At 73.2% G+C, this 115,343-nt stretch carries 96 protein-coding genes, 1 tRNA gene, 1 pseudogene and 2 riboswitches (2 of these 100 cut by a window edge); of the genes and pseudogenes, 47 read left to right on the top strand and 51 right to left on the bottom strand.

Features of this window, described 5'->3' with window-relative positions; genetic code table 11:
* Window positions 1-1,875 carry the 5' portion of an endopeptidase La gene (gene lon, locus ABZW10_RS14265; RefSeq protein WP_355363993.1) on the bottom strand. It extends 540 nt beyond the left edge of the window, so 1,875 of the gene's 2,415 nt are visible here — the first part of the coding sequence; its start codon is at window positions 1,873-1,875; its stop codon lies beyond the left edge, outside the window.
* Between the two features lie 137 nt (window positions 1,876-2,012).
* Entirely contained in the window at window positions 2,013-2,825 is an 813-nt protein-coding gene (locus ABZW10_RS14260) for a rhomboid-like protein (protein ID WP_355363990.1), read from the bottom strand.
* Window positions 2,826-3,374: 549 nt separating this feature from the next.
* On the opposite strand from ABZW10_RS14260, the gene ABZW10_RS14255 reads away from it, so the two are divergent.
* The 7 genes from ABZW10_RS14255 to ABZW10_RS14225 all read left to right on the top strand — a co-directional run bounded on the left by ABZW10_RS14255 (window position 3,375) and on the right by ABZW10_RS14225 (window position 14,240).
* Window positions 3,375-4,112 (top strand): response regulator transcription factor, encoded by a 738-nt coding sequence (locus ABZW10_RS14255; RefSeq protein WP_344337269.1) that lies wholly within the window; start codon window positions 3,375-3,377, stop codon window positions 4,110-4,112.
* An 82-nt stretch (window positions 4,113-4,194) separates the two neighbouring features.
* On the top strand, window positions 4,195-5,325 hold the full coding sequence (locus ABZW10_RS14250) for an ATP-binding protein (protein WP_355363987.1): 1,131 nt from the start codon (window positions 4,195-4,197) through the stop codon (window positions 5,323-5,325).
* 358 nt (window positions 5,326-5,683) lie between these two features.
* Window positions 5,684-9,460, top strand: a complete 3,777-nt coding sequence (locus ABZW10_RS14245; protein WP_355363984.1) for a multifunctional oxoglutarate decarboxylase/oxoglutarate dehydrogenase thiamine pyrophosphate-binding subunit/dihydrolipoyllysine-residue succinyltransferase subunit — start codon at window positions 5,684-5,686, stop codon at window positions 9,458-9,460.
* Between the two features lie 327 nt (window positions 9,461-9,787).
* A complete protein-coding gene (locus tag ABZW10_RS14240; RefSeq protein WP_355363981.1) occupies window positions 9,788-11,761 on the top strand; it encodes a serine/threonine-protein kinase in 1,974 nt (657 codons plus the stop codon).
* A 49-nt stretch (window positions 11,762-11,810) separates the two neighbouring features.
* Window positions 11,811-11,990, top strand: coding sequence for a DUF6104 family protein (locus tag ABZW10_RS14235; protein WP_030309148.1), 180 nt, complete (start codon window positions 11,811-11,813; stop codon window positions 11,988-11,990).
* Window positions 11,991-12,208: 218 nt separating this feature from the next.
* Window positions 12,209-13,126: a DUF4097 family beta strand repeat-containing protein gene (locus ABZW10_RS14230; RefSeq protein ID WP_355363978.1), complete on the top strand. Its 918-nt coding sequence runs from the start codon at window positions 12,209-12,211 to the stop codon at window positions 13,124-13,126.
* Between the two features lies 1 nt (window position 13,127).
* Window positions 13,128-14,240 carry a PadR family transcriptional regulator gene (locus ABZW10_RS14225; RefSeq protein ID WP_355363975.1) on the top strand — a complete coding sequence of 371 codons (1,113 nt, stop codon included), beginning with the start codon at window positions 13,128-13,130 and terminating at the stop codon, window positions 14,238-14,240.
* An 82-nt stretch (window positions 14,241-14,322) separates the two neighbouring features.
* Here the strand turns inward: ABZW10_RS14225 and ABZW10_RS14220 are convergent, their stop codons facing one another.
* Window positions 14,323-15,285, bottom strand: coding sequence for a zinc-binding dehydrogenase (locus ABZW10_RS14220; protein ID WP_355363972.1), 963 nt, complete (start codon window positions 15,283-15,285; stop codon window positions 14,323-14,325).
* Between the two features lie 100 nt (window positions 15,286-15,385).
* A complete protein-coding gene (locus tag ABZW10_RS14215) occupies window positions 15,386-16,582 on the bottom strand; it encodes an NADP-dependent malic enzyme (protein ID WP_355363969.1) in 1,197 nt (398 codons plus the stop codon).
* A gap of 616 nt (window positions 16,583-17,198) precedes the next feature.
* Here ABZW10_RS14215 and ABZW10_RS14210 point away from each other — a divergent pair.
* From ABZW10_RS14210 to ABZW10_RS14190, 5 genes are all read left to right on the top strand, one after another.
* On the top strand, window positions 17,199-18,125 hold the full coding sequence (locus tag ABZW10_RS14210) for an ABC transporter substrate-binding protein (RefSeq protein ID WP_355363966.1): 927 nt from the start codon (window positions 17,199-17,201) through the stop codon (window positions 18,123-18,125).
* A gap of 389 nt (window positions 18,126-18,514) precedes the next feature.
* Window positions 18,515-19,450 (top strand): ABC transporter substrate-binding protein, encoded by a 936-nt coding sequence (locus tag ABZW10_RS14205; RefSeq protein WP_355363963.1) that lies wholly within the window; start codon window positions 18,515-18,517, stop codon window positions 19,448-19,450.
* A gap of 57 nt (window positions 19,451-19,507) precedes the next feature.
* Window positions 19,508-20,458, top strand: a complete 951-nt coding sequence (locus ABZW10_RS14200; RefSeq protein WP_355363960.1) for an amino acid ABC transporter permease — start codon at window positions 19,508-19,510, stop codon at window positions 20,456-20,458.
* On the top strand, window positions 20,455-21,255 hold the full coding sequence (locus tag ABZW10_RS14195) for an amino acid ABC transporter ATP-binding protein (RefSeq protein ID WP_355363957.1): 801 nt from the start codon (window positions 20,455-20,457) through the stop codon (window positions 21,253-21,255). Before ABZW10_RS14200 ends, ABZW10_RS14195 begins: the two co-directional genes overlap by 4 nt.
* Window positions 21,256-21,377: 122 nt before the next feature.
* Window positions 21,378-21,965 (top strand): CGNR zinc finger domain-containing protein, encoded by a 588-nt coding sequence (locus ABZW10_RS14190; protein WP_355363954.1) that lies wholly within the window; start codon window positions 21,378-21,380, stop codon window positions 21,963-21,965.
* Here ABZW10_RS14190 and sodX read toward each other — a convergent pair.
* Entirely contained in the window at window positions 21,962-22,420 is a 459-nt protein-coding gene (gene sodX / locus ABZW10_RS14185) for a nickel-type superoxide dismutase maturation protease (RefSeq protein WP_355363951.1), read from the bottom strand. The two genes, ABZW10_RS14190 and sodX, sit on opposite strands and share 4 nt — an antisense overlap.
* 197 nt (window positions 22,421-22,617) lie before the next feature.
* On the opposite strand from sodX, the gene sodN reads away from it, so the two are divergent.
* The 8 genes from sodN to ABZW10_RS14145 all read left to right on the top strand — a co-directional run bounded on the left by sodN (window position 22,618) and on the right by ABZW10_RS14145 (window position 29,203).
* Entirely contained in the window at window positions 22,618-23,013 is a 396-nt protein-coding gene (sodN, locus tag ABZW10_RS14180) for a superoxide dismutase, Ni (protein ID WP_355363948.1), read from the top strand.
* Window positions 23,014-23,143: 130 nt separating this feature from the next.
* Window positions 23,144-23,218: riboswitch (cobalamin riboswitch) on the top strand.
* 187 nt (window positions 23,219-23,405) lie between these two features.
* Entirely contained in the window at window positions 23,406-24,422 is a 1,017-nt protein-coding gene (locus ABZW10_RS14175; protein ID WP_355364047.1) for an iron ABC transporter permease, read from the top strand.
* 44 nt (window positions 24,423-24,466) lie between these two features.
* Complete coding sequence (locus ABZW10_RS14170; protein ID WP_355364044.1) at window positions 24,467-25,237, top strand: ABC transporter ATP-binding protein; 771 nt, start codon at window positions 24,467-24,469, stop codon at window positions 25,235-25,237.
* Window positions 25,238-25,279: 42 nt separating this feature from the next.
* A complete protein-coding gene (locus ABZW10_RS14165) occupies window positions 25,280-26,275 on the top strand; it encodes an ABC transporter substrate-binding protein (RefSeq protein WP_355363945.1) in 996 nt (331 codons plus the stop codon).
* Between the two features lie 104 nt (window positions 26,276-26,379).
* Window positions 26,380-26,763, top strand: coding sequence for a nuclear transport factor 2 family protein (locus ABZW10_RS14160; protein ID WP_355363942.1), 384 nt, complete (start codon window positions 26,380-26,382; stop codon window positions 26,761-26,763).
* Window positions 26,764-26,772: 9 nt separating this feature from the next.
* Window positions 26,773-27,249 carry a GNAT family N-acetyltransferase gene (locus tag ABZW10_RS14155; protein ID WP_355363939.1) on the top strand — a complete coding sequence of 159 codons (477 nt, stop codon included), beginning with the start codon at window positions 26,773-26,775 and terminating at the stop codon, window positions 27,247-27,249.
* A gap of 278 nt (window positions 27,250-27,527) precedes the next feature.
* Window positions 27,528-27,938 carry an anti-sigma regulatory factor gene (locus ABZW10_RS14150; protein ID WP_355363936.1) on the top strand — a complete coding sequence of 137 codons (411 nt, stop codon included), beginning with the start codon at window positions 27,528-27,530 and terminating at the stop codon, window positions 27,936-27,938.
* Window positions 27,939-28,102: 164 nt separating this feature from the next.
* Complete coding sequence (locus ABZW10_RS14145) at window positions 28,103-29,203, top strand: RNA polymerase sigma factor SigF (protein ID WP_355363933.1); 1,101 nt, start codon at window positions 28,103-28,105, stop codon at window positions 29,201-29,203.
* Window positions 29,204-29,283: 80 nt separating this feature from the next.
* Here the strand turns inward: ABZW10_RS14145 and ABZW10_RS14140 are convergent, their stop codons facing one another.
* Window positions 29,284-29,712 (bottom strand): hypothetical protein, encoded by a 429-nt coding sequence (locus tag ABZW10_RS14140; RefSeq protein WP_355363930.1) that lies wholly within the window; start codon window positions 29,710-29,712, stop codon window positions 29,284-29,286.
* A 50-nt stretch (window positions 29,713-29,762) separates the two neighbouring features.
* Here ABZW10_RS14140 and ABZW10_RS14135 point away from each other — a divergent pair, with 50 nt between their 5' ends.
* Window positions 29,763-30,734: a diacylglycerol kinase family protein gene (locus ABZW10_RS14135; RefSeq protein ID WP_355363927.1), complete on the top strand. Its 972-nt coding sequence runs from the start codon at window positions 29,763-29,765 to the stop codon at window positions 30,732-30,734.
* Window positions 30,735-31,103: 369 nt separating this feature from the next.
* Complete coding sequence (locus tag ABZW10_RS14130) at window positions 31,104-31,355, top strand: WhiB family transcriptional regulator (RefSeq protein WP_014138019.1); 252 nt, start codon at window positions 31,104-31,106, stop codon at window positions 31,353-31,355.
* A 398-nt stretch (window positions 31,356-31,753) separates the two neighbouring features.
* On the opposite strand, the gene ABZW10_RS14125 is transcribed toward ABZW10_RS14130, so the two are convergent.
* The 7 genes from ABZW10_RS14125 to ABZW10_RS14095 all read right to left on the bottom strand — a co-directional run bounded on the left by ABZW10_RS14125 (window position 31,754) and on the right by ABZW10_RS14095 (window position 41,517).
* Entirely contained in the window at window positions 31,754-33,274 is a 1,521-nt protein-coding gene (locus ABZW10_RS14125) for a PAS domain-containing sensor histidine kinase (protein ID WP_355363924.1), read from the bottom strand.
* Window positions 33,275-33,691: 417 nt separating this feature from the next.
* Window positions 33,692-34,744: an SIS domain-containing protein gene (locus ABZW10_RS14120; RefSeq protein WP_355363921.1), complete on the bottom strand. Its 1,053-nt coding sequence runs from the start codon at window positions 34,742-34,744 to the stop codon at window positions 33,692-33,694.
* Between the two features lie 236 nt (window positions 34,745-34,980).
* A complete protein-coding gene (locus ABZW10_RS14115) occupies window positions 34,981-36,294 on the bottom strand; it encodes an extracellular solute-binding protein (protein WP_355363918.1) in 1,314 nt (437 codons plus the stop codon).
* A 427-nt stretch (window positions 36,295-36,721) separates the two neighbouring features.
* The gene (locus tag ABZW10_RS14110) at window positions 36,722-38,275 is read right to left on the bottom strand and encodes a glycoside hydrolase family 3 protein (protein ID WP_355363915.1); all 1,554 of its coding nucleotides are present in this window, start codon (window positions 38,273-38,275) and stop codon (window positions 36,722-36,724) included.
* Between the two features lie 6 nt (window positions 38,276-38,281).
* A complete protein-coding gene (locus ABZW10_RS14105; protein WP_355363912.1) occupies window positions 38,282-39,109 on the bottom strand; it encodes a carbohydrate ABC transporter permease in 828 nt (275 codons plus the stop codon).
* Window positions 39,106-40,077, bottom strand: coding sequence for a sugar ABC transporter permease (locus tag ABZW10_RS14100; protein ID WP_355363909.1), 972 nt, complete (start codon window positions 40,075-40,077; stop codon window positions 39,106-39,108). The genes ABZW10_RS14105 and ABZW10_RS14100 overlap by 4 nt, the downstream gene beginning before the upstream one ends.
* A 147-nt stretch (window positions 40,078-40,224) precedes the next feature.
* Complete coding sequence (locus ABZW10_RS14095) at window positions 40,225-41,517, bottom strand: extracellular solute-binding protein (protein WP_355363906.1); 1,293 nt, start codon at window positions 41,515-41,517, stop codon at window positions 40,225-40,227.
* 336 nt (window positions 41,518-41,853) lie between these two features.
* On the opposite strand from ABZW10_RS14095, the gene ABZW10_RS14090 reads away from it, so the two are divergent.
* From ABZW10_RS14090 to ABZW10_RS14075, 4 genes are all read left to right on the top strand, one after another.
* Window positions 41,854-42,645 carry a GntR family transcriptional regulator gene (locus ABZW10_RS14090; RefSeq protein WP_355363903.1) on the top strand — a complete coding sequence of 264 codons (792 nt, stop codon included), beginning with the start codon at window positions 41,854-41,856 and terminating at the stop codon, window positions 42,643-42,645.
* Between the two features lie 292 nt (window positions 42,646-42,937).
* Window positions 42,938-43,231, top strand: a complete 294-nt coding sequence (locus ABZW10_RS14085) for a DUF3311 domain-containing protein (RefSeq protein WP_355363900.1) — start codon at window positions 42,938-42,940, stop codon at window positions 43,229-43,231.
* Entirely contained in the window at window positions 43,228-44,841 is a 1,614-nt protein-coding gene (gene mctP, locus ABZW10_RS14080; protein ID WP_355363897.1) for a monocarboxylate uptake permease MctP, read from the top strand. Before ABZW10_RS14085 ends, mctP begins: the two co-directional genes overlap by 4 nt.
* Window positions 44,842-45,008: 167 nt before the next feature.
* Window positions 45,009-45,821 carry a histidine phosphatase family protein gene (locus ABZW10_RS14075; RefSeq protein WP_355363894.1) on the top strand — a complete coding sequence of 271 codons (813 nt, stop codon included), beginning with the start codon at window positions 45,009-45,011 and terminating at the stop codon, window positions 45,819-45,821.
* Between the two features lie 60 nt (window positions 45,822-45,881).
* Here ABZW10_RS14075 and ABZW10_RS14070 read toward each other — a convergent pair whose 3' ends face one another.
* On the bottom strand, window positions 45,882-46,853 hold the full coding sequence (locus ABZW10_RS14070; protein ID WP_355363891.1) for a helix-turn-helix domain-containing protein: 972 nt from the start codon (window positions 46,851-46,853) through the stop codon (window positions 45,882-45,884).
* 93 nt (window positions 46,854-46,946) lie between these two features.
* Here ABZW10_RS14070 and ABZW10_RS14065 point away from each other — a divergent pair, with 93 nt between their 5' ends.
* Window positions 46,947-47,339, top strand: a complete 393-nt coding sequence (locus ABZW10_RS14065; protein WP_355363888.1) for a hypothetical protein — start codon at window positions 46,947-46,949, stop codon at window positions 47,337-47,339.
* Window positions 47,282-47,776, top strand: coding sequence for a GNAT family N-acetyltransferase (locus tag ABZW10_RS14060; RefSeq protein ID WP_355363885.1), 495 nt, complete (start codon window positions 47,282-47,284; stop codon window positions 47,774-47,776). The genes ABZW10_RS14065 and ABZW10_RS14060 overlap by 58 nt, the downstream gene beginning before the upstream one ends.
* A 4-nt stretch (window positions 47,777-47,780) precedes the next feature.
* Here the strand turns inward: ABZW10_RS14060 and ABZW10_RS14055 are convergent, their stop codons facing one another.
* From ABZW10_RS14055 to ABZW10_RS14035, 5 genes are all read right to left on the bottom strand, one after another.
* A complete protein-coding gene (locus ABZW10_RS14055; protein WP_355363882.1) occupies window positions 47,781-49,445 on the bottom strand; it encodes a glycosyltransferase family 39 protein in 1,665 nt (554 codons plus the stop codon).
* 2 nt (window positions 49,446-49,447) lie between these two features.
* Window positions 49,448-51,277, bottom strand: a complete 1,830-nt coding sequence (locus ABZW10_RS14050; RefSeq protein ID WP_355363879.1) for a glycosyltransferase family 39 protein — start codon at window positions 51,275-51,277, stop codon at window positions 49,448-49,450.
* A complete protein-coding gene (locus ABZW10_RS14045) occupies window positions 51,277-52,392 on the bottom strand; it encodes a glycosyl hydrolase (RefSeq protein ID WP_355363876.1) in 1,116 nt (371 codons plus the stop codon). Before ABZW10_RS14045 ends, ABZW10_RS14050 begins: the two co-directional genes overlap by 1 nt.
* Window positions 52,389-53,906, bottom strand: coding sequence for a cellulose synthase catalytic subunit (locus ABZW10_RS14040; protein WP_355364041.1), 1,518 nt, complete (start codon window positions 53,904-53,906; stop codon window positions 52,389-52,391). The genes ABZW10_RS14045 and ABZW10_RS14040 overlap by 4 nt, the downstream gene beginning before the upstream one ends.
* Before the next feature lie 223 nt (window positions 53,907-54,129).
* Window positions 54,130-54,978, bottom strand: coding sequence for a hypothetical protein (locus tag ABZW10_RS14035; RefSeq protein ID WP_355363873.1), 849 nt, complete (start codon window positions 54,976-54,978; stop codon window positions 54,130-54,132).
* A gap of 428 nt (window positions 54,979-55,406) precedes the next feature.
* Window positions 55,407-55,548, top strand: a riboswitch (cobalamin riboswitch).
* Between the two features lie 181 nt (window positions 55,549-55,729).
* Between ABZW10_RS14035 and ABZW10_RS14030 the strand changes: the two genes are divergently transcribed.
* The 5 genes from ABZW10_RS14030 (at window position 55,730) to ABZW10_RS14010 (ending at window position 61,077) form a co-directional block, all read left to right on the top strand.
* Window positions 55,730-58,150, top strand: coding sequence for a ribonucleoside-diphosphate reductase subunit alpha (locus ABZW10_RS14030; protein WP_355364038.1), 2,421 nt, complete (start codon window positions 55,730-55,732; stop codon window positions 58,148-58,150).
* On the top strand, window positions 58,150-59,169 hold the full coding sequence (locus ABZW10_RS14025) for a ribonucleotide-diphosphate reductase subunit beta (RefSeq protein ID WP_355363870.1): 1,020 nt from the start codon (window positions 58,150-58,152) through the stop codon (window positions 59,167-59,169). The genes ABZW10_RS14030 and ABZW10_RS14025 overlap by 1 nt, the downstream gene beginning before the upstream one ends.
* A 181-nt stretch (window positions 59,170-59,350) precedes the next feature.
* On the top strand, window positions 59,351-59,605 hold the full coding sequence (locus tag ABZW10_RS14020; protein ID WP_355363867.1) for a type II toxin-antitoxin system Phd/YefM family antitoxin: 255 nt from the start codon (window positions 59,351-59,353) through the stop codon (window positions 59,603-59,605).
* Window positions 59,602-59,853: a type II toxin-antitoxin system RelE/ParE family toxin gene (locus ABZW10_RS14015; protein WP_355363864.1), complete on the top strand. Its 252-nt coding sequence runs from the start codon at window positions 59,602-59,604 to the stop codon at window positions 59,851-59,853. Before ABZW10_RS14020 ends, ABZW10_RS14015 begins: the two co-directional genes overlap by 4 nt.
* Before the next feature lie 168 nt (window positions 59,854-60,021).
* Window positions 60,022-61,077, top strand: a complete 1,056-nt coding sequence (locus ABZW10_RS14010; protein WP_355363861.1) for a ferritin-like protein — start codon at window positions 60,022-60,024, stop codon at window positions 61,075-61,077.
* 21 nt (window positions 61,078-61,098) lie between these two features.
* Here ABZW10_RS14010 and ABZW10_RS14005 read toward each other — a convergent pair whose 3' ends face one another.
* The 5 genes from ABZW10_RS14005 to ABZW10_RS13985 form a co-directional block, all read right to left on the bottom strand.
* Window positions 61,099-61,959: a sugar ABC transporter permease gene (locus ABZW10_RS14005; RefSeq protein WP_355363858.1), complete on the bottom strand. Its 861-nt coding sequence runs from the start codon at window positions 61,957-61,959 to the stop codon at window positions 61,099-61,101.
* The gene (locus ABZW10_RS14000) at window positions 61,956-63,557 is read right to left on the bottom strand and encodes an ABC transporter permease subunit (protein ID WP_355363855.1); all 1,602 of its coding nucleotides are present in this window, start codon (window positions 63,555-63,557) and stop codon (window positions 61,956-61,958) included. The genes ABZW10_RS14005 and ABZW10_RS14000 overlap by 4 nt, the downstream gene beginning before the upstream one ends.
* Before the next feature lie 51 nt (window positions 63,558-63,608).
* The gene (locus ABZW10_RS13995) at window positions 63,609-64,913 is read right to left on the bottom strand and encodes an extracellular solute-binding protein (RefSeq protein WP_355363852.1); all 1,305 of its coding nucleotides are present in this window, start codon (window positions 64,911-64,913) and stop codon (window positions 63,609-63,611) included.
* Between the two features lie 71 nt (window positions 64,914-64,984).
* Complete coding sequence (locus tag ABZW10_RS13990) at window positions 64,985-66,376, bottom strand: alpha/beta hydrolase-fold protein (protein WP_355363849.1); 1,392 nt, start codon at window positions 66,374-66,376, stop codon at window positions 64,985-64,987.
* Window positions 66,373-68,184 carry a glycoside hydrolase family 13 protein gene (locus ABZW10_RS13985; RefSeq protein WP_355363846.1) on the bottom strand — a complete coding sequence of 604 codons (1,812 nt, stop codon included), beginning with the start codon at window positions 68,182-68,184 and terminating at the stop codon, window positions 66,373-66,375. Before ABZW10_RS13985 ends, ABZW10_RS13990 begins: the two co-directional genes overlap by 4 nt.
* A gap of 183 nt (window positions 68,185-68,367) precedes the next feature.
* Between ABZW10_RS13985 and ABZW10_RS13980 the strand changes: the two genes are divergently transcribed.
* On the top strand, window positions 68,368-69,381 hold the full coding sequence (locus tag ABZW10_RS13980) for a LacI family DNA-binding transcriptional regulator (RefSeq protein WP_355363843.1): 1,014 nt from the start codon (window positions 68,368-68,370) through the stop codon (window positions 69,379-69,381).
* A gap of 76 nt (window positions 69,382-69,457) precedes the next feature.
* On the opposite strand, the gene def is transcribed toward ABZW10_RS13980, so the two are convergent.
* The 8 genes from def to ABZW10_RS13940 all read right to left on the bottom strand — a co-directional run bounded on the left by def (window position 69,458) and on the right by ABZW10_RS13940 (window position 77,403).
* The gene (def, locus tag ABZW10_RS13975) at window positions 69,458-70,069 is read right to left on the bottom strand and encodes a peptide deformylase (protein WP_355363840.1); all 612 of its coding nucleotides are present in this window, start codon (window positions 70,067-70,069) and stop codon (window positions 69,458-69,460) included.
* Between the two features lie 51 nt (window positions 70,070-70,120).
* Window positions 70,121-71,110 (bottom strand): hypothetical protein, encoded by a 990-nt coding sequence (locus ABZW10_RS13970; protein ID WP_355363837.1) that lies wholly within the window; start codon window positions 71,108-71,110, stop codon window positions 70,121-70,123.
* 261 nt (window positions 71,111-71,371) lie between these two features.
* Window positions 71,372-72,655, bottom strand: a complete 1,284-nt coding sequence (locus ABZW10_RS13965) for an HD domain-containing protein (RefSeq protein ID WP_355363834.1) — start codon at window positions 72,653-72,655, stop codon at window positions 71,372-71,374.
* Window positions 72,656-72,789: 134 nt separating this feature from the next.
* A complete protein-coding gene (locus ABZW10_RS13960) occupies window positions 72,790-74,217 on the bottom strand; it encodes an HD-GYP domain-containing protein (RefSeq protein ID WP_355363831.1) in 1,428 nt (475 codons plus the stop codon).
* Window positions 74,218-74,583: 366 nt separating this feature from the next.
* A complete protein-coding gene (rsrA, locus tag ABZW10_RS13955; protein WP_355363828.1) occupies window positions 74,584-74,955 on the bottom strand; it encodes a mycothiol system anti-sigma-R factor in 372 nt (123 codons plus the stop codon).
* A complete protein-coding gene (locus ABZW10_RS13950) occupies window positions 74,952-75,695 on the bottom strand; it encodes a sigma-70 family RNA polymerase sigma factor (RefSeq protein WP_355364035.1) in 744 nt (247 codons plus the stop codon). The genes rsrA and ABZW10_RS13950 overlap by 4 nt, the downstream gene beginning before the upstream one ends.
* A gap of 239 nt (window positions 75,696-75,934) precedes the next feature.
* Window positions 75,935-76,570, bottom strand: a complete 636-nt coding sequence (locus ABZW10_RS13945; RefSeq protein WP_355363825.1) for an alpha/beta family hydrolase — start codon at window positions 76,568-76,570, stop codon at window positions 75,935-75,937.
* 74 nt (window positions 76,571-76,644) lie between these two features.
* Window positions 76,645-77,403 carry an SOS response-associated peptidase gene (locus ABZW10_RS13940; RefSeq protein WP_355363823.1) on the bottom strand — a complete coding sequence of 253 codons (759 nt, stop codon included), beginning with the start codon at window positions 77,401-77,403 and terminating at the stop codon, window positions 76,645-76,647.
* 133 nt (window positions 77,404-77,536) lie between these two features.
* On the opposite strand from ABZW10_RS13940, the gene ABZW10_RS13935 reads away from it, so the two are divergent.
* From ABZW10_RS13935 to hisN, 5 genes are all read left to right on the top strand, one after another.
* Window positions 77,537-78,253, top strand: a complete 717-nt coding sequence (locus tag ABZW10_RS13935) for a M50 family metallopeptidase (protein ID WP_355363820.1) — start codon at window positions 77,537-77,539, stop codon at window positions 78,251-78,253.
* Between the two features lie 89 nt (window positions 78,254-78,342).
* Window positions 78,343-79,674: a 3-phosphoshikimate 1-carboxyvinyltransferase gene (gene aroA / locus ABZW10_RS13930; RefSeq protein WP_355363817.1), complete on the top strand. Its 1,332-nt coding sequence runs from the start codon at window positions 78,343-78,345 to the stop codon at window positions 79,672-79,674.
* 16 nt (window positions 79,675-79,690) lie between these two features.
* Window positions 79,691-80,746 (top strand): ribosome small subunit-dependent GTPase A, encoded by a 1,056-nt coding sequence (gene rsgA / locus ABZW10_RS13925; RefSeq protein ID WP_355363814.1) that lies wholly within the window; start codon window positions 79,691-79,693, stop codon window positions 80,744-80,746.
* A gap of 153 nt (window positions 80,747-80,899) precedes the next feature.
* The gene (locus tag ABZW10_RS13920) at window positions 80,900-81,223 is read left to right on the top strand and encodes a multidrug efflux SMR transporter (RefSeq protein ID WP_355363811.1); all 324 of its coding nucleotides are present in this window, start codon (window positions 80,900-80,902) and stop codon (window positions 81,221-81,223) included.
* A gap of 27 nt (window positions 81,224-81,250) precedes the next feature.
* The gene (gene hisN, locus ABZW10_RS13915) at window positions 81,251-82,048 is read left to right on the top strand and encodes a histidinol-phosphatase (protein WP_355363808.1); all 798 of its coding nucleotides are present in this window, start codon (window positions 81,251-81,253) and stop codon (window positions 82,046-82,048) included.
* Window positions 82,049-82,183: 135 nt separating this feature from the next.
* On the opposite strand, the gene ABZW10_RS13910 is transcribed toward hisN, so the two are convergent.
* Window positions 82,184-83,662 (bottom strand): catalase, encoded by a 1,479-nt coding sequence (locus tag ABZW10_RS13910; protein WP_355363806.1) that lies wholly within the window; start codon window positions 83,660-83,662, stop codon window positions 82,184-82,186.
* A 104-nt stretch (window positions 83,663-83,766) separates the two neighbouring features.
* Between ABZW10_RS13910 and ABZW10_RS13905 the strand changes: the two genes are divergently transcribed.
* Window positions 83,767-84,189, top strand: a complete 423-nt coding sequence (locus tag ABZW10_RS13905) for a Fur family transcriptional regulator (RefSeq protein WP_355363803.1) — start codon at window positions 83,767-83,769, stop codon at window positions 84,187-84,189.
* 112 nt (window positions 84,190-84,301) lie between these two features.
* Here ABZW10_RS13905 and ABZW10_RS13900 read toward each other — a convergent pair whose 3' ends face one another.
* From ABZW10_RS13900 to ABZW10_RS13890, 3 genes are all read right to left on the bottom strand, one after another.
* Complete coding sequence (locus ABZW10_RS13900) at window positions 84,302-86,269, bottom strand: sel1 repeat family protein (protein ID WP_355363800.1); 1,968 nt, start codon at window positions 86,267-86,269, stop codon at window positions 84,302-84,304.
* A gap of 357 nt (window positions 86,270-86,626) precedes the next feature.
* Window positions 86,627-86,700 (bottom strand) — tRNA-Met (locus ABZW10_RS13895).
* A gap of 67 nt (window positions 86,701-86,767) precedes the next feature.
* A complete protein-coding gene (locus tag ABZW10_RS13890) occupies window positions 86,768-89,767 on the bottom strand; it encodes a UPF0182 family protein (protein ID WP_355363797.1) in 3,000 nt (999 codons plus the stop codon).
* Window positions 89,768-90,028: 261 nt separating this feature from the next.
* Here ABZW10_RS13890 and ABZW10_RS13885 point away from each other — a divergent pair, with 261 nt between their 5' ends.
* Window positions 90,029-90,592 (top strand): PPA1309 family protein, encoded by a 564-nt coding sequence (locus ABZW10_RS13885; protein WP_355363794.1) that lies wholly within the window; start codon window positions 90,029-90,031, stop codon window positions 90,590-90,592.
* A gap of 75 nt (window positions 90,593-90,667) precedes the next feature.
* Here ABZW10_RS13885 and ABZW10_RS13880 read toward each other — a convergent pair whose 3' ends face one another.
* The 4 genes from ABZW10_RS13880 to ABZW10_RS13865 all read right to left on the bottom strand — a co-directional run bounded on the left by ABZW10_RS13880 (window position 90,668) and on the right by ABZW10_RS13865 (window position 93,835).
* Entirely contained in the window at window positions 90,668-91,744 is a 1,077-nt protein-coding gene (locus ABZW10_RS13880; protein ID WP_355363791.1) for a PDZ domain-containing protein, read from the bottom strand.
* A 67-nt stretch (window positions 91,745-91,811) separates the two neighbouring features.
* Window positions 91,812-92,000 (bottom strand): hypothetical protein, encoded by a 189-nt coding sequence (locus ABZW10_RS13875; protein ID WP_355363788.1) that lies wholly within the window; start codon window positions 91,998-92,000, stop codon window positions 91,812-91,814.
* A gap of 185 nt (window positions 92,001-92,185) precedes the next feature.
* Window positions 92,186-92,626, bottom strand: a complete 441-nt coding sequence (locus ABZW10_RS13870; RefSeq protein WP_355363785.1) for a molybdenum cofactor biosynthesis protein MoaE — start codon at window positions 92,624-92,626, stop codon at window positions 92,186-92,188.
* A gap of 120 nt (window positions 92,627-92,746) precedes the next feature.
* Window positions 92,747-93,835 carry an NAD-dependent epimerase/dehydratase family protein gene (locus ABZW10_RS13865; protein ID WP_355364032.1) on the bottom strand — a complete coding sequence of 363 codons (1,089 nt, stop codon included), beginning with the start codon at window positions 93,833-93,835 and terminating at the stop codon, window positions 92,747-92,749.
* Between the two features lie 270 nt (window positions 93,836-94,105).
* Between ABZW10_RS13865 and ABZW10_RS13860 the strand changes: the two genes are divergently transcribed.
* Together ABZW10_RS13860 and ABZW10_RS13855 are read left to right on the top strand one after the other, a co-directional pair.
* Window positions 94,106-95,659 (top strand): zinc-dependent metalloprotease, encoded by a 1,554-nt coding sequence (locus ABZW10_RS13860; RefSeq protein ID WP_355363782.1) that lies wholly within the window; start codon window positions 94,106-94,108, stop codon window positions 95,657-95,659.
* Window positions 95,656-96,246 (top strand): NUDIX hydrolase, encoded by a 591-nt coding sequence (locus ABZW10_RS13855; protein WP_355363779.1) that lies wholly within the window; start codon window positions 95,656-95,658, stop codon window positions 96,244-96,246. Before ABZW10_RS13860 ends, ABZW10_RS13855 begins: the two co-directional genes overlap by 4 nt.
* A gap of 137 nt (window positions 96,247-96,383) precedes the next feature.
* On the opposite strand, the pseudogene ABZW10_RS13850 reads toward ABZW10_RS13855, so the two are convergent.
* Window positions 96,384-96,932 (bottom strand): annotated as a pseudogene (locus ABZW10_RS13850) (M48 family metallopeptidase); the annotation flags it as partial.
* Window positions 96,933-97,367: 435 nt separating this feature from the next.
* Between ABZW10_RS13850 and ABZW10_RS13845 the strand changes: the two are divergent.
* The 3 genes from ABZW10_RS13845 to ABZW10_RS13835 all read left to right on the top strand — a co-directional run bounded on the left by ABZW10_RS13845 (window position 97,368) and on the right by ABZW10_RS13835 (window position 102,371).
* The gene (locus tag ABZW10_RS13845) at window positions 97,368-98,456 is read left to right on the top strand and encodes a ThiF family adenylyltransferase (protein WP_355363776.1); all 1,089 of its coding nucleotides are present in this window, start codon (window positions 97,368-97,370) and stop codon (window positions 98,454-98,456) included.
* A 705-nt stretch (window positions 98,457-99,161) separates the two neighbouring features.
* A complete protein-coding gene (locus ABZW10_RS13840; protein ID WP_355363773.1) occupies window positions 99,162-100,706 on the top strand; it encodes an FAD-binding protein in 1,545 nt (514 codons plus the stop codon).
* A 126-nt stretch (window positions 100,707-100,832) separates the two neighbouring features.
* Window positions 100,833-102,371, top strand: a complete 1,539-nt coding sequence (locus tag ABZW10_RS13835) for an AarF/ABC1/UbiB kinase family protein (RefSeq protein WP_355363770.1) — start codon at window positions 100,833-100,835, stop codon at window positions 102,369-102,371.
* Window positions 102,372-102,532: 161 nt separating this feature from the next.
* On the opposite strand, the gene ABZW10_RS13830 is transcribed toward ABZW10_RS13835, so the two are convergent.
* The 4 genes from ABZW10_RS13830 to ABZW10_RS13815 all read right to left on the bottom strand — a co-directional run bounded on the left by ABZW10_RS13830 (window position 102,533) and on the right by ABZW10_RS13815 (window position 106,500).
* Window positions 102,533-102,931, bottom strand: coding sequence for a hypothetical protein (locus ABZW10_RS13830; protein ID WP_355363768.1), 399 nt, complete (start codon window positions 102,929-102,931; stop codon window positions 102,533-102,535).
* Window positions 102,928-103,293: a WhiB family transcriptional regulator gene (locus ABZW10_RS13825; RefSeq protein WP_355363765.1), complete on the bottom strand. Its 366-nt coding sequence runs from the start codon at window positions 103,291-103,293 to the stop codon at window positions 102,928-102,930. Before ABZW10_RS13825 ends, ABZW10_RS13830 begins: the two co-directional genes overlap by 4 nt.
* A gap of 168 nt (window positions 103,294-103,461) precedes the next feature.
* Window positions 103,462-103,938 carry a hypothetical protein gene (locus ABZW10_RS13820; RefSeq protein ID WP_355363762.1) on the bottom strand — a complete coding sequence of 159 codons (477 nt, stop codon included), beginning with the start codon at window positions 103,936-103,938 and terminating at the stop codon, window positions 103,462-103,464.
* Between the two features lie 303 nt (window positions 103,939-104,241).
* Complete coding sequence (locus ABZW10_RS13815) at window positions 104,242-106,500, bottom strand: ATP-dependent DNA helicase UvrD2 (protein WP_355363759.1); 2,259 nt, start codon at window positions 106,498-106,500, stop codon at window positions 104,242-104,244.
* A gap of 273 nt (window positions 106,501-106,773) precedes the next feature.
* Between ABZW10_RS13815 and ABZW10_RS13810 the strand changes: the two genes are divergently transcribed.
* Window positions 106,774-107,031, top strand: coding sequence for a mycoredoxin (locus ABZW10_RS13810; protein WP_344345785.1), 258 nt, complete (start codon window positions 106,774-106,776; stop codon window positions 107,029-107,031).
* Between the two features lie 100 nt (window positions 107,032-107,131).
* Here the strand turns inward: ABZW10_RS13810 and ABZW10_RS13805 are convergent, their stop codons facing one another.
* The 6 genes from ABZW10_RS13805 to ABZW10_RS13780 form a co-directional block, all read right to left on the bottom strand.
* A complete protein-coding gene (locus ABZW10_RS13805; RefSeq protein WP_355363756.1) occupies window positions 107,132-107,986 on the bottom strand; it encodes a GntR family transcriptional regulator in 855 nt (284 codons plus the stop codon).
* A gap of 222 nt (window positions 107,987-108,208) precedes the next feature.
* On the bottom strand, window positions 108,209-109,159 hold the full coding sequence (gene nudC, locus ABZW10_RS13800; RefSeq protein WP_355363753.1) for an NAD(+) diphosphatase: 951 nt from the start codon (window positions 109,157-109,159) through the stop codon (window positions 108,209-108,211).
* A 103-nt stretch (window positions 109,160-109,262) separates the two neighbouring features.
* Window positions 109,263-110,675, bottom strand: a complete 1,413-nt coding sequence (locus tag ABZW10_RS13795; protein WP_355363750.1) for a dipeptidase — start codon at window positions 110,673-110,675, stop codon at window positions 109,263-109,265.
* Between the two features lie 233 nt (window positions 110,676-110,908).
* Entirely contained in the window at window positions 110,909-113,797 is a 2,889-nt protein-coding gene (locus ABZW10_RS13790) for an FtsX-like permease family protein (RefSeq protein WP_355363747.1), read from the bottom strand.
* Window positions 113,794-114,567 carry an ABC transporter ATP-binding protein gene (locus ABZW10_RS13785; protein ID WP_355363744.1) on the bottom strand — a complete coding sequence of 258 codons (774 nt, stop codon included), beginning with the start codon at window positions 114,565-114,567 and terminating at the stop codon, window positions 113,794-113,796. Before ABZW10_RS13785 ends, ABZW10_RS13790 begins: the two co-directional genes overlap by 4 nt.
* Before the next feature lie 145 nt (window positions 114,568-114,712).
* Window positions 114,713-115,343, bottom strand: partial view of a PadR family transcriptional regulator gene (locus ABZW10_RS13780; RefSeq protein ID WP_355363741.1) — the 3' portion only. Its footprint extends 8 nt past the window's final position; 631 of the gene's 639 nt are visible here — the last part of the coding sequence; its start codon lies beyond the right edge, outside the window — the gene reads right to left on this strand; the stop codon is at window positions 114,713-114,715.

Raw genomic sequence — 115,343 nt, 5'->3', positions numbered from 1 at the left:
CCCGGTGACCGCCAGTCCGGTGGCCACGCCGGGCACCGCGGTGCGCCGCTCGGCGGGCTCCTGGGCCGCCTCCGGGACGTGGTGCGGCCGGCCGATCAGGGCGCGCAGGTCGTCGGCGCCGATCGCGGCGGGCAGTTCGCGCTCGCCCAGCTCGTGCTGCGCGGCGACCTTGCGCAGCACCCGGGCGATGGCCCGTTCGAGGTTGCGGACGCCGGCCTCCCGGGTGTACTCGCCGGCCAGGCTGCGCAGCGCCGGCTCGTCGACCACGACCTCCTCGCCCTTCAGCCCGGCCTTCTCCAGCTGGCGCGGGAGCAGGTGGTCGCGGGCGATGACGACCTTCTCGTCCTCGGTGTAGCCGTCCAGGCGGACCAGCTCCATCCGGTCGAGCAGTGGCTCGGGGATGGCCTCCAGCACATTGGCGGTGGCGAGGAAGACCACGTCGGAGAGGTCCAGCTCGACCTCCAGGTAGTGGTCCCGGAAGGTGTGGTTCTGCGCCGGGTCGAGCACCTCCAGCAGGGCGGCGGCCGGGTCGCCCCGGTAGTCGGAGCCGACCTTGTCGATCTCGTCGAGCAGGACGACCGGGTTCATCGAGCCGGCCTCCTTGATGGCGCGGACCAGCCGGCCGGGCAGCGCGCCGACGTAGGTGCGCCGGTGGCCGCGGATCTCCGCCTCGTCCCGGACGCCGCCGAGCGCGACCCGGACGAACTTGCGGCCCATGGCGTGGGCCACCGACTCGCCGAGCGAGGTCTTTCCGACGCCGGGCGGGCCGACCAGGGCCAGCACCGCGCCTCCGCGGCGGCCTCCCACCAGTCCGAGCCCCTGGTCGGCCCGGCGCTTGCGGACGGCCAGGTACTCGACGATCCGCTCCTTCACGTCGGCCAGGCCGGCGTGGTCGGCGTCCAGCACCGCGCGGGCGCCGGCGATGTCGTAGGAGTCCTCGGTGCGCTCGTTCCAGGGCAGCTCCAGGACGGTGTCCAGCCAGGTGCGGATCCACGAGCCCTCGGGCGACTGGTCGCTGGAGCGCTCCAGCTTGTCGACCTCCTTGAGCGCGGCCTCGCGGACCTTCTCCGGCAGGTCGGCGGCCTCCACCCGGGCGCGGTAGTCCTCCTCCTCGTCGGCCGGGTCGCCGTTCAGCTCGGCCAGCTCCTTGCGGACGGCCTCCAGCTGGCGGCGGAGCAGGAACTCCTTCTGCTGCTTGGCCACGCCCTCCTCGACGTCCTTGCGGATGGTGTCGTTGACCTCCTCCTCGGCGAGGTGGTCGCGGAGCAGGCCGAGCGCGTACTCCAGTCGCGCGACCTGGTCGGCCTCCAGCAGCACCTTGAGCTTCTGCTCGGCGGTGACGAAGGAGGCGTAGCCGATGTTGTCGGCGAGTTCGCCGACACCCTCGATGGCGGCCACCCGGTCGACGATCTGCCAGGCGCCGCGCTTGCGCAGCCACTGGGTGGACAGGTTCTTGTACTCCTTGACCAGTTCGGCGGCCCGCCCGGCCACCGGGGTGCCGACCGAGGACTCCCGGAACGGCGTGGTCTCCACCCAGAGCGCGGCGCCGGGCCCGGTGGTGCCGACGCCGATCCGCACCCGGCGCACCGCGCGCACCAGCGCGGCCGGCTGCCCGATCGAATTGGGGCCGTCGGCGAGCCTGCCGACCTGCTCGACGGTGGCGAGGGTGCCGACCGCCGCGTACGAGCCGTCCACCCGCGGCACCAGCAGGACCTGGGGCTTGCCGGTGCTGCCGGGGGCGGCGGCGCGCGCGGCCTCGACGGCGGCGCGGACCTCGGTGTCCTTCAGGTCCAGCGGAACGACCATGCCCGGCAGGACGACCTCGTCGTCGAGCGGCAGCACGGGCAGGGTGAGCGGTGTGGACGTCGATGCCATGATCTCTCCCCAGTCAGCGAACTTGAGTCGACCTGACTAAGGCTTCGCGGCGGCCGGATGTTCCCCGGGCCGCGTTCGCCGTGAGCGAACGGCGGAGGAGTCCCGGCCCGGCCGTCAAAACCGGGACCGGACCCGGCTCAGAGCCGCTCCAGCACCGCGGCCCGACCCGCCGCGGAAGCCGCCGTGGAAGCCGGCGCAGAGGCCGGCGCGGACGCCGACCGGGGGCGCCCGGCGAGCACCCCGAGCCGGGTACGGCGCGGCCGGTACCCGTCCCGGCGGCGCAGCCACCGCCACAGCACCACCCCGGCCAGCAGCGCCGCCGGGTGGCCGACCCCGGTGACGAGGTCCCGGTCCTCGGCGATCTGCCCGGCGATCAGCGCGGCGGCCAGTCCGAGCGCGACCACCCGTCCGCCCGGCCGCAGCAGCCCGGCCAGCGCGCCGAGACTGGCCAGCACGCCGTAGCTGACGCCGATGTCCAGGTAGTCCATCGCGGCCGGCTCCAGCCGCCCGGCCTCCACCCCGACGACGACCACGCCCTGGGAGAGCAGGGTGGCGCCGACGTGCCCGGCGGCGAAGACGGCCGCCGCCCGGGCCGGGCCGACCCGGCGCTCCAGCGGCGCGACGGTGAGGGCGAAGGCCCACAGGTAGGGCACCCAGTTCGGGCCGGCCACCCAGAAGCCGCTCAGCAGCAGCGCGCGCAGCGGGTGCTGGAGCAGGTTGTGCCCGTCCGAGCTGGACGCCTCCTGGAGCCGCAGCACGAGGTCGGGGTCGGCGAGCTGGGCGAAGGTGGTGGTGGCGCCGACCACGGCGAGGTAGCCCAGCGCGAAGGGATTGCGCCGCGGCGTCGGCACCCGGGCCAGCAGCCAGTCGGCCGCCCCGGCCCGCAGACCGTGCCGGAGCATCCCGTACGGCGGACCGCCGCGCCCGGCGCGCACCTGTCGCTCCGTCATGCCGCCTCCGCTCCGCCGCTCGTGACCGCCGCCCCCGCGCGTGTCCAACGTTCCGGCGCGTACCGGAAATCCCACCCCCCGCAAATTTGTCGTGGCCACGGTACGACCGGCGGCTGGGAGCCCGCTGGGAGAACGCTGGGCGCGGGGGATCGGGGGGTGGCCGAATTGGTCCATACCTTCTCCCCCCACACCCATGCCCGTCCCCGCTGACCGGCGGCTTGGTGTCGATCGATGTGCATACGTACCGTTACGGAGTGAAAAAACGCCGGGTAAGGTATCGGCCCGTGCCCACTTCCGAGTGGGCCCGACGGCCGGCCCGGCAAGCCGGCCCGCGGGCCGGAAATGTCCGGTCCACCTGCCGGGAATCACCCGCTGTCCGTACGCTGCGAGGTGTGCGGGAGAAGTGAGCGGCGCACGCCCGCTCGCCGGCACCGCGCACGCGACGGGACGGCGGACCCGGCACAGTCCACGACGGAACAAGACTACGAGCGGAGCCTTCGCCATCCCCACAGGTGGCCGGCCCGCAGCCCTGGGGGCGGTGGCGTGACCGTGACAGAAATTCAGCAGGACAACCAGAACGCCGGCGGCACGGTGAGCAGTCAGCGCAGAGTGCTGGTGGTCGAGGACGAGCCCACGATCGCCGAGTCCATCGCGGCCCGGCTGGGCGCGGAGGGCTTCAAGGTCGCCGTGGCCCACGACGGCCCGGGCGCCGTCGACGGCTTCCACACCTGGCAGCCCGACCTCGTCGTCCTCGACATCATGCTGCCCGGCTTCGACGGCCTGGAGGTGTGCCGCCGGATCCAGGCCCAGCGCCCGGTACCGGTCCTGATGCTCACCGCGCGGGACGACGAGACGGACCTGCTGGTCGGCCTCGGCGTCGGCGCCGACGACTACATGACCAAGCCCTTCTCCATGCGCGAACTGGCCGCCCGGGTCAATGTGCTGCTGCGCCGCGTCGAGCGCGCCCAGCAGGCCGCCCGCACGCCCGCGCTGGGCAGCCTGCGCTTCGGCGAGCTGGAGATCGACCACGTGCAGCGCCGGGTCCGGCTGGCCTCGGGCGACGTCCACCTGACGCCGACCGAGTTCGACCTGCTCGCCTGCCTGGCCGCCCAGCCGCGCGCCGTGCTCACCCGCGAGCAGCTGCTGGCCGAGGTCTGGGACTGGACCGACGCGTCCGGCACCCGCACCGTCGACAGCCACGTCAAGGCGCTGCGCCGGAAGATCGGCGCCAGCTGGATCCGCACCGTGCACGGCGTCGGATACGCGCTGGAGGCCCCGCTCTCGTAGCGGCGCACCCTCGGACAACGGGCCGCCGGGGGGCCCGTGTCACGGACGCCGTGCGACCCACGCGGGGGATCACAGGGGACCAATGACCTTTCCACAGCAACGCAACGGGGACCTCGCCGGCAGCCGGCCGCCCACCCTGGCCGCCCGCGCCGCGAGAAGGGTCTGGGCCGACATCCGGCCGCTCGACCCGGTCCGCTCGATCAAGGGCAAACTCGCCCTCCTGGTGATCGTGTCGGTCTTCCTGGCCACCGGCATGGTGGTCGTGGCGATCCGGTCCGAGACCCAGATCCGGATCATCATGATCTTCTCGATGATCGCCTCGCTGCTCTTCATGCAGTTCCTCGCGCACGGGCTGACCGCCCCGCTGCGCGACATGACCGCCGCCGCCCGCGCGATGGCCTCCGGCGACTACAGCCGCCGGGTCGAGGTGAACTCGCGCGACGAGATCGGCGAGCTCGCCGCCACCTTCAACCAGATGGCGGCCGACCTGGAGGCCGCCGACCGGCACCGCCGCGAACTGGTCGCCAACGTCTCGCACGAACTGCGCACGCCGATCGCCGCGCTGCACGCCGTGCTGGAGAACGTGGTCGACGGCGTCGTCCAGCCCAACCCGGCGACCCTGGGTGCCGCGCTGGAGCAGACCGAGCGGCTCGGCCGGCTGGTCGCCCACCTGCTGGACCTCTCCAAGATCGACGACGGCGTGGTCGACCTGGACGCCCGCCCCTTCGAGGTGCGCGAGTTCCTGGACGGCGTGCTGCGCGGGGTCACCGTGGACGGCGCCACGGCGGGCGGCGCGTTCTCCCGGCGCGGCGACGTCCGGCTCGCGCTGGAGGTGAGCCCGACGGGCCTGACCGGCGTCGCCGATCCGGAGCGGCTCCACCAGGTGGTCGCCAACCTGGTCGACAACGCCTGCAAGCACTCCCCGCCCGGCGGCACCGTGACGGTCCGCGCCCGGCCCGGCGAGGGGCCCGGCGCGCTGCTGCTGGAGGTCGAGGACGAGGGTCCCGGCATCCCCGCGGCGGACCGGACCCGGGTCTTCGAGCGGTTCGGGCGCAGCGGCACCGCGACCGCCGCCGGCCCGGGCGCCGACGGCGGGACCGGCCTCGGCCTGGCCATCGCCCGCTGGGCGGTGGACCTGCACGGCGGACGGATCGAGGTCGCCGAGGCCGCCCGCGGCTGCCGGATCGAGGTCCGGCTGCCCGGCCCGCGCTGAGCACCGCGCGCGGGCCGGGCGGCCGGGCCGTCCAGCCGACCGGACGACGGCCGGACAACACTCGGACGACGGCCCGACCCGGGGAAAGAGGACAAATGTCACAGAACCGACACAGACCCGACCCCGGGACTCTTACCCCACCTTGTCCGCTTTTGCCACCATTTGGGTGGCGATCAGAACCGGTCGGTTCCCCTCCGCTGCGGGTTTCTAACGCACATTTCCAGCCAAACAGCAGGTCAGGACTGTGATCTGGGCGACGCCTGCCCCCCGGGGACTGCGCGATCACTGGTCGGAGGCGTAGCCTTAATCCCCGCTGTCCAAACATCCCAAAAGGAAGCGGAAGAGGGCGGTTGCCGCCGTGTCGCCACAGTCCCCTGAACACCCCAACAGCTCGGCAAGCTCCACTGGCTTCGGCCCCAATGAGTGGCTCGTCGACGAGATCTACCAGCAGTACCTCCAGGACCCGAACTCGGTCGACCGAGCCTGGTGGGACTTTTTCGCCGACTACAAGCCCGGTACCGAGGTGACCCCAGTGACCCAGGCCGCGACCCAGGCCGGCGCTACGCCGACCCCCGCCGCCGCCCCCGCGACGCCCGCCGCCGCTCCGGCCGCCCAAGCCCAGGCCCCGGCCCCCGCGCCGGTGCAGCCGGCCCCGGCCGCCCCCGTGGCGCCCGTCGCCGCGCCGGCCCCCGCGCCGCTCGCCGCCGCCCCCGCCGCGCCGCCGGCGCCCAAGGCCGCCGCCCCGGCCCCCGCGCCCGCCGCCGAGGCCACCGGCCCCGCGCTGGTGCAGCTGCGCGGTCCGGCCAAGGCCGTCGCGACCAACATGGACGCCTCGCTGGAGGTGCCGACCGCGACCTCGGTGCGCGCCGTTCCGGCCAAGCTGTTGATCGACAACCGCATCGTCATCAACAACCACCTGCAGCGCGCCCGCGGTGGCAAGGTCTCCTTCACCCACCTGATCGGCTACGCCCTGGTCCAGGCCGTCAAGGCCTCCCCGGGCATGAACCACAGCTACAAGGTGGAGGACGGCAAGTCCTACCTGGTCAAGCCCGAGCACGTGAACCTCGGCCTGGCCATCGACCTGGTCAAGCCGAACGGTGACCGCCAGCTCGTCGTCGCGGCCATCAAGAAGGCCGAGACCCTCGACTTCTTCGGCTTCTGGCAGGCCTACGAGGACATCGTCCGCCGGGCCCGCGCCAACAAGCTGACGATGGACGACTTCACCGGCGTCACGGTCTCGCTGACCAACCCCGGCGGCATCGGCACCGTGCACTCCGTGCCGCGCCTCATGCAGAACCAGGGCACCATCGTCGGCGTCGGCGCCATGGAGTACCCGGCCGAGTTCCAGGGCTCCGCCCCGGAGACCCTGGCCCGCCTCGGCGTCTCCAAGATCATGACGCTGACCTCGACCTACGACCACCGCGTCATCCAGGGCGCGGCGTCCGGCGAGTTCCTGCGCACGATCCACCAGCTGCTGCTCGGCCAGAACGGCTTCTACGACGAGATCTTCGAGTCGCTGCGGATCCCGTACGAGCCGGTCCGCTGGGCCACCGACGTCGCCACCACCCACGACGACGAGGTCAACAAGACCGCCCGCGTCATCGAGCTGATCCACTCCTACCGGGTCCGCGGCCACCTCATGGCCGACACCGACCCGCTGGAGTACAAGCAGCGCAAGCACCCCGACCTGGACGTCACCACCCACGGCCTCACCCTGTGGGACCTGGAGCGCGAGTTCGCGGTCGGCGGCTTCGGCGGCCAGCGGATGATGAAGCTCCGCGACATCCTCGGTCTGCTGCGCAACACCTACTGCCGCACCGTCGGCATCGAGTACATGCACATCCAGGACCCGACGCAGCGCAAGTGGCTGCAGGACCGCCTGGAGAAGCCGTACACCAAGCCCGAGCGCGAGGAGCAGCTGCGCATCCTGCGCCGGCTGAACTCCGCCGAGGCCTTCGAGACCTTCCTGCAGACGAAGTACGTCGGCCAGAAGCGCTTCTCGCTGGAGGGCGGCGAGTCGCTCATCCCGCTGCTCGACGCCACCATCGACGCCGCCGCCGAGCACCGCCTCGACGAGGCCGTCATCGGCATGGCCCACCGCGGCCGCCTCAACGTGCTGGCCAACATCGTCGGCAAGCCGTACGGCAAGATCTTCGGCGAGTTCGAGGGCAACCTCGACCCGAAGTCCATGCACGGCTCCGGCGACGTGAAGTACCACCTCGGCTCCGAGGGCACCTTCACCGGCCTGGACGGCGAGACCATCAAGGTCTCGCTCGCCGCGAACCCCTCCCACCTGGAGGCCGTGGACCCGGTCGTCGAGGGCATCGCCCGCGCCAAGCAGGACATCCTGGACCAGGGCGGCACCACCTTCCCGGTGCTGCCGATCCAGATCCACGGCGACGCGGCCTTCGCCGGCCAGGGCGTCGTCGCGGAGACCCTGAACATGTCGCAGCTGCGCGGCTACCGCACCGGCGGCACCGTGCACGTCGTGGTGAACAACCAGGTCGGCTTCACCGCCGCCCCGGCCTCCAGCCGCTCCTCGATGTACTGCACCGACGTGGCCCGCATGATCGAGGCCCCGATCTTCCACGTGAACGGCGACGACCCGGAGGCCGTGGTCCGCGTCGCGCGGCTCGCCTTCGAGTTCCGCCAGGAGTTCCACAAGGACGTGGTGATCGACCTCATCTGCTACCGCCGCCGCGGTCACAACGAGGCCGACAACCCGTCGTTCACCCAGCCGCTGATGTACGACCTGATCGACAAGAAGCGCTCGGTGCGCAAGCTGTACACCGAGGGCCTGATCGGTCGCGGCGACATCACCATGGAAGAGGCGGAGCAGGCGCTCCAGGACTTCCAGGGCCAGCTGGAGAAGGTCTTCGCCGAGGTCCGCGACGCCGCCCAGGCCCCGGCCGCCGCCACCGGTGGCAAGCCGGTCGCCGACTTCCCGGTCACCATCCAGACCGGCATCTCCCAGGAGATGGTCAAGCGGATCGCCGCCTCGCAGGTCAATCTGCCGGACTGGCTGACCGTCCACCCGCGCCTGCTGCCGCAGCTGCAGCGCCGCGCCGGCTCGGTCGAGGACAACACCATCGACTGGGCGATGGGCGAGACCCTCGCCATCGGCTCGCTGCTCATGGAGGGCCACCCGGTCCGCCTGGCCGGCCAGGACAGCCGCCGCGGCACCTTCGGCCAGCGGCACGCCGTCCTGATCGACCGGAGCACCGGCGAGGACTACACCCCGCTGCAGTACCTCACCGAGGACCAGGCCCGCTACACCGTGTACGACAGCCTGCTGTCCGAGTACGCGGCGATGGGCTTCGAGTACGGCTACTCGCTGACCCGCCCGAACGCGCTGGTCATGTGGGAGGCGCAGTTCGGCGACTTCGTCAACGGCGCGCAGAGCGTGGTGGACGAGTACATCTCCTCCGCCGAGCAGAAGTGGGGCCAGCACTCGGGCGTCACCCTGCTGCTGCCGCACGGCTACGAGGGCCAGGGCCCGGACCACTCGTCCGCCCGCCCGGAGCGCTTCCTCCAGCTGTGCGCGCAGAACAACATGACGGTCGCCATGCCGACCCTGCCGTCGAACTACTTCCACCTGCTCCGCTGGCAGGCGCACAACCCGCACCACAAGCCGCTGGTCGTCTTCACCCCGAAGTCGATGCTGCGTCTGAAGGCCGCGGCGAGCGCCACCGAGGAGTTCCTGTCCGGCTCCTTCCGCCCGGTCATCGGCGACAGCACCGTCGACCCGGCGCAGGTCCGCAAGGTGGTCATCACCGCCGGCAAGTTCTACTACGACCTGGAGGCGGCCCGCACCGAGCGCGGCGTCACCGACACCGCGATCGTCCGGGTCGAGCGGCTCTACCCGCTGCCGGTGGCCGAGCTCCAGGAGGAGCTGGCCCGCTACGGCGACGACGTCCAGTTCGTCTGGGCCCAGGAGGAGCCGGCCAACCAGGGTGCCTGGCCGTTCATCGCCATGAACCTGGTCGACCACCTGCAGGTCGTCATCGGCCGCAGCGCCAACGGCGCCCGGCTGCGTCGCGTCGCCCGCCCGGCCTCCTCGGCCCCGGCGGTCGGCTCGGCCAAGCGGCACGGTGCCGAGCAGCAGGCGCTGATCGAGGAGGTCTTCTCGCTCTGACCCGCCGGCCCCGGCCGGCCGGTGGCGAGGCCCCGGCAGTACGGCCCCCCGTTCCCCTGGACTCCAGGGGAACGGGGGGCCGCCGCCGTTCCGGGCCGGGACCGGCCGATGCGCACGGGCCGACGTGCAGCGGCCGACATGCAGGGGCCGATGTGCACCGGCTGTGTGCGAAGGTCCCAGCTCTGCAACCAAAGCGGCACCGATCCGCGCGGCTTCCTGACGGGTCGATAGGTTATGCCTCGCCAGACCGCCGCCCGGGCAAGCCCGTCGGCGCGCCCCTTCCCGGCGGTCGGTGGACCTCGCCGCTCTCCCAGGGGGATCAACCGCATGACCGCCGACACGCCACGGGACGCCGCCGCCGCGCCGCTCCCGCCGGTCTTCCAGCCGCTGCTCCCGGACGATCCCCGGGAGGTCGGCGGCTACCGGCTGTTCGCCCGGCTCGGGGCCGGCGGCATGGGCCGGGTCTACCTCTCGTACACGCCCGGCGGCCGGCCGGTGGCGCTCAAGGTGGTCCGCCCGGAGTTCGCCGAGGACGGCGAGTTCCGCCGCCGGTTCGCCCAGGAGGTCTCCAACGCCCAGCGGATCCACGGCCTCTACACCGCCCAGGTGATCGACTCCGGCGGCCTGGACGGCGACGCCCCGTGGCTCGTCACCGCCTACGTCCCCGGCCCGTCCCTGCAGCAGGTGGTGCGGGAGAACGGCGCGCTGCCGGTGCGCACCGTCCTGCTGCTGATGGGCGGCATCGCCGAGGCCCTGCAGGCGATCCACAGCGTCGAGGTGGTCCACCGCGACCTCAAGCCGGCCAATGTGCTGGTGGCCGGCGACGGTCCGCGGGTGATCGACTTCGGCATCGCCCGGGCCGCCGACGCCACCGCGCTCACCGGCACCGGCTACCGGATCGGCTCGCCCGCGTTCATGTCGCCCGAGCAGGCCCAGGGCAGCCCGGTCACCCCGGCCACCGACGTGTTCGCGCTCGGCGCGCTGGCCGCGTACGTGGCCGGCGGCGCCCCGCCGTTCGGCGACGGCCCGGACACCGCCGTGCTCTACCGGGTGGTGCACGAGCAGCCCGACCTGGACGCCGTGCCGGCCGGACTGCGCGAACTGATCCTGCGCTGCCTGGCGAAGTCCCCCGAGGACCGGCCCCGGCCCGCCGAGATCATCGACGTCGCCCGCAACCACCCGACCGTCGGCGGCCAGCTGCGGTTCTCCGACGACTGGCTGCCCAAGCAGGTCAACACCGAGATCACCCGCCGCTCGGACCTACCGAAGACCCCGCCCACCCCGCTGCCGGCCGCGCCCGCCGCGCCGCCCGTGCCGCCGCCCGTGCCGCCGACGGCTCCCCCGACGGCTCCCCCGGCCGCGCCGGTGGCCGCACCGGCCCACCGGCCCACCACGCCGTCCTTCGGTCCGCCGCCGCCCGGCTACGGCCCCGCCCGGCCGGACACCCCGCCGCCCGGCTTCGTGCCGCCGCCGCTCGGCGCGTACGGCGCCGCCCAGGTGCCCGCCGACGCCCCGGCCGGCCCGCCGTTCGGCTCCCCGCCGACCGTCCAGCTGCGCCCGGAACCGCCGTCCTACGACACCCCGCCGCCCGGACCGGTGGTCACCGACACCCCCGCGCCGGAGCCGGCCCGCAAGGGCGGCGTCTCCTGGAAGGTGCTGCTGACCGTCGCCCTGGTGATGGCGCTCGGCGGCACGGCCGGCGGCGTGGTGCTGATGTCCAAGTTCGGCGGGAAGAACGACGACAAGCGGAGCACCGCCGCCGACACCCCGGGGAGCTCCCAGCCCGCCGCACCGCCGGCCACCACCCCGGCCGGTGCGCCGGCCGCCAGCACGCCGCCCGCGACGGGCGGCGACCCGGCCCCGACCGCCGCCGCCTCCCCCTCGAAGTCCTCGCCGACCGCCTCCGCGACCCGCCCCGCGAAGTACGTCGAGGTCTACAAGGACCAGGTGCTGTCCATCCCGCCGAGCGCCAACTACGAGTTCGACCTCAAGAACGGCAAGGTCGTGCCCGCCGGCACGGCGGACTGGAAGGTCGGCACCCTCGGCGCCGAGTTCCGGCTGAGCGAGAAGAGCGACGCCTACGTCGCCAAGGACAACAGCCCGCTCACGCCGGAGTCCTGCGCCGCCGGCATCGACCGCGAGCCGGCCGCCGACTTCAAGTTCGACAACCTGCCGGCGGACCGCCAGTTCTGCGTCCGCCAGCGGGCCTCGGGCTCGATCGTCGTGCTGAAGGTCGTCAAGCTGGGCGACAGCGACGGTGCGGCCACCTGCTCCCTCACCTACTACCGCAACGACGGCTGACCGCGTTCTATCCTGACCAGGTCGAATCCCCATCGGACCGGAGCGAACCGTGTACTTCACCGACCGCGGCATCGAGGAACTGGAGAGCCGGCGCGGCGACGAGGAGGTCACCTTCGAGTGGCTGGCCGAGCGCCTGCGCGAGTTCGTCGACCTCAACCCGGACTTCGAGGTCCCGGTCGAGCGGCTGGCCACCTGGCTGGCGCGGCTCGACGACGAGGACGACGAGTGATCCGCTGACCCGGTGAACGACCGTCGTTCGGGGCCCGGAGGCAACCGCCTCCGGGCCCCTTCGCATGCCCGCCGCGGGGCTCCCCGTAGGGGCTGACGTCCGGGTCCGCTCCGGGTCGGCCTCGGGGTGGGACTCCCTTGACTTCGCCGTTACGCGATATATCGTCTTCAGGAGAGACAACGCGATACATCGCGAGTTCCGAACGGGAGGCGGCAGAGATGAGCCAGTGGACGGTCGAAGGACCCGACAGGATCACCATCGAGGAGACGGTCCGGACCCTGCAGGTGCGCACCGTCGACGGCACGGTCAACGTGGTCGCCGCCGACGGTCCCGCCCGGCTGGAGGTCACCGAGCTCACGGGCGAGCCGCTGCACGTCACCCTGGTCGACGGCGTCCTCACCGTCACCTACAAGGACATCAGCAGCTGGAACGAGTTCGGCGACGTCCTGAAGTCGGTCGACTCGGTGAAGGGCTTCTTCTCCTCCTTCAAGCACAAGCGGACCGCCGCCGTCACCCTGACCGTGCCGGCCGGCACCGAGGTCAAGGTCGGCACCGTCTCCGCCGCGACGACGGTCTCCGGTTTCACCGGCCACGTCTCGACGCAGACCGCCAACGCGGACGTCACCCTGGTCGGCCTGGCCGGGCAGACCGACGCCAAGACCGTCACCGGCGACGTGGACGCCCAGTCGGTGGCCGGCCGGCTGCAGCTGAACACCGTCTCCGGCCGGCTCACCGTGGTCGCCGGCACCGCCGAGAAGGTGTCCGCCAACGCCGTCACCGGCGCGGTGACCCTGGACCTGGCCGGCGCCACCCCGACCGAGATCAAGGTCAAGACGGTCAGCGGCGCGGTCGGTGTCCGGCTCCCCTCGCTGGCCGACACCAAGGTCGAGGCCGGCACCACCAGCGGCGACCTCTCCTCCAGCTTCGACGAGCTCAAGGTCGGCGGCAGCTGGGGCACCAAGCGCCTCTCCGGCCAGCTCGGCGACGGCAGGGGCAGCCTCTCGGTCACCACCGTCTCCGGTGCGGTCACCGTGCTGCAGCGGCCGGACGCCGACGACGACGCCCAGGTGGTCGTCCGGGAGCTGCCCACCGCGGACGGCCCGTCCACCGGCCCCGACCTGACCAAGGAGGCCTGACATGACCCCCGTCTTCGGCCACGGCCGGCTCCGGCTCTACCTGCTGAAGCTGCTCGACGAGGCCCCGCGCCACGGCTACGAGGTGATCCGCCTGCTGGAGGAGCGCTTCCAGGGCCTGTACGCGCCCTCCGCCGGCACCGTCTACCCGCGGCTGGCCAAGCTGGAGCAGGAGGGCCTGGTCGCGCACAGCACCGAGGGCGGCCGCAAGGTCTACCGGCTCACCGACGCGGGCCGCGCCGAACTCGCCGCCCGGCAGGGCGAGCTCGACGAGCTGGAGGTCGAGATCCGCGACTCGGTGGCCCAGCTGGCCGGGGCGATCCGCGAGGACGTCCGGAACAGCGCCCAGGACCTGCGCGAGCAGCTCTGGAGCGACGCCGAGCAGGCCCGGAAGAACGCCCCGCGGCCGGAGGCGGCGGACGGGGACGGGGACGGGGGTGCCGGCAGCCCGTGGGCCGGGCCGTGGGGCGAGCAGGCGGCCTGGCAGCGCGCCAAGGAGGAGTTCGCCGAGTTCAAGCGGCAGGCCCGGGAGCAGGCCAAGCGGGCCAAGGAGCAGGAGAAGGCCGCCAAGGCCAAGGCCAAGGCGGCCGAGGAGGAGGCCCGCCGGCTGCGCGAGCAGTCCCGGGCGGCGCGGACGGCGGCCCAGCAGGAGGCGCTGCGGATCAAGCGCCGGGTCGAGCAGCAGGTGCGCGAGCACGCGACGCGCGGCGACTGGCCGACCGGGCTGGCCGAGGGGCTCTCCGAGCTGACCAAGGGGCTGGCCGGGCTGGCCGACGCGGCCCGCTGGGGCCACCCGTCGGACGAGAAGGGCGAGAAGGGCGAGAAGGCCGGGACGGCGCGGCCCTCCGCCGGTGCGCCCGGCGCCGAGCGGATCACCGTCACCCGGATCGACCTGGACAAGGACGAGCCGGCCGGCGCGGCCCCGGCCGATCTGCCGCCGTGGACCGCCACCGACCCGGCCGGCGACCCGGCCCGGGAGCTGGAGCGGCTGCTCGACCGCTTCCGCGACCAGGTCCGCGACGCGGCCAGGGACGGCGGGGTGACGCCCGACCGGCTCGCCGAGGCCCGCGGACTGCTCGGCGAGGCCGGTGAGCGGCTGAAGCGCCTGCTCGGCTGAACCGGAGCCCGGGCGCCCGGCACCCCGCGCGGGTGCCGGGCGCCGGCGTTTCAGGGCATCAGGGGGTGAGGTGGTCAGGGGGTCAGGGGGTGAGGACGATCTTGCCGAAGACGTCGCCCCCGGCCATCCGGGCGAAGGCCTCCGGCGCCCCGGCCAGCGGCAGCACCGAGTCGATGACCGGCCGGACGCCGGTGGTGGCGCAGAACGAGAGCAGCCCGGCCAGCTCCTCCTTGGTGCCCATGGTCGAGCCGATCACCTTCAGCTCCAGGAAGAAGATCCGGTTCAGCTCGGCCGCCACCGGGTTGGGCCCCGAGGTGGCGCCGGAGATGACGATCGTGCCGCCCGGGCGCAGCGACTTCACCGAGTGCGACCAGGTGGCCGCGCCGACCGTCTCCAGCACCGCGTCCACCCGCTCGGGCAGCCGGGCCCCGCTCGGGAAGGCCGCGTCGGCGCCCAGCCCCACCGCCCGGGCCCGCTTGGCCTCGTCCCGGCCGGTGACCCAGACCCGCAGGCCCGCCGCCCTGCCGAGGACCACCAGCGCGGTGGACACCCCACCGCCGGCGCCCTGCACCAGGACGGTGTCACCGGGCTTCACCCCGGCGTTGGTGAACAGCATCCGATAGGCCGTCAGCCAGGCGGTGGGCAGGCAGGCGGCCTCCTCGAAGGAGAGCGCGGCGGGCTTGGGCAGCAGGTTCCAGGTGGGGACGGCCACCTGCTGGGCGAAGGTGCCCTGGTAGCGCTCGGTGAGGATCGAGCGGGGCTCGTCCGGCCCGACCCCGTGCCCGCTCTGGCCGATCACGGAGTGCAGCACCACCTCGTTGCCGTGCTCGTCGACACCGGCGGCGTCGCAGCCGAGGATCATCGGCAGCCTCCCGGCGGGCAGGCCGACCCCGCGCAGGGACCAGAGGTCGTGGTGGTTCAGGCTGGCGGCCCTGACCGTGACCACGCTCCACCCGGGGCGGGCCTGCGGTTCGGGGCGCTCGCCGAGCTCCAGCCCGCTCAGCGGGTCGTCGGCGTCGATTCGTGCGGCGTAGGCGGCAAACATGCCCCGGACGATAGCCAGAACGGCCCCGGGCCCGGAACAACGCGAAGCTGTGACGCGTGTCCCGGGCCCGGGCGGAGTGTTCCTGACGTTCTCCCGCCGACTAGCGGCGCGCGACGCCCTCCGCGCGGGCGGCCTCGGCGACGGCCTTGCTGACGGCCGGCGCGACCCGCTCGTCGAACGGCGAGGGGATGACCCTCTGCGGCGTCAGCTCGTCGGCCACCACGCCCGCCAGCGCCTTGGCGGCGGCCAGCTTCATGCCCTCGGTGATCCGGGTGGCCCGGACCTGCAGCGCGCCCGCGAAGATGCCCGGGAAGGCCAGCACGTTGTTGATCTGGTTCGGGAAGTCGCTGCGCCCGGTGGCCACCACGGCCGCGTACTTGTGCGCGACCTCGGGGTGGATCTCCGGGGTGGGGTTGGCCATGGCGAAGACGAACGCGCCCTCGGCCATGGTCGCGACGACCGGCTCCGGCACGGTGCCGCCGGAGACGCCGATGAAGACGTCGGCGCCGGCCATCGCGTCGGCCAGGGTGCCCTTGAGGCCGGTGCGGTTGGTCAGCCCGGCGATCTCCGCCTTGACGTCGGTGAGGTCCTCGCGGCCCTGGTGCACCACGCCCTTGCGGTCGCAGACGGCCACGTCGCCGATGCCGGCGGCGAGCAGCATCTTGGCGATGGCGATGCCGGCCGCGCCGGCGCCGGAGATGACGGCCCGCAGCGAGCCGAGCTCCCGGCCGGTCACCTTGGCGGCGTTCCAGAGCGCGGCGGTGGTGACGATGGCGGTGCCGTGCTGGTCGTCGTGGAAGACCGGGATGTCCAGGGCCTCCTGGAGCCGGCGCTCGATCTCGAAGCAGCGCGGGGCGGAGATGTCCTCCAGGTTGACGCCGCCGAAGGAGGGGGCCAGCCGGACCACGGTCTCGACGATCTCGTCGACCTCGGTGCAGGCCAGCGCGATCGGGACCGCGTCCACGCCGCCGAACTGCTTGAACAGGATCGCCTTGCCCTCCATGACGGGCAGCGAGGCCTCCGGGCCGATGTCGCCCAGGCCCAGCACGGCGGTGCCGTCGGTGACCACGGCCACCGTGTTGGACTTCCAGGTGTAGTCGTTCACGAGCTCGGGCTGCTCGGCGATGGCCGTGCAGACGCGGGCCACACCGGGGGTGTAGGCGAGGGACAGGTCGTCCGCGTCGCGCACCGGGACGGTCGCCCGGACCTCCATCTTGCCGCCGCGGTGGAGCGCGAACACGGCGTCGACCGGATCGTCGGTGTCCTGGGTACTGCTGTGGATGATCTCCGCTGCCACGATGACCTCTTCGTCATTGATCGAGCGAGGACACCCGCCGACGGAGCGGACGACCCGGCCGGTACCGGCTTCCGGCGACCGGTGGCCGGTAACCGGAACCCGGGAACGCCGAAGCGCCCCCGGGGAAGGCTGGGTCGGGGCGCCGCCGTCGGACGAGCGCCCTCGGATGAGGGTTTATGGATTTGTCTGCGTTGGTCCGCGCTGTGCTTCCGGGCCGAGCGTAGGTCGGACGAGGGCATCGCACCCATGCCTTTTCGTCCAAGTCACATGGTTGTCATACGCCTCACAGCCACCCGGCACACCGGGCGCGTGAGAACCGGGCCCCGGCGCGGCAATGGCGGACGCAGCACGCACACCCGCAGGAGTGAACGCAGACGCGGAGGGGAGGCCGGTGCCTCGGATACGGAGTCGTCGTCCTGGACTTCCGTTCCTGCGCACCCCGAGCCTGTTGCGGCCCGGCGGTCTGGTTCGAGCGTCGGGGGTCACCCGGTACCGAATTCTGACACACCCGGCGCCGGGCCCGGCAGGCCGGGATGGGAGGATCCGTTCTTCCGCCATCTCGCGTACACCTCCGCGACGCCGCGGCGCCGTCCCCTCCCTCCCACAGGAGCAACCGATGCACCAGCGTGCCCACTCCCGCCGCCCGGCCGTCGCCGCGCTCGCCCTCGCCACCGCCGGAGCACTGCTGCTGAGCGGCTGCGGTGGGGACGAGGCGGTGGCCAAGGACCCGGTCCAGGAGATCAGGGCGAAGCTGCCGAAGGCCCAGCAGTCGGCGAAGGTGCTCCGGATCGGGATGGACGTCAACTACCCGCCGGTGGAGTTCCGGGGCGCCGACGGCAAGCCGGAGGATCTGGATCCGGACATCGCGGCGGCACTCGGCCGGATCCTGGACCTGCGGATCGAGTACGTCGACACGCCCTTCGACAAACTCCTGCCGGATCTCCACACCAAGCAGTTCGACGTGGTGATGTCCGCGCTCAGCGACGTCCGCCAGCGCCGCGAGGGCGTGGACGAGGCCGGCAAGCCGGTCGGCCGGCCGGTGGACTTCGTCGACTACTTCATCGCCGGCACCTCGATGGTGGTCGCCAAGGGCAACCCGAAGGGCATCCGCACCCTGGACGACCTCTGCGGCAAGACCGTCGCGGTGCAGTCCGGCACCACCCAGGAGGAGATCCTCACCCGCCAGACCACCGCCTGCACCCGGGCCGGCAAGCCGCTCACCGTGCACAAGTTCGACACCGACCCCAAGGCGCTGGCCGAGGTGGCCGCCGGCACCGCGCACGCGGGCCTGAACGACTTCCCGGTGGCGGCGTACGCGGCGAAGACCACCGACGGCGGCAACCGCCTGGAGGTGGTGGCCGGCTCGCAGTCCCGGTCCAACCCGTACGGGATCGCGCTGCGCAAGGAGGACACCGAACTGCGCGACGTGCTGGCGAAGGCGGTCGACCAGCTGATCCGCAGCGGCGAGTACGACAAGATCCTCGCCAAGTGGGACGTGGCCGCGGGCGCGGCCCAGAACGCGGTGGTCAACGGGGGCATCTGAGCGGACCGGGCCGGGCACCGGCGGGGCCCGGCCCGTCGCGCGGGGGACTACGGGGCGATCTGCATACGTATGCACGGAGTGACAGGGACACGGTATTCGTCCGAATAGCGGACGGCATGGCCCCCCGTTATCCGATTTTGATCTGAATCAGGGCCACCCGACCGTCGTCAGATGGCAGGATTCCCCCCATCTCGGATCGAGCAGGCCACTGGTCGAGGCGGCCCGATCGACGCCCACCTCGGCGGACGGTGGCGGAGACGCAGTACCTGGAACCACCCTGCGCAGTTCTCCCAGCCCCACCCGTACAGCGCCGTACGGCCTTTGCTGCCCCGGTACGCCGCTCCCCCGCGGCGCCCCCGCCCGACCTCTCCCTCAGGAGGAGATCCCCCATGATCGTCCGCACCCAGCGCACCCGTCTCCTCGCCACCGCGGCGGTGCTCGCGTCCGCGTCGCTCGTGCTGACCGCCTGCGGCAGCAGCAAGTCCTCCTCCAACGGCGGTGCCGCGGGCGCCAATCCGAGCGCCAGCATCGCCGCGGTGACCGCCGACCCGGCACTCGCCCCGCTGGTCCCGGCCGACGTCAAGAGCTCGGGCAAGCTCGTCGTCGCCGCCGACGCCTCCTACGCGCCCAACGAGTTCAAGGACGACAAGGGCAACATCATCGGCCTCGACGTCGACCTGGCCGACGCGATCGCCAAGAAGCTCGGCCTGGCCGCCGACGTGCAGAACGCCGACTTCACCTCGATCATCCCGGGCATCACCGCGAAGAAGTACCAGCTCGGCATGAGCTCCTTCACCGACACCAAGGAGCGCGAGCAGACCGTCGACATGGTCAGCTACTTCACCGCCGGCAGCGCCGTCGCGGTCAAGAAGGGCAACCCGGACAAGATCGACCCGAAGGACCTCTGCGGCAAGAAGGTCGCCGTCCAGACCGGCACCACCCAGGCCCAGGAGATCACCGACGTCCGCAACCCGGAGTGCAGCAAGGCGGGCAAGCCGACCATCCCGGACGACGGCAACAAGTTCACCCTGCAGACCGACGTGACCACCGCGCTGGTCTCCGGCCGCGACCAGGTGATGATGGCCGACTCCCCGGTCGTCGACTACGCGGTCAAGCAGACCAACGGCCAGCTGGAGAAGATCGGCGACACCTACGACAGTGCGCCCTACGGCGTCGTCGTCGACAAGGGCTCGCCGCTCACCCCGGCCGTCCAGGGCGCCGTCCAGTCGCTGATCGCCGACGGCACCTACCGGCAGATCCTGGCCAAGTGGGGCGTCGAGGCCGGCGCGATCACCAAGTCCGAGATCAACGCCGCCAAGAGCTGATCCGCGCACCACCACACCCCCTGAGGCCCCAAGGTGAATTCTTCCGAGCAGGGGGCGGTGAAATCGGGACGGCCTGAGACCATCAAGGCCGTCCCGGTGCGCCACCCCGGACGCTGGGCCGGAGCCGCCGTCATCGCCGTTCTCGCGGCGATGCTGCTCCACGCCCTGATCTTCAACCCCGCGTTCCAGTGGGACGTCGTCACGGACACGCTGCAGAACGAGCAGATCCTGCACGGCATCGGCGTGACCCTGGAGCTGACCGTCCTGTCCATGCTGATGGGCGTGGCCGGCGGCGTGCTCCTCGCGATCATGCGGCTCTCGCCGAACCCGCTGCTGTCGGGGACGGCCTGGTTCTACATCTGGATCTTCCGCGGCACCCCCGTCCTGGTGCAGCTGGTGTTCTGGAACTTCCTGGGCGCCCTGTGGCCGAGGCTCTCGCTCGGCATCCCGTTCGGGCCGGAGTTCTGGTCCGAGTCGACCAACACCCTGATCCCCACCTTCACCGCCGCCCTGCTCGGCCTCGGCCTCAACGAGGCGGCGTACATGGCGGAGATCGTCCGCGGCGGCATCCAGTCGGTGGACGAGGGCCAGACCGAGGCCGCCCACGCGCTGGGCATGAGCCGCGCGGCGGCGCTGCGCCGGATCGTGCTCCCGCAGGCGATGCGGGTCATCATCCCGCCGACCGGCAACGAGACCATCTCGATGCTGAAGACCACCTCGCTGGTCCAGGTCATCTCGCTGTCCGAGCTGTTCACCGCCGGCCACGACATCTACTCGCGGACCTTCCAGACCATCCCGGTGCTGGTCGCGGTCAGCATCTACTACCTGATCATGACCTCGATCCTCACGGTGGGGCAGTACTACATCGAGCGGCACTACGCTCGTGGTGCGAACCGGACCCTGCCACCCACGCCGCTCCAGCGGCTGCGGCTGCTGTTCGGCGGCCGGCCCGCCCCGAAGGCCAAGAACGACGTGGTCCCCGGACTCGAGGGAGGCGGCCACGTATGACCGACCTGACCAAGACCCCCGCCGACGCCGCCGCCGGCACCCCCATGGTGAAGGCCGAGGGCGTCCACAAGTCCTACGGCCAGGTCGAGGTGCTCAAGGGCATCGACCTGGAGGTCCGGCAGAACGAGGTGTTCTGCCTGGTCGGCCCGTCCGGCTCCGGCAAGTCGACCTTCCTGCGCTGCATCAACCACCTGGAGAAGATCAACGGCGGCCGCCTCTGGGTGGACGGCGAGCTGGTCGGCTACCGGCAGCGCGGCGACAAGCTCTACGAGCTCAAGGACCGCGAGGTCGCGCTCAAGCGGCGGGACATCGGCATGGTGTTCCAGCGCTTCAACCTCTTCCCGCACATGACCGCGGTGGAGAACGTCATGGAGGCGCCGGTCCAGGTCAAGCGCGAGTCCAAGGCCGCGGCCAGGGAGAACGCCATGGCCCTGCTGGAGCGGGTCGGCCTGGCCGCCAAGGCCGGGAACTACCCGTCCCAGCTCTCCGGCGGCCAGCAGCAGCGGGTGGCCATAGCGCGGGCGCTCGCCATGAAGCCCAAGCTGATGCTCTTCGACGAGCCGACCTCGGCGCTCGACCCCGAGCTGGTCGGCGAGGTGCTCGACGTCATGCGCGGGCTCGCCGACGAGGGGATGACCATGATCGTGGTCACCCATGAGATGGGCTTCGCCCGCGAGGTCGGCGACGCGCTGGTCTTCATGGACGGCGGCGTGGTCGTCGAGTCCGGCAACCCCCGCGAGGTGCTCACCGACCCGAAGCACGAGCGCACCCGCGCCTTCCTCTCCAAGGTGCTCTGAGCGCACCGCCCCCGCGGCGCCCGGCAGGCAGGTCCCGCCGGGCGCCGCCGCTTTCCCGCTTTCCCCCTTCGGGTAATAGGCTGGAGGCGATCAGCCCGTTACCAACCTCTGGAAGGACCACCGTGGAGCTCGCCTCGTACGCCGATCTGGCCGTCCGGCTGGTGAACACCGAGGAGCCCGAGCGCGGCACCGACTCGCTGACCTCGGTGGACGCGGTGCGCGGGCTGTTCTCCGACGCCGCCCGGGCCCGCGACCTCGCCGACGAGTCCGACCTGCCCCGGCTGCGGGCCGTCCGCACCCGGCTGCGCGGGGTCTTCGAGGCCGCCGCCGACGGCGAGGAGATCCGCAGCGTCGACCTGCTGAACAGCCTGCTGATGGAGTTCCCGGTCAGCCCGCTGGTCTCCGGGCACGACCACCTGGACGAGGCCGGCCGGCCCCGCTGGCACCTGCACCTCGCCGACAACTCCCCCACCGCCACCGCCCACTTCAGCGCCGTCGCCTGCATGGGCCTGGCCGTCCACCTGACCGAGCTGGGCGCCGACCGGCTCGGCATCTGCCAGGCCGCGCCCTGCCGCAACGCCTACCTGGACACCTCCACCAACCGGTCCCGCCGGTACTGCTCGGACCGCTGCGCGACCCGCGCCAACGTCGCCGCCTACCGCGCCCGCAAACGCCTGGAGGCCGCCGCGGCGGCCGCGGACGCGTCCTAGGAGCCGGGCAGTTCCTCCGGGCGGACCCAGACGCCGAGGCGGCGGGCCAGCCCGGGGATCCGGGCCAGCGGGCCGGAGAGCAGCAGCCGCTCCAGCCGGCGGCCGGGGGCCAGCCAGGCCGGGCGCGGGCGCAGCCGCAACAGCACCCGGCCGAGCACCAGTTCGTCCGGCACCGCGCCGTAGCTGCGGCTGTCGCTGTCCACCGGCCGGTTGTCGGAGAGCAGCCACCAGCCCTTGGGCCGCCGGCCGTCGGCCCGCTTGACCACCAGCAGGTTCTGCTGGAACGGGTGGCGGAAGACCACCACCGCGCCGGGCCGGATCCGTGCGCCGTACCGCACCAGCAGCTGATCACCGTCACGCAGGGTCGGCACCATCGAGTCCCCCGCCACGTCGATCAGCCCGAACGGCGCGCCGCCCGCCGGGGGTCCGTCCTCCGGTTCCGCGCTCCGTGCCACGACTCCTCCTCCCGGCCGGCGTCCCGCCGAGTCCCGCTGTCGCACACCAGTCTGCCGCACGGACCGTCACCCGCCGATGTCCGGATTCACCCGGTTCCGGCTCCGTCTTTTGCCCTAGGCCCGCCGCCCGACCGAGAAACCACAGGGGCCGAAGGGTAATCTCGGGCCCGGGAAGACGATCTAAGGAAGGACTCCCCATGCTCTCTCGTCTGTTTGCACCGCGCGCCACCGCCCACGCCCACTGCGACCTGCCCTGCGGCGTCTACGACCCGGCCCAGGCCCGCATCGAGGCCGAGTCCGTCAAGGCCACCCAGGAGAAGTACCAGGCCAACGAGGACCCGCACTTCCGCGCCCGCGCCATCATCATCAAGGAGCAGCGCGCCGAGACCGTCAAGCACCACATCTCGGTGCTGTGGAGCGACTACTTCAAGGCCCCGCACTTCGAGAAGTACCCGCAGCTGCACCAGCTGATCAACGACACCCTGAAGGCCGCCTCGGCCGCCAAGGCGTCCACCGACCCGGCCACCGGCCAGGCGCTGCTCGACCTCATCGCCGAGGTCGACAAGATCTTCTGGGAGACCAAGCAGGGCTGATCCCGCCCGCTCCGTCTCCGACCGCCCCCGTCCGCACCCCGGACGGGGGCGGTCGCGCGTTGTGAACGGCCTCACTGCGCCGGTAAGGGTTGCCTGCCCTGAGCGCTTGTTATGCTGCCAGGGCGTCCAGAGGGGGAAGCCGGTGCGAATCCGGCGCTGACCCGCAACGGTAAACGGTGCCCCGTGCCCGTGAGCCCGATCGCCCGAGGACGCCGACCTCCCGACAACTCGCCGTGGACTGCGAGGGGATGGCGCCCCGGCACACCCGCGCCCGGGCGCGCCGCCCCGCGCCGTCCGCGGCCGGACGCAAGGCGCACCACGTGAGCAGCACCGCGACCGCACCGGCCACCGCCGCCGCCCCACCGGGCCCGCGCCGAACACCCGCGGTCCCGCTGGCCGCCGCCCTCGCCGTGGCACTGCTGCTCTCGCTGGTCTGCGCGGTCGCCGTGGGCTCCTCCGGACTCGGCTGGGGCCAGGTCCTGCGGCTGCTGCGGGCCGGGCTGACGGGCGGGCGGCTGGAGGCCGACGAGGCCGCCGCCTACGCGATCGTCTGGGAGATCCGGCTGCCGCGCGCCGTGCTGGCCGCCGTGGTCGGCGCCGGACTCGCCGCCACCGGGGTCGCCGTCCAGGCGATGGTCCGCAACGCGCTCGCCGACCCGTTCGTGCTCGGCATCTCCTCCGGTGCCTCGGTCGGCGCCAACGCCGTGCTGATGCTGGGCGCCTTCGCCTCGCTCGGCGTCTGGGCGATCTCCGTCTCCGCCTTCGCCGCCGCCCTGCTCGCCATGGTGCTGGTCTACCTGACGGCCCGTAGCGCCCACGGGCTCACCCCGCTGCGGCTGGTGCTCACCGGCACCGCGATGTCCTACGGCTTCTCCGCGGTGACGGCGCTGATGGTCTTCGCCGCCGCCCGCGGCGAGGCCGCCCGCTCCGCCATGATGTGGCTGCTCGGCAGCCTCGGCGGCGCCACCTGGGGCTCGGTGCCGATCGCCGCCGTCACCGTGCTGGCCGGGCTGGCCTATCTGGCCTGCGCCGCCGGGCGGTTGGACGCGCTGGCGATGGGCGACGAGACGGCCGCCTCGCTCGGCGTGGACCCGGACCGGCTGCGCCGCGAGCTGTTCGTGGTCACCGCGGCCGTCACCGGCACCGTGGTCGCGGTCAGCGGGGCGATCGGCTTCGTCGGACTGATGATCCCGCACCTGACGCGGATGCTGGTCGGCGCCGGCCACCGCCGGGTGCTGCTGATCGCCCCGCTCGCCGGGGCGCTGCTGCTGGTCTGGGTGGACATCGTCTCCCGCACCCTGCTGGCGCCCGCCGAGCTGCCGGTCGGCGTGGTCACCGCGGCCGTCGGGGTGCCGTGCTTCCTGCTGCTGATGCGCCGCCGCGGCTACTCCTTCGGCGGTGGCCGATGAGCACCGCCACCTCCGCCGCCGGCGCCGCCACCGGCCCCGCCGCCCTGGACCTCGCCGTCGAGCGGGTCTCGGTCGAGCTGGCCGGCGTCCGGCTGGTCCACGACGTCACGCTGACCGCCGCCGCCGGCCAGGTGGTCGGCCTGATCGGCCCCAACGGCAGCGGCAAGTCCACCCTGCTGCGCTGTGTCTACCGGGCGCTGCGGCCCGCCGCCGGCGCCGTCCTGCTGGGCGGGGACGACCTGCACGCGCTGGCCCCGCGCGAGGCCGCCCGGCGGGTGGCGGCGCTGCCGCAGGAGCACTCCGCCGAGTTCGACTTCACCGTGGCCGAGGTGGTCGGCATGGGCCGGCTGCCGCACCGGCGCGGCGCCCTGGCCGGGCCGTCCGGCGACGACGGGGACCGCTGCGCCGGGGCGCTGCGCCGGGTCGGCGCCGCCCACCTGGCCGCCCGGGGCTTCCTGAGCCTGTCCGGCGGCGAGAAGCAGCGGGTGCTGATCGCCCGCGCGCTGGTCCAGGAGCCCCGGGTGCTGGTCCTCGACGAGCCCACCAACCACCTGGACATCGCCCACCAGCTGGAGGTGCTGGCGCTGGTCCGGGAGGCCGGGCCGACGGTGCTCACCGCGCTGCACGACCTCAATCTGGCCGCCGGGCACTGCGACCTGCTGTACGTGGTCGTGGACGGCCGGATCGTCGCCTCCGGGCCGCCCGCCGAGGTGCTCGAACCCGGCCTGCTGGCCGAGGTGTTCAAAGTCCGCGCGACGCCCGTGCGGCACCCGGTCACCGGCGCCGTCCAGCTGCTCCTCGACCGCCTGCCCTGACCGCTCCCCGCCCTCCCCCGACCCGCCCTACCGAGGAACCCCATGCGCACCAAGGCCGTTGCCTCCGCCGCCCTGCTCGCCCTCGTGCTCACCGGCTGCGGCGCCGAGATCGCCCCGAGCGGCGACGGCGCCACCGCCTCCGCCCACTACCCGGTGACCGTCAGCAACTGCGGCACCGAGCTCACCTTCAAGGAGAAGCCGGCCCGCACGGTGACCAACGACGTCGGCATCACCGAGCTGATGTTCGCGCTCGGCCTGGAGGACCGGATGGCCGGCTACGTGATGCCGGACGACAAGGGCCAGGTGGACAAGGTCGCCTGGAAGGACGCCTACCAGCGGGCCGAGTGGCTCTCCAAGGACCAGATCACCAAGGAGACCGTCCTGGAGGCCAGGGCCGACCTGGTCTTCGCCGGCTGGCACTACGGCTTCGACGAGGGGAAGGGCTTCACCCCGCAGACGCTGTCCGGCCTGGGCATCGGCTCCTACGTGCTCACCGAGTCCTGCCGCAGCGGCAAGGGCACCGAGCGCGGGGTGATGGGCCCGCTCGACGCGCTGTACACCGACCTCGTCAACCTGGGCGAGATCTTCGACGTCCGGGACCGGGCCGACCGGCTGGTCGCCGACTTCAAGGCGCGGATCGCCGCCGTCCCCGAGCCCGCGCACCGCCCCGACGTCTTCCTGTACGACAGCGGCGAGGACAAGCCGTACACCTCGGGCCGGTTCGCCGCCCCGCAGGAGATCATCGCCAGGGCCGGCGGCCGCAACGTGATGGACGACGTCGCCGACTCCTGGATCACGGTGGGCTGGGAGAGCGTGGTCCAGCGCGCCCCCGAGGTGATCGTGATCAGCAACTACGGCACCCCGGACGCCGAGGCCAAGCGGAAGTTCCTGAAGTCCTTCCCGCCGCTGGCCGGCGTCCCGGCGGTCCGCAACGACCGGATCTTCGTGCTCGACTACGTCGACCTGGTCGAGAGCCCGCGCAACCCGGCCGCGATCACCGCCCTGGCGGAGTACCTGCGGACCGTCCCGGCCCGCTGAGCCGGGGCCGTCCGCACCGCCGCCGTCCGGCCCGCCTCCGGCCGGTTCCGACGGGCGTACGCTCAACAGTACGAGCCGACGGAACCGACCGGAGGAGCGAGAACATGACCACCATGGCCGCACCGTCCGCCTTCGACGTCCGGGCCCTTCGCGAGGGCATCGAACGCGCCGACGCCGGAGCCCTGCTGGCGCTCTACGCGGACGACGCCGAACTGCGCGTGGTCGACCGCAAGACCCAGCCCAGCCACCCGCTGGTGATGCACGGGCGGGACGAGATCGGCGCGATGCTGGACGACCTCTACGCCCGTGAGACGAGCCACACCCTGGAACAGGTGGTGGTCCAGGAGGACCGCCTCGCCTTCCTGGAGTCCTGCCGCTACCCGGACGGGGTCCGGGTGCTGGTCAGCTCCACCGCCGAGCTGCGCGACGGCCGGATCACCGACCAGACCTCCGTCCAGGTCTGGGACGAGAACGAACCCGCCCAGTAGGCTCGGAGCATGATCCGCACCGCCCTCCCCTCCGACGTCCCCGTCATCCACGCCATGATCCGCGAGCTCGCGGAGTACGAGAAGGCCGCCCACGAGGCGGTCGCCACCGAGGAGCAGCTGCACGGCGCGCTGTTCGGCACCGACCCCGCGCTGTTCGGCCTGATCGCCGAGGACGACACCACCGGCGAGCCGGTCGGCTTCGCGCTCTGGTTCCTCAACTACTCGACCTGGCGCGGCACCCACGGGGTCTACCTGGAGGACCTCTACGTCCGCCCGGCCTCCCGCGGCGGCGGCCACGGCAAGGCGCTGCTGCTGGAGCTGGCCCGGATCGCCGTCGAGCGCGGCTACTCCCGGATGGAGTGGTCGGTGCTGGACTGGAACACCCCCTCGATCAACTTCTACAAGTCGCTCGGCGCCGTGCCGATGGACGGCTGGACCGTCTACCGCCTGACCGGGGACGCGCTCACCGCCGCCGGCACCCGCTGAGACCGGCGCGCGGACGGCGTGCGCCGGAGGCGTACGGGGACGGCGTTCGAACCACTGCCACCCTGTGTCGCGATGCCTTACCATGAGTGACTCCCGCACCGGGGCAGGAACGCGGTAACGTCTCGGGCGGACGGCGGCGTCCGGCCGCCCCCTGAGGGGTATGACCGGAACGTACCGCACCACCCCTCTGGACAGTTGGGGCGAAGCAGTTGAGCCAAGCAACAGACAGTGCCGCGGCCACCGGCCCGGAAGCACAGCGCGTCACCCAGGAGGTGAGGGTGTCCCAGATCGACGGCGAGCCCGGAGTGCAGGACTTCGTGGAGGTCCGGCTGCCCGCGGCCGGGGCCTACCTCTCGGTCCTGCGGACGGCCACGGCCGGCCTCGCGGCCCGGCTGGACTTCACGCTGGACGAGATCGAGGACCTGCGCATCGCGGTCGACGAGGCCTGCGCCATCCTCCTCCAGCAGGCCGTCCCCGGCTCGGTCCTCTCCTGCGAGTTCCGACTGGTCGGCGACTCCCTGAAGGTGATCGTCTCGGCACCCACCACCGACGGGCGGGCGCCCGAGCGGGACACCTTCGCCTGGACGGTGCTCTCCGCGCTCGCCGGCGAGGTCGAATCGGCGGTCGCCGAGGACAAGACCGTGTCGATCAGCCTGCACAAGAAGCGCGGCGGCAGCACCGCCCACTAGGTCCGCCGCGGCAGCGCGGCAGCAGCACCGAACAAGGGCCGTCCGCCCGGCACCACCGGGCCGGACGGACGGCTCCCGGTACCGCCCCCACCCGGCGGTACGACCAACGAGACGAACCGGGGCCGGCGGTCCCGGTGCTCCCGGAACGGAACGGGGGAATGGCCGTGAGTGATCTGGACCGTACCGGCCTCGCGACGGCGGGCCCTGCCGTACCGACCCAGGCGAGCGTTCCCGGCCTCGCCGCCAACGACGAAGCGCACCCGAAGGACGCCCACCGGATGAGCCAGCCGACCGAGCCGACGCCGCAGCCGTCGCCCGATCAGTCGCCCCCGCCCGTGCCTCCGGCCGCGGACCTCCCGGACACCGGCCGCCCGCACGACGGGCCGGACGGCGACGGCCTGGACACCGAGCCGGACGCCGAGGGCGCCGACGACGCCACCGAGAACACCGCCGAGGCGGCACGGACCCTGCGCGCGGCGGTGCCCTCCCAGGGCCCGCAGCGCACCGGCGCGCCGGACCGCGAGGCGGCCCGGGCCCTGTTCGTCCGGCTCTCCGCGCTGCCCGAGGGCTCCCCGGAGCGCGTCGAGCTGCGCAACCAGCTGGTGCGGATGCACATCCCGCTGGTCGAGCACCTGGCCCGGCGGTTCCGCAACCGGGGCGAGCCGCTGGACGACCTGACCCAGGTCGCCACCATCGGGCTGATCAAGTCGGTGGACCGGTTCGACCACGAGCGCGGGGTGGAGTTCTCCACCTACGCGACGCCGACCATCGTCGGCGAGATCAAGCGGCACTTCCGGGACAAGGGCTGGGCGGTCCGGGTGCCGCGCCGGCTCCAGGAGCTGCGGCTGTCGCTGACCACGGCGACCAGCGAGCTCTCCCAGCGGCACGGCCGCTCCCCCACGGTGCACGAGCTGGCCGAGCACCTGGGGATCTCCGAGGAGGACGTCCTGGAGGGCCTGGAGTCCGCCAACGCGTACTCCACGCTGTCGCTGGACGTGCCGGACAGCGACGACGAGTCGCCGGCCGTCGCGGACACCCTGGGTGCCACCGACGAGGCGCTGGAGGGCGTCGAGTACCGCGAGTCGCTCAAGCCGCTGCTGGCCCAACTGCCGCCCCGCGAGCAGAAGATCCTGGTGCTGCGGTTCTTCCGGAACATGACGCAGTCGCAGATCGCCGCCGAGGTGGGCATCTCGCAGATGCACGTCTCCCGGCTGCTCGCCCGGACCCTGGCGCAGCTGCGGGAGAAGCTCCTGGTCGAGGAGTAGGAGCCCGCAGACGACTGACGGCCGCTCAGTGGCGGCCGTCGGGTCGTACGGATGCGGTGGCAGGCGGCGGTCCGCCGCGCTCAGGCCTCGTGCGGAGCGTAGAGGGCCGCCGTCGCCTTCGGGCTGAGCAGCGCGCCGATGCCGACCAGGCCGAGCAGGCCGATGCCCACGCCGACCGCGACCATCGCCCCGCCGCTCTGCCACATGTAGTAGGCCACCGGCAGGCAGATCGAGTTGGTCAGCACCGCGGGGCTGCGGCCCCAGCGGCGGGTCCTGAGCAGCGCCCGGGCGGCCAGCAGCGGCGCCACGCCGAGCAGGACGATCACCAGCCCGCCGAACTCGTTCAGGGCGAGCTGCTTGGACTGGCCGGACAGCGCGGCGACCATGTCCCAGACGCCGACGACGGCCAGCGCGGCGCCCTCCACGGCGGTGATGGCGGCGCCCAGGGTGAGGGCGGCCGGCCGGTCGGCGCCGGACGCGGGTACGGGTGCGGAGGATTCTGCGGTCACTCCAGCAGGGTAGCCGCCGGTTGGTCCGTACCGCCCCGTAGGCTGGGCCCATGCGCGCTCTCCTGGTCGTCAATCCGAAAGCGACCACCACCAGCGGTCGCACCAGGGACGTCCTGATCCACGCCCTGCGCAGCGACCTCAAGCTGGAGGTGGCGCAGACCGAGTACCGCGGCCACGCGCGCGACCTGGCCCGGGAGGCGGCGGAGGACGGCACGGTCGACCTGGTGGTGGCGCTGGGCGGGGACGGCACCGTCAACGAGGTGGTCAACGGGCTGCTCTCGCACGGCCCGGGCGACAAGGTCCCGCGGCTGGCCGTGGTCCCCGGCGGCTCGACCAATGTGTTCGCCCGCGCGCTGGGCCTGCCGAACGACCCGGTGGAGGCGACCGGCGCGCTGCTGGACGCGCTGGAGCACCGGCGCGAGCGCGGGATCGGGCTCGGCAAGGCGATGACCGAGGGACTGCCGGACCGCTGGTTCACCTTCACCGCCGGTCTGGGCTTCGACGCCGGAGTGGTCGGCCGGGTCGAGGAGCAGCGCCGGGCGGGGCGCAGGTCCACGCACGCGCTCTACGTCACCCAGGCGCTGCGCCACTTCGTCACCCAGCGTGAACAGCGCAGGTCGGGCCCGGTCTCGCTGACGATGGCGGGCCGTGAGCCGGTGCCCGGCCTGGTGCTGGCGATAGTCAGCAACACCTCGCCGTGGACGTTCCTGGGCAACCGCCCCGTCTATCCCTCCCCGCGCGCCTCCTTCGACTCGGATCTCGACGTCTTCGGCATCACCCGGATGACCGCGTTCGGCACTGCTCGAACGGTCCGTCAGATCCTGCGGTCGCACGGCCCTTCGAGCGACGGCGGCGCCGGGTCCGGCCCTTCCGGCAAGCACGTCGTCTCCTATCACGACGTCCGCCACTTCACCTTGGTTTCGGAGGAACCGGTCCCGTTCCAGGTCGACGGGGACCACCTTGGATCCAGGAGTCGCGTCAGTTTCACAGGCGTACGGCGGGCACTGCGTGTGATTGTGTGACTAGAAGGGCCATTCCTCCTTCTTCTCGAACGCACAAGCCCCCTTCACTCCATAGAAGTACCGGCTGTGAGCTAGGCGACACCGAAGAATCCAAAATTCCTCCCTGAAGGGGGTTGTATCCGGGCCCGAGGTTTGCGAACCTCTACATGGCGATCGGGACACATCGCAGCGACGGCAACCCTCGAAACCTGGGGGGCCGACCGCGGGGTGTCCCTCGAATCGCGCGAATCCCCCCCAGCACAGACCTCCCGGGCCCGATGGGCCTTTGGTCTCTTTTGCTGTTGCGGGATTCGTGAAAGCGTTCACATTCACAAGGACCATCGATGTGCCGACCGGGCAACCCCCGCCGGCAGGAGGAGTTGGACGACCATGGACTGGCGCCACCGCGCTGTCTGCCGCGAAGAGGACCCGGAGCTGTTCTTCCCGATCGGGAACACCGGTCCTGCTCTGCTGCAGATCGAGGAAGCCAAGGCCGTGTGCCGCCGCTGTCCGGTCATGGAGCAGTGCCTCCAGTGGGCCCTCGAGACCGGCCAGGACGCCGGCGTCTGGGGCGGCATGAGCGAGGACGAGCGCCGCGCCATGAAGCGCCGTGCCGCCCGCAACCGCGCCCGCACCGCCTGATCACACGCCGTAGTACCAGCAGTAACCACAGCACCGATCAACACATGATCACAGGCTTCCCCTGCACCTCCTGGTGAAGCCTTCCGTACAAAGGGCCTTGCTCGACGAGGTCCCGCGACACCGGCCCGCCCAGCCACTTGATACTGTTCACTTAGAGCAATATTGTGGAGCTGTGGCGCTCACCGTGTGCAACGCACCGGTTGGTGTCGCACCACCCAGAGCCCCCGTTCCGGCCGACTCCCCCCGACGGCCGGAACGGGTTGAGAGGCCCTGTCGACCCACCCCCCCCCGGTCGACAGGGCCTCGTTTCTGTTTCCCGGCCGGATTCTCCCCCCGTGCGGCGGAGATGAAGGAGCACGCGACCGGCGCCCGTACCGGACGCGCGCCCCCTGCGCACCTCAGCGCACCGGGATCTCCAGGACCACCTTGGTGCCGCCGTTCGGGCCGGCCACCATGTCGAAGGTGCCGCCGAGCTCCCCGGTGGCCAGGGTCCGCACGATCTGCAGCCCGAGGTTGCCCGCCTGCTGCGGGTCGAAGCCCTCCGGCATGCCCTTGCCGTCGTCCTGCACCGTGATCAGCAGGTACTCCTCCGGCCGGGCCCCACCGGTCCAGCTGTCCGACCAGCCCATGCCGGTGGCCGGCGCCCGTCCGCGCAGCGCGCTCACCTCCAGGTTGCCGGAGGCGGTCGGGCCGAAGGCGTGCTCCAGCGCGTTCTGCAGCAGCTCGGTCAGCACCATCGCCAGCGGGGTGGCCACCTCGGCCGACAGGATCCCGAAGCTGCCGCTGCGCCGGGTCGCCACCCGGCCGTCCTGGGACAGCTCCATCACCATGGCCAGCACCCGGTCGGCGATCTCGTCGAAGGCCACCTGCTCGTCCAGCGCCTGGGAGAGCGTCTCGTGCACGATCGCGATCGAGCCGACCCGGCGCACCGCCTCGTCCAGGGCGGCGCGGCCGGATTCCGACTCCATCCGGCGGGACTGCAGGCGCAGCAGCGCGGCGACGGTCTGCAGGTTGTTCTTCACCCGGTGGTGGATCTCCCGGATGGTGGCGTCCTTGGTCATCAGCTCGCGGTCGCGCCGGCGCAGCTCGGTGACGTCGCGGCAGAGCACCAGGGACCCGGTCAGGGTGCCCTTGGGCTTGAGCGGGATGGCCCGCAGGGTGACCACGCCGCCCTGGGCCTCGATCTCGGTCTGCCGGGGGGCCCAGCCGCTGGCCAGCTTCACCAGGGCCTCGTGCACGGCGGCCCGGGAGGGCGGGGCGAGGTCGGCGGTGGCCCGGCCGAGGTGGCTGCCGACCAGGTCGGTGGTGAGGCCGAGCCGGTGGTAGGCGGAGAGCGCGTTGGGACTGGCGTAGGTGACGATGCCGTCGGCGTCCAGGCGGATGAGGCCGTCGCCGACCCGCGGCGCGGCGTCCATGTCGGCCTGCTCGACGCCGGGGTAGGGGAAGGTGCCGGCGGCGATCATCTGGGCGAGGTCGGAGGCGCTCTGCAGGTAGGTGAGTTCCAGCCGGCTGGGGGTGCGCACGGTCAGCAGGTTGGTGTTGCGGGCGATCACGCCGAGCACCTTGCCCTCGCGCCGCACCGGGATGGACTCGACCCGGACCGGCACCTCCTCGCGCCACTCCGGGTCGCCCTCGCGCACGATCCGCCCCTCGTCGTAGGCGGCGTCCAGCAGCGGGCGCCGGCCGCGCGGGACGAGGTGGCCGACCATGTCGTCCTGGTAGGAGGTGGGGCCGGTGTTGGGGCGCATCTGGGCCACCGAGACGTACCGGATGCCGTCCCAGGTGGGGATCCAGAGCACGAGGTCGGCGAAGGACAGGTCGGAGAGCAGCTGCCACTCCGAGACCAGCATGTGCAGCCACTCCACATCGGCACCGGTCAGGGTGGTGTGGCGGCGGACGAGTTCGTTCAGCGAGGGCACAGGGCGAGCGTAGCCCCAGGGGGGGCGCGGCCGGGCCCCGCGCACCCCGGCGACCTGCGCCGCTGGGCTCTCCCCCAGGTTGTCCAGACCAATTTTCGGAGAGGCCTGGACAAGCCAGATTGGTCTAGTCCACAATGAAAGGGCACCAAGGAGAGGCACCCGCGCAACTGCCCTGACCGCGTGAGTCCCCTCCTCGGTCGGACGCCGCCGAACGAGGACCCCGCACAGTTCTCGATCGTCACCGGCGACCGACGACAGCTCCGGGCTGCGGTGCCGCATGGGTTGAGGGTCCCGTGTCGGCGCCGTGGCCCGTAGTGTTTTCCGGACTGCTTCCCGCGCCCCGCCGAGGGGCCGGAAAAGCCCGAGCCCCCGTCCACAGGCTGTGGACGGGGGCTCGGGCTTTTCGGCGGACCCGCGTCAGTGGGTCTCGGTGACCTTGGCGAGCGCGCGCGGGGCGTCCGGGTCCTGGCCGCGGGCGATGGTGACCTCGTAGGCCAGCAGCTGCAGCGGCAGGATCTCCAGGATCGGCTGCACCTCCTCGGGCACGCCGGCCGGCAGCGCGAAGCCCGCCGAGGCGGCCTCGACCTGCGGCTGCTGGCCGACCACGACCAGGTCGGCGCCACGGCCGCGCAGGCGGTCCAGGACCGGCTGCAGGGCCTCGCCGCCCTTGCCGTCCGGGACGATCGCGATGACCGGGGAGACGTTGTCGACCATGGCCAGCGGGCCGTGCAGCAGGTCGGCGCCGGAGAACGGGGAGGCCGGGATGTAGGTGGTCTCCATCAGCTTCAGCGCCGCCTCGCGGGCGGTCGGGTAGCCGTAGCCGCGCGAGGTGATGACCAGGCGCTGGGCGAAGCGGTAGCGCTCGGCCAGCGCCTTGACCTCGTCCTGGCGGGCCAGGATGCCGGCGGCCAGCTCGGGCAGGGCCTTGGCGGCCGTGCCGTCGCCACCGCGCAGGCCCTCGATGAGCAGGTACAGCGCGAGCAGCTCGGCGGTGTAGGTCTTGGTGGCGGGCAGCGCCTTCTCCGGCCCGGCCAGCACGTCGATGTGGAACTCGGAGACCTCGGCCAGCGGCGAGCCGGCGTTGTTGGTGACCGCCAGGGTGATGGCACCGGCCTCGCGGGCCGCCTTGGTGGAGGCGACGAGGTCCGGCGAGCCGCCCGACTGGCTGACGGTGATCACCAGCACGTCGGTCAGGTCCGGCTTGGCACCGTAGGCGGTGGTGGTGGACATCGAGGTCAGGCCGGCCGGCTTGCCCAGCAGGATCTCGATCAGGTACTTGGCGTACAGCGCAGCGTTGTCCGAGGTACCGCGCGCGGTCAGGAGGACGAACCGCGGCTTGCGGGCGGTGATCCGGGACGCGATCTCGAAGATCTTGGGGGCGCCCTCGTCAAGGATGCGCTGCAGGACGGCCGGCTGCTCGGCCATCTCCGCCGCCATGATCCGGCCAGGGACGGTCTGCGTGTCGGACATCGTGGGTGTGCCTCCGATGAGATGGTTCCACCCCGACCGGACGGGAATGCCCGGCGGGGACCTCTACGGCGGCGAGTCCGCACACTCGCTGCGATGAATGCTGCCGCAATCCTACGGGGGCCGCCCGCCCGGAGCACATCCGAGGAGGCGGTCACGGCAGGTCGCGGCGGTCCGGCGTGCGCGGAGCCCCTCCCGGCGGTGCGGGGAGGGGCTCCGGCGTCCGGGGCGGCGGCGGCTCAGCCCGCCTTGTTGATGAGCTGGTCGATGGCGGCGTCCGCCTCCTTGGTGGCCTGGTCCACCGGCTTGCCCTTGAGGATGGCGGTCAGCATGTCGGGCAGGATCTTCTGCTTCTCCACCAGGCCCCAGCCGGGGGCCAGCGGGGTGAACCAGGCGTCCGGCACCGCGTTGGCCGCGGCGGCGGTGCTCGGCTTGTTCTTCAGCGGGTTCAGCTGGGTGAGGTTGTTGGGCAGGATGTCCTTGTCGGCCAGCGCCTGCTCGGACTTGGCGCTGGTGAACATCCGGACCCAGTCGGTGGCCAGGGCCGCCGTGGGCGACTTGGCCGTGACGGCGAGGGCCGAGCCGCCGATGAAGGTCGGCAGCGGCTTGCCGCCCGGGCCGGGCATGGTGGCGACCTTGACCGCGTCCTTGAGGCTCGGGTCACCGGTGACCGGCGCGACGACGCTGGACGCCTCGTAGCCGTTGCCGTAGAAGGACGCCGCGTGGCCGCGGGCCATCGCCTCGTACTGGTTCTGCTCGTTGAGCGACTGGTCGCCCTTGTTGTACTTGCGCACCAGGTCGACGAAGTGGTTGATGCCCTGCTGGGACTTGGGGTCGCTCAGGGTGCCGTGCCAGCTGCCGGCGCTGTCGAAGCGGGCGATGCTCCCGCCGTACGCGGACACGTAGCTCATCGCCGCGTACCAGTACTGGCCGGGCAGGTAGAGCGGGGAGAAGGTCCGGTCGGCCTTGTTCCGGTCCGCGATCCTGTCGAGCGCCGCACGCAGCTCGTCCTCGGTCTTCGGGAAGTCGGCACTGCCGGTGGCCTGCTGGAAGGCCGCCGAGTTGTAGATCGCGACCCGGGCGCCCGCGTAGTAGGGCACGCACCAGAGCTTGTCCTGGTAGGTGCAGGTGTTGGCGAGCGCCTTGATCCAGGTGTCGGAGTTGTCGAAGGTGGTGCGCTCCACCGGCGCCAGCGCGCCGGAGAGCACGTACTTCATGGTCTCGGTGTTGCCGAGCTCGACCACGTCCGGGGCGGCGCCGTCGGCGATCGCCTTGTCGAGCTTGGCCACCTTGTCGGCCCAGCCCTGGTAGGCGAGCTTGAGGGTCACGTTCGGGTACTTGGCGGCGAAGTCGTCGTTGACCCGCTGGACGAGGTCGGGCCAGTTCTTCTGGGCGTCGTCCATCAGCCAGACCGTGACGGTGCCGGTCGCGGCCTGCGGGTCCGCCGAGGCGGTCTTGTCGCCGCCCGACGCCGAGCCGCCCGAGGAACACGCCGTCAGTCCGGCGGCCAGCGCCATGATGCCGACCGTCGCCATGAACCGACGCTTTCTCACGCCATCCTCCGAGGGTGTTTTAGTGCTGGTGCCCGCCGGCGGCGCGCCGGCGCCCGACGGGACGGTGTCCGGGGAGGGCGGCGAAGAGCTTAGGGATGGGCCAATACCACATCCGGCCCAATTGAAATTCGAACCGGATGGACTGGACTCTGGCCTAGACCACTGTTGGTGTCAACGCCAAATGGCCTGGCGGTCAAGGCCGTTGCAGACCTGTTGTACCGCGTGGCGATCAGTCGCGCGACGGTCACCCTAGGTAGAACTTAAGGCTGCCTTAAGGGTGATTTGAGGGAACATCGTCAGATCGCGAAGTCGCAGGTCACGGGGTGTCGAACGACCGAAAACGGAACGGGCCCACCATGCGACATGCGCATGGCGGGCCCGTTCCGGCAGGTGCCCTCGGCACCCGGTGTCACGGTCCGACGCGGACTCAGCCGATCGCCCCCGACTGGCCGGTGAGCACCTCGACGGCGGCCAGCCCACAGACCCGGGCCGCGCCGTGGGTGGCGATGTACAGCGCGCCGACCGGCTCGGACTGCGGCAGGCCCATCTCGACCACCGCGGCGTCCGGACGGGCCGCCAGCAGCCGGTTCAGCCCGGCCGACATCCACTCGTGGCGGTGGGCGTCGCGGACCGCCAGCACCAGGCGGCGGTCGGCGGCCCCGGCCAGCACCTCGGACACCACGGCGTCCAGCACCGCGGCCTCGGCGATCTCCGGGCCGATGGCGCGGGTGCGGGTGCCCGGGAAGCGGTCGGCCAGCATGCCGGCCACGCCCCACGGGGTGACGTCGCCGACGGCGATGTTCGGCTCGGCGGAGAACGAGGCCACGAACGGGCGCTCGGTCACCGGCAGGACCTCCCGGCCCGGCGCGCGGACCACCCGCAGCGCCCGGCGGGCCGCCCGCAGGCCGACCGCGAGGTCCGCCTCCGGCCGCTCGCCCTGGGCCGCGATCCGGGCCCAGCTGCCGAGCGAGCGCACCCGGGCGGCCGCGTCGGCGAGCCGCTCCTCCGGGAGCCGGCCGGACCGCACGCCCGCCACGATGGCGTCGCGCAGCATCAGCACGGTGTCCTCGTCGGCCAGGCCGCCGCCCACGCAGATCGCGTCCGCGCCGGCCGCCAGGGCAAGCACGGTGCCCTCGCCCATGCCGAAGGTGTCGGCGATGGCGCCCATCTCGATCGCGTCGCTGACGATCAGGCCCTGGTAGCCGAGGCCGCCCTGCTCGGGGGCCGCGCGCAGCAGGTCGCGCAGCACGGCGGGGCTGAGCGTGGCGGGCAGCTTGGGGTCGAGCGCCGGGACCATGATGTGGGCCGTCATCACGGCCTTGGTCCCGGCGGCGATCGCGGCCCGGAAGGGCACCAGGTCGCGCGAGCTCAGCACGTCCAGGTCGACGTCGATCACCGGCAGGCCGATGTGCGAGTCGACGGCGGTGTCGCCGTGGCCCGGGAAGTGCTTGGAGCAGGCCGCGACGCCGGCCGACTGCAGGCCCTCCACCCAGGCGGCGGTGTGCCGGGCGCACAGCTCCGGGTCGGCGCCGAAGGAGCGCACGCCGATGACCGGGTTGCGCGGGTTGGAGTTGACGTCCGCGGTCGGCGCCCAGTTGTAGTTGACGCCGGCGGCGGCCAGCGCGCGGCCCAGCTCACGGGCGACGTCGCGGGTCAGCGCGGGGTCGTCGATGGCGCCCAGGGCGAGGTTGCCCGGCCAGGACGAGCCGGAGCCCGCCTCCAGCCGGGTGACGTCACCGGACTCCTCGTCGATGGCGATCAGCAGGTCGGGGTTCTCGGCCCGCAGCGCGGAGGTGAGCGCGGACAGCTGGCCGAGGTCGGCCACGTTGCGGTCGAACAGGGCGACCGAGCCGAGGCCGGCCGCCAGGTGGCGGCGCAGCCACTCCGGCGGCTCGGTGCCGACGAAGCCGGGCTGCAGGACGGTCAGCGCGTCGCGATGGAGCTGGTCGGAGGCCGGGAGGGTGGGGACGAGGATGCTCACGGGGGATCAGCCCTTCACGGCGCCGTCGGTGAGGCCACCGACCGCCTTGCGCTGCAGGAAGACGAACAGGACCAGCACCGGGATGGCGAACATCGTGGACGCCGCCATGGTGGCACCCCAGTCGTTGCCGAAGGCCGTCTTGAAGGAGGACAGCCACAGCGGGAGGGTCTGACCCTGCTCCTTGTTGAGGATCAGGACGAGCGGGAACTCGTTCCACGCCGTGATGAAGCCGAACAGCGAGGTCGACATCAGACCGGGGGCCAGCAGCGGGAAGATCACCTTCACGAAGGCCTGGGTGCGGGTGCAGCCGTCCACCATGGCCGACTCCTCCAGCTCCTTGGGCACCGCGGCGATGAAGCTGCGCAGCGTCCAGATCGTGAAGGGCAGCACCATCATCATGTAGAAGAGGGTCAGCGGCACCAGGCTGTTCAGCAGCTCGTTGTCGCGCGAGATCATGTAGACCGCGATGGTCATGACCTCCCACGGCGCCATCTGCGCGGCCATCACGACCAGGACGAAGGCCTTGCGGCCGCGGAAGCGCATCCGGGCGATGGCGAAGGAGGCGAGCGTCGCGATCACCAGCGAGGCCAGCACGGCGCCGACGGTGACGGTGAAGCTGTTGGCGACGTACGTCCAGAAGTTCTTGGCGTTGACCGCGGTGACGTAGTGGTCGAGCGTCCCGTGGAACGGGATGAAGACCGGCGTCTTGCTGATGATGTCGCCGTCCTTCTTGAAGGACGTCGCGACCATCCAGTAGACGGGGAAGATGAAGAAGACGAAGAGGACGACCGCGATGACGTTCGGCCAGCTGCGTCCGATGAGCGAGCGCCTCACAGCTCGTCCTCCTGCTTGAGCATGATGCGGAAGTAGTACGCCATCAGGGCGACCAGCATCAGGATGGTGAGCACGGCGATCGCGGAGCCGACGCCGTAGTGCTGGCCCGAGGAGCCCTCCAGGAAGGCGTGCACGGGCAGGTTCCGGGTCAGGTTCTCGGGCCCGCCGGCGTTGATCGCGTAGACCTGGGTGAAGGCCTTGAACACCCAGATGACCTCGAGGAAGGTGGTCGCCAGGAAGAAGGGCTTCAGGCTGGGGAAGACCACCGAGCCGAAGATCTTGAAGGCGCCGGCGCCGTCCATCCGGGCGGCCTCGTACAGCTCCTTCGGGATCGTGGTCAGGCCCGCGTACATGTTGAACGCGACGAACGGGATCGACTGCCAGACGATCAGCAGGATGATCACGAAGTAGGTCGAGTACTGGTCGCTCATCCAGTTGTAGTCGGCCATCGAGTGCCAACCGAACTTGTCGAGGAACCAGTTGACGACGCCCCACTGCTGGTCGAACAGCCAGGTGTAGACGGTGGTCGCGGCGACCACCGGCATGGCCCAGGCCATCAGCAGCCCGACCGAGAGCACCAGGCGCATCCACTTGCCGAGGCGGTTGAGCAGCAGGCCGACCAGGGTGCCGCCGGCCATGATCAGCACGACGTTCACCAGGGTGAAGGCGACCGTGCGACCGGTGACCGCCCAGAAGTCCGGGTCGGTCAGCTGCTCCTTGTAGTTGTCGAAGCCGTTCCACTCGGTCAGGTGCATCACGAGCTGGCGCCTGTTGAGGTTCTGGAACGACAGCAGGACCGTCTTCAGGAGCGGCCAGCCCAGCAGGGCCAGCGTCGCCACGGTGGCCGGCAGCAGCAGCAGGTAGGGGGCGGCCTTGGCGCCGAAGCTCCGGCCGTCCGCCGATCTGGCACTCTTCTTCGGGGTGCCGTTGGCGCCGCCACCAACGGCGCTCGTCTCGATACTGGCCACAGCAGCCTTCCCTGAATCCGGAGACTGTGTGTGCACCCGCTCGGAATGCACAGCCATCGTTCTCACTTCCTCATAACCCGACCACGACGGACAGGCGCCGCCCACCGGCCCCCCGCCGGGAGCCGGTGAGCGACGCCGCTCGATTGCTTACTGCTTCTGGTTGAGCCGCTTCGCGATCTCGTCGTCGTACTTCTTCGCGGTGGCCGCGTAGTCGCCGCCCTGCAGGGCCGCGGTCAGGAACTCCTTGATCGGGTTCGGCTTGTCCTCGACGCTGGCCCAGTTCGGGGTGTTCGGGGTGATGGCACCCTGCTTCGAGGCCGGCACCGCCGCCTTCGCGAAGTCACCGGCGACCTGGCCGCTCAGCGACTCCTTGTTCGGGATGTTGCCGGCGGCCGCGACCAGACCCTCGTTCTTGTCGTTGAGGGCGACCTTCAGGAAGTCCTTGGCCATGTCGGTGTTCTTGCTGTTCTGGGCGATGGCCAGGTTCGAGCCACCGAGGAACACACCGGACGCCTTGTCAGCGGTCTTGCCCGGGAGCGGGAAGAAGCCGATCTTGCTGGCCGACAGCTCCTCCTCCTTCGGCAGCTCCCAGCCGAGGCCGATCATGGTGCCGACGTTGCCCTTGGCGAAGACGTCCTTCTGCTGCGGGGTCGCCTCGTCCTTGTCCTTCGGGGCCTTCGAGTAGCTCTGCAGCTTCTGGTAGGTCTCGAAGGCCTTCTTCGCCTCGGGCGAGGACAGGCCGCCGACCCACTTGTCGCCTTCCTTCTTCGCGATCTTGCCACCCTCGCTGGTGAGCAGACCGAAGTAGACGTACCACTCCTGGCCCGGCATGTAGATCGCGTCGTCGACGCCGGCGGTGCCCTTGAGCTTCTCCAGGTTGCCGTAGAACTCCTCGAGGGTCTTCGGCGCGTCCTTCAGGCCGGCCGCGGCCCACAGGTCCTTGTTGTAGGCGACCACGCGGTTGGAGACCCACCACGGGGCGGCGTACTGCTTGCCGTCGAGGACGGCGGCCTCGTTCTGGTTGGCGGCCCAGTCGCTGCCCCCCAGGTACGCCTTGTCCTTGGTGATGTCGAGCAGGCCGCCCGAGGCCGCGTAGCCCGCGGTCTGGGTGTTACCGACCTCGACCACGTCGACCGAGCCCTCGGAGAGCGCGGCGGTGATCTTCTGGCCGATGCCGTCCCACACCTGCTCCTGGAAGTCGAGCTTCGACCCGGGGTAGGTCGACTCGAACTCGGCCTTGACGGAGTCGGTCCAGCCCTTGGGGGCCGAGCCGGTCATGAGCCAGACCTTGAGCGTCTTGCCGTTGTAGTCCTTCTTGCCCGAGGAGGCCGCGGTCGAGCTGCCCGAGTCGCCGCCCTCCTTCTTGGCGTCCGAGCCACAGGCCGCGAGACCAACAACCATGGCCGCGACGCCGACCGCCGCGATGAGCTGACGCTTCACGCCATCCTCCTGAGGGATGCCTGGTTACCCCCGTCGGGTGGCAGCGGCATACCCACACGAAGTGGGAGGAATGGTGCCGCGGACTCCAGCGAACGGGTGGGGGGATTCATAGTGACTGGCCTAGTGGTGTAGACCAGATGCCTGGAGCTTGGCCTAGACCAATGGGCCTGTCAACGGCTGTTCGACCGATCCGGACCACCCGTTATCAAGCCGACACCGCACATCGTTCATCGCGTGATGAGGTATTCGTTCCGTAGCCATACATGCAACGATGTGAGCCGTTAATGATGCGGCGGGGCTTCGCGAGAGCTCTGCGAGAAGCGGGAGACAGGTCCGATGAGCAGCGACGGGGGCAGCACGGCCCAGGTCAACGACCCCCTGGTGAAGAATCCCGCCCCTCAGAGCGGCGCGGACCCGACCGCCCGGGTACCGAAGTACTACGGCCTCAAGCGCCACCTGCTGCAGCTCACCGAGACCCAGCCCGCCGGCACCCCGGTTCCTCCCGAACGGGCACTGGCCGCGCAGTTCGACACCTCCCGCACCACCGTCCGGCAGGCCCTGCAGGAGCTGGTCGTCGAGGGCCGGCTGGAGCGCATCCAGGGCAAGGGCACCTTCGTCGCCAAGCCCAAGGTCGCCCAGGCCCTGCAGCTCACCTCCTACACCGAGGACATGCGCGCCCAGGGCCTGGAGCCCACCTCCCGGCTGATCGAGATCGGCTACATCTCCGCCGACGAGCGGCTGGCCCCGCTGCTGGACATCAAGCCCGGCGGCCGGGTGCTGCGGATCGAGCGCCTGCGGCTGGCCAACGGCGACCCGATGGCCATCGAGGTGGCCCACCTGTCCGCCAAGCGCTTCCCCGCCCTGCGCCGCAACCTGGCCAAGCACAACTCGCTCTACACCGCCCTGCGCGAGGTCTACGGGGTGACCGTGGCCGAGGCCGAGGAGACCATCGAGACCACCCTCGCCGACCCCCGCGAGGCCGGCCTGCTCGGCTCCGACCTCGGCCTGCCGATGCTCCAGCTCTCCCGGCACTCCTTCGACCCGGAGGGCGACCCGGTCGAGTGGGTGCGCTCCATCTACCGCGGCGACCGCTACAAGTTCATCACCCGCCTCAAGCGGCCGGAGTAGTCCGGCCCGGCGCCCGCGCACGTCCGGGCCCCGGCGCGCACCCCCTGCGCGCCGGGGCCCGTCGCATCTCCCCGGCGCGCGGGAAGCCCGGATGGCGGGAAGTTGTCGTGAATCCGGTGACACGGATCACGTGATGCTCTAGATTCCGCATCCGTACTGACTGCCGATCACCAGTGGTGCTGCTCGGCGGACCAACGGGGGCGTGCGGCTTCCCGGGGGTTGCGGCGCCGGCGAGGTGAACCCTCCGAAGCGGAGCCGAACCATGTCGTCAGACCTCACCGACCGATCTGTCATGCCCGAGCCAGAGGAGCCGGACGAGCCCGGGGGGCCCGACCTCCCGGCGGTCACCCCCGAGCGGGTGCTGGCCGGCCTCGCCCTGCTGGTACCGGTCGTCGCGCTGCTCTGGGTGGGCTCGTACGACAAGCCCGACCCCGAAGTGGGCGGCGTCCCCTTCTTCTACTGGTACCAGCTGCTCTGGGTGCCGGTCTCGGCCGTCTTCACGGTCGCCGCCTACCTGCTGGTCAACCGGGACGAGAAGGCCCGCCGGGCCGCCCGGACGGCGCGCAAGGCGGGTGGCGCCCGATGAACGGGGTCAACGCGCCCGCGCTGGCGGTGTTCGTCCTCTTCTTCCTGCTGGTCACCGTGATGGGCTTCCTCGCCTCCCGGTGGCGGCGCGCCGACAACGCGCTGCACCTCGACGAGTGGGGCCTCGGCGGGCGCAGCTTCGGGACCTGGATCACCTGGTTCCTGCTCGGCGGCGACCTCTACACCGCGTACACCTTCGTCGCCGTGCCCGCCGCCGTCTACGCGACCGGCGCCGCGGGCTTCTTCGCCGTCCCCTACACGATCATCGCCTACCCGCTGGTCTTCCTCTTCCTCCCCCGGCTCTGGTCGGTCTCCCGGGTGCACGGCTACGTCACCCCCGCGGACTTCGTGCGCGGGCGCTACGGCTCCCGGCCGCTGTCCCTGATGGTCGCGCTGACCGGCATCCTCGCCACCATGCCGTACATCGCGCTCCAGCTGGTCGGCATCCAGGCGGTGCTGGACGTGCTGGGCGTCGGCGGCGGCGAGAGCGCCAACTGGTTCGTCAAGGACCTGCCGCTGTTCATCGCCTTCGGCGTGCTCGCCGCGTACACCTACTCCTCGGGGCTGCGGGCGCCGGCGCTGATCGCCTTCGTCAAGGACGCCCTGGTCTACCTGGTGATCATCGTCGCGGTGATCTACATCCCGATCCGGCTCGGCGGCTACGGCCACATCTTCGACACGGTCGGCGAGAAGTTCGCCGCCCCCAGGTCGGGCGGCTCGCTCACCGTGCCGGAGAACAAGCAGTGGACGTACGCGACGCTCGCGCTCGGCTCGGCGATGGCGCTGTTCATGTACCCGCACTCGGTGACCGGCGTGCTGGCGAGCAAGTCCCGCAACACGGTGCGCCGGAACATGGCGATCATGCCCGCGTACTCGCTGATGCTGGGGCTGCTGGCGCTGCTCGGCTACATGGCCGTCGCGGCCGGGGTCGGCAAGGGCGACAAGGACTTCAACACCCAGCTCTCGGTGCCGCAGCTGTTCGAGAACATGTTCCCCGACTGGTTCACCGGCGTCGCCTTCGCGGCGATCGGCATCGGCGCGCTCGTCCCGGCGGCGATCATGTCCATCGCGGCGGCGAACCTGTTCACCCGCAACGTCTACAAGGAGTACCTGAGGCCCTCCGCCACCCCGGCCGACGAGACCCGGATCGCCAAGCTGGTCTCGCTGCTGGTGAAGGTCGGCGCGCTGGTCTTCGTGCTCGGCATGGACAAGCAGGCGGCGATCAACCTCCAGCTGCTCGGCGGCCTGTGGATCCTGCAGACCTTCGTCTCGATCGTCGGCGGCCTGTTCACCCGCTGGTTCCACCACTGGGCGCTGCTCGCCGGCTGGGCGGCCGGCATGGTCTACGGCACCTGGAAGGCCTACGGGATCGCCACCCCCAAGACCAGGCACTTCGGCGGGAACGCCGCCGAGATCCCCGGCATCGGCGAGATCGGCTACATCGGGCTCACCGCCTTCGTCCTCAACCTGCTGGTCTCGGTGGCGCTCACCCTGGTGCTGCGCGCCGCCAAGGCGCCGGACGGGCCGGACGAGACCCGGCCGGGCGACTACAGCGCCGAGGGCGGCGAGAAGGAGCCCCTGGACGCGCCGGAGCCCGTGGCGGCGCACTGATACGCCCCGCGCGCCCTGTGGTCGCGCCGTCTCCTCCGCCAACACTGGAGGGGGCGGCGCGATCATATGTATGAACAGCCGGATGCATGGGGCACCACACTCAGGGCACCAACCAGACCGGACCGGCAACCGGCCGGCAACTGATCGACCCACGGGGAGCGGCGGCAATGGCAGAACTCGGCACCACCCTCAACGGCCAGCACCACACCGACGGACGGCACCGGCCCGTCCCGCACCGGACCGCGGGCGCCGCCGCGGCCACCGCGGTCACCGGGCTGCCCCCCGTCCCCTCCGTCCTGATCGCCACCCGCCACGGGGAGTCCACCGCCAACGTCGAGTTCCAGCTCGCCGAGGCGGTCGGCGCGCTCAGCGTGCCGATCAGCAGCCGGGACGCGGACATCCCGCTCTCCCTGCACGGCCAGCAGCAGGCCCACGCGCTCGGCCGCTGGTGGGCCGCCCTGCCCAGCGCCGACCGGCCGCGCAGCGTCTGGTGCTCGCCCTACGTGCGCACCGCCGAGACCGCCCGGATCGCCCTCGCCCAGGCCGCCGGCCTCGGCGCCGTCCCGGTCTCGCTCGCCGTGCGCTACGACGAGCGGCTGCGCGACCGCGAGCTCGGCGTCCTGGAGATGCTGCCCAAGGCCGCCATCGAGACCGACCACCCCGGGGAGGCGGCCCGGCGGCGGAAGATGGGCGAGCTGTACTACCGCCCGCCCGGCGGCGAGTCCTGGGCCGACGTGGCGCTGCGGGTGCGCAGCGTGCTGCGCGACATCTGCGCGGAGGAGGCCGGGCGGCCGGTGCTGCTGGTCGCGCACGACTGCACGGTGCTCATGCTCCGGTACGTGCTGGACCGGCTCACCGAGGAGCAGCTGACCGCGCTGGAGCCGGTGCGCAACTGCTCCGCGAGCGTCTGGCGGGCCGAGGGCGGCCGGCTGCGCCCGGACCGCTGGAACCAGACCGGGCACCTGGAGGACGCGGGCTGAGCCCCCCCGGGGGGCCGCTCGGACCCGCGCGCTCGGACCCGTGCCGCTAGACCCGCGCCGCTAGCCCCGGACGGCGACCTCGGCCGCGGGCTCGGCGAAGCAGCGGCGGTACGCCAGCGGGGTGGTGCCCAGCCGGCGGCCGAAGTGGTGGCGCAGGGTGGCCGCGTTGCCGAAGCCGCAGCGGGCGGCGATGGCGTCCACCGGCTCGGTGGTCGACTCCAGCAGCCGCTGGGCGAGCAGCAGCCGCTGCCCGATCAGCCAGCGGTGCGGGGTGGTGCCGGTCTCCTGGTGGAAGCGCCGGGCGAAGGTGCGCGGCGACATGTGGACCCGGGCGGCCAGCTGCTCGACGGTCGACTCCTCGTCCAGGTGGTGGCGCATCCAGTCGAGCAGCGGGGCGAGCGATTCGCCGCCGCCCTCCGGCAGCGGCCGGTGCACGAACTGGGCCTGCCCGCCCTCCCGGTGCGGCGCCACCACCATCCGGCGGGCGATCGCCCGGGCCACCTCGGCGCCCTGCACCTTGCGCACCAGGTGCAGGCAGGCGTCGATGCCGGCCGCGGTACCGGCGGAGGTGATCACCGGGTCGTCGTCCACGTAGAGGACGTCCGGCTCGACGGTGGTCCTCGGATGGCGGGCGGCCAACTCGGCGGTGTACCGCCAGTGCGTGGTGGCCCGGCGGCCGTCCAGCAGGCCGGCGGCGCCGAGCACGAAGGCGCCGCTGCAGATGGACAGCACCCGGGCGCCGCGCTCGACGGTCGCCCGCAGCGCGTCCAGCAGCGGGGCCGGGTACTCGCCGCTCATCGAGGAGGCGGTGACCACCACCAGGTCGGCGGTGGCGAGCCGTTCGGGCCCGTGCGGGACGTCGACGGCGAAGCCGGCGTGGGTGCGGTGCGGGCCCGGGCGGGCGCCGGCGAGCGCGAAGTCGTAGGCGGGCAGGCCGTCCTCGCTCCGGTCCAGCCCGAACACCTCGCAGGCGACCCCGAGTTCGAAGGGGTGGACGTCCTCCATGACGACGGCCACGACGTTCTTCAGCATGCCGCCAGGGTAACCCGCCCGCTGGCAGTTTTTCGATGCAATAAGGCATTCCTGCCACTCGCCGCCCTCGGCCGCCTCCAGGAGGGTGGAGCCATGGATTCCGACACGCTCGCCAGCGCACTCGCCCTGCTCGGGGCCGTCGGCGGGTTCGGCCTGCTCGGCGCCCTGATCGGACGCGAGGTGGCCCGGCAGAGGGCCACCGGACGCGACAACTGGCACCGTCCGGGCGGCTACCCCGACGACCCCGCCCTGCTGGACCGGCTCTACGGCACCCTGCCCGCCGCCTCGCTCCGCCCGTCCGCCGACCCCGCCGCCGTCCCCGCCGCGGCCGTCCCCATCGCGGCCGTCTCCGCCACCGTTCCCGCCCCCGAAGCGGAGGCCCGCACCCCGCTCAGCACCGTTCCCCGGGATTCCGGCACACTGGCCGGATGGACATCGTCATCCGCCCGGCCCGCGCCGAGGAGTTCGAGGAAGCCGGCCGCATAACCGCCCAGGCCTTCGTCGACGACGGCTTCACCTCGCCCGAGGGCCAGTACGTGCACCGGCTGCGCGACGCGGCCACCCGGGCCGCCGAGGCCGAACTCCTCGTCGCGGTGGACGCGGCCGACGGGACCCTCCTCGGCACCGTCACCTTCGCGGTCGGCGGCACCACGTGGGCGGACATCGCCACCCCCGAGGAGGGCGAGATCCGGATGCTCGCCACCGCCCCGGCCGCCCGCGGGCGGGGCGCCGGCGAGTCCCTGGTGCGCGCCGCGCTCACCCGCAGCCGCGAGCTCGGCCTGGCCGGCATGGCGTTCTCCACCCAGCGGGAGATGACCACGGCGCACCGGATCTACGAGCGGGTCGGCTTCCGCCGCGACCCGGAGCGCGACTGGTCGCCGATCCCGGGCGTCGACCTGATGGTCTACAGCATGGTCTTCTGACCGGTCACCCGGTCTTGCGCTCCAGCAGCACCACCCGCAGGTGCGGCAGGTTCTCGGTGCGGACCTGGCGGAACCCGTTCAGCTCCTTGGCCACCTTGTCCGAGACGGCGCCGAACGGCCGCCGGTCGGCGCCGGACACCAGCAGCCAGATCCGCCGGGTGCCGGCCAGGCAGCGGGCCGGCTCCTCGCACTCCAGCGCGCCGAAGCTGCCCGCCTCCTCCGCGGACACCCGCAGCAGGACGTCCGCGGGCGCCGGGCGGCCCCGCAGCTCGTAGGCCATCGACCGGCGCAGCGAGCTGCCCGGCTCGTACACCACGCCGTCGCCCGGCCGCAGCTGTCCGCCGATCAGCCGGGCGGCGGCCCTGGCGTCCGCCTCGCCGGCCAGGTCGTGCCGCACGGTGGCCTGGGCGGGCCAGGCGAGCACGGCGGTCAGCGCGACGGCGGCCACCACCGGGGCCGGACCGGCCACCCAGCGCGGCGGCGTGCCGGAGGCGGCGAACCGGGCGACCAGGCCGGGCAGCCGCCCGACCGCCTCGGCGCCCAGCAGGGCCCAGGCGGGCACCGTGAAGAGCAGGTAGCGGGCCAGGAACAGGTGCAGCCAGTGCGTGGTCCCCAGGGTCAGCAGCACCGGCAGCAGCGCCCAGCAGATCAGCGGACCGGCCGCCCGCTGGCGCAGCACCAGCAGGCTCGCCGCGCCCAGCACGCCCACCACCAGCAGGGTCCAGCCGAGCGCGGTGGACCCGGCCAGGTCCGTGACCAGCGCGCCGAGGTCGGACCAGTCCCGCTCGTTCCAGGCGATCTGCCCGCTCTGCCCGGCGCCGAGCAGCAGCAGCGGGCTCAGCAGCAGTACCGCCCCCGCCGAGGCCAGCGCCCAGCGGCCGAGCAGCACCCAGCGGGCGCCGTCCTCCTCCGGCGCGGCCGGTGTGCGGCGGAACTCCCGGGCCACCAGCAGCAGGTGGGCGGGCAGCACCATCAGCGTCACCAGGTGGGTCAGCCCCATCGCGACCACGGTGAGCCCGTAGCCCGCCCAGCCGAGCAGGGCGGTGCGCGGCGCGGCCGGCAGCGGCCCCGGACGGGCCTGGACCAGCCGGGTGAGCACCAGGGTGCTGCCGACGGCCGCCAGCACCGCGAAGGCGTACGGCCGGGCGTCCTGGCCGTACCAGGTGACCGCGGGGCAGAGCGCGAACACCAGGCCGCCGAGCAGTCCGGCCCGCGGGGAGAGCAGGCGCCGGCCGAGCAGCGCCAGGCAGCCGGCGGCGGCGGTCATGGCGAGCGCCGAGGGCAGCCGCAGCGCGGCCTCGGAGTCGCCCGCCACCGCGGTCCACAGGTGGAGCAGCACGTAGTAGGGCGCCAGCACCAGGTCCATGTTCCCGAGCAGCGCGCCGAGGTCGGACCAGGACAGGCCGGCCGCCCACCAGGAGGCGTGCTCGTCGCGCCAGAGCTGGCGGTCCCCGCTGCCGTAGAGGCAGAGCGCCAGCGCGAGCAGCGCCGGCGGCAGGGCGACGCCGAGCGCGGCCCGCCACTGCGGGACCCGCTCGTCGGCGTCCGGCGGCGGCACCGCCGGGGCGGGCGGTGCGGCCGGCGCGGGCGGGAACGGGGGCTTCGGCGGGTGGCTCGGCGCCGGCGGCTGGTTCGCCGCCGCGGCCGTCGCCCTGATCGGGGTGGTCATCGCTACTGTTTGACCCAGATCCGGTAGTACCCGGTTCCACCGACGTGTGTGAAGGGAATGCGCCCGAGCAGCCGGTAGTGCGGGCTCTGCCCGATCGCCTCCGCCACCACCCGGTCGGTGTCCGGGGTGGCGACGCCGTCGAGCACCACCAGGTCGAACCAGCCGTCCGCGATGGCGGTCCGGTAGCCGTCGTCGCCGGTGTGCAGCGCGCCCGCCCGGTCGACGTACCCGATGCCGTAGGTGGAGGTCCACTGGCTCTGCAGCGTCAGGTCGCGGGTGTAGTAGACCGGGACGTTGTCGGCCGAGGCCAGGTAGCGGCCGGTGCTGGTCACGTGCTGGCGGACCACCTCGGTCATCCGGGTGGAGTCGGGCCAGGTGTCGAACCGCCAGGTCGACTGGGTGAGTCCGAGCGCCAGCGTCACCACCCAGAGCAGGATGCCCAGTTGCGGGTGGCGGAAGTGCGGGCCGACCAGCCGGGCCAGGCCGATGCCGGCCATCGGGGCGGCGAACAGCAGGCCGAAGCCGAGGTGCTTGTACAGCGCCACCGAGGTGTTGAGGTGCATCTGGTAGGCGGGGGCGAGCAGCGCGGTGCCGGTGAGCAGCAGGCCGAGCAGGATCCGGCGGCGGCGGCCGGGCCCGGTCATGGTGCGCACCAGCGGCGACTCGTTCATCCGCCCGCGCAGCGCGTACGCGACCGCGCCGCCGACCGCGGTGACGAACATCAGGCCGCCGAACTCCACGCACTGGCGAGCCAGTTCGGTCCACGGCTCGGTGCCGTGGGCGCGCTGGGTGGTGGTCGCCCGAACACCCTTGAGGACGTCGGTGAAGGTCATCCCCAGCCAGAGCAGGCCGCCCGCACCGCCCGCGAGCAGCAGTCCGCGCAGCAGCGGCTGGCGGTTGCGGTCCCGCCGCCCGGTCAGCACCGCCAGCAGCACCAGGCTGGGCAGGTAGAGCGCCGAGGCGTACTTCAGCCCGACCGCCAGCACCGCGAACGGGGCGGCGAGCAGGACGGCCGCCGCGGGCGCCCGGTCGGTGCGCACCACCAGCCAGATCGCCAGGGCGAGCAGCAGCACCGCCGGGGCGTCGTAGGTGGCGAAGAAGCCGAGCACCACGGTGGACTGGGTCACCGCGAACATCGCCGCGGCGCCGAGCGCCACCCGCTCGTTGAACAGGCGCCGGGTGAAGCCGTAGAGCACGGCGGTCGAGCCCAGCATGCAGGCCAGGCTGAACAGCCGCACGCCGAGCATGCCGAAGTGGTTCTCCAGCACCGCGGCCGCGATCGGGTACAGGGTCGGCGCGCCGGAGAAGTAGGTGTTGTAGTCCTTCGGGACGGGGGTGCCGTAGAGCCAGTGCGAGAGCTGCGCGTGGCCGGCGTACATGTAGAGCGCCTCGTCCTGGAACGCGGTGTTCGACAGCCGGACGGACATCGCGGTCTGGATCAGCAGGATGCCCAGCAGCAGCGCGCGGCTGATCCACGAGCGGCGGCGGCCCGGGTCGAGCGTCCAGCTGGCCTCGGGGACCGGCGGCAGGGTGTAGCCGGGGCCCTCGGGGCGCTCGCCCTCGGACGGGTCCTCCTCGGCGAGGGCGTCGGCGTCGGGCCGGTCGTCCTCGGCCGGATCGTCCTCCGGCGGGTCCTCGTCGATCGGGTCGCCCTCGGCCGGGCCGTCCCCGGCCGGGTCCTCGGTGAACCGCCCGCCCTCCTCGGGCCGTTCCCCGTGGTGCGGGACCGGCGGCGACGGCCGGCGGCTCTCGAACCACGAACCGCCGGTGTCGGGTACCCGGACCGGCGCGTCCTCGGCGATGCGGTTGCGGGGTGTGGGGATGGACGTCATCAGGGGCTCTTCACATCGAAGCTGTAGCGGCCGTCGGACACCGCCTGCTTGAAGGCGTTCTGGGACTGCGGGTCGCCCTCGATCCGCCAGTCGACCTCCTTGTTGAGGTTGAACCAGATGAAGCCCAGGCAGTCGGGACGCTTGATCACGTTCGCGGCGAGGTTGTAGATGTCGGACACCTTGCGGGTGCCCGGCTCGGAGCCCGTCTCGGCGATGATCCACGGCTTGTTGGTGAAGGTGCGGATCTGGGTGAGGGTGGGCGTGTAGAGGGTGTCGAAGGTGCCGGCCTCGAGGTGGGTGTAGTAGGCGACGATGCCCACCCAGTCCACGTAGGTGTCACCGGGGTAGTACGGCTTGAGCGCCACCGTCGGCACCGGGTTGATGCTGTTCGGGCTCCAGACCCAGATCACCTGGCCGACGCCGAGCTGGGTGAAGACGTCGTGCAGGTGCTGGTAGGCGGCGACGAAGTCGGCCGCCGTGGTGGTCTTGGTGCCCCAGTCGTACCAGGTGCCGTTGAACTCGTGGGCGAAGCTGATCGCGACCGGCACATTGGTGTTGCGCACGGCCGCCGCGTAGCGCTTGACGTAGTCGTCGTGCTTGCCGGCCGCGATGTCGGCCAGCGGCGTCTTGTAGGGCTCCCAGGCGATGAACGGCAGCGCGCCGCCCTGCCAGGCGTTGGTGACGCCGTTGACGTCGTACTCGTCGCCCCAGCCCGAGTAGTACTCGACGATGTTGGGCCGCTTGCCGATCCGGCCGGCGAACTCGTCGACGCCGGCCATCGACTGCGGGGCGCCGTCGACGGCCACGCCCAGGTACTTGTTCGCCGGCTTGAGCAGCGGGCGGACGTCGTAGGGCAGCTTGGCGTCGGCGGTGGCGGTCCTGGTCGGCGTGGCCGGGGCGGTGCCGGCCGTGCTGCCCGCGGACGGGCTGCCGGCGGCCGTGCTCCCCGCGGAGGGCGCGGCGGCGGCGCCGGCCGCCGCCGCGGGGCCCAGCGGCTTCTCGGCGAGCAGGTCGCAGGCGGCCAGCGGCAGCACCAGCAGGGCCGCCGCGAGGGCGCGGAACAGTGCGGCACTCGCCCGGCGGCCGGCGCCGGCGGTGCTGGTGGGGAGGCTCATGCCACGGCGTCCTGGGATCGGGGCTGGATGAGGATGCGGCCGACCGTCACCGCGTAGAACAGTCCCGAGGAGAGCACCAGGGCGAAGTCCAGCGGGTACAGCGTGAACATCCGGTAGACCGCCGCGACCACCCAGATCAGCGCGGTGCCCCCGCCCCAGACCACGATGCCGGCCCAGAACCGCCGCTGCCGGTTCCTGGCCTTGCCGGAGCCGGTCGGCTGCCAGCCGCGCTGGCGCCCGCGGATCAGGTCCCAGACCGCGAAGAAGTGCGCCCAGCCGTACATCATCCGGCCCGCCCAGGCCTCCAGCCGGTACGGCGCCCGGTGCCAGAGCGGGAAGATCAGGGTCGCGTACACCAGGCTCGGGATGACCAGGACCAGGTGCTGGACCTGCAGCAGGTCCGGCCGCCAGAGCAGCAGCATGATCGGCAGCATCGGCAGCGCGAAGGTCAGCAGCGCGGTGTGGATGTAGTAGAGGAACCCGGAGACGTAGCAGAGCCGGGTGGTGAAGTCGAGCCTGGTCTGCCAGAACTTGCGGCTGGTCATCAGCGACATCGAGCCCATGCACCAGCGGTACTGCTGGTTCTGGAACGCCGCGGCGTTGTCCGGGCAGACGCCGGTGGACAGGGCCACCGGGATGTACTGCAGGTCCCAGCCGAGGGCCCGCAGGTCGAAGCCGGTGTGCACGTCCTCGGAGTGGGCGATCAGCGTGGTGCCGCCGTTCTCCACCAGCGCGGCCCGCCGGTAGACGGCGCAGCTGCCGACGCAGATCGCGCCGTCGTTGCGCTGCCGGGCGACCTGGACCGAGCGGTAGAACAGCTCCTGGATGGCGCCGGCCCCGCGCTCGATCCAGTTCTGCGAGTCCAGCACCCGGAAGAACTGCGGCGACTGGACGATGCCCAGCTTCGGGTCCCGCCGCAGGTACGGCAGCACCTCGTGCAGGAGGTCGTGCCGGGGCGCGAAGTCGGCGTCCAGGATGAGGATGAACTCGCCGTCCGAGCGGCCGAACCCGTAGTGCAGGTTGCCGGCCTTCTTGAACCAGCCGCGGTTCTCCCGCACCCCGTACCGGAACCCGAAGTCGGCGGCCATCGCCTCGACCTCCGGGCTCGCCGCGTCGTCCAGCACGTACGGCATGACCAGGCCCGGGTAGTGCTCGGCCAGCTTGCGCACGTACGTCCAGGTGTTGTGCAGCACCTCGATCGGCTCGCCGCAGACCGGCAGGAAGACGTCCACCGTCGGGTACTCGGCGGGGTCCCACTGCCGCACCAGCCGGCGGTGCTCCCTGATGTCGAAGTTGGGCGTGAAGCTGTTCACGCGCAGCGACACCACGTAGTAGACGACCGTGAAGAGCAGGAACGGCACACAGAGCCAGAACCACGACCCCAACAGGTACAGCTCGGCCTGACTGAGCACCAGGCAGCCGAAGCTCACCATCGAACAGAGGGTCAGCACCCACTGGTGGCGGATGGTGTAGCTGTACTTCTCCTGCGAAGTGGGCGGCGCCGGCAGCAGCATGTCCGGAACGGGCTCGCCCGTTCCGCGCCTGCGGCCCGCCGCTCTGCGCCGTCTGGTGGTCGCATTGGCGGCAGCGCTCACCGCGCGGTACCTCCTGCTCGCTGATTCCCCGTCCGGGCGGCCACGGGGGGCCACATCCCTCCCCCGAGGGCGGTCATCCTATCCGACCGCCTCGGCCGTCCCCCGACCGACCACCCCTGGGCCGCCGCCCCCTGACCGACGGTCAGCCCGCGCGCGAACCCCGGGCCAGCAGCACGTCCTTCGTACGCCCCGCCAGCGAGACGGCGGCGGCCGCCGCGAGCTGGTCGCTCTGGTCCTCGCCCTGCTTCAGCGAGCCGGCCACCGTGAAGTAGCCGAAGCGGCCGATCGCCGCGTGCGTCTCGGCGCAGCCCGACTTGTCGGTCACGCAGAACATCGCGACCCCGGTGCCGGACAGGCCCTGGATCAGGCCCGCGTGCCGGCCGAGCGCCCGGTCCGCGCCCGCCTTGTTGTCGAAGACCGCGACGCCGACCGTGACGGCGCTCTCGCCGTTCACGTACGTCGCGCGGACCAGCGAGCGGCAGGTGTCGTCGCCGAGCGCGAGGCCGAGCCCGCCGGTGGTCGCCTTGGAGCAGGGGGCGGTCGCGCCGGTCACCTGGCGGGTCCACACCTTGCCGTCGACGGTCCGGGTCTGGTCCGGGAACAGCGTCGCGGCGTCGACCGGCAGCCTGTCGGTGGCGGCGTCGGAGATCACCGCCAGCGCCTGCTCGGTGGGGGTGGCCGTGGCGGACGGGCTGCCGGCCGTGGTGGACGCGCTCACGATCGGCTTGGGGTCGACGCCCTTGTCGCGGCCGTTGATCCACACCGCGGCCCCGACGACCCCGCCGACCAGGACGGCGGCCGCCACCACGGCGCCGATCCACCGCCGCTTGCGGCGGCGGGACTCGGAGGCGTGCCGGTCCGCCATCGCGTTCCAGTCCGGCTCGGTCGCGGACGGCGCGGGCGCGGGCGGCTGGGCCCCCTGCTGGGGCCACTGCGGGGCGAACGGGGTCGGCCCACCGGCCACCGGCTGCGGCTGCGGCGGCTGCGACACGGGCGGCGGCCCTGGCTGGGGCGCGGGCACCGGCCCCGGCTGCGGGTACGGCACCGTGCCGGACGGCAGGTGCGGCACCGCCGGCGGAGGAGCCTGCGGCGGCACCCCTCCCGGCTGCGCGTACGGCGTCGGGGGCGGCCCGAAACCACCGGGCGGCGCCACCGGCGGCTGCCCATGCTGCGGCACCTGCCCCGGCGCACCAGGCTGCTGACCCTGCTCCGGCGGCACGGCCCTACCGGCCCAGTCCCCCGGAGCGCCCGTTCCCTCGCTCATGTGCCGAGATCGTAGGGCATGCACCGGACGAGAGGCCGATCGGTGACCAATCCGTTTCAGAACACGGCCCCGCGCAGGCGCCCACGGGACCGTCCCGGTACCACCGGTCATGGGAGCAACACGCCACGCTGCACAAGATGTGGTGTCGCATCGAGCGAGCACCACTAGATGTATGCTCGTCCCTGCTGTCGACGCAGGGGAACCCGGTGCGAATCCGGGACTGCCCCGCAGCGGTGTGCGGCCGCCTCCCCAGGCACGCCGCGAGTCCGAGTACCTGCCGACGGCGTGCCGAAGCCTCCCCGCAGGGGCCATGGCACCAGCACCACCTTCCGGGCCTCGCGGGCGGGCCGGGGACGGCACGCGCGGCGCCTTCGGGCCCGTGTGGCGAGTTCCCCTGCCCCGAACGGCCCGGTACCCGATGCACCGCCGCCGACCGCCGCCAGGAGAGAGCGCCTTGACCACCGCTGCCTCAGCCACCCTGCCCGCCCAGGGTTCCAGCTCCGCCCCCGCCGACCCGACGGTCTCCGACCCCGGCGGTGCGCTCCTGCGCCTCCTGACCGACCGCAGCACCGACCTCCCCCAGGTCGACCCCGGCCATGTCGCCGCCGCCGCGCTGCGCGGCCGCCACGCCGGATCGGACTTCGCCGAGCTGCGCGGGCTGGCCGTCGACGCCGCCGCGTCGATGATCGCCGAGGACCCCCAGTACTCCAAGCTCGCGGCCCGGCTGCTCGCGCTGGAGATCGTGGACGAGGCGGCGAGCCAGGGCGTGGTCTCGTTCTCCACCTCGATCGCGGTCGGCCACGCCGAGGGCCTGATCGGCGACACCACCGCCGACTTCGTCGCCAAGCACACCGCCGCCCTGGACGCCCTGGTCGACCCCCGGGGCGACGACCGCTTCGAGTACTTCGGCCTGCGCACCGTGCAGTCCCGCTACCTGCTGCGCCACCCGATCACCCGCAAGGTCGTCGAGACCCCGCAGTACTTCCTGCTCCGCGTCGCCTGTGGCCTGGCGGTCGGCGACAGCGAGCAGTCGGTCGCCGAGGTCGCCGAGCTCTACCGCCTGATGAGCCGGCTGGAGTACCTGACCTCCTCGCCGACCCTCTTCAACTCCGGCACCCGGCACCCGCAGATGTCCAGCTGCTACCTGCTGGACTCCCCGCTGGACAACCTGGACTCGATCTACTCGCGCTACGCGCAGATCGCCCGGCTGTCCAAGCACGCCGGCGGCATCGGCCTGTCCTACTCCCGGATCCGCTCCCGCGGCTCGCTGATCCGCGGCACCAACGGCAAGTCCAACGGCATCGTGCCCTTCCTGCGCACCCTGGACTCCTCGGTCGCCGCCGTCAACCAGGGCGGCCGCCGCAAGGGCGCGGCCTGCGTCTACCTGGAGACCTGGCACGCGGACATCGAGGAGTTCCTGGAGCTGCGCGACAACACCGGTGAGGAGGCGCGCCGCACCCACAACCTCAACCTGGCGCACTGGATCCCGGACGAGTTCATGCGCCGGGTCAACGCCAACGCCGACTGGTCGCTGTTCTCCCCCGCCGACGTCCCCGAGCTGGTCGACCTGTGGGGCGAGGAGTTCGACGAGGCCTACCGCAAGGCCGAGCTGGCCGGCAAGGCCGTGCGCACCATCCCCGCGCAGACCCTCTACGCCCGGATGATGCGCACCCTGGCGCAGACCGGCAACGGCTGGATGACCTTCAAGGACGCCTCCAACCGCGCCGCCAACCAGACCGCGCTGCCGGGCCGCACGGTGCACAGCTCCAACCTCTGCACCGAGATCCTGGAGGTCACCGACGACTCCGAGACCGCCGTCTGCAACCTCGGCTCGGTCAACCTCGGCGCCCACGTCGCCGAGGGCGCGTCGGCCGACGACCTGCTGAACGCGCTGGACTGGGACCGCCTGGACGCCACCGTCCGCACCGCCGTCACCTTCCTCGACCGCGTGGTGGACATCAACTTCTACCCGACCCCCGAGGCCGGCGCCTCCAACTCCCGCTGGCGCCCGGTGGGCCTCGGCGTGATGGGCCTGCAGGACGTCTTCTTCAAGCTGCGGATCGACTTCGACTCCGCCGAGGCCGCGCGGCTGTCCACGCTCATCGCCGAGCGCATCATGCTCACCGCGTACGAGCGCTCCGCCGACCTGGCCGAGCAGCTGGGCCGCCACGAGGCCTACGGCGAGACCCGCGCCGCCCGCGGCGAGCTGCACATCGACCACTTCCCGAGCGCCGCGCCCGAGTGGGCCGACCGCTGGGCCGCGCTGCGCACCCGGATCGCCGGGACCGGCCTGCGCAACTCGCTGCTGCTCGCCATCGCGCCGACCGCGACCATCGCGTCCATCGCCGGCGTGTACGAGTGCATCGAGCCGCAGGTGTCCAACCTGTTCAAGCGCGAGACCCTGAGCGGCGAGTTCCTCCAGGTCAACCCCTACCTGGTGCGCGACCTCAAGGAGCTGGGCGTCTGGGACCAGCAGACCCGCGACGCGCTGCGCGACGCCAACGGCTCGGTGCAGGAGCTCGGCTGGCTGCCCGCCGAGGTCCGCTCGCTCTACCGCACCGCCTGGGAGCTGCCGCAGCGCGCGCTGATCGACCTGGCCGCGGCCCGCATGCCGTACATCGACCAGAGCCAGTCGCTGAACCTGTTCATGGCCGCGCCGACCATCGGCAAGCTCAGCTCGATGTACGCCTACGCCTGGAAGGTCGGTCTGAAGACCACCTACTACCTGCGTTCGCGCCCGGCCACCCGGATCGCCCAGGCCGCCTCGGGCACCGCCCGCGCCGCCGCGCCCGTTCCGGCCGACACGATCCCGGCGAGCACGCCGACCCTCACCCCGGAGGAGGAGGCCGCGCTGGCCTGCTCCCTGGAGAACCCCGAGTCCTGCGAGGCCTGCCAGTAATGAGCTCCGAAGACCGCGACAAGATGCTGCTCGACCCCGGCTTCGAGCTGACGCTGCGCCCGATGCGCTACCCGTCGTTCTACGACCGGTACCGCGACGCGATCAAGAACACCTGGACCGTCGAGGAGGTGGACCTCCACTCGGACGTCGCCGACCTGGCGAAGCTGAGCGAGGGCGAGCGCCACCTCATCGGCCGACTGGTCGCCTTCTTCGCCACCGGGGACTCGATCGTCTCCAACAACGTGGTGCTGAGCCTGTACAAGCACATCAACTCCCCGGAGGCCCGGCTCTACCTGAGCCGGCAGCTGTTCGAGGAGGCCGTGCACGTCCAGTTCTACCTGACGCTGCTGGACACCTACCTGCCCGACCCGGAGGACCGCAACGCGGCCTTCGCCGCGGTGGAGAACATCCCCTCCATCCGCCAGAAGGCCCAGTTCTGCTTCAAGTACATGAACGCGGTCGACCACATCGACTCGCTGCAGACCAAGGAGGACCGCCGCGCGTTCCTCCTGAACCTGATCTGCTTCGCGGCGTGTGTGGAGGGTCTGTTCTTCTACGGCGCCTTCGCGTACGTGTACTGGTTCCGCAGCCGGGGCCTGCTGCACGGCCTGGCGACCGGCACCAACTGGGTGTTCCGCGACGAGTCCATGCACATGGACTTCGCCATGTCGGTGGTCGACACCGTCCGCGAGGAGGAGCCCGACCTCTTCGACGACGAGATGGCCAAGCAGGTCACCGAGATGCTGGAGGAGGCCGTCGAGGCCGAACTCCAGTTCGCCCAGGACCTCTGCGGTGACGGCCTGCCCGGCATGAACACCGCCTCGATGCGGGAGTACCTCCAGGCCGTCGCCGACCAGCGCCTGGCCCGCCTCGGCCTGCCGATCCGCTACGGCTCGACGAACCCGTTCGGCTTCATGGAGCTGCAGAACGTCCAGGAGCTGACCAACTTCTTCGAGCGCCGGGTCTCCGCGTACCAGGTCGCCGTCGAGGGCTCGGTCTCCTTCGACGACGACTTCTAGGAACCGAGGTTCAGAGGGGGAGCACCGCCCGGTGCTCCCCCTCTTTTCTTGATGAGCCGAGCCACACCCACTGGCGCTCCGGTGTGACCCCCCGCCCCGCCCGGCGCCCTCGCCAGGCGGGGCGGCCACCCGTCCTCTTCCTCGCATGCGCCGAATCCGGCGTGAAGTGTACAGTTCTGTCATGAGTGAGACTCTGCCCATCACCGAGGCGCGAGCAAGATTCGGCACTCTGGTCCGCCGTGCCTCCCACAGCCGCGAACGCATCACCATCACCGACCATGGGCAGCCCGCTGCCGTCCTCATCAATCCGCAGGAACTGGCCGATCTGGAGGACGAGCTCGCACTCGCCCGCTATCGCGCCCGCCAGGCTTCCGGCACGGCCACCAACGTGCCGCACGAGGACGTCCGCGCCATCCTCGGCCTGGAGCGTGAGTGACCTACCAGATCACCTGGGATGAGCCGGCGATCAACGCAGCCGCCCGGTTCCTCAAGGACGACGCCGACGGCCTTCGCCAGGTCATGGACGCAGTCGACCTGCTGGCCTCGAATCCTCGACCGGCAGGCTCGACCGCCTACGGCTCACCGGACCTCCGCCGGATCCACATCGGCCTCTACCGTGTCATGTACGAAATCACCGAGCAGACAGTGACCATCGTGGTCATCCATCTCGGCCGCATCGCCTGAGGAGCAGAACGCCACCCGATGATGCCTCCCCGCCCGGTGTGAACGCCGGGCGGGGAAAGGGAGCGGGGGCTGTCCGGATGAACGCGGGGGGCGCACCGGGGGGATGTGTCCGTGTGCGATCGGTTCGCGGCTACGGTCCGGCCACGAGCGATCGAAAGGGGACGCATCATGGCCATCGGGGTTCTGGACTACGAGAGCGACGCGATCGTCCAGCTGATGAACATCGCGGAGGACGACTGGACCGAGCAGGAGCTCAAGGACGCGCTGCAGCGGGCGATCATGCTGGAGCTCTCCACCATCCCGCCGTACGCCACCGCGCTGTGGTCGATCACCGATCCGGACAACACCAAGCCGGTCCGGCACACCATCCGCGAGATCGTCTTCGACGAGATGTCGCACTTCGGGCTGGTCTGCAACATGCTCACCAGCATCGGCGGCACCGTCGTGCTCACCGACCCGCTCACCGTCCCCAAGTACCCCGGGGAGCTGCCCGGCGGCGTCAACCCCGGGCTCGAGGTGTTCCTCAGCGGGCTGACCAGGGACTCCGCCGCACTGTTCGCCGCCATCGAGAAGCCCGAGCACCCGCTCGGCTTCGCCGCGGACGGCAACACCATCGGCGCCTTCTACCAGCGGATCGCCGACGTCTTCCCCAAGTTCGCCCACCTGCTCACCGGCCGGCAGCAGGTGAGCTTCCCCCTCGGGTCGAGCCACGGGGCCGGCAACGACATCGTCCCGATGAACGCCCTCGGCGACGTCCTGGCCGCCATCCACGTCATCCAGGCCCAGGGCGAGGGCACCACCACCTCCCCCGAGAACCCCTTCCCCGGTGCTCCGGGCGAACTCGCCCACTACTACGCGTTCAAGGAGATCGCCGTCGGCAAGAAGTTCGTCCTCGACGAGCAGACGGGGAAGTTCGACTTCATCGGCGCCGACGTGCCCCTGCCGGACACCTTCCCGGTCGGCCGGGTCCCCCAGGGCGGCTGGGCCGGCTCCCCCAACGCGCCCGACGCGCCCACCGCCGCCCTCCTGCACACCTTCAACCAGCAGTACAGCGACATGCTGCGCGCCCTGGAGGCCGCCTGGGGCCCCACCGGGGCGGACATCTTCCCGGCCATCGGCCTGATGGGGCAGCTGCGCGGCACCGCCCAGAAGATCAACAGCATCAAGCTGCCCGTCGACCCCCGCTTCACCTACGGCCCGGAGTGGCTGTTCGTCACCGGCTGACGCCGCGGGCCCGCCGCCGGCTCAGCCCTTGACCGAGCCGGCGGTGAGGCCCTGGGCGAGGTAGCGCTGGAGGAACTGGTAGACCAGGATCACCGGCAGCGAGGTGACCAGCGCCCCGGCCGCGAAGAGGCCGTAGTTCTGGTCCTGCTGGCCGGAGATGATCCCGTAGAGGCCGACCGCCACCGTCTTGGACTCGTTGGAGGTCAGGAAGATGCCCGCCAGGATGACGTCGTTGAGCGCGGTGGTCAGCGAGAGGATCCCGACCACCACCAGCATCGGCGCGGCCAGCGGCAGGATGATCCGGAAGAAGATCTGCGCGTGCCCGGCCCCGTCCATCTTGGCGGCCTCGTCGATCTCCTTCGGAATGGTGTCCAGGTACCCCTTCATCAGCCAGGTGTTCACGCCCATCGCCCCGCCCAGGTAGACCAGCAGCAGTCCCCAGGGCGTGTCCAGGCCGATCACCGGCAGCACGTCGCCGATCCCGGCGAACAGCAGGTAGAGCGAGACGACCGCGAGGAACTGCGGGAACATCTGGGCCAGCAGGACGGTGAGCAGCCCCACCCGCCGGCCGCGGAAGCGGAAGCGGGAGAACGCGTACGCCGAGCAGACCCCGAGCAGCACGTTGAGCACGGCGAAGCTGCCGCAGATCAGCGCCGTGTTGAGCAGCCAGCGGCCGAACGGGTACTGCTCGTCGGTGAACAGCGCGGTGAAGTTGGCGAACGAGGCGTGCTCGGGCAGCAGCGTGGAGGACTGCAGGGTACCGAGCGGGTTGAGCGCGGCGGAGAACACGAAGAGCAGCGGGAGGAGCGCGAAGCAGACGGCGAGGACGGCGACCAGGTGCCGCCAGCCGAACCGGCGCAGCCATCGGGCGGTGGTGGTCATGCGTTCAGCTCCTCAAGGGCCCGGGTGCGGCGGAAGCCCACCAGGGTGATCAGGCCGACCAGCAGGAAGATGAAGATCGACAGGGCGGCGGCGAAGCCGTACTGGGCGCCCTGCCCGCCGAAGGCCACCCGGTAGGTGTAGCTGATCAGGATGTCGGTGGAGCCGGCCGTCCCGCCGGCGCCGTCGAACGGGCCGCCGCCGGTGAGCAGTTGGACGGCGTTGAAGTTGTTGAAGTTGAAGGCGAAGGAGGAGATCAGCACGGGCGAGGCGGCCACCAGCAGCAGCGGGAAGGTCACCGCCCGGAAGGCCGTCCACGGCCCGGCGCCGTCGATCCGCGCGGCTTCGTTCAGCTCGGCGGGCATCGATTGCAGCACCCCGGTGCAGATCAGCAGCATGTTGGGGAAGCCCAGCCACAGGCTGGTCAGGACGACCGCGAAGCGCGCGCTCCAGGTGTCGCCGAGCCAGTCGATCCGGGTGTGCAGCAGCTGGTTGAGCAGCCCGAAGTCCCGGTTGTACATGCTCTGCCAGATCAGGATGCCGATGAACGCGGGCATCGCGTACGGCAGCAGCAGCAGCGAGCGGTAGGCCCGCTGCCCGCGCAGCCGCGGGTGGTGCAGGGTGAAGGCGAGGCCGAGGCCGAGCGCGAAGGAGGCGCCGGTGGAGAGCGCGGCGAAGCCGAAGGTCCAGGCGAGCACGCCGAGGAAGGGGCCGCGCACGGCCGGGCTGGTGAGCACGGCGGTGAAGTTGGCGAAGCCGACGGTGCGGTGCCAGCCGGTGGGCAGGGTCCGTCCGGAGCCGTCGTCGGCGGTGAACCGGCCGTCCCCGGAGCGGTAGACGGTGCCGGTGCGGGTGTCGGTGAGGGTGTCGGCCCGGGCGTCGTGCACCAGGGTGGGCCGGGCGGTGGTGGCCGAGGAGAGTCCCTGGCCGACCACGAAGCCGCCGTCCACCGGGACCCTCAGGTCCTTCAGCTCCTGGGCGCGGCCGTTGACCTGGCCCGGGGTGAGGATCCGCAGGCCCGGCGCGGTGGTCACCCGGCCGTCGGGCGCGGTCGCCGTCCCGGCCGGGGCGGGGGCCAGGCCGTGGGCGGTACCGGCCTCGGTCCGGCCGGTCGCCGGGTCGGTGAGCAGCAGGACGAGCGGGCCGCCGGCCGGCTCGGTAGCGACGGTGAGCGTGTACGAGGGGCCGTCGGGGACGGGCTCCACCGAGTTGTCGACCAGGGTGCGGACGGCCTGGTCCTTGGTGAGCAGGTGCCCGTCCCCGTAGTCGGTGAAGGAGACCGCGACGATGTGGAGCACGGGGTAGACCACGAAGGCCAGGAAGAGCACGGTGGCCGGCAGCAGGTACTTGGCGGCGAGCCGGCGCGGCGAGAGGTAGATCCAGAAGGTGGCCCCGGTCCCGGCGGCGAGGACGCCGAGGCCGGCCCAGTGGCCGGCCCCGTAGAGCTTGGGCGCGGCGAACAGGGCGAGTGCGGCGACCCCGGACAGCAGGGCGAGCTTCACCAGCTGCGCGGTCAGTGCGCCGGCCCGACGGGGCGGGCGGATCGGGGCGTCGGCGGGGCGGGCCGGACGCCTGCTGTCCTGAAGGGTGGGGGAGGTCATGGGGGTGGTCCCTGGTCCGTCCGGGAGGGGCGCGGGGCGCCGGGGAGTGTGTCAGTGGCCGGCGCCGAGGGCGGCGCGGATGGCCTCGCCGGCCTGGCGCATGGTCTCCGCCGGGTCGGCGCCGGCCACGATGCTCGCCTCGGCCTGGCCGAGCGGTCCCCAGATCGCGTTCATCGCGGGGATGGTCGGCAGCGGCTGCCCCGCCTCGCCCGCGGCCGCGAAGGCGCCGATGTCCGGGTCGCCGGCCGAGACCTTGGCGAGGGCGGAGGTCAGCGCGGGCGGCTCCGGCGAGGCCTGGTAGAGCGCCAGCTGGCCCTCTTCCGAGCCGATCGCGCGCAGCAGGAACTCCTGGGCCAGCGGCTGGTTCTTCGCCTTGGCGGAGAGGTAGAACGCCTGCACGCCGATGAAGGGACGGGCCTGCTCCTTGCCGGCCCAGCCGGGCACCGGGGAGATCGCGTACGGCAGGCCGGCCTGCTTGACCTGCCCGAGCGCCCACGGCCCGGCCACCAGGTAGGGCGACTTGCGCCCGGTGAACAGCGAGATGGCGTTGGTGTCCACCGAGCGGTTGAACAGCCCGGCGCCCTTCTCCCCGTACTGCTTGAACAGCTCGCCGGCCGCGATCGAGCCGGGGCCGCCGACCCCGAGGTCCGCGGTGTCCCAGCCGCCGTCCGGCTTCCCGCCGAACAGGTAGCCGCCGGCCGAGGTGAACAGCGGCTGCAGGGCGTAGGCGTTGCCCTGCTGGCCGATCGGCAGCGCCAGCGGGACCTCGGCCTTCCCGGCCCGGACGGCGTCCTGGGCGGTGCCGGCCAGGTCCTCGAAGGTGGCGGGGGCGGCCGGGGCCAGTTCGGTGTTGCGGAACAGCACCAGGGTCTCGGTCGCGTACGGCACGCCGTACTGCTGGCCGCCCTGGGCCACGGCCGCCAGGGCGGTGGGCTGGAACAGCGCCTTCTGCTGCGCGGTCAGCGGGACGGGGGCGACCGTGCCGTTCTGCACCAGGTTGCCGAGCCAGTCGGAGGCGCCGACCACGAGGTCGGGGCCCTTGCCGGCGTTGGTGGCCGTGACGTACGCCTGCTGGGTGTTGACGGACTGCGGGGCGACGGTGACCTTGACGCCGTGCTCCTTGCCGAAGCGGTCGGCGAGCGGCTGCAGGGCGGCGGCCTGCTGGGTCTGGGCCCAGATCACCAGGTCGCCCCCGTCGGCGGCGATCGGTGGGGCGGTCATCGGCCCGTCTGCGGCGGCGGTGCCGCCGGCGGGCGCGGGGGCCGCGGAGGGCGAGGTGCCGCCGCAGGCCGTGACCAGCAGGGCGAGCAGGCCGAGTGCGGCGGTTCTGCGGGGGCGGGGGATCCGGTGGCGCATGGTCCGAGACTCCTTCGTCCGGGAGGGGTGCGGTGGTGGGTCGCGGGGGGTGGGGGTCGCGGGGGCGGGGGTCAGATACCGTCCGCCGGCCGGTACCAGCGCTCGACGGTGAGGTCGAGCCGGGTGTCGCGGTCGACCCGCAGCGGGTGCAGCACCCGCCGGCCGTCGGCGTCGACGGCGTCCAGGCCCCAGCCGCGCGAGACGCCGCCGTCGAAGCCGGTGCCGCGCGGGACGGCGATCCGTCCGCGGAACCGGCCGGGACCGGCCGGAGCGCAGGGCAGCGGGCCGAACATCACCGGGGCGTCGTCGGGGGTGCCGGGCGGGACGGTCACGGTGACCTCCAGCACCGGGCGGGCCGGCAGCTCCGGGTCGACCGCGACCTCGGTGCGCGCCGTCAGCCCGTGGGCCCGGACGGTGACCGCCGTGCACCCGGCGGCCAGCGGGCGCAGTCCGCCGTGCGGCGAGACGGCCGCCACCCCGGGCCGCTCGACCCGGTAGCCGGCCTCCAGCGCGGTGTACCGCACGCCGTCGGCGCGGACCACGACCGGGTTGACGGCGCTCCAGGTCTCGCCGGGCGCCAGCAGGATCCGCGGCTCGACGGTGAGCGAGCGCACCGGGGAGGGCGCGCCGAACAGGTGCAGCAGCGCGTGCCGGGCGCGCGGGCGCCAGGCGTTCTCGTGGTGCGGCGCGGCCGGGTCCTCGTAGTAGAGCAGGTCGGCGCCGGAGGTGTAGCCGGCCTCGTCGACCAGCCGGCCGGCCAGTTCGCGGGCGGGCCTGGCCATGATCAGCCCCTCCCGGCCGCCGATGTCCAGCCAGATCCGCCGCGGCCCGCGCCGCCGGTAGCGCTCGTGCACCACGCGTTCGCCGAGGCTCTCCGGGTCGACGTGGGTGAGGAACGGGGAGAGGACGGCGGCCAGGCCGAAGACCTCGGGGCGGCGGAAGGCGATGTGGTACGTGACCAGGCCGCCCATCGAGGAGCCCATCAGCGCGGTGTGCTCCGGGCCGGTCCTGGTCCGGTAGCGGGCGTCGACGAAGGGCTTGACCTCGTCGGTCAGGAAGGCCTCGTAGCGGTGGCCCTTCAGCGGGGTGCCGGGGGTGCGCCAGTACTCGGCGACGTGGGAGTACTCGACGCCCCGGTCGGCGCCGGCGTTGGGCACGGCGACCGCGATCAGCTCGGGGATCAGCCCCTGCGCGTACAGCGCCTCCAGCGTCCGGTCCACCGCCCAGGTGGGCTGCTGCCCCTGGTCGAAGACCTGCTGGCCGTCGTGCAGGTAGAGCACCGGGTAGTCGGCGTCCGGCCGGTCGTCGTAGCCGGGCGGCAGGTGGACCAGCAGGTCCCGTTCGTTGCCCAGCACCTCGGAACGGAAGCCGGGGATCCGTTCGATCCGACCCCGGCGCACGGCGGGCTCGCCGCGCCGGGCGGTCCCTCCGGACGCGCCGGCCCAGGCGGTGTCGGCGCTCATCGGGCCACCGACCAGACGTGCACGGCCGGGCCCTGGTTGGGCAGGTCGCGGCCGGGGACCAGCTGCGGGCCGCCGAGCAGGTGGGTGGCGTGCCACTCCCCCGCCACCGGCGGGTGGTCGGCCCGGCTGATCTGCACCAGGATCCGCTCCCGCTCGTCCTCCCGCTCGAACAGCAGGACGTCGCCCTCGGCGACCAGCCAGCGCAGCCCGCCGCCGGTCAGCGCGCTGTGGCTGCGGCGCAGCCGGACCAGGTCCCGGTAGGTGCGCCAGGTCTGCTGGTCCCAGGCGGACTCGTCCCAGGGGAACGGCTTGCGGCCCTCCTCCAGGCCCTCGCCCAGCACCCCGACCTCGTCGCCGGAGAACACCATGGGGATGCCGGGCAGGGTGAACAGCAGGGCCGCGCCGAGCAGTTGCCGCTCCGGGCCGGCGAAGGTCCGGAACCGGGCGGTGTCGTGCGAGTCCAGCAGGGTCAGGTTGTGGGCGCGGCTGCGCCAGGGCAGCGCGGCGCCGAAGGCCGTCATGGTGGCGCGCACCCGGGCGGCGTCGTAGTCGGGGATCGGCCCGGGGACGGCCCAGAAGTCCTTCTGGTCGTGCTTCTCGACCAGCCAGCTCCAGACCGGCCGGGTGAAGCCGGCGTAGCTCATGGTGCCCTGCCAGCCGTCGCCGGCCAGGGCGAGCGAGGCGTCGTGCTGGTGCTCGGCGAGCAGGACGGCGTCGGGGTTGACGGCCCGGACGGTGGCCGCGGTGGTGGTGGCGACCAGGTGGTTGAGCTCGACGTCGCCGCGCCGGCCGGCCATCTGCGCCACGTCGACCCGCCAGCCGTCCAGGTGGAAGGGCGCGCCGAGGTACTTGGCGATCACCGAGTCGGGGCCCTCGTAGAGGCGGCGGCGCAGCTCGGCGGAGCGGTGGTCGAGGGTCGGCAGGGTGCGCACACCGAGGAAGGTCGCGTAGTCGTCCGGTCCGCCGTCGCCGAAGAAGTAGAAGCCGGCCTCGGGGCTCGCCGGGTCGGACTGCGCGGTGCGGAACCAGGCGTGCTGGTCGCCGGAGTGGTTGAGGGTGATGTCGCCGATCACCCTGATGCCGCGCCGGTGCGCCTCGGTGGTGAGGGCGATCAGCGCCTCGTCGCCGCCGAGCGCCGGATCGACCCGGTCGAAGGAGACGGCGTCGTAGCGGTGGTTGGAGCGGCCCTCGAAGAACGGGGTCAGGTAGATCACCGTGGCGCCGAGCCGCTGGATGTGGTCGATCTTGCGTACCACGCCCCAGAGGTCGCCGCCGTACATCTGCTGGAGGGCCTCCGCGTCGCCGGTGCGCAGCGGGGTGTCCCAGTCGGCCGGGCCGGCCCAGGCGGCGAGCGGGGAGTCGCCGGAGCGGTGGTAGCGGTCCGGGAAGATCTGGTAGACCACCGCGTCCGCGGCCCAGGCGGGCGGCGCGGGGTGGGTGGTGAGGCGGAAGTCGGTGGCGTCCGGCAGGTCGTGGTCGTGCAGGCCGGCGGCGGTGAGCCAGCGCCCGCCGTCCGGGGTGTGCAGCCAGAACCGGTAGTTCATCTCCGGGTTGACCATCTCCAGGGCGGCCCGCCACCAGGTGGTCCCGGTGTCGTCGACGCGATCGACGACGGCGGCCGTGAAGTGCGGTTCGCCGTCCGGGACGGAGCGCAGGAAGACCCGCTCGACCTCCTGCCCGGCGGGCACCCGGACCAGCAGGTCGACGGGCTGCCCGAGGCGCGGGGCGAGGTCGCCGACGTAGCGCGCGGACCCGTCGTGGTGCGGCTGGTGGCGGGCGGCGAGGCGGTGGCTGCTGGCCGGGTCCATGGGGCTCCTCGGGGCGGGTGGACAGGCTAACGGATGACGGCATTCCGCTTATCGGGGCCGACGAGGGAACCGTAACGGCGATGAAACTGTTGCGCAATATGTTGCTAAGATCGTTTCATCCTGGTGCGCGACCTGTCGCACCGGGCTTTGTAAGATGCAGGCCGGACCAGACCGGAGGACCAATTGAGCGGCCCGTCACTGCGCGACATCGCCGCCCGGGCGGGCGTCAGCGCCGCCTCGGTGAGCAGGGTGATCAACGACCGGCCGGGCGTCTCCGACGACACCAAGGTGAAGGTCGCCGAGGCCATGCGGGAGCTCGGCTGGCAGCCCGACCAGGGCTACGACCCGCACCAGGGCGCGCTGATCGGCATCGTCGTCCCCGAACTCGACAACCCGGTCTTCCCGCTGCTCGCCTCCGCGATCGAGGTGCAGCTCGCCAAGCACGGCCTCACCGCCGTGGTCGGCACCTCCACCCGCCAGGGCACCGCCGAACTCGGCTACATCGACGTCCTGCTCCGCAAGGGCGTCTCCGGCCTGGTCCTGGTCTCCGGACGGCACGCCAACCCGAACGCCGACCACGGCTTCTACCGGCTGCTGCACGAGCGCGGCATCCCGATGGTGCTGGTCAGCGGCCGGGTGGAGGGCCTGGCCGTCCCCACCGTCGCCACCGACGAGGCGCTCGGCGCCCGGATCGCCGTCGCCCACCTGCGCGAACTCGGCCACCGCCGGATCGGCCTGGCCGGCGGCCAGGGCTATCTGCGCCCCTCGCTCAACCGCCTGGACGGCTACCGGCGGGCGATGCGCGAGCTGCTCGGCGGGGAGCCGCCCGCCGACTGGTACGCCGAGTCCGCCTACTCCATCGCCGGCGGCGCGGCGGCCGCCCGCCAACTGCTCGACGCGGACGTCACCGCCGTGATCGCCGGCAGCGACCTGATGGCCCTCGGCGTGGTCCAGGCCGCCCGCGAGGCCGGCCGCAGCGTCCCCGGCGACCTCTCGGTGATCGGCTACGACGACTGCTACCTCGCCGCCCACAGCAACCCGCCGCTCACCACCGTCCGCCAGCCGATCGACGAGATGGGCGCCGCCGTCGCCGACGCGCTCTGGCGCCAGCTGGAGGGCCACGGCGGCCGGGCCCGGGACTACCTGTTCACCCCCGTCCTGGTCGCCCGGGACTCCACCGCCCGCTCCCGCGGCTGACCCCGGACACCTGCCGGACACGCCGGAGGGCCGGTGAGCTGCTGCTCACCGGCCCTCCGTCAGCTTCCGGGCGGCGTCAGTCGTTCAGGACGGTCGCGTAGCGCGCGGTGCCCTCGGCCATCTGCCGCAGGGCGTCCTTGCGGTCCCGCTTCGACAGCTTGTCGATGTAGAGGAAGCCGAACAGGTGGTCGGTCTCGTGCTGCAGGCAGCGGGCGAAGAAGCCGGTGCCCTCGACCCGGATCGGGTTGCCGTCCTTGTCCTGGCCGGTCACCGCCGCGTAGTCCGGGCGGGGCAGCTCGGCGTAGGCGGTCGGCACCGACAGGCAGCCCTCGTTGCCGTCGTCCAGCACCCGCTTGCGGTCCTTCGGGAACTCCTCCAGCACCGGGTTGACCACGTGGCCGATGTGCCGCACGCCCTCGTCGTCCGGGCAGTCGTAGACGAAGACCTTGAGGTCCACGCCGATCTGGTTGGCGGCCAGGCCCACGCCCTCCGCCGCGTACATCGACTGGAACATGTCGTCGATCAGCGCGGACAGCTCGCCGTCGAAGGCCGTCACGTCCTTCACCTCGCGGTGCAGCACGGGGTTGCCGTAGACGGTGATCGGGCGCGCCGTGCCCTTGGAGAGGTCCGGCTGCTCGCCGACCACCTTCGGGGTCTCGTCGTGCTCGTGCTGGTCCTGCTCCGCCATGTCTTCCGCTTCCCTAGGCCTACGCGTACCGCACCAGGGTACTCAGCGCGCTCAGCAGACCTCTTCGAGATCCCGGTAGGCCCGGCTTCCCGGCGACGCGGCGGCCCAGCGGTCCAGCAGCACCCGCACCAGGTGCGCCGGGGCGGCGATCCCGCACTCGCGCTCGGCCAGCCAGGACATCCCGCCCGCGCCCGGGCTCAGGTGGCTGAGGTGGCCGGGGTGCGCGGCGTCCCCGTCGTCGTGCGGGTCGTGGTGGGCGGTGTGCCCGTCGTCCGAGGCCATCCGGCTCTCCGAGCAGGCCCGGCACAGCAGCCGCACCGAGGACGTCCAGTCCTCCGCCGCGTAGCCGGCGTCCGCGACCAGCCGCTCCAGCGCGTCCCGGTCCGCCTCGGTCGCCGCCTGCAGCAGGACCACGTACGTCGGCACCGGGGACGGCGCCCACAGCTCGATCTCGTCGAACACCGGGTAGGCGACCCCGTCGGTGACCCGCTCGCCGTGCGGGGCGCCGTCGTGCAGCACCACCTCGCCCCAGCGGCGGCCGGAGGACGGCAGCGGGATCGACAGCACCTCGATCCGGGCCGGGTCCAGCCGGCGGCCCCACACCACCTCGGACTCGCCGTCCGGGGAGAGCCGCACCGGGGTGGTCCCGAGGTCCAGGCTGACCGGCCCCTCCTCGCGCCCGCCCGGGCCACCGGGCAGCTTCAGCCCGTACGCCTGCCAGGCCCGGCGGGCCAGCGGCCAGTCCTGCAGCGCGGTCGCGGTGATGCCGAGGTTCCACCAGTCCGGGGCGCCCTGCTCGCGGTCCAGCAGCGCCACCGCCCGCAGCCCGGCCGCCCGGGCCTGCTCCCAGTCGCGGCGGAACTTGTGCAGCAGCGCCAGGTTGAACCACGAGTCCGACAGCCACGGCTCCAGGTCGGCCGCCATCACCAGCAGGGCGCTGGCGTCCTCGTAGCGGCCGTCGCCGATCAGCGTGAAAGCCCGGTCGGTCGTCTGCCGCCAGGTGGCGGACGGCCGGTGCCGTGCCCGGTGGAAGATCCTCACGTTCGTCCCTGCCGTCGTCGTCCGCTCAAGTCCCGCGACCGCTCCCGCGTCACGGGCCCGGTGTCCCGGGTCGGTTTTCCACGCTACGACCGCATCCAACCACGACGGCCGCCGCCCGCGCTCCCCACCGCCGGGGTTGCCCGGTTCCGTCCCGGCCCGTTTCCGGCCCCTCCCCCAGCCTGCCCGTCCGGCCCCGGCCCCTCAACCCCGGACGCCCCGCGGCCCGGCCCCGCCGCGGGCGCCGGAGCCGGGGGCGCGCGCTCAGCCGCGCACCCGCACCAGCGCGTCCACCACCCTCGCGTCGTACACCCGCCCCCGCTCCAGCCGCAGCGCCTCCAGCACCTCCAGCCGGCCCACCGCCTCCCCCACGCCGCGCCCCCGGGCCGCCGTGAGCAGGTCGTCGTGCGCGTTCGCCACCCGGATGATCCGCGCCGCCAGCGGCACCGGGCGCCCGCCGCCGTCCGGCCCGGGGAACGGGTCGGCCAGCCGGGCGACCTGCTCGGCCACCCGCCGCGGCACCCCGGTGCGCCGGATCACCTCGCTGCCCAGCCGGGCGATCCGCTGCTGCTCCTCGTCCGGCAGCAGCGCCGTCGCCCCGTCCGGCACCGGCTCCACCAGCGACAGCTGCCCGACGTCGTGCATCAGCGCCGCGTACTCCAGCAGCGCCAGCTCACGGGTGCCGAGACCCAGCTCGCGGCCGACCGCGCACGCCGTGTCGGCGACCCGGCGGGCGTGCCCCGGCGGCGTGTACCCGGCCACCTCGGTGGCCTTGGCCAGGCTGGCGATGGTCTGCCCAGTGGTGGCCCGCACCGCCGCCGCCCGCCGGAACGACACCTGGGCCAGCAGCAGCGGCGCGCAGAACAGCGGCAGCGCCCACAGCCCGACCTCCCCGGCGGCGAGGCTCACCAGCATGCCGGTGGCGGCGATCGCCGTACCGACCCCGAACAGCGAGCGCAGCTCGTCCTCCAGCGCCGCCGGGAACCGCAGCCCGCCGCGGGCCCGCCGCAGCAGCGCCGCCAGCACCGCGTCGCAGAGCGTGGCCAGCGCGGCCACCGCCGTCAGGAACGCGCCGTACGCCGGGCCGTCGGCGGAGAACCGGTCGACCACACCGCTGTTGTAGAGCGGCTGGAACACGGCGGCCGCGAAGCCCGCCCCGAGCAGCCGGCGCGCCGCACCGTCCCGCCGGGCCCGCTCGTGCCACGGCGCCGGCCCGGACCGCCCGGACCCTCGCGCACCGGCCGCCGCCCGGCCCGCCGCCGGCAGCAGCGCCAGCAGCAGGCCGACGCCGGTCACCGCCACCACCTGGAGCACCCCGGGCCCGGCCGGCAGCCCGCGCAGCGGCCCGAGCAGCGCGTACGCCAGCGCGCCCGCCGCCCCGATCGGCGCCTGCTCGCGGTCGCCCGGAAGAGTGATCCGCACACACTCGCCGAGGGCGATCAGCGCGGTGAAGGCCAGCGCCACCCCCGGCTCGGCCGGACCGCGCACCGCCACCGCCCCGAGGGACGCCGCCAGCAGCGCGAGCGCCGCACCGTGCACGGCGCACACCGCGCCGGCGCACCCCAGCCGCGCACCCGCACGCCCGGCGCCCGGCTTCCGGCGCGCGCCTCCCGGTGCGGCCGACGCGCCCGGCTTCGCGCCGCCCGGCCGCTCACCGCCCGACCGCTCACCGTGCCGGGTGCTCATGAGGGCCCGGTCGTCGGCACGCCGCCACCCTGGGCGGGCACCCCGCGCGGGGCCGCCCGGGGCGCCGGTTCGGGCACGCCGAGCGGGATGTCCGGCACCGCCGTGATGCAGTCCGGGGGCGGCAGCACCGGCTGCCAGTCGTGCACGGCCAGCGCGTCCACCAGCGCCCGCACCATCACCGGGTCGAACTGGCTGCCCGAGCAGCGCTCCAGCTCGGCGACCGCCTCGGTGACCGGCCGGCCGCGCCGGTAGGACCGGGTGGAGGTCATCGAGTCGAAGGCGTCGGCGACCGAGATGATCCGGGCGAACTCGGGGATCTGCTCGCCGGCCAGCCCGGCCGGGTAGCCGCGGCCGTCCATCCGCTCGTGGTGGTGCAGGATCCCGGCGTGCGCCTCGCCGAGGAAGGCGATCCCGCGCACCAGCTCGTACCCGTGCACCGGGTGCACCTCGACGGCCCGGCGCTCCGCCTCGGTCAGGGGACCGTTTCTGCGCAGCAGCTCGGTGGCGACGCCGAGTTTGCCGACGTCGTGCAGGATGCCCGCGTAGCGCAGGGTGCGCAGCCGCTCGGCCTCCATGCCCAGCTGATCGGCGATCAGCACCGCCGCCCGGCCGACCCGTTCGCTGTGGCCCCGGGTGTAGGCGTCCTTGATCTCCACCGCCTGGACCAGCGCCCGGACGGTCGCCTGGTGGGCGTCGCGCTCCCGGTGCCCCTGGGCGAACACCCACGCCGAGACGGACAGCGGCAGCAGGGCCAGCAGCGCCGCGAACGCGCCGTACGGGCCCTGCCACAGCACGGCGAGCATCAGCCCGCCCGCCGCGTGCAGCAGCACCGGCACCCATGCGGCGGCGGACGCGTCGCGCAGCAGCTCGGCCGGCCGCCGGCCCTCCGCCAGCACCCGCATGCCGCCCACCAGAACACCGTTGACCAGGCAGAACGCCCCGAGCGCGGCAAACGCGGGCAGCAGCGCGGCCGGGAACCGGGAGCCGAGCAGCAGCTGTGGACCGGCCAGCAGGTGGAACACCGCCGAGGCGGCGAAGGCGGACAGCGCGAGCTGCGCGCCGTTCCACGCCTGGCGCCGCCGGCCCTCCGACTCGGCGGCCCCGAGCAGCGCGGCCGGGACGGCCACCAGCCCGGCGGCGGCCGGCGGCAGCATCAGCACCCCGGCGAACAGCACCGGGAAGAAGGCGTTGACTCCGGGCCGCACCGGCCGGCGCGGTCGCAGCGGCGGACGGCGCAGCAGCAGCCACGCCAACCGCAGGCAGGGCGTCGACAGGCCCTGGGCGAGCGACTCCCAGCAGGTGTGCAGGAAGGCCAGCAGCCCGACCTTCGGCCAGTCCACCGGGGCACCCAGCCAGTGCGCCCCGGGCACCGGGGCCGGTAACGGCAGCAGCGGCAACAGGCAGCACAGCGCCACCGCCGGCACGGCCACCAGGTAGCGCGCCGCGCCCGGCGGCAGGTCCGCGTCTCCACTGTCGGTAGCGATGGTGATATCGACCTCCCCGCGTGCCGGCCCGCGTCGCCCTGGCCCGCCGTCCCGGGCCGCCGGCCGCCCGCGCTCGCCGAGGCGGCGGCGTACGGGCGGCGGTGAGCGTCCGTCAGGAGGATAGGACGCCGCTCCCGCGCCGGGACGCGTGATCGCGCAATGCCGCTGCTGGCACACCGCCAACTCACCCGAACGAGTGACGGTGTGCCAGGGCCGCCGGGGACGCGGACAGACGACGGCCCCGGGAGCATCCGCTCCCGGGGCCGTTCACGTCCACATCGTCCGGTGTGCGCCGTCCGCCGCGCCTCAGGTTCCGGCCGCCGCCTCCGCGGCACGGCCCGGACCGGCGGGCTCACCGGCCGACTCGGCGTGCACCTCGACCGTCGTCTCGACCGCGACCACCACCGCCTCGCCCGACCGCTGCCCGGCCCGGATCGAGTCGATCCTGGCCAGCACCTTGCCGCGCAGGTCGGCCGGGGTGTCGTCGCAGCCGCAGGAACGCTTGATCAGCGCCTTGATCGCCTGCTCCAGTCCGTACTGCTTCAGGCAGGGCGAGCACTCCTCGAAGTGCACGCGCAGCTTGACGCAGTCGCCCTCGGCCATCTCGTTGTCGAGGAATTCGTAGAGGTGGTCGAGGACCTCGCCACACTCGGTGTCGTGCGGATCGCCGCAGCTCATGAGCCCGAGCCCTTCGCTTCCTGCCCTGCCCCGCTGCCGGCCGGGACCAGCCCGCGCTCACGGGCGTAATCCTCCAGCATGCCGCGCAACTGACGGCGGCCGCGGTGCAGCCGGGACATCACCGTACCGATGGGAGTACCCATGATGTCCGCGATCTCCTTGTACGCAAAGCCCTCTACGTCCGCGAGATAGACGGCGATGCGGAACTCCTCCGGGATGGCCTGGAGGGCGTCCTTCACATCGCTGTCCGGGAGGTGGTCCAGGGCCTGGGTCTCCGCCGAGCGCAGACCCGTCGACATGTGCGACTCGGCCCGGGCCAGCTGCCAGTCCTCGATCTCCTCGGCGGCGGTGCGCTGCGGCTCCCGCTGCTTCTTGCGGTACGAGTTGATGAAGGTGTTGGTGAGGATGCGGTACAGCCACGCCTTGAGGTTGGTGCCCTCGCGGAACTGGTGGAACGACGCGTACGCCTTCGCGAACGCCTCCTGCAGGAGGTCCTCCGCGTCGGCCGGGTTGCGGGTCATCCGCAGGGCGGCCGAGTACATCGGGTCCAGGTAGCCCAGGGCGTCGCGCTCGAAGCGCTCCCGCCGGGCCTCCTCGCTCTCCTCCGCCGACACCCGGAAGGTGTCCTCACCGATCGCCTCGGCCAGCTCCTCACCGGTGAGCGCCTCGCCCGCGGGCCGGCCCTCCTCCGGGCCCCGGCCCGGCTCGGCCTCGTGCTCGGTCCCGACGACCGGACCCACCTCCTCGGCATGACGGACACGGCCCACGGCGGGCCGCCCCGAAAGCGAGGATATCGGGCCGACGGGCTTCTCGCCCGCCGCCGGCCACTCCGGCCAGGACAGCGCGAAGGCCTCGCGCTCGTCCGGTCGCTCGGGGCACGCGATCGAACCCATCTGCCCTGCCTTCCACCGGGACGCCAACTGACGACCGTCACAACCACGCGGGCCCCGCCCGCATTCCCGGGCCCCGGTGACCGGTCTCACACCACCCGCAGCACCCAGTCACCGACCGCCGAGACGATCAGGTCCAGCAGCTCCCGCTGCCCCACCGCCGCCCGCTTCGGCACCTCGAAGCCGTGGTTGCCGACCGGCAGCGCCACCAGCTCGTGCGAGTCCGGCAGCTCCGGGAACTCCGCGGGCCCGCCGAACGGATCCGCCGCCCCCTGCACCACCAGCGTCGGCAGCCCCGACCCCAGCAGCTCCTCGGCCCGGCTGCGCTCCGGACGGCCCGGCGGGTGCAGCGGGAACGCCAGCGCCACCACGCCCACCGCCCCGCTCTCCGCCCCGGTCCGGCAGGCCACCCGCGCCCCGGCACTGCGCCCGCCCACCAGCAGCGGCAGACCCGCCCCGGCCAGCCGCCCGGCCACCGGCACCCAGCCCGCGTCCAGGGTCTTCGGCGCCGGCGCCACCTTGCGCCCCGCCACCCGCCAGGGCTGCTCGACCAGCGCCACCGACACCCCGCGGGCCGGCAGGGCGGCGGCCAGCGCCGCCAGGTCGCGTGCCTCGATCCCACCGCCGGCGCCGTGCCCCAGGGCCAGCACCGCCCGCGGCGCGGACGCCGGGTGCAGGGTGATCCGGGCCTCCCCGGCGGGCGTGGTCACCGACTCGGTGGTCACGGGGGCCGATTTCACGGCGGTCACGGCGGCGGTCCTCTCGGTGGTGCGCGACGGCGGTCGTCACAACAGGGTCGTCAGAACAGGGTCGTCTCGTACTCGGCCTCGGTGTACGGCGCGGTGAGCCCGGCGTGGTCGTTGCGGATGCTGCCGACGTCCGGCGACACCGGCGTCACCCGCAGCGCGCCCGGCGGCGGCGGTACCAGCAGCCGCCGCAGCTCCTCGGACCCGCCGTCGTCCAGCCCCGGGTCCAGCCAGGCGTCGAACGATCCCGGGTCCAGGAACAGCGGCATCCGCTCGTGGATCGGCGCCAGCAGCTCCTCGGCCTCGGTCGTCACGATCGTGAACGTCACCAGCCAGCCCTCCGGATGGTCCGAGGGCACCGCCCGGTTGCGCCAGAACTCGTACAGGCCCGCCAGCGCCAGCGGAGCGCCGTCCGCCCGGGAGACGAAGAACGGCTTCTTGCGCGCCCGGCCCCGCTCCCCCGGCACGGTCTGCCACTCGTAGTAGCCGTCCACCGGCACGACGCACCGGCGCGCGGCGAACGCCTGCCGGTACGACGGCTTCTCGTGCACCGTGTCCGCCCGGGCGTTGATCATCTTCACCGCCGCCTCCGGCGAGCCCGCCCACTGCGGCACCAGCCCCCAGCGCAGCACCCGCAGCTGGCGCACCGGCGCGGGCGCCCCCTTCGCCAGGCGCTCCAGCACCACGAAGGCGCTCTGCGTCGGCGCGACGTTCCAGCTCGGGTCCAGCGTCTCGGCCGGGTCCCACTGCTCGACGCCGAACAGCTCGACGACGGACTCGGGCCGGGTACTCGCGGCGAAGCGACCACACATACCGTCAGCTTGCCACGGCCCCGCCCGCCCCGGGCCCCCGCCCGCCCGCAGAACCACCCGCCCCGGGCCCGCCGTCCTCCCCATGGCAGGCTGCCGTGCGCAGGAAGCGGCCGAACCGAGGCGGAGGAGAACCATGGACGCCAGGACCCTCGACGAGCTGTGGACCGCCGTCACCGGCCCCCAGCCCGACCCGCCCGGCTGGCTCGCCCTCGCCACCGGCGCCACCGCCCTGCTCACCGTCCTCGCCCGCCCGCTGTGGCGGATCGCCCGCAACGCCGTCACCATCGCCCACGAGGGCGGCCACGGCCTCGCCGCCCTCGCCACCCGCCGCAGGCTCGCCGGCATCCGGCTGCACTCCGACACCTCCGGCCTCACCCTCTCCTACGGCCGCGCCACCGGCCCCGGCATGCTGCTCACCCTCGCCGCCGGCTACACCACCCCCGCCCTGCTCGGCCTCGGCTGCGCCGCCCTGCTCGCCGCCGACCGGATCACCCTGCTGCTGTGGCTCGCCGTCGCCCTGCTGCTCGCCCTGCTCGTCCGGATCCGCAACGCCTTCGGCCTGTTCACCGTGCTGCTCGCCGGCGGCGCCTTCTTCCTGGTCTCCTGGTTCGGCTCCCCCGGCGTCCAGGCGGGCTTCGCCTACCTCGGCACCTGGTTCCTGCTGCTCGGCGCCGTCCGCCCGGTCCTCGAACTCCAGCGCCAGCGCCGGCACGGCGAGGCGCACGACTCCGACGCCGACCAGCTCGCCCGGCTCACCGGCATCCCCGGCCTCGCCTGGATCACCCTCTTCCTGGTCACCGCCCTCGTCTGCCTCGCCCTCGGCGCGAGCTGGCTGCTGAGCCCGCTGTGACCGACCGGGGCCGGTCGGGGCCGGTCGGGGCCCGCGGACCGCACCCTCGGGTAACAGGACGGTTCCCGTACGGCCCCTAGACTTGGCCCATGACCGAGACCCTGTGGCCCGCCCCCGTCGCGACCACCCCCGTGGACGCCACCGTCACCATCCCCGGCTCCAAGTCGGTCACCAACCGCGCCCTGCTGCTGGCCGCACTGGCCGACGGTCCCGGCTGGGTGCGCCGCCCGCTGCGCAGCCGCGACTCCCAGCTGATGGCCGACGGCCTGCGCGCCCTCGGCGTCACCATCGAGGAGCAGGTCAACAACGACACCGGCGGCACCGGCGGCGGCGAGGCCTGGCGGGTCATCCCCGCCCCCGTGCTGCGCGGCCCCGCCTCGGTCGACGTCGGCAACGCCGGCACGGTCATGCGCTTCCTGCCCCCGCTCGCCGTCCTCGCCGACGGCCCGGTCCACTTCGACGGCGACCCGCGCAGCCACGAGCGCCCCCAGCACGGCGTCATCGACGCCCTGCGCGCGCTCGGCGCCCGGATCGAGGACGGCGGACGCGGCACCTTCCCGCTCACCGTGCACGGCACCGGCGCCCTCGACGGCGGCACCGTCGAGCTCGACGCCTCCGCCTCCTCCCAGTTCGTCTCCGCGCTGCTGCTCTCCAGCGCCCGCTACAACAACGGCGTCGAGGTCCGGCACGTCGGCGGCCCCGTCCCCTCGCTGCCGCACATCCGGATGACCGTCGACATGCTGCGCCTGGCCGGCGTCCAGGTCGACGCCCCCGAGGACGGCGGCGAGAAGGACGTCTGGCGGGTCACCCCCGGCGCCCTGCTCGGCCGCGACCTGGTCGTCGAGCCCGACCTCTCCAACGCCGCGCCGTTCTTCGCCGCCGCCCTGGTCGCCGGCGGCCGGGTCACCGTCCGCGACTGGCCGAAGCACACCACCCAGCCCGGCGACCAGCTGCGCGACCTCTACACCCGGATGGGCGGCAGCTGCGCCTTCACCGACGAGGGCCTGCGCTTCACCGGCACCGGCCGGATCCACGGCATCGAGGCCGACCTGCACGACGTCGGCGAGCTCACCCCGGTGATCGCCGCGGTCGCCGCCCTCGCCGACTCCGAGTCCCACCTCTACGGCATCGCCCACCTGCGGCTGCACGAGACCGACCGGCTGGCCGCCCTCGCCAAGGAGATCAACGGCCTCGGCGGCGACGTCAGCGAGACCGAGGACGGCCTGCGGATCCGCCCGCGCAAGCTCACCGGCGGCGTCTTCCACACCTACGAGGACCACCGCCTGGCCACCGCCGCCGCGGTGATCGGCCTCGCCGTGCCCGGCGTCCAGGTGGAGAACGTGGCCACCACCGCCAAGACCCTGCCGGACTTCCCCGCCATGTGGGACGAACTGCTCGCCGGACCGGTGGCGGGCGGCTGAGCGGGGGACTGGGCACATGCGCCGCTACGGCAAGGACGCCGACGAGGACGACATCCGCAACCGCCCCGCGCGCCGGGGCTCCCGGCCGCGGACCCGGATCCGGCCCAAACACGAGGACGCCGCCGAGGCGATGGTGCTCACCATCGACCGCGGCCGGCTGACCTGCCTGGTCGACCCGGGCACCAAGCAGGAGCACGAGGTCGTCGCCATGAAGGCCCGCGAGCTGGGCCGCAAGGGCGTGGTCGTCGGCGACACCGTCTCCCTGGTCGGCGACCTCTCCGGGGACACCGACACCCTGGCCCGGATCGTGCGGGTCGAGGAGCGCACCTCGGTGCTGCGGCGCACCGCGGACGACGACGACCCCTACGAGCGGATCGTCGTCGCCAACGCCGAGCAGCTCGCCATCGTCACCGCGCTGGCCGACCCGGAGCCGCGGCCCCGGCTGATCGACCGCTGCCTGGTCGCCGCCTACGACGCGGGCATGGAGCCGCTGCTCGTCCTCACCAAGGCCGACCTGGCCCCCGCCGAACCGCTGCTGGAGTCCTACGCGCCGCTGGGCATCCAGTACGTCGTCACCCGCCGCGACGAGCTGGAGACCACCGGCGCCGAGGCCGTCCGCGCGCACCTGCGCGGCCTGCGCACCGTGTTCATCGGCCACTCCGGCGTCGGCAAGACCACCCTGGTCAACGCCCTCGTCCCGGAGCGGCAGCGGATCACCGGCCGGGTCAACGCCGTCACCGGCCGCGGCCGGCACACCACCGTCTCCGCGCTCGCGCTGCGACTGCCGCCGCCGCCCGGCGCCAAGCCCGGCTCGAAGAAGGCACTGGACGCGGGCTGGGTGATCGACACGCCCGGCTTCCGCTCCTTCGGCCTGTCGCACATCGACCCGTCCCGGGTCATCCACGCCTTCCCCGACCTGGAGCCCGGCACCGAGGGCTGCCCGCGCGCGTGCAGCCACGACGAGCCGGACTGCGCGCTGGACGCCTGGGTGGCCGACGGGCACGCCGACCCCGCCAGGCTCTACTCGCTGCGCCGCCTGCTGGCCAGCAAGGAGGCCCGCGAGGGCGACTGACGGCCGGCGCCGGGCGGTTTCCGCATTCGAGGTGTCACGGCGCCCTCTCCTGGTGATCATAGGAAAGTCGGGCCGGATCACGGCCCGGCCGGCCGACCGGTCCCACCGACCGGCCGCGCCGCCCGGTCCGCCGACCGACAGGGAGAGCACGCGATGGCATGGGCCCTGGTGATCCTGGCCGGTTTCCTGGAGACCGGCTTCGCGATCAACCTCAAGCTCAGCGAGGGCTTCACCAAGCTCTGGCCCACCATCAGCTTCTGCGTCTTCGCCCTCGGCAGCTTCGGCCTGCTGACCCTCTCCCTGAAGACCCTCCCGGTCGGCCCCGCCTACGCGGTGTGGACCGGCATCGGCGCGGCCGGCACCGCCATCTACGGCATGATCTTCCTCGGCGAGTCCACCTCGGTGCTCAAACTCGTCTCGATCTCCCTGGTCATCGCCGGGGTCATCGGCCTCCAGCTCAGCGGATCCGCGCACTGACGGAGGCGGAACGCTAGGGTTTCGACCATGGCCGACTACCACGACGACCTCCGACTCGCCCATGTCCTCGCCGACTCGGCCGACTCGGTCACCCTGGACCGCTTCCGCGCGCTCGACCTGCGGATCGAGACCAAGCCCGACCTGACCCCCGTCAGCGACGCCGACAAGGCCGCCGAGGAAATGGTGCGCGGCGTCCTGCAGCGGGCCCGCCCGCGCGACGCGGTGCTCGGCGAGGAGTTCGGCCTGCAGGGCTCCGGCCCGCGCCGCTGGGTGATCGACCCGATCGACGGCACCAAGAACTACATCCGCGGCGTCCCGGTCTGGGCCACCCTGATCGCGCTGCTGGAGGACGGCCCGGACGGCGTGGAGCGGCCCGTCGTCGGCATCGTCTCCGCCCCGGCGCTGAACCGCCGCTGGTGGGCGGCCAAGGACCTCGGCGCGTTCGCCGGCCGCAGCCTCGCCAAGGCGGGCCGGATCCACGTCTCCGGCGTCTCGCGGATCGAGGACGCGTCCTTCTCCTACTCCTCGCTCACCGGCTGGGAGGAGCGCGGCCGCCTCGACCCGTTCCTCGACCTCACCCGGGCCTGCTGGCGCACCCGCGCCTACGGCGACTTCTGGTCGTACATGATGGTCGCCGAGGGCGCGGTGGACATCGCCGCCGAGCCGGAGCTGTCGCTGTGGGACATGGCGGCGAACTGCATCATCGTCGAGGAGGCCGGCGGGCGCTTCACCGGCCTGGACGGCATCCCGGGCCCGGGCGGCGCCGACGCCGTCGCCTCCAACGGCCTGCTCCACGAGGAGGCGCTGCGCCGCCTGAGCGTCTGATTCTCCGCTCGACCTGCCTGGGGATTCTTCGAAGGATCCCCCTCACGTGGTGCGGGCCCCGGGTGCCGGTTCTCCGTCGGCACTCGGGGCCCGCTGCTCGGCGGGGCCCCTCACCGGGCCCCGCGCCGGGGTGCGTCAGCGCTGCTTGCGCAGCTCCCGCACCGCCGTCTCCAGCCGCTGACCGAAGTCGGCGTCGGCCTTGCGGAAGTTGCCCACCGCCCGCTCGACGATGTCCTCGCGGTCCGCGGAGACCTTGGCGATGAAGCCGGACAGGTTGCCGATCAGCCGCTGCTTCTCGTCCTCGCCCATCAGCCGGTAGAGGTTGCCGGCCTGCACGAAGTCGTTGTCCTCGGCGTGCGAGGGGGCCTCGTGGTTGCCGGTGGCACCGGCGACCGGCAGCGGCGCCCACAGCGGGCGGCCGGTCTGCACCGGACCGCCGAAGCTGTTCGGCTCGTAGTTCTTGCGGCGCCCGTGACGGCCGTCGTACAGGTGGCCGTCCCGGTGGTTGGTGAGCGCCTCGGTGGCGTGCGGGCGGTTCACCGGCAGGTGGTCGGCGTTGACGCCGACGCGGTAGCGGTGGGCGTCCGCGTAGGCGAACAGGCGGCCCTGCAGCATCTTGTCCGGGGACGGGCCGATGCCGGGCACGAAGTGCGACGGCGAGAATATCGACTGCTCGACCTCGGCGAAGATGTTGTCGGGGTTGCGGTTCAGCTCCAGCTTGCCGAACTCGACCAGCGGGTAGTCGGCGTGCGGCCAGACCTTGGTCAGGTCGAACGGGTTGAAGCGGTAGTTCGCCGCGTCCGCCGCCGGCATGATCTGGACGCTGACCGTCCAGGTCGGGAACTCGCCGCGCTCGATGGCCTCGCGCAGGTCGCGCTGGTGGCTGTCCGGGTCCTCGCCGGCGAGCTTGTTGGCCTCGTCCTGGGTGAGGCTCTTGACGCCCTGGTCGGTCTTGAAGTGGTACTTCACCCAGAAGTACTCGCCGGCCTCGTTCTGCCACTGGTAGGTGTGCGAGCCGAAGCCGTCCATGTGCCGGTACGAGGCCGGGATGCCGCGGTCGCCGAACAGCCAGGTCACCTGGTGGGTGGCCTCGGGCGACAGGCCCCAGAAGTCCCAGACGTTGTCCGCCTCCTGCGAGCCGGTGTACGGGTCCCGCTTCTGGGTGTGGATGAAGTCGGGGAACTTGCCGGCGTCCTTGATGAAGAACACCGGGGTGTTGTTGCCGACGAGGTCGTAGTTGCCCTCCTCGGTGTAGAACTTCAGCGCGAAGCCGCGCGGGTCGCGCACCGCGTCCGCCGCGCCGAGGTTGCCGGCGACGGTGGAGAAGCGCAGGAAGGTCTCGGTCTGCTTGCCGACCTCGGAGAGGAAGGCGGCCCGGGTGTACGCGGTGACGTCCCCGGTCACCGTGAAGGTGCCGTAGGCGCCGGCGCCGCGGGCGTGCACCACGCGCTCCGGGATGCGCTCGCGGTTGAAGTGCGCGAGCTTCTCGAACAGCTGCTGGTCCTGGATCAGCGCCGGACCGCCGACACCGGCGGTCTCGGTGTTCTGGTTGTCGGCGACGGGGGCACCCGCCTCCGTGGTGAGGGTGGGGCGCAGCTCGTCCTGGGTAGTCATGTGAGGGGCCTCCGCGTGATCAGGTCGTGACGAACCGATCCTAACTTGGACTTTGTCTAAGTCAACACTGGAACCAAACTCGGAGTGTCACTTACCCTGAGTCCATGAGTGACCTCCTGGAGAGACTGCGCGGACGTGGATGGCGGCTGACCTCGCAGCGCCGGGTCGTGGCCGAGGTCCTCGACGGCGAGCACGTCCACCTGACCGCCGACGAGGTGCACGCCCGCGCGGTCGAGCGGCTGCCCGAGATCAGCCGCGCCACCGTGTACAACACCCTCGGCGAACTCGTCGGCCTGGGCGAGGTGTTGGAGGTCGCCACCGACGGCCGCGCCAAGCGCTACGACCCCAACGCCCACCACGCGCACCAGCACCTGGTCTGCTACGGCTGCGGCGCCATCCGCGACGTCCACCCGCAGGGCGACCCGCTGGCCGCGCTGCCCGCCGCCGAGCGGTTCGGCTTCACCGTCTCCGGCGCCGAGATCACCTACCGCGGCCTGTGCCCGGACTGCTCCGCCGCCACGCCCTGAAGCACGGTCACGCCCTGAACCACCGCCGCGCCCCGAACCGCCCCCGCGCGCACGGCGCACCCGCCGGAGCACACGCCTCCGCACCCGCCCCCGTGTCCGGCCGCGCGCCCGGCTACGCGCTCAGCTCCGCGTGCAGCGCGCCCAACAGCCGGCCCGCCCGCTCGGCCACCTCCGCCGGACCGTAGTCCGCGGCCCGCCGGCACCAGCCCTCCGCCAGCACCGGCTCGCCCCGGCGCAGCGCCAGCAGCGCCAGCCGCAGCGCCGCCCGCCCGTGCCCGGCGTCCGCCGCCCGGGTGTACCAGAGCATCGCCTCGGCCTCGTGGTCCTGCCGGGCCAGCAGCAGCCCCAGGTTGAACGCCGCGCTGCGGCTGCCCGCCTCCGCGGCCCGCCGGTACCAGCTCTCCGCGATCTCCAGCGCGCCCCGCTCGGCCGCCCGCACACCCATCCGCACCTGCGCCCGGCGGTGCCCGGCGTCCGCCGCCAGCGCGTACCAGTGCTCGGCCTCCGCGTCCGCGTCCCCCCGCCGGTCCAGCACCGACGCCAGCCGGAACGCGCCCTCCGTCGAACCGCCCGCCGCCGCCTGCCGGTAGCGCTCCAGCGCGCCCGCCGCGTTGCCGCGCTGCTCCTGCACCACCGCCAGCTGCAGCGCCGCCTCGCCGTGCCCCTCCGCCGCGGCGCGCGCGTACCACTCCTGCGCCTGCCGGTGCTCCCCGCGCCCGGCGTGCAGCACACCCAGGTTGAACGCGCCGTCCACGCTGCCCGCCTCGGCGGCCTTGGAGAACCACGGCTCGGCGCCCGACTCGTCGCCGCGCTGCAGCAGCACCACGGCCAGCGCGTTGCACGCCTCCCGGTGCCCGGCGTACGCGGCCCGCCGGTACCACTGCTCGGCCTGCTGGGCCCGGCCCGCCCCCGCGCACAGCAGGCCCAGGTTGAACGCGCCGTTCTGGTCGCCGGCCTCCAGCGCGCTGCGGTACCAGTGCTCCGCCCGGGCGGCCTCGCCGCGCGAGGCGTGCAGCGCGCCCAGCGCGTTGGCCGCGTTGCCGTCCCCCGCCTCGGCCGCCTCCTGCCACCACTCGGCGGCAGCGACGAGGTCCCCGCCGTCGCGCAGCAGGTAGCCCAGCGCGCACGCGGCCCGCGGCTCGCCGTTCTGCGCCGACTGCCGGTACCAGCGGGCCGCCTCGTCCAGCAGCGACTGCTCGCCGCCGGCCCGGTCCTCCAGCAGCACGCCCAGGCGCAGCGCGGCGCGGGCGTGGCTGCGGGCGGCCGCGATCCGGTACCAGGCCTCGGCGGTCTCCTTGTCCCCGGCCGCCTCGCGCATCCGGGCCAGCCGGTAGGCGGCCTCCCGGTGCCCGGCGTCCGCGGACACCTTGAACCAGCGCTCGGCGCGCACGTCCCGGCGGTGCTCCATGAGGTCGCCCAGCGCGTAGGCGCCCAGCGGGTGGCCGTGGTCGGCGGCGAAGTGCAGCCAGTACTCGGCGGCCTCCTCCTCGCCCTGGTCGCGCAGTTGCAGGCCCAGCGCGTGGGCGGCGGGCGCGCTGCCGGCCACCGCCGCCTGCCGCCACCACTGGGCGGCCTCGGCCCGGTGGCCCCGCTGGTGCAGCAGCACGCCGAGGTTGTTGGCGGCGGCGCGCAGCCCGGCGGCGGCCGCGGCGCGCAGGTAGGGTTCGGCGTCCTCCAGGTCACCGCGGCGCAGCAGCAGGGTGCCGAGCCGGGCGGCGGCGTCCGGGTCCCCGTCGTCGGCGGCGCGCCGGTGCCGGGCCTCCAGGGCGGCCTGCTCACGGGCGGCGAGCGCGGTCTCGAAGCTCGCCGAGTCGAAGCCGGTGTCGCCCTCGACTCCGGCGACGGCGGGGGCGTCGGCCGGTGCGCCGCGCGGGCCCGGGGCGGCGGCGAGGCCGCCGGCCGGGACGTGCACCAGGGAGTCCGGGCCCCAGCCGCCCGCGGGGCGGCGCTCGGCCAGGCCGCTGGTGCGCTGGGCGGGCAGGGCGCCGGGCTGCCGTTCGGGACTCTCCGCCCAGGCCTCGGTGTCCGCCTCGGTGGTCGCCGGCTTCGCCCCTGCCCCGTTCCTGCCGATCAGCCTCATGCCGACTCCCACTCCCCCCGAGTGTCGCGGCGCCGTCCTCCGGCCCGGGGCCGGAGGGACCCCACGGGGAGCGCGCGGACCCGACGGCCGGTCAGCAGCCGGGCAGCGTCCCCCGTGTGTCCCATCGTCGCATCACCCGCAACCCGCGTACACCTGCCCCGGCCGATTTCGGCGGGGCGGACCCGAAGCCGACGAAATTGCTTCGGCGCTTTGTCGATTTCCCGACACTTGGCCCCCACAAACCCCGCTGCCGTCGTCCTCGGCGACGCTCGATGGTACCGGAGCGCCCCGGCCCGCCCGCGCGCGCAAACGCCGAAGGCCCGGAGGAAGAATCCTCCGGGCCTTCGTGCTACTGAGTAGCGGGGACAGGATTTGAACCTGCGACCTCTGGGTTATGAGCCCAGCGAGCTACCGAGCTGCTCCACCCCGCGTCGGTAGTTGAACCATAGCACGGGCGCGAGGTGGAACCGAAATCGGTTACCGCGGGATCGTCGCAGCTCAGGGGCCGCTGCTCGGGGCGGGTGAGGCCGGCGGGGTGGCCGGGGCGGTCGCCGGCGGGGTGGCCGGCGCCGTGCCGGTCGCCGTCGGGGCCGGGGTGATCCCGGCCTTCTGCTCGGCCGCCTCGACCGCCTTGAGCGCGTCGTTGAGCGCCTTCTGGGCCTGGCCCCAGGCCACCCAGTCGCCGTTCTTGAACGCGGTCTGGCTGTCGTTGTTGGCCTTCACCGCGTCGGAGATCGCCTTCTGCAGCTCCGGCGTCACCGCGCCGCCCGGCGTCGGCGCGGTCGGGGTCGTCGGGTTGGCGGGCGTCGTCGGCGCGGTCGGGCTGGTCGGCGTGGTGCCGGGTGCGGTGGGCGTGACCGGCGCACCGGTCACCGCGCCGCCGAGCACCTTGGCCAGCGCCTTCTCCAGGTTGTCCTCCACCGCGACGACCGCGTTCTCGTTCCCGTACGTCGCCAGCACCTTCTTCAGCACCGGCACCTTGGCGCTGCGGCCGATGAGGTAGACCGGCTCGACGTTCAGCAGGCCCCCGCCGACCGGCAGGGTCAGCAGGTTGCCGTACTCGATGTCGGAGTCGGTGCCGGTCTTCAGCAGGGTCAGCTGGTTGGCGACCAGCGGGTCCGAGTTGAACTTCGCCTGCACCTGCTTGGGACCCAACGCCCCGGCACCGGTCGGGATCTTGGCGATCCGGATCTTCCCGTAGTCCGGGCCCGGGTCGGCGCTGACCGACATGAACGCGGCCAGGTTGTCCCGGCCCTGCGGCGCGAAGGTCGTGGTGAGCGAGAACGTCGCGTCCTGCGCGTCCGGCATCCGGACGGTCAGGTAGTACGGCGGCTGCACCTCGTTGGTGTTGGTCGTCGGGTCGGTCGGCACCTGCCAGATGTCCGTGCCGTTGAAGAAGCCGCCGGCGTCGGTCATGTGGTACTCGGCGAGCAGGTCGCGCTGCACCTTGAACATGTCCTGCGGGTAGCGCAGGTGGGGCGCCAGCTCGGACGGGATGTCGGCCTTCGCCTTGACCGTGCCCGGGAACGCCTTCATCCAGGTCTTCAGCACCGGGTCGTTCTCGTCCCACTGGTAGAGCGTCACCTCGCCGGTGTACGCGTCCACGGTGGCCTTGACCGAGTTGCGGATGTAGTTGACCTGGTTCGCGGCGGTCAGCAGCTCACCGCGCTGGTTGGTCAGCGAGTCCTTGGTGGCGTCGCCCAGGGTCGTCTTCGAGGAGAACGGGTAGCCGTCCGAGGTGGTGTAGCCGTCCAGCACCCAGACGACGCGGCCGTTCTCGACCACCGGGTACGGGTCGGCGTCGATCGACAGCCACGGCGCGACCTTCTCGACCCGCTCCTTGGGCGTGCGGTCGTAGATGATCTTCGCGCCGTCCCGGATCGCGCTGGAGTAGAGGATCTGCGGCTCGGCGAACTTCACCGCGTAGGCGGCGCGGGTCAGCGGGTTGTCCAGTCCGACGCCGCTGCCGCCCTCGTAGGTGGAGTGCACCGGGGTGCCGTCCTCGGCGGTGTAGTCGATGTCCTGGTAGCCGCCGCCGACGATCGAGTACGTCGACGTCTTCTCGCCGTAGTAGATCCGCTGCTGGTAGTCGCCGAACGCGCCCTTCGTCGGCAGCGCCGACTCGGTGTAGACCGGGTTGCCGTTGGCGTCCACCTGGTTGCCCTTGGCCGCGATCACGCCGTAGCCGTGGGTGTAGTTGAAGTGGTCGTTGATCCAGTTCCGCTGGATGCCGTTCAGGTCCAGCTCGCGCACGCCCAGCACGGTGTCCTGGTCGCCGTACCGGTCGACGTCCAGCGACTTGGGGAACGCGTAGTACTTGCGCAGCGCCTCGTTCTGCTGGAACGTCGGGCCGACCACGTTGGGGTCCAGCAGGCGGATGTCCGAGATGGTCTGCGCGTCCGGCTTCAGCGCGTCCGCGTTGGTGCCGTTCGCCGGTTCGTACTGGACGACCTGGCTGTCGGCGATCCCGTACGCCTCACGCGTCGCGTCGATGTTCTTCTGGATGTACGGCGTCTCCTTGGCCTGCTCGTTCGGCTTGACCTGGAACTGCTGCACGATCGCCGGGTACACCCCGCCGATCAGCACCGCCGACAGCACCATCAGGCCCAGGCCGATCAGGGCCGGTGCCCAGGTGCGGCGCACCGGGGTCAGGAAGAACAGCACCGCGCAGATCACCGCGACGAAGAACAGGATCGTCTTCGCCGGCAGGAACGCGTTCGCGTCCACGTACCGCAGGCCCGTCCAGCCGGTCACGCCCTTGTACGTACCGGTCTTCACCGCCAGCCCGTACCGGTCCAGCCAGTACGCCACCGCCTTCAGCAGCACGAACACGCCCAGCAGCACCGCCAGGTGCCCCTGCGCGCCGACGCTCGCCCGCCGGCCCGGCCCCTGCAGCCGCAGCCCGCCGTACAGGTAGTGCACCAGCGCCGAGGTCAGCAGCGAGACGATCACCGCGCTGAACGCGAAGCCCAGCAGGAACTCGTAGAACGGCAGGTCGAAGGCGTAGAACGAGACGTCCTTGCCGAACTGCGGGTCCTTGGTGCCGAACGACGTCCCGTTCGTCCACAGCAGCCAGGTCCGCCACTGGCCGGAGGCCGCGGCGCCCGCCACCAGCCCGATCACCAGCGAGATCCCGAGCAGCGCCCAGCGCTTGAACGGCGCCAGGCCGGAGCGGTAGCGGTCCAGGCTCTGCTGCTCCACCGACATCGCCGACAGCGGCGGCCGGAGCCGGTGCGCCAGCCACACGTTGAAGCCGACGATCACCGCCATCAGCACGCCGAACACCGCGAACAGGCCGATCTTCGTCCACAGCTGGGTGGTGAAGACCGACGAGTAGTGCACCGACCTGAACCAGAGCCAGTCCGTCCAGAAGCCGGCGAACATGACGAACAGCAGGAACAGCACCGCGAGTACGCCCAGGGTCAGCAGGAGCACCCGCGCCCGCCGGGAGGGGGGTCCTACTCTTCGCCGGAACCCCGGTCCTGAGCGTTCCGGCATCTGGAATACCACGGTGGCACCTCAGCTGTGTCGTCTTGGGTCAGTCGGTCTCCAGTGCAACTTAACCAGTCTTTGGCCGAGTTCCCACCGTTAGCAGACGGTTACGACAACCCCTCCCCCGGGACCCCGCGACAACCCCTCCGTCGCCCCCTCCCGCGGGCCGTCCCACCGGCCGTCCCACCGGCCGTCCCACCGGCCGTCCCACCGGCCCGGAGCGCCCGGGCGCCACGCACCGGGCGCCCGGCGTGTGAGGATTGAGACATGTCCGATGGATCCAACCTCCCCGACGACGTCTCCACCCTCCCGGCCGGCAGCCCGCTGACCCGGGCCGCGCTGGAGATCGACGAGTACGCCGCCACCCTCGGCTGGGACCTCCCGGCCCGCCTCTTCGCCCTGGTGGACAGCACCGCCCTGCGCAAGGCCGACCCCCGCATCGCCGAGCAACTCGGCCTCGCCGACAGCAACGAGCCCGGCCTCACCCCGGTCGAGCAGGACGAACTGCCCGCCGGCATGGAGCTGGACAAGTTCCTCGGCACCATCGCCTGGCCCGACGCGGTGGCCGGCTGCGCCCTGGTCGTCGAGCGCCTGATGCTGCCGCCGGGCGCCGAGCAGTCCCGCCCGCGCAACGCGAGCGACGCCCAGCTCGCCGAGTGGGTGGCCAACCACCCCAAGCGCGAGGAGGTGCGGATCACCGCCGCCGTGCTGCGCGACGGCAGCAAGGAGATCGCGCTGCGGCTGCGCTCCAAGGACACCGCCCGCGAGGTGCTGACCGGCCCCGAGCTGGTGCCGGGCCTGACCGAGGCCCTGCTGGCGACCTTCGCCTGAGGCGCCCGCACGGTCCCGCGCGGTTCGGGCCCGCGGGGCGCGGGCCCACGAGGTCCGGGCCTTGCGGGTCCGGACCTACGGGGTGCAGGACGGCAGCGCGGAGGTCTGCCCGGAGCGGATCTGGTCCAGCGCCTTCAGCGCGCCGTCCAGCGTCTCCACCTTGATCAGCTTCAGCCCGGACGGGGTGTTCTTGCTGGCCTCCGCGCAGTTCGAGGCCGGGGCGAAGAAGTACTCGGCGCCCGCGTCCCGGGCGGCGATCAGCTTCATCGCTATGCCGCCGATCGGACCGACCTCGCCCTCGTCGGTGATGGTGCCGGTGCCGGCCACGAACTTCCCGCCGGTCAGGTCGCCCGGGGTCAGCTTGTCGATGATGCCGAGCGAGAACATCAGGCCCGCGCTGGGCCCGCCGACGTCCTGCAGCCCGATGTCGATCCGGAACGGGTAGGTGTGCCGCAGACCCGGGCGGATGCCGACCATCGCGGCGCCGGTGTCCGACGACTTCACGGTCGGGACGGCGATGTCGGTGCGCACCCCCGGCTCGGCCGAGCCCTCCTTGACCCGCGGCACCACGGTGAAGACCGCCTCCTCGCCGGGCTGGTGCCGGGTGACCGCCTTGGCGACCGCCTCCGCGTCGGCGACCGGAGTGCCGTCGACCGCGACGATCTGGTCCCCGGCGTGCAGCCGGCCCTCCGCCGGGGCGCCGGCGGTGACGCTCTGGACGATCAGCTCGCTGCCCATCGGGATGCCGAGCTGGCTCAGCGCCGCGGTGCGGGCGTGGTCCTCGGAGAGCGCGAACTCCTCGGCGTTCTGCCGCTTCGCGTCGGCGTCGCTCTGGCCCTTCGGGTAGACGTTGTCGTGCGGCACCACCAGCACGTCGTCGCGCAGCCAGCCGACCACCGCGTTGACCAGGCTCGGCTCGTACTTGGCGCCGGTGACCTGGACGGTCGTCATGTTGAGGTTCCCGCTCGCCGGGAAGGACTCGTGGCCGGTGATGGTGATCACCGGGGTCCCCGTCTTCTCCTGCACCCCGAGCGTGTTGTACGTCGGGCCCGGGCTCATCTCGGTGTACGGCACCTTCATCAGCACCGAGGCGCAGAGCAGCGCTATGAGCAGCAGGGTGGCGGCGAGCATCGTCGCAGAGCGGCGTGGCATGCCTCGACAGTACGGGACGCGCGTGACGGCGCGCCCGGCGGCCCGGACCCCACCGGCCCCCGGGCCGCTACCGCTCCCGGCGCTCGCGCGGGTCGCCGCCCGCGGTGGTGCGTTCCATCGCGGCCATGAACCGCTGGTGCTCGGCCAGCGAGGCCGGGTCCCCCGTCGCCTTCGGGGCCCGCTGGGCCCAGATCGCCCACACGGCGGCCAGCGCCCCGGCGACGCAGGGAATGCTCAACCAGGCGAGTACAGCCATCTCGGTACTCCCAGTTCGTCGTGTCTATGAGCAGATTAACCAGTCCGGCGGACAACGCCGCGGGCGCCGTCCGGGTTACGGCGCCGCCGATCGGCTCACTTCCAGGGAGTATCCGGCGCAGCGTCCCACACCCGTTCGAGTGAGCGGACGGCGCGCCTGCACGACACGGGGGGTCCGGCGGGTGCTCAGCAGTCGCCGGCGCCGACCCACTCCTCGCCGCCGTCCGCGAACACCTGGTGCTTCCAGATCGGCACCTCGTGCTTGAGGTCGTCGATCAGCCGGCGGGCGGCGGCGAACGCCTCGCCGCGGTGCGCGCACGACACCGCGACGATCACCGCCTTGTCGGTGATCCCCAGCCGGCCCACCCGGTGCACCGCGGCCAGCGCCCGGACCGGGAAGTCGGCGACGACCTTCTCGGCGACCCGGCGCAGCTCCCGCTCCGCCGACGGGTGGCAGCTGTACTCCAGCACCGAGACCGGCCGGCCGCCGTCGTGGTCGCGGACCGTGCCGACGAAGACCGTCGTCCCGCCGGCCGCGTCGTCGCCCACCGCCTCGTACACCTCGTCGAGCGAGAGCGGGGTGTCGCGGATCGCGAGCAGGCGGATCGGATCGTGGTTCTCGGGCATGCCCCCCATGATTGCCCATCCCGCTCGGGCGGGGACACGCCCCTTCCGCCCCGCGACGACGGGCCCCCGCCACGGCGGGGGCCCGCTCAGAACCGGGGCCGGCTCAGGACCCGGGCCGGCTCAGAACCGGCGCCGCCTGCGCGCCCGCCGCACCAGCGCCGCCGTACCCACCAGCGCCACCGTCGCCCCCGCCGCGCCCAGACTCGTCGCCGCCTCCTTGCCGCCCAGGCGCCGACCCGCCACCGCGTGCTTGCCCTCCACCTGCGCCAGCAGCTCCGCCAGCACCTCCTCGTTGGTGTGCGCCGGACGCCAGCCCGCCTCGTGCAGCCGGCTCCCCGACACCACCCACGGGTACATCGTGTACGCCAGGTCCCCGGCCGGCGCCGGCGTCAGCCCCAGCCGGTGCAGCCGCGCCGCCGTTCCCAGCGCCAGCGAGGCCGGCAGCTCCATCCGCCGGATCCCCGACAGCCGCTCCACGTCCTCCTGCTCCAGCCAGCCGTCGCAGCCGACCGTCACCTCGCCCTCGACCAGGCCCAGCGCCGCGTACTCCAGCGCCGCTGCCAGATCGTCCACGTGGCAGAACTGCCAGCACGGGCGCGAACCCGCCACCACCAGCAGCCGCGGTGCCTCGAAGTGCCGCGTCAGCACCGTGTCCACCCCGGGGCCCACCACCACCGCCGGCCGCAGCACCGTCACCTGCAGCCCCGGGTGCGCCCGCGGCGCCCGCCGGGCCAGCCGCTCGATCTCCAGCAGGTCCCCGACCAGCGAGGCCTCCTCGGTCGCCCGCAGCTCCGAGTCCTCCGCCAGCGGCACCTCGTTGTCCGCCAGCGCGCCGTAGACCATCGCCGAGGTGCACAGCACCACCCGGTGCACCCCGGCGGCCGCGGCCGCCGTCAGCACCGTCTGGGCGCCCCGCACGTTGTAGGCGCTGCGCGCCCGCGGGTCCGACTCCATGCCGAGGTCCATCGCCAGGTGGACCACCACGTCCACCCCGGCCAGCCGCTCGGCGACCGCCGGGTCCCGGACGTCCAGGACCCGCCACTGCACCCCCGGCACCTCACCGCGCCGGTCGTCCACCGCCAGGACCCGCTTCACCCCCGGCGAGGCCACCAGCCGGGCCGCGACCCGTTCGCCGAGTACCCCGGCGGCGCCGGTGACCGCCACGGTCAGCGGTCTTCCGGCATAGGCTGGAGGCGGCGACGCCGTGATGTCCGGGGCGTCCTCTCCTCCGGTCAGCCCAGAGCGAACGTCCGAGGGCGGGGAACTCACCGGCCATCCTCCACGGTTAGCTTATGTGCGTACGTACGTGTGTCACGTACGTCCATCCTGCCCGAGGCGAAGGCCCGGCGGTGCACCCGGCGCGGGCCAGCCGCGCGGGAGCCGCCCACCGGCCGGGAGTCCCCCCACTCCACCGACCGCCCCGGGCACGCAGACTTCACCGCCACCACCCGTATGACGGCCGACCGGATCGAGGACCCCGTGAGCGACCTTCCCTTCGGATTCGGCGTTCCGCCCGAGGAGCCCGAGGACGGCAAGGCCAAGCCCGACGACGACCAGAAGAAGAAGGACGAGGGCGGCGGCGACCGGTCCGACGGCCCGCACCCCTTCGGCTTCGCCGGCGGCAACCCGCTCGGCGCCCTGTTCGGCATGGGCCTGCCGGGCATGCCCGGCACCCCCGGCGCGGGCGGTCCCGGCGCCGGCGACAACCCCTTCGCCGCGATGTTCGGCGGCCTCAACCCCAACGACCTCGGCGCCGCCTTCCAGCAGCTCGGCCAGATGCTCTCCTTCGAGGGCGGCCCGGTCAACTGGGACCTCGCCAAGGACATCGCCCGGCAGACGGTCGTCGCCGAGCCCGCCGAGGGCAAGAGCAAGGACCGCTCGGTCGGCGCCGCCGAGCGCTCCGCCGTCGCCGAGGCCGTCCGCCTCGCCGACCTGTGGCTCGACGGCGTCACCACCTTCCCCTCCGGCGCCGGCACCGCCGTCGCCTGGAGCCGCGCCGAGTGGATCGAGGCCACCCTCCCGGTCTGGAAGGACCTCGTCGACCCGGTCGCCGAACGTGTCGGCAACGCCATGGGCGGCGTGCTGCCCGAGGAGATGCAGGCCATGGCCGGCCCGCTGCTGGGCATGATGCGCTCCATGGGCGGCGCCATGTTCGGCACCCAGATCGGCCAGGCGCTCGGCGCCCTCGCCGCCGAGGTCGTCGGCTCCACCGACGTCGGCCTGCCGCTCGCCCCCGCCGGCAAGGCCGCGCTGCTGCCGCAGAACGTCGCCGAGTTCGGCGAGGGCCTCAGCGTGCCCGCCGAGGAGGTCCGCCTCTACCTCGCCCTGCGCGAGGCCGCCCACCAGCGGCTCTTCGCCCACGTGCCGTGGCTGCGCGCCCACCTGCTCGGCGCCGTCGAGGCCTACGCCCGCGGCATCAAGGTCGACAGCTCCCGCATGGAGGAGCTCGTCGGCCAGCTCGACCCGAGCAACCCCGAGGCGCTCCAGGAGGCGCTCGCCGGCGGTCTGCTCCAGCCCGAGGACACTCCCGAGCAGAAGGCCGCGCTCGCCCGCCTGGAGACCGCGCTCGCCCTCGTCGAGGGCTGGGTCGACGCCGTCGTGCACGCCGCCGCCGAACCCCACCTGCCGCAGGCCGGCGCGCTGCGCGAGACCGTCCGGCGCCGCCGCGCCGCCGGCGGGCCCGCCGAGCAGACCTTCGCCACCCTCGTCGGCCTCGAACTGCGCCCGCGCCGGCTGCGCGACGCCGCCCGCCTCTGGGCGCTGCTCGCCGACGCCCGCGGCACCGAGGGTCGCGACGACCTCTGGCAGCACCCGGACATGCTTCCCACCGCCGCCGACCTCGACGACCCCGACGCCTTCGTGCACCGGGGCAGCGGCGGCGACCTGGAGGGCGGCATCGACTTCGACGCCCTCGACAAGCTGCTCGGCGAGGCCGCCGCGGGCGGCGCCCCGGGCACCGGGAAGCCCGATCCGACGAAGAACGACGGCGACGACCGCGGCGACGACCAGGGGAAGGGCGAGCCCACCGCATGACGGCCACCGAGACGGACCGCGCCGGAGCCCTGCACGCCGACGCGGTCCGCGCCCTGGGCGACTGGCGGGGCCACGACCCCGAGCAGGAACAGCTGCGCCTCGCCTACCTGCGGCACCTCGCCGAACAGCCCGAGGGCCTGTTCCGCTCCTGCCTGCCCGCCCACATCACCGCCAGCGCCGCCGTCGTCGACCCCGCCGCCGGCCGCGTCCTGCTGACCCTGCACCCCAAGGTCGGCCGGTGGCTGCAGATGGGCGGCCACTGCGAGCCCGGTGACCGCGACCTCGCCTCGGCCGCCCTGCGGGAGGCCACCGAGGAGTCCGGCATCCCCGACCTCGCCCTGCTCACCCGCGACGGCGCGCCCGTGCCCGTCAAGCTCGACCGCCACCAGGTCCGCTGCACCGGCAAGGACCGCCCCGAGAACACCCACCTCGACGTCCAGTACGTCGCGGTGGCCCCGCCCGGCGCCCAGGCGCTGATCAGCGAGGAGTCGCTCGACCTGCGCTGGTTCGACTACGACCGCCTGCCCGAGCTCACCGACCGCTCCGTGCGCGAGCTCGTGGCGCGCGCCCGGGAACTCACCGGCTGAGGCACTCGGGAGCGCCCGGACGACGGGAGGGGCACGGACCGATGTGGTCCGCGCCCCTCCCGTCGTCCGTTCCGCGCCTGCTTCGTGTGTGCTCCGCGCGTGCTTCGTGCTCCGTGTGTGTTCCGCCCGGTGACCGCTCAGCCGCAGGACTCCGCCGGACCGGCCTCCGACGGGGCCTCGTGCCGGGCCCCGGGGATGTGCGGCAGCCGGGCCGCCGACACCACGCCCTCCAGGTAGCCGCGCGCCCGCTCGGTCCGCGGATACGCCTCCAGCAGTGCCCAGAAGTCCGGCCCGTGGTCCGGCACCAGCAGGTGCGCCAGCTCGTGCAGCAGCACGTAGTCGACCACGTACTCCGGCATCCCCTGCAGGCGGTGCGAGAGCCGGATCGTCCGCTCGCTCGGGGTGCACGAGCCCCAGCGCGAATTCTGATTGGTCACCCAGCGGACCTGGGCGGGCCGGGCGCGACCGCCCAGATAGGCCGCCGAGAGCTCCCGGGCCCGGGCCACCAGCGCATCGTCACCGAGCACCCGGCGGCTCTCCTGCGCGGCCAGCTTCTCCAGCATCTGGGCGACCCAGCGCTGCTCCTCCGCGTGCGACATCCGGGCCGGGATCAGCACGATCGTGCGATCGCCCTCGCGGTAGGCGGACACCGTCCGGCTGCGGCGGGCGCTGCGCCGCACCTCCACCCGGGACCGGTCGAACGGCTCGCGCGCGGCCGTCGTCGGCGAGTCCGGGCGCGGTTCGGACCCCTGGTCGGGACGCTGCTCCGGACGCCCACGCGTACTCGGCGCCGCCACACGCGACCCGGACGCTGCACGGGCACGCCGAGGCGACGCCGAGGGATGGGAGTCCCGTTCGGCTGCCATGGCACACGACGTTACCCGCTCCCCCTGACAGAAGTCCGCTGCCATGGCCGAAATGTTTCGTGGAGCGGTCGGGAACGAAAGGCCGACGGGAGGTGTCCGGAATCCGACTTCACGCCGGACGCCAAGTTATCCACAGGGTGTGCGAACGGATCACCTGATCATGTGCCCGTCCCTGTGGACAACGCGCCGCACCCCGTCCCCCTGATCGGGCATGCTGCCGTCAGCCGTCCGGAAACCGTCGGAAGGAAGACCGCCGTGCGCCTCGCCCTCAAGCCCGCCCTCTCCCGCAGCTGGCGGGACTCGGACACCCTCCAGTTCGGCACCATCCCCCAGCACGCGGGGGTGCTCGGCCACGCCGCCGACGAAGCCCTGCGCACCTTCCTCGGCCTCGTCGACGGGACGCGCGACCGGCCCGCCCTCCTCGCCGAGGGCGAGCGGATCGGCTTCGGGCGCGACCCCGCCGACTCCCTGCTCGACCTGCTGGAGGAGGCCGGGGTGCTCGACGACGCCGAGGCCTCGGACGAAGCCCTGGCCCGCTTCCCGCAGCCGCACCGCGAGCTGCTCGGACCCGACCTCGCCTCGCTGTCGCTGATCCACGCGCCGCCCGGCGCCGCCCCCGCGGTGCTGGCCCGGCGGCCCGAGCACGCCGTCGAGGTCCGTGGTGCGGGCCGGATCGGCGCGGCCGTCGCCGCCGTCCTCGCGGCGGGCGGCATCGGCACGGTCACCGTGGTGGACTCCGGCCGGGTCACGCCCGCGGACTGCTCCCCCGCCGGGCTGCCGGCGGTGGATGTCGGCCGGCTCCGGGCCACCGCCGCCCGTGAGGCCGTCGACCGGGCCACCGCCCGGCGCCCCGGCCGCCGCAGCCGACGGCCGAGACCGGGGCTGCCCGACCTGGTGGTGCTCGCGCCCCGGGACGGCAGCGGCGCGTTCGCGGGCGGCACGCCGCAGGCCCGCGAACTGCTCCGGGCCGGGGTCCCGCACCTGTACGTCGGGGTGGTCGAGGAGTACGGGGTGGTCGGACCGCTGGTCCTGCCGGGCGTCTCGGCCTGCGGCCACTGCCTGGTCCTGGCCCGGGAGGACGAGGACGCCGCCTGGCCTCGGATCCTCGCCCAGCTCGCCGAGGGCGGCTCGGGGCGGGCGCCGACCCCGGCCTGCGACACCGCGCTCGCGACGGCGGTCGCCGGGCTCGCGGCACTGCACGTCCAGGTCCTCCTGGACGGCGGCCGGCCGCCCAGCGTGGACGGCTGGTGCGAGCTGTCCGCCGTGGACGGCATGGCCCGACGGCTACGGCTCAAGGGCCACCCGGACTGCGGCTGCCTCTGGCAACCGACACCGCCGCACTGAGGGCCCGCCCCGGACCCCGGCCGTGGCGCCCCGGGCACCGCCGACGTGCCCCGGGCGACTGCGGGCAGGGCCTCGGGTGGCAGTCGGCGCGCCACCCGGGTGACTGCGGCGCAGCCTTGGGCAGCGACTGACGGTGCCCGGGCAACCGCGGCAGGACATCGGGTAGCGGTCGGCGTGCCGCCTTGGCGACTGCGGCAGGGCCCCGGGCAGCGGTCGGCGTGCGACCTGGGTGACTGCGACAGGGCCCCGGGCAACGGTCGGCACGCCTCTGGCAATTGCGGCAGGGCCCCGGGTGGCGGTCGGCGTGCCCCGGAGCGCGGCGGCACAGTCCCCGGGCAACCGTCGGCGCAGCCCTGGGCGGTTGGTCGGAGCGCCCCGGTCTGCCTGCCGGAGGGCCCTGGGCAGCGGTCGTGGAGCTCTGGGCAGTACCGGGCCTGCCCGGGCAGCTGCGGCAACGGCCCTGGGCCGTTGCCGGAGTGTGCCCAGGGTGCCGGTGGGATCGGCTGTGCCCCTCGGGGGCACAGCCGAGGAGAAGGCGGAGGAGGCGGGGGTGGGGGTGGGGGGGAGGGGCCCCCGAGAAGGGGAAAGGCCGCCGCAGCGGGGCGCTCAACGACTACTGTGGCGTCGGCCATCCGGCCGACGCGGCCCGGGCGGCCGGCTCAACGATCGCAACGCTCGTGCACGACCTCACCGAGAGGTATCGACATGATCACTCGCAGATCGCTCATCGGCGCCGCCGGCGCCCTGGCCCTCCCGCTGACCGCCGTCTCCACCGCGCCCGCCGTCGCCACGGCCGCCGAGGCGCGGCGACGACGCTGGTCCCGGCTCGCCGGTCATCTGCACGGCACCCTCGTCCTCCCCGGCGACCCGGCCTACGGCACGGCCAAGCAGATCGGCCAGGCCCGCTTCGACTCCGTCGACCCAGCCGCCGTCGCCTACTGCGCCGACGAGGCCGACGTCGCCCTCTGTCTCCGCTACGCCCAGGACCAGGACCTCCCGATCGCGGTCCGCGCCGGCGGCCACAGCGGCGGCGGCTACTCCACCGGCACCGGTCTGGTGGTCGACGTCTCCCGGCTCGACTCCGCCGTGGTGACCCCCGGTGCGGCCACCTTCGGCGGCGGCACCCAGCTCGTCGACGTCACCAACGCCGTCGCCCCGCACGGGCTCGCGGTCTCAGGCGGCTTCTGCCCCACCGTCTCCCTCGGCGGCTTCCTCCAGGGCGGCGGCATCGGCCTGCTGACCCGCCACATCGGCATCTCCAGCGACAAGGTGACCGCGGCCCGCGTGGTGCTGGCCGACGGCAGGACCGTCACCGCCTCCCCCGAGCAGCACGACGACCTGTACTGGGCGCTGCGCGGCGGCGGTGGCGGCAACTTCGGCGTCGTCACGTCCTACACGGTGACCCCCGTCCCGCTGGCCACCCTCACCCTCGCCAGTCTCACCTGGTCCTTCGATCACGCGGTGGACGTGCTGGACGCCTGGTCGCACTGGCTGCCGGACGCCCCGCGGACGCTGGGCGGCGGCGCCGTGGTCGGCCTGCGGGACGCCGCGCCCGGCGCGACCCCGTTCGTCTCGGTGCTGATCGGCTCGGTCGGCACCGAGGCCGAACTCGCCGCCGAGATCGCCCGGTTGACCGATCTGGTGGGCGCGCTGCCGGCCACGAGGAACAGCTTCACCGCCCCCTACCTGTCGGTCATGATGGGCCTCTACGGCTGCGGCTCCTACACCCAGGACCAGTGCCACCGGGCGGGCACCGGCCCGGCGGCCGCACTGACCCGGCCGACCGCCGCCGTCGACCGGGGCCGGCTCTTCGACGCCCCGCCGCCGCGTTCGCTCTGGGACGCCGCAGTGGGCCTGTTCGACCGGGAGCGGCTGGCCGGCCAGCAGCGCATGGTGCAGCTGAGCGCGCTGGGCGGCGCCGCCAACGACCCGGCGCGCACGGCCACCGCGTACGTGCACCGCACCGCGCTGTTCAACGCGAGCTTCGGCGCGGTGATCGCCACCGGCCCGGTGGACGAGGCGGCGCTGACGGCGGCCCGCGGCTGGGCGGACGCCGGGTTCGCGCTGCTCGACCCGCACTCGGCCGGCGAGACCTACCAGAACTTCGTCGACCCCGGGCTGGCGGACTGGCGGCGCGCCTACTACGGGGAGAACTATCCGCGGCTGGTCGCGGTCAAGCACCGCTACGACCCGTACCGCCTGTTCTCCTTCCCGCAGGCGGTCGGCGCGACCCCGGGCCCCCGGGACTGACGCGGACGGGGCGGCCCCGGCGGGGCGGCGGATTACGGCCGGGGCCGCGCCGCCGAGCGGGCACAATGGCGTATGACGGTCGGCTCCCGCCGCGGGGGCCTTGGGCGTGTCGACTTGGAGGCCCGGGTGAGCGATCTTCCGCGCAAGGCAATGACCCGCACGGCAAGACTCGCCGCCCTGCCGCTGGGGATAGCCGGCCGTGCCACCCTGGGCCTCGGGAAGCGGATCGGCGGCCGGTCGGCCGAGGTGGTCACCGCCGAGCTGCAACAGGCCACCGCCGACCAGCTGTTCAAGGTCCTGGGCGAGCTCAAGGGCGGGGCGATGAAGTTCGGGCAGGTGCTGTCCGTCTTCGAGGCCGCCCTGCCGGAGGAGGTGGCCGGCCCCTACCGGGCGGCACTGACCAAGCTGCAGGACGCCGCGCCGCCGATGCCGGCCGCGAAGGTGCACGCGGCGCTGGCGCAGCGGCTGGGCGAGGACTGGCGGAGCCTGTTCCGGGAGTTCGACGACCGGCCGGCGGCGGCCGCGTCGATCGGCCAGGTGCACCGGGCGGTGTGGCACGACGGCCGCGCGGTCGCGGTGAAGGTGCAGTACCCGGGGGCGGGGGACGCCCTGTTGGCGGACCTGTCGCAGTTGAGCCGGGTGGCGTGGCTGCTGGGTCCGCTGATTCCGGGCCTGGACATCAAGCCGCTGATCACGGAGTTGCGGGAGCGGGTCGCCGAGGAGCTGGACTACGCCCTGGAGGCGCAGGCGCAGCGCCGGCACGCCGAGGAGTTCGCGGGCGATCCGGAGATCGTGGTGCCGGGTGTGGTGGCGCAGGCGGACCAGGTGCTGGTGTCGGAGTGGATGGGCGGCACGCCGCTGGCGGAGGTGATCGCCTGCGGTTCGCAGGAGGAGCGGGACCGGGCGGGCCGGTTGCTGGCGCGGTTCCTGTTCGCCGGTCCGTCGCGGACGGGGTTGCTGCACGCGGATCCGCATCCGGGCAACTTCCGGCTGTTGAAGGACGACGGTCCGGTGGAGGGCTGGCGGCTGGGGGTGCTGGACTTCGGGACGGTGGACCGGTTGCCGGGCGGGTTGCCGGCGCCGATCGGGGCGTCGCTGCGGATGGCGCTGGCCGGGGACGCGGCGGGTGTGCTGGCGATGCTGCGCGAGGAGGGTTTCGTCAAGCCCTCGATCGAGCTGGACGCGGACGCGGTGCTGGACTACCTGTTGCCGATCATCGAGCCGGCGGCGGTGGAGTCGTTCCACTTCACCCGGGCGTGGATGCGGGCGCAGGCGGCGCGGATCGCCGATCCGCGGTCGCCGGCGTACAACCTGGGCAAGCAGTTGAACCTGCCGCCGTCGTACCTGTTGATCCACCGGGTGACGCTGAGCACGATCGGGGTGCTGTGTCAGCTGGGTGCGAAGGCGCCGTTCCGGGCGGAGATGCTGGAGTGGCTGCCGGAGTTCGCGGAGGCGGGGTCGCCGGGGACGCGGGCGGCCGGGAAGCCGGCGGCTAAGGGCCCGACGGCGAAGAGCCCCACGGCTAAGGGCCCCGCGGCTAAGGGCCCGGCGAAGGGCCCGGCGAAGAAGGCCGCAGCCGGGCAGGCGCAGACGCCGGCCGCCAAGCGGGCGGCGCCGAGGAAGACGGCGCCGGCGAAGCGCAGGAGCCCGTCGGCGGAGGGCTGATCCGCCGCCCGCCGCAACGGCCACGGGCCGCCTCCCGGTGTCGGGGGGCGGCCTGCGGCGTGAGGTGGGTCCGGCGGGCCCGCGTGGTCGGGCCCGGTGGTGGCGCCGGGTGGTGGGGCCGGGCGTGGCGGCGCGCCGGCGTCCGGGTCACCTCGGGGAGGTCACATCAGGGCGACGGCGAGTGCCTTGCGGGCCCGAAGCGAGGCGCGTTCGGCCTTCCGCTTGAGCCGGTGGGCCCGGGCGAGCCGGCCGACGAGCCGTTGGTGCTCGGCCTCCTGGAGGCGCTCTTGCATATGCGCCCGGGCCAGGGATTCGTGGAGGAGTTGCATTTCGAGGGTCCTGTTCTGGATCTGGAGTTCGGTGGTCTGCTCGGCGCGGACGGTCGGATCGATGGCGGCGGCGGTCATGTGGTGGTCCTGCTCGTGGTGCGTCGTCGGGAAGGGGTGGATGCGGGCGGCGTCGGCCTTGGCGGCGGCGAGGCGTACGGAGCGGCGGAGGGCGTTGTCCGGCAGGGGCTGCTCTCCCCGGCGGACGGTTCCGGCTCCGGACGCGGGGTTCACGCCGCGACCTCGGTCTTGCGCGGGCGGCCACGCGGCCGCTTGCGGGCCACGATGACGCCCTGGACGAAGAGCTCGCCGCCCCAGACGCCCCAGGGCTCGCGGCGCTCCAGGGCGCCGGTGAGACAGGCGTCCTTGACCGGGCAGGTGCCGCAGAGGGACTTCGCGTACTCGACGTCGGCGGGCGTCTCGGCGAAGAAGACCTCGGGGTCGAAGGCGCGGCACGGGATGGGGAGCCCGAGCTCCTCGGCCTGGTCGATCGAGGTGAACTGCATGGGGAGAACCTCCGGGGGGTCGGCCTGGTCGGCCTTGGTCTGGCTTGTCTGCGGTACGGACGGGGTGGGCGGTGTGATGACCGTGGACACTGTGGGCGTCTTCCTCGTCTTCTCAGTGGGTCCGGCTCAGCTGACTGGTGGGGCTGGGCCGGAGGCCCCGGGGGGCCTGGGTGGTCTTGCGTACCGGACAAAACAGAAGGGCCGCGGATCCCGGTGTGTGGGGTTCCGCGGCCCTGGAGGCGCCGACCTGAGGCTGGCTCAGGTTCGTTCTCTCCAGGGTTCGGGGCCGCGGAAGGCCCGCATCCGGATGGCCGTGGCGTCGGCAAAGACGGCCATGGCCTGCGTGATCTGCTGCTGCTTCTGCTCCTGGGCGTTTCCGGCACCGACGACCTGCTCATAGCCGCCATGCATGGCGAGGGCTACAGCCGTCTTCGGTGCCTGGGTCGGTCGCTCATCACGCAGGGAGCGCGAAGCATCGATCGAGGCCCAGTCGCCGGACAGACCGATCTCGACACGGGTGCCGTCGAGGCTGCCGCCCTGGATGCCATTGCTGCCGGGGCCAGTGTGTCCGAGGCCACTGACAGCGGGGGCGGGGGAAGCGGGAACGACGGAGACACCGGTGGTGTCGAGACCCAGACCGGTTCCGCACAGCTCGGCGGCGAGCCGCAGGCTGGCGGCACGCAGGGAGGCAGCGTCGACGGTCTGGCCAGTCATTTTGGTGATCATGATGTCCACTGTCTTCGCCTCCTCTCGGCGCCTAGCGGAGCCTGGTCTCCCGGGCTCCGAACTGTTCGGATGTCTGTCTCGGTGATGCTGGTGAAGCTGTGTGAAGTGAAGCTGTGTGAAGCCGATCGAGCGTGTGAGGCTCGTGGCTGCAGGGGCATGCGGTGACAGGCGTCACCCCGGACGACCGCGTCCCCTTGACCGCTCCGGCAGGCTATTGCGCTCCCGGTACGGCGCGCAAACTATTTTTCCGGCGAGTTTCCCGACGGTCTCCGCGACGCCCCTCGGCGTCGGCCGCGATCGCCCCGGACCGGCTCAGGCCGGTTCGTCCGGCCGGCCGTCCGTGACGTCCTCCGGATCCCTGACGGGCTCCTCCCCCGCACACAACGAGAGCACGGCCGCCCCGTATTTGTCCAACTTCATCGCGCCGACCCCGGAGATTCCGGCGAGCTCCTGCCGGTTGGCGGGAACGTCCTCGGCGATGGCCATCAGGGTGGCGTCGGTGAACACGACGTAGGCGGGGGCGCCCTGTTCGCGGGCCTGGGCGGCGCGCCACTCGCGCAGCCGCTCGTAGAGCGCCTCGTCCATCGTGGAGGGGCAGCTCTCGCAGCGGCGGAGCTTGCGTTCGACGGCCTCGGTGAGGGCCCGCCCGCAGACCCGGCAGGTGACCGGGCCGCGGACCCGGCGCCCGGCGGAGCGCTCGCCGGCCTCGGCGCCGCCGCGCCCGCCGCGCCCGGCGGGGCGGGTGCCCGGGGCGCTGGAGCCCGGGCGCAGCCCGTCGAGGAAGCGGCTGGGCTTGCGGGAGGCGCGGCCTCCCGGGGAGCGGGAGAGCGCCCAGGAGAGGGTGAGGTGCTTGCGGGCGCGGGTGACGCCGACGTAGAGGAGGCGGCGTTCCTCCTCGACCTGTTCGTCGGTCTTGGCGTAGATGATCGGCAGGGTGCCCTCGGTGAGGCCGACGAGGTAGACGGCGTCCCATTCGAGGCCCTTGGCGGCGTGCAGGGAGGCGAGGGTGACGCCTTCGACGGCGGGGGCGTGCTGGGCGGCGGCGCGGGCGTCGAGTTCGGCGACGTAGGCGGCGAGGTCGGTGGACTGCCCGTCGGCGGTGCGGCCGCGTTCGAATTCCTCGGCGAGCCGGACGAGGGCGGCGAGGGACTCCCAGCGGTCGCGGACGGCGCCGGAGCCGGCGGGGGGTTCGGCGGTGAAGCCGCGGGTGGCGAGGACGGCGCGGACCTGGCCGGCGAGGTCGGGGGCGCCGTCGGTGACGGGGTCGGAGGCGGCGCGGGCGGCGCCGCGCAGCAGGACGCCGGCGTCGCGGACCTCGGGGCGTTCGAAGAACCGCTCGGCGCCCTTGAGCTGGTAGGGGACGCCGAGGTCGGCGAGGGCCTGCTCGTAGACCTCGGACTGGCCGTTGGTGCGGAAGAGGACGGCGATCTCGCTGGCGCGCACGCCGGTGGCGAGGAGGTCCTTGATCCGGCGGGCGGTGGTCTCGGCCTCGGTGGGTTCGTCCTCGTACTCGGTGTAGACGGGGTCGGGGCCGGCCTCGCGCTGGGAGACGAGTTCCAGGCGGTGGCGGGCGGCCTCGCCGCGGGCCTGGGCGAGCAGTCCGTTGGCGAGGTGGACGACCTGGGGGGTGGAACGGTAGTCGCGGACGAGCTTGACGACGGTGGCCTCGGGGTGGCGGGTGCGGAAGCCCAGCAGGTAGTCGGGGGTGGCGCCGGTGAAGGAGTAGATGGTCTGGCTGGCGTCGCCGACGACGCAGAGGCTGGCGCCGCCGCCGGGGCCGGTCCACTGGTCGAGCAGGCGCTGCTGGAGCGGGGAGACGTCCTGGTACTCGTCGACGGTGAAGTGCCGGTACTGGGAGCGGACCTGGTCGGCGATGTCTGGGCGGTCCTCCAGGATGGCGGCGGTGAGCAGCAGCACGTCCTCGAAGTCGATGTTCCCGCGGCGGCTCTTGGTCTCCTCGTAGACCCGGTAGACCTGGGCGGTCTCGGCGGGGTCGCGGGGGGCCTCGCGGCCGGACTTGGCGACGGCGGCGGGGTAGTCGTCGGGGCCGGTCTGGGTGACCTTGGCCCATTCGATCTCGGCGGTGAGGTCGCGCAGTTCGGTGCGCTGGACGCGCAGGCCGCAGCGGCCGGCGGCCTCGGCGACCAGCTGGACCTTGCGTTCGAGCAGCTGGGGGACGGGTCCGCCGACGGCGCGCGGCCAGAAGTACTGGAGCTGGCGCAGGGCGGCGGCGTGGAAGGTGCGGGCCTGGACGCCCTCGGCGCCGAGCTGGCGCAGGCGGCCGCGCATCTCGCCGGCGGCGCGGGCGGTGAAGGTGACGGCGAGGACCTGCTGGGGCTGGTAGACGCCGCTGCGCACGCCGTAGGCGATGCGGTGGGTGATGGCGCGGGTCTTGCCGGTGCCGGCGCCGGCGAGGACGCAGACGGCACCGTGCAGGGCGGTGGCGACGGCCCGCTGTTCGGGGTCGAGTCCGGCGAGGACGGCGTCGGGGCCGCCGGCGGCGAGGTGGCCGGGCCGGTGGGCGTCCTGGTGTCCGTCGAACGGGCTGCCGCTCAAGAGGTCTTCCTGCATGCGTTCCATCCTCTCAGCCCGGGCGGACATCGCGGGCGGGGTTGTCCACAGGTGCGGTGTGATCGCAGGATGATCGCGTTGCGGACGGCGGATGGTGGCACGCGGGGGCGCGTACCTTCCGCCCCGCGCCGGTTCGGACGGGCGTACGCGGGCGCGACCCGGCCGGTCCGGGTGCGGAATGACCGCCGGTCGGTGGGCGTTGACCCCCCGGAGCCGCGTGACCCGCGCGGCGCCCCCGTGCAGGCCCCTCCCCTACCCGAAGGAGTCCCCTCGATGTCCGGCAGCGTGACGATGTACAGCACGACCTGGTGCGGCTACTGCAACCGGCTCAAGAGCCAGCTGCAGCGCGAGGGCATCGGCTACACCGAGATCAACATCGAGGAGGACCCGGCGTCGGCGGCCTTCGTCGAGTCGGTGAACAACGGCAACCAGACCGTTCCGACGGTGCTGGTGAAGCCGGCCGGCGGCGGCGAGCAGGTCGTGATGACCAACCCGAGCCTGCTGCAGGTGAAGAAGGCCCTGGCGGCCTGACGCCCAGCGCCCGGCGCCCCCGCGGCGCCGGGCCGGTGCACACCGACCCGTTCGCACACCGACCCGTCCGCGCATCCGTCCGCCCGCACGCACGCCGCGGCTACGGCGCGTCCGCCCGGGCCGGGTCGACGGGCGCGGCCGGTGCCGGCAGCGAGGCGCGCGCGCCGAGGTCGCCGACGCCGTAGACCAGCCGGCTGCGGTCGGCGGAGTAGCGGGTCTCGATGACCCGCACCGGCCCGCGCCGGTCGTAGGTGACCCGGGTCTGGACCACCAGCGGCACCCCCGGCCCGCCCTGGAACCACTGGGCCTCCTCGGGCCCGGGCATCCGGGCGACCAGGTGGTCGACGGCACCGACCTCGGTGCGGCCGAGGGCGGCGAGCACCGCCTCGTCGCCGCCGTCGATCTGGTCGGGCTCCATCAGCGGGGTGCCGGCGGCGAGGCCGGCCCGGTAGTGGCTCTCCTCGATGGAGTACGGCTCGCGGTCGAGCATGCGCAGCTGGCGGCGGACGACGATGGCCTCGCCCGGGCGCAGTCCGAGCCGTTCGGCGATGTCGACGCGGGCCCGGACGATCATCATCTCGAAGTCGACGCCGAGTTCGCGCCCGCTCTCCGCGGCCTCGCCGCGGTAGACCGCGCTGGGCACGGCCAGGCAGTCGTGCGGGGCGGCGCCCTGCGGGTCGAGGCGGGGGGCGGGACCGTAGGCGCGGTGGTCGAGCACGGGGTGCTCGCGCAGGTAGGTGCCCTTGCCCTGGAGGCGGACCAGCCGGCCTTCGTTGACGAGGACGTCGACGGCGAGGCGGACGGTGTTGCGGGCGACGCCGTACTGGCGTTCCAGTTCGCTCTCGACCGGGAGTGCGGCCGCGGTGGTGAACTCGCCCTCGGCGATCCGGCGGCGCAGGTCGGCGGCGAGGCGCTGGTATTTGGGGGATTGGGCGGTGCCCCGGGGGATTGTCACCCGAGTGAATGTAGCGAGCCGGGTGAGGGGCTTTCAGGCGTTTGCGGCAAAGTCGACCGGGATCGGTGACTCCGCTCGCCGGGGCCCTACGGACCGTACTGGACAGGGCCGCTCCGGTTACGAACATCCTGGGGAGAAGGGTTCGAAAAGGAAATTGGGGGCGCGCAGATCAACTCCGCGCGCCCCCAATCCGTGGAACGCTCCGTGAACCGCCCGCCGGAATTACCAGCGGGCCGCCGCCGGCAGCGGCTCCCCGAACCAGAGCTCGACCAGGTGGCGGGCGATCGAGATCCCCGACGGCGGCAGGATCTCCCCCGCCTCCATGCCCGCCCGCAGCTCGTCCCGGGAGAACCAGCGCGCCTCCGCCAGCTCCTCGCCGTCCACGGTGATCCCGGTGCCCTCCGGGTGCGCCCGGCCCAGGAAGCCCAGCATCAGGCTGGACGGGAACGGCCACGGCTGGCTGGCCACGTAGGAGACCTCGGCGACCCGCACCCCGGCCTCCTCGTACACCTCGCGCACCACCGCCTGCTCGATCGACTCCCCCGGCTCGACGAAGCCGGCCAGCGTCGACCAGCGGCCCTCCGGCCACAGCGCCTGGCGGCCGAGCAGGCAGCGGTCCTGCTCGTCGGTGATCAGCATGATCACCGCCGGGTCGGTGCGCGGGTAGTGCTCGGCCGCGCAGGAGGTGCAGCGCCGCACGTGCCCGGCACCGGCCTTCTCGGTCGGGTGGCCGCAGCGCGAGCAGAAGCTGTGCAGCCGGTGCCAGTGCTCCAGCGCGACGGCGTGCACCAGCAGTCCGGAGTCCCGGTCGGAGAGCAGCGCGCCCACCTCGCGCAGCCCGGCCGGACGGGCGTCGCCGTCCAGCCGGCCCGGCAGGCTCTCGCCGGCCAGCGCGAAGTAGGAGACGCCGTCCTCGTCGGTGCCGAGGAAGTACCGGTCGCCGCCCTGCGGCGCCTCGAAGGAGGGCAGCAGGACCAGCTCGGTCCCCTGCCCGGTGTCCACCACGAACGCCTCGCCGCCGGCGATCGGCAGCACCTTGGTGGACGGGTGGCTCCACGCGGCCGCCAGCCAGGGCTCGTCGAACCGGTGCTGGGCCGCCCGGTCCACCCCGGCCCGGGCCAGCGCCAGGTGCAGCGGGCGTTCGGTCTCAGGCACGGTGCTCAACTGTTCCATCCCCACGTGATGAGTCTTCCGGACGGTTCGGGTCCCACGGTCGGGTTCGCCCGGGCCACCGGGTCGGGACGTGCCCGGCCCGGTGTGCCCGCGCGCCCGCGGTTCACGCGTGCTCGCCGCCGGGCCGCCAGTTCTCGGCCAGGTCGGACCACAGGTAGGCGGCGGTCTCGACGCCCTTGGCCAGCAGCTCCAGCTCGACCTTCTCGTCCACCGAGTGCCAGCCGTCCGAGGGCACCGAGATGCCCAGGAACAGCACCGGCGCACCGAGCACGTCCTGCAGATCGGCGGCCGGGCCGGAGCCACCCTCACGGGTGAACAGGATCTTCTGCTCGAACGCCCGGCCCATCGCCCGCACGGTGGACTGCAGCGCCGGGTGGTCGAGCGGGGTCAGGCAGGGGCGGGTCGCGCCCGGGAAGACCAGCTCGTACCGGATGCCCTCGGGCACCCGGTCGGCCACCCAGGAGCGGACCGCCTCACGGACCTTCTCCACCTCCTGCCCGGCGACCAGCCGGAAGGAGAGCTTCAGATGGGCCGAGGCGGGCACGATCGTCTTGCCGCCGGGGCCGGTGTAGCCGCCCCAGATGCCGTTGACCTCGGCGGTCGGGCGGGCCCAGATCCGCTCCAGGGTGGAGTAGCCCGCCTCGCCGCGGGTGCCGTAGGACTTGGCGGTCCGCAGCCAGGCCGCCTCGTCGAAGGGCAGCTCGGCGAAGAGCGCGCGCTCGCGGTCGGTCAGCTCGACCACGCCGTCGTAGAAGCCGGGGACGGCGACCCGGTGGTCGGCGTCGTGCAGGCCGGCGGCCAGCTCGGCGGCGACGGTGGCCGGGTTGGGCACGGCGCCGCCGAAGGAACCGGAGTGGATGTCGGTGTCCGGCCCGTACAGGTCGATCTGGGCGTCGGCCAGGCCCCGCATGCCGGTGCAGACGGTCGGCGTGGTCTCGGACCACATACCGGTGTCCGAGATGATCACGACGTCGGCGGCCAGCCGGTCGGCCTCACGGCGGACCAGGTCGGCGAAGTGCGGCGAGCCGGACTCCTCCTCGCCCTCGACCAGCAGCTTGAGGTTGACGGCCGGCGCGGTGCGGCCGGTGGCGGCCAGGTGGGCGCGCACACCGAGGGTGTGGAAGAACACCTGGCCCTTGTCGTCGGCGGCACCCCGGGCGTAGAGCCGGTCGCCGACCACGGTCGGCTCGAACGGGTCGGTCGCCCAGCCGTCCTCGCGGGCGGCGGGCTGCACGTCGTGGTGGCCGTAGACGAGGACGGTCGGCGCGTCCGGGTCCCCGGAGGGCCACTCGGCGAAGACCGCCGGCAGGCCGTCCGTCTCCCAGACCTCGGTCACCGGGAAGCCGGTGTCGCGCAGCTTGGCGGCCAGCCACTCGGCGGAGCGGCGGACGTCGTCGGCCCGGCCGGGGTCGGCGGACACCGAGGGGATGCGGAGCCAGTCCGCGAGGTCCGCGAGGAAGGCGGGCCGGTGCTGGTCGATGAAGGAGCGGACGACGCTGTCCGGAGTTCTCGTCATACGGACGACTTTAGTTCGCCCGGGTGCCTGCGAGCGGCCCCGGTCCCGAAGGGTGGGCACCCCGGGGCCTGTTACGTCCGTCACCCGTACGTCCGGCACCGGCCCCCGGCCCCCGGCACCCCGCCCGACCCGTACGTCCGGCACCGGCCCCGGCACCCCGCCGGGCACATGCGTCCGGCACCCCGGACGCGCGCGGGCGTCCGGGGTGCCGGGGGCGGGGCGACGGGAGCGGCTCAGCCGGTGCGGCGCAGCAGCGAGATCCGCGAGCGGGTGAGCAGCGCGGCCAGCGCCACCGCGAGCAGCGGCAGCAGGATCAGGGTGCCCCCGATGTTGAGCCAGGGGAACACGATGACCTCCTTGGCCGCCTGCTCCTGCGCGCTCATCCCGGGATAGGCGTACGTGGCGGCCTCGACCTTGCGCAGGGCGATCGCGGGCACGATGCCCGCGACGGCGCCGAGCACGGCGCCCATGGCGGCGATGACGCCGCACTGGAAGCCGGACAGGGTGCGCCGGATCCGGGGTGCGGCGCCGACCGCCGCGAGGGTGGTCAGGTCGCGCTGGGAGTCGGCGGCGGCGAGGCCGGTGGCGATGCCGGCGGCGCCGAGCGCGACCAGGCCCGCGAACACGGTGAGGCCGAGGGTGATCAGGTTGCCCGGGGACTGGTAGCCGCGTTCGATGTCGAACTGGACGCCGTCGGTGAGCTTGGCGAGCGCGGCGCGGGCCTTCTGCTCCGCGCCGTCGGTGGCCGCGGTGTCGGGCCGCCACACCGAGCCGTTGTCGCGGGTGGTGAGGCCGAGGCGCTGCGCGGTGTCGGGGTTGAGCACGACCTGGTCGAAGCGGCCCAGCGGGGAGTCGGCGAGGTGGGCGTCGACGGTGACGGGGTGGACGACCGGCTCGGCCTCGGGGTTGTTCTGGTCCCTCGGCTCGGTGAGCTCCAGGAGGGCCTTGCCGTCCTTGATGAAGCGCTCGTCGAAGACGACGGCCTTGCCGGCCGCGAGGGCCTGGGCGGTGGCCGTGTCGGTGACGTCGTAGAGGTTGCGCAGCAGGGCGCCGTCACCGGCCTGGACCATGCCGAAGGGGCTGCCGCGGGAGATCCGGTCCGACTTGCAGCGCGGGTCCTCGCGGCTGAGCCGCTCCAGTTCCTGCGGGCTGACCTGCAGGCTGTGGCGGCCCCAGGCGGGGCAGCGGCGCTCCTCGGGCAGGGCGAGCGTGGCCCAGCCGCAGTTGCCGTTGCGGCTGACCATGCAGTCGCCCTGGTAGTTGACGCGCTGGACATCGGCGCGGGTGCCCAGCCCGGGGACGGTGTTCTGAACGGCGCCGCGCATCTGCGGCAGCAGCGAGCCGTCGGAGCCGGCGCCCCAGCCGGCGGAGAGGATGACGGCGTTGGCGGGGCCGGAGGCGACGTACTCCCGGCGCTGCTCCTCGTCGCTGCTGACGGTGTAGACGCCGACGGCGACGGAGCCGGCGACGGCGGCCATGACGGCGGCGACGGCGGGGGCGGTGCGGCCGCGGTGGCGCACCGAGTCGCGCAGGGCGAGGCGGGGGCCGAGCGGCAGCCAGCGGCCGATCCGGCCGAAGAGGCCGACCAGGTAGGGGGCGAGGGCGACCATGCCGAGTTCGGCGATCGCCGAGCCGCCGAGGACGCTGAGGGAGCGGCCGCCGAAGTCGCCGGTGGCGCCGAGCAGGGCGAGGGCGGAGCCGCCGCCGAGCATCAGCAGGCCGAGCAGCGCGAGCTTGCGGCTGGGCGGCTTGAGGTTGTCGCGGCCGGTGAGGGCGGCGACGACGTCCTGCCGGGAGGCCTGGACGGCGGGCACGACGGCGGCCAGCAGGCCGGTGACGAGGCCGATCGCGGCGATGCCGAGCAGGTCGAGCGGCTGGAGGTCGAAGTGGCCGAAGCGCTGGCCGGAGAACTCCTCGGCCCGGGTGCGCAGCAGGGCGACCAGGCCGAGGCCCAGGCCCAGGCCGACGACGGCTCCGGTGAGGCCGAGCACGACGCCGCCGCCGAGGACGACGGCGCGCACCTGGGAGCGGTCGCCGCCGCCGGCGGCGAGCAGGCCGAGCTGGCGGCGGGAGCGGCGGGCGCCGACGGCGAAGGCGGGGCCGGCGAGCAGCACGATCTCCAGCAGGGCCATGCCCATGACGGTGCCCATGATGACGACCGAGGTCCGGTCGAGGAACGGGGTGGGGCCGCTGCCGCCGCCCTGGCTGTCCTGGTAGACGTAGTACGGAACCTCGGCGCGGGGCGGCGGGTCGAGGATCACGCTGCGGGAGGCGGCGAGGAAGCCGTACTTGTTGAGCTCGACGACCTTGGCCCAGTCGAGGGCGGTCCCGGCGGGCAGCTTGACGAGCCAGTTGTTGACCTCCTCGCTGACGGAGGTGCGCCCGCGCGGCGCGGACTCGGCGCTGCCGGGCAGCTTGGCGAGCGGGTCGAGCAGGGCGCCGGGGCGGGCGAACAGGGTGAGGCCGCGCAGGTCACCGGGGTGCTCGGCGACGCCGGTGATGGTGTACGGGGTGGCTTCGAGGCCGCGCGGCGAGGTGCGGTCGCCGATCTTCAGCCCGGATGTGTCGAGGAAGGCCTGGGTGACGGCGATCTCGTGGTCGGCGCTCGGCGCGCGGCCCTTGACCAGGTCGTAGCGGCCCTGCCAGACGGGGTCGGTCAGGTCGAGTTCGGTGACCCGGACGTTGGTGAGGCCCTCGGCGGTGCTGGTGGTGAGGTAGGGGCCCTCGCGCAGCGGCACCAGGGTGGCGCCGGGCAGCAGCTGCCGGACGAGGTCGGCGGGCGGGGTGTCGAGGCCGCGCTGCTGCTCGGGGGTGAGGACGGGCTTGCCGTTCTCCTTCTTCGCCTCGTCGACGGTGGTGATCTTGCGCTCGACACCGGGGTCGGGGGTCTGCAGCACGATGGCGCCGCGTTCGACGATCTCCAGGGAGGCGTCGGCCCGGCCCATGGTGCGCTCGATCTTCTCGACGGGGTCGAGTTCGGCGCTGCGGAAGAACACGTCGGCGCCGGTGACGCCGAGCACGGGCAGGGCGACCATGGCGACGACCAGGGCGCTGCGGCCCTTGGCGCGCAGGGCGTCGCGGCGGGCGATGCGCAGGGCGACCCGCCAGGAACCGAGCTTCACTCGCCCACCGGGCCCTTCGCGTTGGCGGCGGCGGCGACGAGCAGGCTGCCGGCGTCCTGGCTGGCGCTCTCGTCGACCATCCGGCCGTCGCGCAGGAAGACGACGCGGTCGGCCCAGGCGGCGTGGCGGGGTTCGTGGGTGACCATCATGGCGGCGGCGCCGGCGTCGCAGCGGGCGCGCAGCACGGCGAGGACGGCTTCGCCGGTGGTGGAGTCGAGGGCTCCGGTGGGTTCGTCGGCGAGGACGAGGCGGCGGTCGCCGATGAGGGCGCGGGCGATGGCGACGCGCTGCTGCTGGCCGCCGGACATGTCGTCGGGGAAGCGGTCGGCGAGTTCGGGGATGCCGAGCTCCTCCAGCGCGGCGAGGGCCTCGCGGCGGGCGGCGCGGGTGGACAGGCCGTCGAGTTCGCGCGGCAGGGAGATGTTCTCGGCGGCGGTGAGGGCCGGTATGAGGTTGTAGTCCTGGAAGACGTAGCCGACGGAGCGGCGGCGGACCTCGGCGAGCCGCTTGCGGTTGAGTCCGCCGAGCGCGACACCCTCGACCAGGACCTGGCCGGTGCTGGGGGTGTCGAGGCCGCCGGCGAGGGTCAGCAGGGTGGACTTGCCGGAGCCGGAGGGGCCCATGACGGCGACGAACTCGCCGGGGTGGACCTTGAGGTCGACTCCGCGCAGCGCCTGGACCTCGGCGGCACCTTGTCCGTGGACGCGGGTGACGTTGTCCAGGTGCAGGACGGCGTTGGCGCCGTTCCCGCTCGGACCGGTGTGGGACACGATTCCCCCTGCTGTGGTGGGGCCGTCGCGCGGTGGCGCGGGCGGGCCGGTGGTTCGGATGGTTCGGACGGTTCGGGTACGTCGGGTGCGTCGGGGCGGTTCAGGTGGTTCAGCCGGTTCGGGCGGTTCAGCCGGTCCGGGTGGTTCAGGCCTTGCTGCGGCGGCGGCCGAACCGGGTGGGCGCGGCCGGGCCCGGGCCGTCGCGGGTCTCGGCGGCCCGCGCCTGTTCGATCTCGGCGCGCTGGGCCAGCCGGGTCTCGCAGTGGTCGAGCCAGCGGACCTCGGCCTCGGTCTGGAAGATCAGCTGTTCGAGGACGAGCAGCCAGGCGAGGTCGGAGCCGGGCTGCTCCTCGGCGCCGCCGGGGCGGGCCTCGCCGGCCAGGGCGCGGGCCTTGAGCCGGGTGTAGTCCTGGAGCGCCTTGATGCTGTGCCGGCGCTGGCCCTGGACCACGGCGGGCACGTCGACGCCGGGGACGGTGACGGCCATCGCGAGTTTGATGGCGAGTTCGTCGCGGGGCGGGTTGGTGCGCGGCACCGGGGTGTCGAACCAGGCGCGCAGTTCGGCGCGGCCGGCGTCGGTGGCCGCGTAGAACTGGTGGCCCTCCTCGTCCTCCCCGGCGGGGGCGACCAGGCCGTCGCGCTCCAGACGGGCGAGGGTGGTGTAGACCTGGCCGACGTTGAGCGGCCAGGTGGCGCCGGTGCGCGCCTCGAACTCGGTTCTCAGTTGGTAGCCGTAGCGCGGCCCCTGGTCGAGCAGGGCGAGCAGGCCGTGGCGG

This window comes from Kitasatospora sp. NPDC004723, from assembly GCF_040609255.1.
Taxonomy (GTDB): Bacteria; Actinomycetota; Actinomycetes; order Streptomycetales; family Streptomycetaceae; genus Kitasatospora.
This window is presented reverse-complemented; position numbering and strand designations above follow the sequence as displayed.

Bases quoted from the DNA above. Each gene is read 5' to 3' on its own strand.
- ABZW10_RS14260 (WP_355363990.1), bottom strand. From the start codon at position 2,825: ATGACGGAGCGACAGGTGCGCGCCGGGCGCGGCGGTCCGCCGTACGGG.
- ABZW10_RS14250 (WP_355363987.1), top strand. From the start codon at position 4,195: ATGACCTTTCCACAGCAACGCAACGGGGACCTCGCCGGCAGCCGGCCG.
- ABZW10_RS14240 (WP_355363981.1), top strand. From the start codon at position 9,788: ATGACCGCCGACACGCCACGGGACGCCGCCGCCGCGCCGCTCCCGCCG.
- ABZW10_RS14230 (WP_355363978.1), top strand. From the start codon at position 12,209: ATGAGCCAGTGGACGGTCGAAGGACCCGACAGGATCACCATCGAGGAG.
- ABZW10_RS14225 (WP_355363975.1), top strand. From the start codon at position 13,128: ATGACCCCCGTCTTCGGCCACGGCCGGCTCCGGCTCTACCTGCTGAAG.
- ABZW10_RS14220 (WP_355363972.1), bottom strand. From the start codon at position 15,285: ATGTTTGCCGCCTACGCCGCACGAATCGACGCCGACGACCCGCTGAGC.
- ABZW10_RS14210 (WP_355363966.1), top strand. From the start codon at position 17,199: ATGCACCAGCGTGCCCACTCCCGCCGCCCGGCCGTCGCCGCGCTCGCC.
- ABZW10_RS14205 (WP_355363963.1), top strand. From the start codon at position 18,515: ATGATCGTCCGCACCCAGCGCACCCGTCTCCTCGCCACCGCGGCGGTG.
- ABZW10_RS14195 (WP_355363957.1), top strand. From the start codon at position 20,455: ATGACCGACCTGACCAAGACCCCCGCCGACGCCGCCGCCGGCACCCCC.
- sodN (WP_355363948.1), top strand. From the start codon at position 22,618: ATGCTCTCTCGTCTGTTTGCACCGCGCGCCACCGCCCACGCCCACTGC.
- ABZW10_RS14165 (WP_355363945.1), top strand. From the start codon at position 25,280: ATGCGCACCAAGGCCGTTGCCTCCGCCGCCCTGCTCGCCCTCGTGCTC.
- ABZW10_RS14160 (WP_355363942.1), top strand. From the start codon at position 26,380: ATGACCACCATGGCCGCACCGTCCGCCTTCGACGTCCGGGCCCTTCGC.
- ABZW10_RS14155 (WP_355363939.1), top strand. From the start codon at position 26,773: ATGATCCGCACCGCCCTCCCCTCCGACGTCCCCGTCATCCACGCCATG.
- ABZW10_RS14135 (WP_355363927.1), top strand. From the start codon at position 29,763: ATGCGCGCTCTCCTGGTCGTCAATCCGAAAGCGACCACCACCAGCGGT.
- ABZW10_RS14130 (WP_014138019.1), top strand. From the start codon at position 31,104: ATGGACTGGCGCCACCGCGCTGTCTGCCGCGAAGAGGACCCGGAGCTG.
- ABZW10_RS14120 (WP_355363921.1), bottom strand. From the start codon at position 34,744: ATGTCCGACACGCAGACCGTCCCTGGCCGGATCATGGCGGCGGAGATG.
- ABZW10_RS14090 (WP_355363903.1), top strand. From the start codon at position 41,854: ATGAGCAGCGACGGGGGCAGCACGGCCCAGGTCAACGACCCCCTGGTG.
- ABZW10_RS14085 (WP_355363900.1), top strand. From the start codon at position 42,938: ATGCCCGAGCCAGAGGAGCCGGACGAGCCCGGGGGGCCCGACCTCCCG.
- mctP (WP_355363897.1), top strand. From the start codon at position 43,228: ATGAACGGGGTCAACGCGCCCGCGCTGGCGGTGTTCGTCCTCTTCTTC.
- ABZW10_RS14075 (WP_355363894.1), top strand. From the start codon at position 45,009: ATGGCAGAACTCGGCACCACCCTCAACGGCCAGCACCACACCGACGGA.
- ABZW10_RS14070 (WP_355363891.1), bottom strand. From the start codon at position 46,853: ATGCTGAAGAACGTCGTGGCCGTCGTCATGGAGGACGTCCACCCCTTC.
- ABZW10_RS14065 (WP_355363888.1), top strand. From the start codon at position 46,947: ATGGATTCCGACACGCTCGCCAGCGCACTCGCCCTGCTCGGGGCCGTC.
- ABZW10_RS14060 (WP_355363885.1), top strand. From the start codon at position 47,282: ATGGACATCGTCATCCGCCCGGCCCGCGCCGAGGAGTTCGAGGAAGCC.
- ABZW10_RS14055 (WP_355363882.1), bottom strand. From the start codon at position 49,445: ATGACCACCCCGATCAGGGCGACGGCCGCGGCGGCGAACCAGCCGCCG.
- ABZW10_RS14050 (WP_355363879.1), bottom strand. From the start codon at position 51,277: ATGACGTCCATCCCCACACCCCGCAACCGCATCGCCGAGGACGCGCCG.
- ABZW10_RS14045 (WP_355363876.1), bottom strand. From the start codon at position 52,392: ATGAGCCTCCCCACCAGCACCGCCGGCGCCGGCCGCCGGGCGAGTGCC.
- ABZW10_RS14040 (WP_355364041.1), bottom strand. From the start codon at position 53,906: ATGCTGCTGCCGGCGCCGCCCACTTCGCAGGAGAAGTACAGCTACACC.
- ABZW10_RS14025 (WP_355363870.1), top strand. From the start codon at position 58,150: ATGAGCTCCGAAGACCGCGACAAGATGCTGCTCGACCCCGGCTTCGAG.
- ABZW10_RS14020 (WP_355363867.1), top strand. From the start codon at position 59,351: ATGAGTGAGACTCTGCCCATCACCGAGGCGCGAGCAAGATTCGGCACT.
- ABZW10_RS14010 (WP_355363861.1), top strand. From the start codon at position 60,022: ATGGCCATCGGGGTTCTGGACTACGAGAGCGACGCGATCGTCCAGCTG.
- ABZW10_RS14005 (WP_355363858.1), bottom strand. From the start codon at position 61,959: ATGACCACCACCGCCCGATGGCTGCGCCGGTTCGGCTGGCGGCACCTG.
- ABZW10_RS14000 (WP_355363855.1), bottom strand. From the start codon at position 63,557: ATGACCTCCCCCACCCTTCAGGACAGCAGGCGTCCGGCCCGCCCCGCC.
- ABZW10_RS13995 (WP_355363852.1), bottom strand. From the start codon at position 64,913: ATGCGCCACCGGATCCCCCGCCCCCGCAGAACCGCCGCACTCGGCCTG.
- ABZW10_RS13990 (WP_355363849.1), bottom strand. From the start codon at position 66,376: ATGAGCGCCGACACCGCCTGGGCCGGCGCGTCCGGAGGGACCGCCCGG.
- ABZW10_RS13985 (WP_355363846.1), bottom strand. From the start codon at position 68,184: ATGGACCCGGCCAGCAGCCACCGCCTCGCCGCCCGCCACCAGCCGCAC.
- def (WP_355363840.1), bottom strand. From the start codon at position 70,069: ATGGCGGAGCAGGACCAGCACGAGCACGACGAGACCCCGAAGGTGGTC.
- rsrA (WP_355363828.1), bottom strand. From the start codon at position 74,955: ATGAGCTGCGGCGATCCGCACGACACCGAGTGTGGCGAGGTCCTCGAC.
- ABZW10_RS13940 (WP_355363823.1), bottom strand. From the start codon at position 77,403: ATGTGTGGTCGCTTCGCCGCGAGTACCCGGCCCGAGTCCGTCGTCGAG.
- ABZW10_RS13935 (WP_355363820.1), top strand. From the start codon at position 77,537: ATGGACGCCAGGACCCTCGACGAGCTGTGGACCGCCGTCACCGGCCCC.
- aroA (WP_355363817.1), top strand. From the start codon at position 78,343: ATGACCGAGACCCTGTGGCCCGCCCCCGTCGCGACCACCCCCGTGGAC.
- rsgA (WP_355363814.1), top strand. From the start codon at position 79,691: ATGCGCCGCTACGGCAAGGACGCCGACGAGGACGACATCCGCAACCGC.
- ABZW10_RS13920 (WP_355363811.1), top strand. From the start codon at position 80,900: ATGGCATGGGCCCTGGTGATCCTGGCCGGTTTCCTGGAGACCGGCTTC.
- hisN (WP_355363808.1), top strand. From the start codon at position 81,251: ATGGCCGACTACCACGACGACCTCCGACTCGCCCATGTCCTCGCCGAC.
- ABZW10_RS13910 (WP_355363806.1), bottom strand. From the start codon at position 83,662: ATGACTACCCAGGACGAGCTGCGCCCCACCCTCACCACGGAGGCGGGT.
- ABZW10_RS13905 (WP_355363803.1), top strand. From the start codon at position 83,767: ATGAGTGACCTCCTGGAGAGACTGCGCGGACGTGGATGGCGGCTGACC.
- ABZW10_RS13900 (WP_355363800.1), bottom strand. From the start codon at position 86,269: ATGAGGCTGATCGGCAGGAACGGGGCAGGGGCGAAGCCGGCGACCACC.
- ABZW10_RS13890 (WP_355363797.1), bottom strand. From the start codon at position 89,767: ATGCCGGAACGCTCAGGACCGGGGTTCCGGCGAAGAGTAGGACCCCCC.
- ABZW10_RS13885 (WP_355363794.1), top strand. From the start codon at position 90,029: ATGTCCGATGGATCCAACCTCCCCGACGACGTCTCCACCCTCCCGGCC.
- ABZW10_RS13880 (WP_355363791.1), bottom strand. From the start codon at position 91,744: ATGCCACGCCGCTCTGCGACGATGCTCGCCGCCACCCTGCTGCTCATA.
- ABZW10_RS13875 (WP_355363788.1), bottom strand. From the start codon at position 92,000: ATGGCTGTACTCGCCTGGTTGAGCATTCCCTGCGTCGCCGGGGCGCTG.
- ABZW10_RS13870 (WP_355363785.1), bottom strand. From the start codon at position 92,626: ATGCCCGAGAACCACGATCCGATCCGCCTGCTCGCGATCCGCGACACC.
- ABZW10_RS13855 (WP_355363779.1), top strand. From the start codon at position 95,656: ATGACGGCCACCGAGACGGACCGCGCCGGAGCCCTGCACGCCGACGCG.
- ABZW10_RS13840 (WP_355363773.1), top strand. From the start codon at position 99,162: ATGATCACTCGCAGATCGCTCATCGGCGCCGCCGGCGCCCTGGCCCTC.
- ABZW10_RS13815 (WP_355363759.1), bottom strand. From the start codon at position 106,500: ATGCAGGAAGACCTCTTGAGCGGCAGCCCGTTCGACGGACACCAGGAC.
- ABZW10_RS13810 (WP_344345785.1), top strand. From the start codon at position 106,774: ATGTCCGGCAGCGTGACGATGTACAGCACGACCTGGTGCGGCTACTGC.
- nudC (WP_355363753.1), bottom strand. From the start codon at position 109,159: ATGGAACAGTTGAGCACCGTGCCTGAGACCGAACGCCCGCTGCACCTG.
- ABZW10_RS13795 (WP_355363750.1), bottom strand. From the start codon at position 110,675: ATGACGAGAACTCCGGACAGCGTCGTCCGCTCCTTCATCGACCAGCAC.